General features: G+C 70.0%; 103 protein-coding genes, 2 tRNA genes, 1 other RNA gene and 1 pseudogene (1 of these 107 cut by a window edge). 58 read left to right on the forward strand and 49 right to left on the reverse strand.

The window, feature by feature from the left end; genetic code table 11:
• On the forward strand, positions 1–2,450 hold a 2,450-nt coding region (ptsP, locus tag ABN028_RS15350), incomplete at its 5' end, for a phosphoenolpyruvate--protein phosphotransferase (RefSeq protein ID WP_349697043.1).
• A gap of 17 nt (positions 2,451–2,467) precedes the next feature.
• Here the strand turns inward: ptsP and ABN028_RS15355 are convergent.
• Complete coding sequence (locus ABN028_RS15355; protein WP_349697044.1) at positions 2,468–3,751, reverse strand: PrsW family intramembrane metalloprotease; 1,284 nt, start codon at positions 3,749–3,751, stop codon at positions 2,468–2,470.
• Between the two features lie 255 nt (positions 3,752–4,006).
• Here ABN028_RS15355 and ABN028_RS15360 point away from each other — a divergent pair, with 255 nt between their 5' ends.
• Together ABN028_RS15360 and ABN028_RS15365 are read left to right on the forward strand one after the other, a co-directional pair.
• Positions 4,007–4,609, forward strand: a complete 603-nt coding sequence (locus ABN028_RS15360; RefSeq protein ID WP_349325772.1) for an AAA family ATPase — start codon at positions 4,007–4,009, stop codon at positions 4,607–4,609.
• A 150-nt stretch (positions 4,610–4,759) separates the two neighbouring features.
• Positions 4,760–6,094: a lytic transglycosylase domain-containing protein gene (locus ABN028_RS15365; RefSeq protein WP_349697045.1), complete on the forward strand. Its 1,335-nt coding sequence runs from the start codon at positions 4,760–4,762 to the stop codon at positions 6,092–6,094.
• A 280-nt stretch (positions 6,095–6,374) separates the two neighbouring features.
• Here ABN028_RS15365 and ABN028_RS15370 read toward each other — a convergent pair whose 3' ends face one another.
• Both ABN028_RS15370 and ABN028_RS15375 read right to left on the reverse strand, forming a co-directional pair.
• Positions 6,375–7,034, reverse strand: a complete 660-nt coding sequence (locus ABN028_RS15370; RefSeq protein WP_349697046.1) for a class I SAM-dependent methyltransferase — start codon at positions 7,032–7,034, stop codon at positions 6,375–6,377.
• 7 nt (positions 7,035–7,041) lie between these two features.
• On the reverse strand, positions 7,042–8,688 hold the full coding sequence (locus ABN028_RS15375) for an SAM-dependent methyltransferase (RefSeq protein ID WP_349697047.1): 1,647 nt from the start codon (positions 8,686–8,688) through the stop codon (positions 7,042–7,044).
• Between the two features lie 212 nt (positions 8,689–8,900).
• Between ABN028_RS15375 and ABN028_RS15380 the strand changes: the two genes are divergently transcribed.
• From ABN028_RS15380 to ABN028_RS15390, 3 genes are read left to right on the forward strand one after another with little or no spacing between them, the layout of a single operon-like run.
• Positions 8,901–9,284 carry a VOC family protein gene (locus ABN028_RS15380; protein WP_349325768.1) on the forward strand — a complete coding sequence of 128 codons (384 nt, stop codon included), beginning with the start codon at positions 8,901–8,903 and terminating at the stop codon, positions 9,282–9,284.
• A 47-nt stretch (positions 9,285–9,331) separates the two neighbouring features.
• On the forward strand, positions 9,332–9,946 hold the full coding sequence (locus ABN028_RS15385; RefSeq protein WP_349325767.1) for a DinB family protein: 615 nt from the start codon (positions 9,332–9,334) through the stop codon (positions 9,944–9,946).
• A 44-nt stretch (positions 9,947–9,990) separates the two neighbouring features.
• Positions 9,991–10,479: a GNAT family N-acetyltransferase gene (locus ABN028_RS15390; RefSeq protein ID WP_349325766.1), complete on the forward strand. Its 489-nt coding sequence runs from the start codon at positions 9,991–9,993 to the stop codon at positions 10,477–10,479.
• A gap of 73 nt (positions 10,480–10,552) precedes the next feature.
• Here the strand turns inward: ABN028_RS15390 and ABN028_RS15395 are convergent, their stop codons facing one another.
• Positions 10,553–10,885: a VOC family protein gene (locus ABN028_RS15395; protein WP_349325765.1), complete on the reverse strand. Its 333-nt coding sequence runs from the start codon at positions 10,883–10,885 to the stop codon at positions 10,553–10,555.
• Between the two features lie 343 nt (positions 10,886–11,228).
• Between ABN028_RS15395 and ABN028_RS15400 the strand changes: the two genes are divergently transcribed.
• The 4 genes from ABN028_RS15400 to ABN028_RS15415 all read left to right on the forward strand — a co-directional run bounded on the left by ABN028_RS15400 (position 11,229) and on the right by ABN028_RS15415 (position 14,117).
• Positions 11,229–11,933: a 4a-hydroxytetrahydrobiopterin dehydratase gene (locus tag ABN028_RS15400; protein ID WP_349325764.1), complete on the forward strand. Its 705-nt coding sequence runs from the start codon at positions 11,229–11,231 to the stop codon at positions 11,931–11,933.
• A gap of 413 nt (positions 11,934–12,346) precedes the next feature.
• A complete protein-coding gene (locus ABN028_RS15405; protein WP_349325763.1) occupies positions 12,347–12,751 on the forward strand; it encodes a helix-turn-helix domain-containing protein in 405 nt (134 codons plus the stop codon).
• Between the two features lie 95 nt (positions 12,752–12,846).
• A complete protein-coding gene (locus ABN028_RS15410) occupies positions 12,847–13,623 on the forward strand; it encodes an alpha/beta fold hydrolase (RefSeq protein WP_349697048.1) in 777 nt (258 codons plus the stop codon).
• 44 nt (positions 13,624–13,667) lie between these two features.
• Positions 13,668–14,117 (forward strand): VOC family protein, encoded by a 450-nt coding sequence (locus ABN028_RS15415; protein ID WP_349697049.1) that lies wholly within the window; start codon positions 13,668–13,670, stop codon positions 14,115–14,117.
• Here ABN028_RS15415 and ABN028_RS15420 read toward each other — a convergent pair.
• Complete coding sequence (locus ABN028_RS15420) at positions 14,056–15,051, reverse strand: helix-turn-helix transcriptional regulator (protein ID WP_349325760.1); 996 nt, start codon at positions 15,049–15,051, stop codon at positions 14,056–14,058. The genes ABN028_RS15415 and ABN028_RS15420 overlap by 62 nt on opposite strands.
• 62 nt (positions 15,052–15,113) lie before the next feature.
• Here ABN028_RS15420 and ABN028_RS15425 point away from each other — a divergent pair, with 62 nt between their 5' ends.
• The gene (locus ABN028_RS15425) at positions 15,114–16,106 is read left to right on the forward strand and encodes a DNA glycosylase AlkZ-like family protein (RefSeq protein WP_349325759.1); all 993 of its coding nucleotides are present in this window, start codon (positions 15,114–15,116) and stop codon (positions 16,104–16,106) included.
• A 99-nt stretch (positions 16,107–16,205) separates the two neighbouring features.
• On the opposite strand, the gene ABN028_RS15430 is transcribed toward ABN028_RS15425, so the two are convergent.
• The gene (locus tag ABN028_RS15430; protein ID WP_349325758.1) at positions 16,206–17,366 is read right to left on the reverse strand and encodes a serine hydrolase domain-containing protein; all 1,161 of its coding nucleotides are present in this window, start codon (positions 17,364–17,366) and stop codon (positions 16,206–16,208) included.
• A 308-nt stretch (positions 17,367–17,674) separates the two neighbouring features.
• Positions 17,675–17,763, reverse strand: a tRNA-Ser gene (locus ABN028_RS15435).
• A gap of 119 nt (positions 17,764–17,882) precedes the next feature.
• Here ABN028_RS15435 and ffs point away from each other — a divergent pair.
• The 3 genes from ffs (at position 17,883) to ABN028_RS15450 (ending at position 22,337) form a co-directional block, all read left to right on the forward strand.
• An RNA gene (ffs, locus tag ABN028_RS15440) (signal recognition particle sRNA small type) lies at positions 17,883–17,979 on the forward strand.
• Positions 17,980–18,188: 209 nt separating this feature from the next.
• Positions 18,189–20,750 (forward strand): DNA polymerase III subunit gamma and tau, encoded by a 2,562-nt coding sequence (locus ABN028_RS15445; protein WP_349697050.1) that lies wholly within the window; start codon positions 18,189–18,191, stop codon positions 20,748–20,750.
• A 285-nt stretch (positions 20,751–21,035) separates the two neighbouring features.
• Positions 21,036–22,337 carry an MFS transporter gene (locus ABN028_RS15450; RefSeq protein ID WP_349325756.1) on the forward strand — a complete coding sequence of 434 codons (1,302 nt, stop codon included), beginning with the start codon at positions 21,036–21,038 and terminating at the stop codon, positions 22,335–22,337.
• Here ABN028_RS15450 and ABN028_RS15455 read toward each other — a convergent pair.
• Entirely contained in the window at positions 22,297–22,923 is a 627-nt protein-coding gene (locus ABN028_RS15455; protein ID WP_349325755.1) for a hypothetical protein, read from the reverse strand. The genes ABN028_RS15450 and ABN028_RS15455 overlap by 41 nt on opposite strands.
• Before the next feature lie 396 nt (positions 22,924–23,319).
• Between ABN028_RS15455 and ABN028_RS15460 the strand changes: the two genes are divergently transcribed.
• Genes ABN028_RS15460 through ABN028_RS15475 form a run of 4 tightly spaced genes read left to right on the forward strand, consistent with a single transcriptional unit; the run spans position 23,320 to position 25,779 of the window.
• Positions 23,320–23,640: a YbaB/EbfC family nucleoid-associated protein gene (locus ABN028_RS15460; RefSeq protein WP_349325971.1), complete on the forward strand. Its 321-nt coding sequence runs from the start codon at positions 23,320–23,322 to the stop codon at positions 23,638–23,640.
• Between the two features lie 36 nt (positions 23,641–23,676).
• On the forward strand, positions 23,677–24,276 hold the full coding sequence (gene recR, locus ABN028_RS15465; protein WP_349694572.1) for a recombination mediator RecR: 600 nt from the start codon (positions 23,677–23,679) through the stop codon (positions 24,274–24,276).
• Entirely contained in the window at positions 24,269–25,066 is a 798-nt protein-coding gene (locus ABN028_RS15470; protein ID WP_349697051.1) for a DUF5063 domain-containing protein, read from the forward strand. The genes recR and ABN028_RS15470 overlap by 8 nt, the downstream gene beginning before the upstream one ends.
• A gap of 17 nt (positions 25,067–25,083) precedes the next feature.
• On the forward strand, positions 25,084–25,779 hold the full coding sequence (locus tag ABN028_RS15475) for a class I SAM-dependent methyltransferase (protein WP_349325752.1): 696 nt from the start codon (positions 25,084–25,086) through the stop codon (positions 25,777–25,779).
• A gap of 91 nt (positions 25,780–25,870) precedes the next feature.
• Here ABN028_RS15475 and ABN028_RS15480 read toward each other — a convergent pair whose 3' ends face one another.
• Positions 25,871–26,356 carry a MarR family winged helix-turn-helix transcriptional regulator gene (locus tag ABN028_RS15480; protein ID WP_349325751.1) on the reverse strand — a complete coding sequence of 162 codons (486 nt, stop codon included), beginning with the start codon at positions 26,354–26,356 and terminating at the stop codon, positions 25,871–25,873.
• Positions 26,357–26,500: 144 nt separating this feature from the next.
• Between ABN028_RS15480 and ABN028_RS15485 the strand changes: the two genes are divergently transcribed.
• The gene (locus ABN028_RS15485; RefSeq protein ID WP_349697052.1) at positions 26,501–27,577 is read left to right on the forward strand and encodes a ring-cleaving dioxygenase; all 1,077 of its coding nucleotides are present in this window, start codon (positions 26,501–26,503) and stop codon (positions 27,575–27,577) included.
• Complete coding sequence (locus ABN028_RS15490; RefSeq protein ID WP_349325749.1) at positions 27,574–28,242, forward strand: alpha/beta hydrolase; 669 nt, start codon at positions 27,574–27,576, stop codon at positions 28,240–28,242. Before ABN028_RS15485 ends, ABN028_RS15490 begins: the two co-directional genes overlap by 4 nt.
• Before the next feature lie 67 nt (positions 28,243–28,309).
• On the opposite strand, the gene ABN028_RS15495 is transcribed toward ABN028_RS15490, so the two are convergent.
• The 5 genes from ABN028_RS15495 to ABN028_RS15515 all read right to left on the reverse strand — a co-directional run bounded on the left by ABN028_RS15495 (position 28,310) and on the right by ABN028_RS15515 (position 33,094).
• A complete protein-coding gene (locus ABN028_RS15495) occupies positions 28,310–28,855 on the reverse strand; it encodes a GtrA family protein (protein ID WP_349697053.1) in 546 nt (181 codons plus the stop codon).
• A gap of 73 nt (positions 28,856–28,928) precedes the next feature.
• Positions 28,929–29,753 carry an SAM-dependent methyltransferase gene (locus tag ABN028_RS15500; RefSeq protein WP_349697054.1) on the reverse strand — a complete coding sequence of 275 codons (825 nt, stop codon included), beginning with the start codon at positions 29,751–29,753 and terminating at the stop codon, positions 28,929–28,931.
• A gap of 177 nt (positions 29,754–29,930) precedes the next feature.
• Positions 29,931–30,692 carry a decaprenylphospho-beta-D-erythro-pentofuranosid-2-ulose 2-reductase gene (dprE2, locus tag ABN028_RS15505; RefSeq protein WP_349697055.1) on the reverse strand — a complete coding sequence of 254 codons (762 nt, stop codon included), beginning with the start codon at positions 30,690–30,692 and terminating at the stop codon, positions 29,931–29,933.
• 94 nt (positions 30,693–30,786) lie between these two features.
• Complete coding sequence (gene dprE1, locus ABN028_RS15510) at positions 30,787–32,178, reverse strand: FAD-binding oxidoreductase (protein WP_349697056.1); 1,392 nt, start codon at positions 32,176–32,178, stop codon at positions 30,787–30,789.
• Positions 32,179–32,182: 4 nt separating this feature from the next.
• On the reverse strand, positions 32,183–33,094 hold the full coding sequence (locus ABN028_RS15515) for a decaprenyl-phosphate phosphoribosyltransferase (RefSeq protein ID WP_349325744.1): 912 nt from the start codon (positions 33,092–33,094) through the stop codon (positions 32,183–32,185).
• Positions 33,095–33,867: 773 nt separating this feature from the next.
• Here ABN028_RS15515 and ABN028_RS15520 point away from each other — a divergent pair.
• Together ABN028_RS15520 and ABN028_RS15525 are read left to right on the forward strand one after the other, a co-directional pair.
• A complete protein-coding gene (locus tag ABN028_RS15520; protein ID WP_349325743.1) occupies positions 33,868–35,199 on the forward strand; it encodes an aspartate kinase in 1,332 nt (443 codons plus the stop codon).
• On the forward strand, positions 35,196–36,287 hold the full coding sequence (locus ABN028_RS15525; protein ID WP_349325742.1) for an aspartate-semialdehyde dehydrogenase: 1,092 nt from the start codon (positions 35,196–35,198) through the stop codon (positions 36,285–36,287). Before ABN028_RS15520 ends, ABN028_RS15525 begins: the two co-directional genes overlap by 4 nt.
• A 316-nt stretch (positions 36,288–36,603) precedes the next feature.
• Here the strand turns inward: ABN028_RS15525 and ABN028_RS15530 are convergent, their stop codons facing one another.
• From ABN028_RS15530 to ABN028_RS15540, 3 genes are all read right to left on the reverse strand, one after another.
• Positions 36,604–36,837 carry a hypothetical protein gene (locus ABN028_RS15530; protein WP_349325741.1) on the reverse strand — a complete coding sequence of 78 codons (234 nt, stop codon included), beginning with the start codon at positions 36,835–36,837 and terminating at the stop codon, positions 36,604–36,606.
• A 361-nt stretch (positions 36,838–37,198) separates the two neighbouring features.
• Positions 37,199–38,467, reverse strand: coding sequence for a DUF418 domain-containing protein (locus ABN028_RS15535; RefSeq protein ID WP_349697057.1), 1,269 nt, complete (start codon positions 38,465–38,467; stop codon positions 37,199–37,201).
• A 62-nt stretch (positions 38,468–38,529) separates the two neighbouring features.
• The gene (locus ABN028_RS15540; RefSeq protein WP_349697058.1) at positions 38,530–41,037 is read right to left on the reverse strand and encodes an SCO7613 C-terminal domain-containing membrane protein; all 2,508 of its coding nucleotides are present in this window, start codon (positions 41,035–41,037) and stop codon (positions 38,530–38,532) included.
• 131 nt (positions 41,038–41,168) lie between these two features.
• On the opposite strand from ABN028_RS15540, the gene ABN028_RS15545 reads away from it, so the two are divergent.
• Positions 41,169–44,273 carry a glycine--tRNA ligase gene (locus tag ABN028_RS15545; protein WP_349697059.1) on the forward strand — a complete coding sequence of 1,035 codons (3,105 nt, stop codon included), beginning with the start codon at positions 41,169–41,171 and terminating at the stop codon, positions 44,271–44,273.
• 102 nt (positions 44,274–44,375) lie between these two features.
• Here ABN028_RS15545 and ABN028_RS15550 read toward each other — a convergent pair whose 3' ends face one another.
• A complete protein-coding gene (locus ABN028_RS15550; RefSeq protein WP_349697060.1) occupies positions 44,376–45,275 on the reverse strand; it encodes a beta propeller repeat protein in 900 nt (299 codons plus the stop codon).
• A 284-nt stretch (positions 45,276–45,559) separates the two neighbouring features.
• Between ABN028_RS15550 and ABN028_RS15555 the strand changes: the two genes are divergently transcribed.
• Together ABN028_RS15555 and ABN028_RS15560 are read left to right on the forward strand one after the other, a co-directional pair.
• The gene (locus ABN028_RS15555) at positions 45,560–46,915 is read left to right on the forward strand and encodes a serpin family protein (RefSeq protein WP_349697061.1); all 1,356 of its coding nucleotides are present in this window, start codon (positions 45,560–45,562) and stop codon (positions 46,913–46,915) included.
• 190 nt (positions 46,916–47,105) lie between these two features.
• Positions 47,106–47,483 carry an RNHCP domain-containing protein gene (locus tag ABN028_RS15560; protein ID WP_349325735.1) on the forward strand — a complete coding sequence of 126 codons (378 nt, stop codon included), beginning with the start codon at positions 47,106–47,108 and terminating at the stop codon, positions 47,481–47,483.
• 297 nt (positions 47,484–47,780) lie between these two features.
• On the opposite strand, the gene ABN028_RS15565 is transcribed toward ABN028_RS15560, so the two are convergent.
• The gene (locus ABN028_RS15565) at positions 47,781–48,278 is read right to left on the reverse strand and encodes a cupin domain-containing protein (RefSeq protein WP_349325734.1); all 498 of its coding nucleotides are present in this window, start codon (positions 48,276–48,278) and stop codon (positions 47,781–47,783) included.
• A gap of 326 nt (positions 48,279–48,604) precedes the next feature.
• Between ABN028_RS15565 and ABN028_RS15570 the strand changes: the two genes are divergently transcribed.
• Positions 48,605–49,528, forward strand: coding sequence for a phosphotransferase family protein (locus tag ABN028_RS15570; RefSeq protein ID WP_349325733.1), 924 nt, complete (start codon positions 48,605–48,607; stop codon positions 49,526–49,528).
• Between the two features lie 100 nt (positions 49,529–49,628).
• On the forward strand, positions 49,629–50,279 hold the full coding sequence (locus ABN028_RS15575; RefSeq protein ID WP_349325732.1) for a class I SAM-dependent methyltransferase: 651 nt from the start codon (positions 49,629–49,631) through the stop codon (positions 50,277–50,279).
• A 124-nt stretch (positions 50,280–50,403) separates the two neighbouring features.
• Here the strand turns inward: ABN028_RS15575 and ABN028_RS15580 are convergent.
• The 3 genes from ABN028_RS15580 to ABN028_RS15590 form a co-directional block, all read right to left on the reverse strand.
• Positions 50,404–50,477: transfer RNA gene (locus tag ABN028_RS15580), tRNA-Pro, on the reverse strand.
• 16 nt (positions 50,478–50,493) lie between these two features.
• A complete protein-coding gene (locus ABN028_RS15585; RefSeq protein ID WP_349697062.1) occupies positions 50,494–51,069 on the reverse strand; it encodes a GNAT family N-acetyltransferase in 576 nt (191 codons plus the stop codon).
• Positions 51,066–51,968, reverse strand: a complete 903-nt coding sequence (locus ABN028_RS15590) for a metallophosphoesterase (RefSeq protein ID WP_349325730.1) — start codon at positions 51,966–51,968, stop codon at positions 51,066–51,068. Before ABN028_RS15590 ends, ABN028_RS15585 begins: the two co-directional genes overlap by 4 nt.
• Positions 51,969–52,140: 172 nt before the next feature.
• Here ABN028_RS15590 and ABN028_RS15595 point away from each other — a divergent pair, with 172 nt between their 5' ends.
• Positions 52,141–52,593, forward strand: a complete 453-nt coding sequence (locus ABN028_RS15595; protein WP_349697063.1) for a GatB/YqeY domain-containing protein — start codon at positions 52,141–52,143, stop codon at positions 52,591–52,593.
• 31 nt (positions 52,594–52,624) lie between these two features.
• Here the strand turns inward: ABN028_RS15595 and ABN028_RS15600 are convergent, their stop codons facing one another.
• On the reverse strand, positions 52,625–55,030 hold the full coding sequence (locus tag ABN028_RS15600; RefSeq protein WP_349697064.1) for a penicillin-binding protein: 2,406 nt from the start codon (positions 55,028–55,030) through the stop codon (positions 52,625–52,627).
• A gap of 219 nt (positions 55,031–55,249) precedes the next feature.
• Here ABN028_RS15600 and ABN028_RS15605 point away from each other — a divergent pair, with 219 nt between their 5' ends.
• Positions 55,250–55,585 (forward strand): WhiB family transcriptional regulator, encoded by a 336-nt coding sequence (locus ABN028_RS15605; RefSeq protein ID WP_349325727.1) that lies wholly within the window; start codon positions 55,250–55,252, stop codon positions 55,583–55,585.
• A gap of 105 nt (positions 55,586–55,690) precedes the next feature.
• Here the strand turns inward: ABN028_RS15605 and bagB are convergent, their stop codons facing one another.
• Together bagB and ABN028_RS15615 are read right to left on the reverse strand one after the other, a co-directional pair.
• Positions 55,691–56,836, reverse strand: a complete 1,146-nt coding sequence (gene bagB, locus ABN028_RS15610; protein WP_349694605.1) for an ArsA family ATPase — start codon at positions 56,834–56,836, stop codon at positions 55,691–55,693.
• 85 nt (positions 56,837–56,921) lie between these two features.
• The gene (locus ABN028_RS15615) at positions 56,922–58,082 is read right to left on the reverse strand and encodes an ArsA-related P-loop ATPase (RefSeq protein WP_349697065.1); all 1,161 of its coding nucleotides are present in this window, start codon (positions 58,080–58,082) and stop codon (positions 56,922–56,924) included.
• Positions 58,083–58,374: 292 nt separating this feature from the next.
• On the opposite strand from ABN028_RS15615, the gene sp36 reads away from it, so the two are divergent.
• The 4 genes from sp36 to ABN028_RS15635 are packed head-to-tail and all read left to right on the forward strand — an operon-like array spanning position 58,375 to position 60,896.
• A complete protein-coding gene (gene sp36, locus ABN028_RS15620; protein ID WP_349325724.1) occupies positions 58,375–58,530 on the forward strand; it encodes a Sp36 family protein in 156 nt (51 codons plus the stop codon).
• The gene (locus tag ABN028_RS15625; RefSeq protein WP_349325723.1) at positions 58,527–58,988 is read left to right on the forward strand and encodes a RidA family protein; all 462 of its coding nucleotides are present in this window, start codon (positions 58,527–58,529) and stop codon (positions 58,986–58,988) included. Before sp36 ends, ABN028_RS15625 begins: the two co-directional genes overlap by 4 nt.
• Before the next feature lie 13 nt (positions 58,989–59,001).
• The gene (locus ABN028_RS15630) at positions 59,002–60,081 is read left to right on the forward strand and encodes an NUDIX hydrolase (RefSeq protein WP_349697066.1); all 1,080 of its coding nucleotides are present in this window, start codon (positions 59,002–59,004) and stop codon (positions 60,079–60,081) included.
• Positions 60,078–60,896, forward strand: coding sequence for an MBL fold metallo-hydrolase (locus ABN028_RS15635; RefSeq protein ID WP_349697067.1), 819 nt, complete (start codon positions 60,078–60,080; stop codon positions 60,894–60,896). The genes ABN028_RS15630 and ABN028_RS15635 overlap by 4 nt, the downstream gene beginning before the upstream one ends.
• 163 nt (positions 60,897–61,059) lie before the next feature.
• On the opposite strand, the gene ABN028_RS15640 is transcribed toward ABN028_RS15635, so the two are convergent.
• Positions 61,060–61,707, reverse strand: a complete 648-nt coding sequence (locus ABN028_RS15640) for a Crp/Fnr family transcriptional regulator (protein ID WP_502877524.1) — start codon at positions 61,705–61,707, stop codon at positions 61,060–61,062.
• Positions 61,708–62,350: 643 nt separating this feature from the next.
• On the opposite strand from ABN028_RS15640, the gene nth reads away from it, so the two are divergent.
• The 4 genes from nth (at position 62,351) to ABN028_RS15660 (ending at position 65,878) form a co-directional block, all read left to right on the forward strand.
• Positions 62,351–63,019 carry an endonuclease III gene (gene nth, locus ABN028_RS15645; RefSeq protein WP_349697129.1) on the forward strand — a complete coding sequence of 223 codons (669 nt, stop codon included), beginning with the start codon at positions 62,351–62,353 and terminating at the stop codon, positions 63,017–63,019.
• An 89-nt stretch (positions 63,020–63,108) separates the two neighbouring features.
• Positions 63,109–63,852: a TlpA family protein disulfide reductase gene (locus ABN028_RS15650; protein WP_349697068.1), complete on the forward strand. Its 744-nt coding sequence runs from the start codon at positions 63,109–63,111 to the stop codon at positions 63,850–63,852.
• A complete protein-coding gene (locus ABN028_RS15655) occupies positions 63,849–64,703 on the forward strand; it encodes an NUDIX hydrolase (RefSeq protein ID WP_349697069.1) in 855 nt (284 codons plus the stop codon). Before ABN028_RS15650 ends, ABN028_RS15655 begins: the two co-directional genes overlap by 4 nt.
• Entirely contained in the window at positions 64,700–65,878 is a 1,179-nt protein-coding gene (locus ABN028_RS15660; protein WP_349325717.1) for a MarP family serine protease, read from the forward strand. Before ABN028_RS15655 ends, ABN028_RS15660 begins: the two co-directional genes overlap by 4 nt.
• 54 nt (positions 65,879–65,932) lie before the next feature.
• Here the strand turns inward: ABN028_RS15660 and ABN028_RS15665 are convergent, their stop codons facing one another.
• The 4 genes from ABN028_RS15665 to ABN028_RS15680 form a co-directional block, all read right to left on the reverse strand.
• A complete protein-coding gene (locus tag ABN028_RS15665; protein ID WP_349697070.1) occupies positions 65,933–66,847 on the reverse strand; it encodes an alpha/beta fold hydrolase in 915 nt (304 codons plus the stop codon).
• A gap of 64 nt (positions 66,848–66,911) precedes the next feature.
• Complete coding sequence (locus ABN028_RS15670; RefSeq protein WP_349697071.1) at positions 66,912–67,643, reverse strand: phage holin family protein; 732 nt, start codon at positions 67,641–67,643, stop codon at positions 66,912–66,914.
• A gap of 190 nt (positions 67,644–67,833) precedes the next feature.
• Positions 67,834–69,087 carry a Na+/H+ antiporter NhaA gene (gene nhaA, locus ABN028_RS15675; RefSeq protein WP_349697072.1) on the reverse strand — a complete coding sequence of 418 codons (1,254 nt, stop codon included), beginning with the start codon at positions 69,085–69,087 and terminating at the stop codon, positions 67,834–67,836.
• A gap of 272 nt (positions 69,088–69,359) precedes the next feature.
• Positions 69,360–70,238 (reverse strand): TrmH family RNA methyltransferase, encoded by an 879-nt coding sequence (locus ABN028_RS15680; protein ID WP_349697073.1) that lies wholly within the window; start codon positions 70,236–70,238, stop codon positions 69,360–69,362.
• 524 nt (positions 70,239–70,762) lie between these two features.
• Between ABN028_RS15680 and ABN028_RS15685 the strand changes: the two genes are divergently transcribed.
• From ABN028_RS15685 to ABN028_RS15700, 4 genes are all read left to right on the forward strand, one after another.
• Positions 70,763–71,698 carry a coiled-coil domain-containing protein gene (locus tag ABN028_RS15685; RefSeq protein ID WP_349325712.1) on the forward strand — a complete coding sequence of 312 codons (936 nt, stop codon included), beginning with the start codon at positions 70,763–70,765 and terminating at the stop codon, positions 71,696–71,698.
• A gap of 201 nt (positions 71,699–71,899) precedes the next feature.
• The gene (locus tag ABN028_RS15690; protein WP_349325711.1) at positions 71,900–72,568 is read left to right on the forward strand and encodes an MOSC domain-containing protein; all 669 of its coding nucleotides are present in this window, start codon (positions 71,900–71,902) and stop codon (positions 72,566–72,568) included.
• A 167-nt stretch (positions 72,569–72,735) separates the two neighbouring features.
• Entirely contained in the window at positions 72,736–74,340 is a 1,605-nt protein-coding gene (locus ABN028_RS15695; protein ID WP_349697074.1) for a flavin monoamine oxidase family protein, read from the forward strand.
• Positions 74,337–75,074, forward strand: a complete 738-nt coding sequence (locus ABN028_RS15700) for a Rid family hydrolase (RefSeq protein ID WP_349697075.1) — start codon at positions 74,337–74,339, stop codon at positions 75,072–75,074. The genes ABN028_RS15695 and ABN028_RS15700 overlap by 4 nt, the downstream gene beginning before the upstream one ends.
• Positions 75,075–75,117: 43 nt before the next feature.
• Here ABN028_RS15700 and ABN028_RS15705 read toward each other — a convergent pair whose 3' ends face one another.
• The 9 genes from ABN028_RS15705 to ABN028_RS15745 all read right to left on the reverse strand — a co-directional run bounded on the left by ABN028_RS15705 (position 75,118) and on the right by ABN028_RS15745 (position 84,817).
• The gene (locus ABN028_RS15705; protein ID WP_349325708.1) at positions 75,118–76,023 is read right to left on the reverse strand and encodes a zinc-binding dehydrogenase; all 906 of its coding nucleotides are present in this window, start codon (positions 76,021–76,023) and stop codon (positions 75,118–75,120) included.
• A 94-nt stretch (positions 76,024–76,117) separates the two neighbouring features.
• The gene (locus ABN028_RS15710; protein ID WP_349325707.1) at positions 76,118–76,579 is read right to left on the reverse strand and encodes a hypothetical protein; all 462 of its coding nucleotides are present in this window, start codon (positions 76,577–76,579) and stop codon (positions 76,118–76,120) included.
• Positions 76,580–76,615: 36 nt separating this feature from the next.
• Positions 76,616–78,583 (reverse strand): acetate--CoA ligase, encoded by a 1,968-nt coding sequence (gene acs / locus ABN028_RS15715; protein ID WP_349697076.1) that lies wholly within the window; start codon positions 78,581–78,583, stop codon positions 76,616–76,618.
• 192 nt (positions 78,584–78,775) lie between these two features.
• Positions 78,776–79,144 (reverse strand): bleomycin resistance protein, encoded by a 369-nt coding sequence (locus tag ABN028_RS15720; RefSeq protein ID WP_349325705.1) that lies wholly within the window; start codon positions 79,142–79,144, stop codon positions 78,776–78,778.
• Between the two features lie 348 nt (positions 79,145–79,492).
• Positions 79,493–81,181: a monocarboxylic acid transporter gene (locus tag ABN028_RS15725; protein ID WP_349325704.1), complete on the reverse strand. Its 1,689-nt coding sequence runs from the start codon at positions 81,179–81,181 to the stop codon at positions 79,493–79,495.
• Positions 81,178–81,516: a DUF485 domain-containing protein gene (locus tag ABN028_RS15730; protein ID WP_349325703.1), complete on the reverse strand. Its 339-nt coding sequence runs from the start codon at positions 81,514–81,516 to the stop codon at positions 81,178–81,180. Before ABN028_RS15730 ends, ABN028_RS15725 begins: the two co-directional genes overlap by 4 nt.
• A 331-nt stretch (positions 81,517–81,847) precedes the next feature.
• Positions 81,848–83,602, reverse strand: coding sequence for a sodium/solute symporter (locus ABN028_RS15735; RefSeq protein ID WP_349697077.1), 1,755 nt, complete (start codon positions 83,600–83,602; stop codon positions 81,848–81,850).
• Positions 83,603–83,675: 73 nt separating this feature from the next.
• Positions 83,676–84,077, reverse strand: a complete 402-nt coding sequence (locus tag ABN028_RS15740; RefSeq protein ID WP_349325701.1) for a hypothetical protein — start codon at positions 84,075–84,077, stop codon at positions 83,676–83,678.
• Complete coding sequence (locus ABN028_RS15745) at positions 84,074–84,817, reverse strand: LytR/AlgR family response regulator transcription factor (protein WP_349325700.1); 744 nt, start codon at positions 84,815–84,817, stop codon at positions 84,074–84,076. The genes ABN028_RS15740 and ABN028_RS15745 overlap by 4 nt, the downstream gene beginning before the upstream one ends.
• Positions 84,818–85,372: 555 nt before the next feature.
• On the opposite strand from ABN028_RS15745, the gene ABN028_RS15750 reads away from it, so the two are divergent.
• A complete protein-coding gene (locus tag ABN028_RS15750; protein WP_349325699.1) occupies positions 85,373–85,714 on the forward strand; it encodes a hypothetical protein in 342 nt (113 codons plus the stop codon).
• A gap of 39 nt (positions 85,715–85,753) precedes the next feature.
• Here ABN028_RS15750 and ABN028_RS15755 read toward each other — a convergent pair whose 3' ends face one another.
• The 7 genes from ABN028_RS15755 to ABN028_RS15785 all read right to left on the reverse strand — a co-directional run bounded on the left by ABN028_RS15755 (position 85,754) and on the right by ABN028_RS15785 (position 92,468).
• Complete coding sequence (locus ABN028_RS15755) at positions 85,754–86,941, reverse strand: histidine kinase (RefSeq protein ID WP_349325698.1); 1,188 nt, start codon at positions 86,939–86,941, stop codon at positions 85,754–85,756.
• A gap of 44 nt (positions 86,942–86,985) precedes the next feature.
• Entirely contained in the window at positions 86,986–87,735 is a 750-nt protein-coding gene (locus ABN028_RS15760) for a hypothetical protein (RefSeq protein WP_349697078.1), read from the reverse strand.
• Positions 87,732–88,343 (reverse strand): SigE family RNA polymerase sigma factor, encoded by a 612-nt coding sequence (locus tag ABN028_RS15765; RefSeq protein WP_349697079.1) that lies wholly within the window; start codon positions 88,341–88,343, stop codon positions 87,732–87,734. Before ABN028_RS15765 ends, ABN028_RS15760 begins: the two co-directional genes overlap by 4 nt.
• Before the next feature lie 73 nt (positions 88,344–88,416).
• Positions 88,417–88,902, reverse strand: coding sequence for a hypothetical protein (locus ABN028_RS15770; protein ID WP_349325695.1), 486 nt, complete (start codon positions 88,900–88,902; stop codon positions 88,417–88,419).
• 262 nt (positions 88,903–89,164) lie between these two features.
• Positions 89,165–89,965, reverse strand: a complete 801-nt coding sequence (locus ABN028_RS15775; protein WP_349697080.1) for an NUDIX hydrolase N-terminal domain-containing protein — start codon at positions 89,963–89,965, stop codon at positions 89,165–89,167.
• Positions 89,966–90,007: 42 nt separating this feature from the next.
• Complete coding sequence (locus ABN028_RS15780) at positions 90,008–90,931, reverse strand: class I SAM-dependent methyltransferase (protein WP_349697081.1); 924 nt, start codon at positions 90,929–90,931, stop codon at positions 90,008–90,010.
• A gap of 703 nt (positions 90,932–91,634) precedes the next feature.
• Complete coding sequence (locus tag ABN028_RS15785) at positions 91,635–92,468, reverse strand: HAD family hydrolase (RefSeq protein WP_349697082.1); 834 nt, start codon at positions 92,466–92,468, stop codon at positions 91,635–91,637.
• 587 nt (positions 92,469–93,055) lie between these two features.
• Here ABN028_RS15785 and ssd point away from each other — a divergent pair.
• The 7 genes and pseudogenes from ssd to ABN028_RS35365 all read left to right on the forward strand — a co-directional run.
• Complete coding sequence (gene ssd, locus ABN028_RS15790; RefSeq protein WP_349697083.1) at positions 93,056–94,150, forward strand: septum site-determining protein Ssd; 1,095 nt, start codon at positions 93,056–93,058, stop codon at positions 94,148–94,150.
• Positions 94,147–95,397, forward strand: coding sequence for a TadA family conjugal transfer-associated ATPase (locus tag ABN028_RS15795; RefSeq protein WP_349697084.1), 1,251 nt, complete (start codon positions 94,147–94,149; stop codon positions 95,395–95,397). The genes ssd and ABN028_RS15795 overlap by 4 nt, the downstream gene beginning before the upstream one ends.
• On the forward strand, positions 95,394–96,113 hold the full coding sequence (locus tag ABN028_RS15800; RefSeq protein ID WP_349697085.1) for a type II secretion system F family protein: 720 nt from the start codon (positions 95,394–95,396) through the stop codon (positions 96,111–96,113). The genes ABN028_RS15795 and ABN028_RS15800 overlap by 4 nt, the downstream gene beginning before the upstream one ends.
• Positions 96,114–96,570: 457 nt before the next feature.
• Positions 96,571–96,963 (forward strand): type II secretion system F family protein, encoded by a 393-nt coding sequence (locus tag ABN028_RS15805; protein ID WP_349697086.1) that lies wholly within the window; start codon positions 96,571–96,573, stop codon positions 96,961–96,963.
• Between the two features lie 246 nt (positions 96,964–97,209).
• Positions 97,210–97,389 carry a DUF4244 domain-containing protein gene (locus ABN028_RS15810; RefSeq protein ID WP_349325687.1) on the forward strand — a complete coding sequence of 60 codons (180 nt, stop codon included), beginning with the start codon at positions 97,210–97,212 and terminating at the stop codon, positions 97,387–97,389.
• A complete protein-coding gene (locus ABN028_RS15815; protein ID WP_349697087.1) occupies positions 97,386–97,763 on the forward strand; it encodes a TadE family type IV pilus minor pilin in 378 nt (125 codons plus the stop codon). The genes ABN028_RS15810 and ABN028_RS15815 overlap by 4 nt, the downstream gene beginning before the upstream one ends.
• A pseudogene (locus ABN028_RS35365) lies at positions 97,760–98,176 on the forward strand (Rv3654c family TadE-like protein); the annotation flags it as partial. The gene ABN028_RS15815 and the pseudogene ABN028_RS35365, both read left to right, overlap by 4 nt.
• Positions 98,177–98,218: 42 nt before the next feature.
• Here ABN028_RS35365 and ABN028_RS15820 read toward each other — a convergent pair.
• Positions 98,219–98,509 (reverse strand): hypothetical protein, encoded by a 291-nt coding sequence (locus ABN028_RS15820; RefSeq protein ID WP_349697088.1) that lies wholly within the window; start codon positions 98,507–98,509, stop codon positions 98,219–98,221.
• Positions 98,510–99,071: 562 nt separating this feature from the next.
• On the opposite strand from ABN028_RS15820, the gene ABN028_RS15825 reads away from it, so the two are divergent.
• The 6 genes from ABN028_RS15825 to ABN028_RS15850 all read left to right on the forward strand — a co-directional run bounded on the left by ABN028_RS15825 (position 99,072) and on the right by ABN028_RS15850 (position 106,040).
• Positions 99,072–99,425, forward strand: a complete 354-nt coding sequence (locus tag ABN028_RS15825) for an STAS domain-containing protein (RefSeq protein WP_349325684.1) — start codon at positions 99,072–99,074, stop codon at positions 99,423–99,425.
• The gene (locus tag ABN028_RS15830) at positions 99,422–100,219 is read left to right on the forward strand and encodes a maleylpyruvate isomerase family mycothiol-dependent enzyme (RefSeq protein WP_349697089.1); all 798 of its coding nucleotides are present in this window, start codon (positions 99,422–99,424) and stop codon (positions 100,217–100,219) included. The genes ABN028_RS15825 and ABN028_RS15830 overlap by 4 nt, the downstream gene beginning before the upstream one ends.
• A 390-nt stretch (positions 100,220–100,609) precedes the next feature.
• Complete coding sequence (locus tag ABN028_RS15835; RefSeq protein WP_349325682.1) at positions 100,610–102,934, forward strand: sodium-translocating pyrophosphatase; 2,325 nt, start codon at positions 100,610–100,612, stop codon at positions 102,932–102,934.
• Positions 102,935–103,019: 85 nt separating this feature from the next.
• Positions 103,020–103,160 carry a hypothetical protein gene (locus tag ABN028_RS15840; protein WP_349697090.1) on the forward strand — a complete coding sequence of 47 codons (141 nt, stop codon included), beginning with the start codon at positions 103,020–103,022 and terminating at the stop codon, positions 103,158–103,160.
• 60 nt (positions 103,161–103,220) lie between these two features.
• Complete coding sequence (locus tag ABN028_RS15845; RefSeq protein WP_349697091.1) at positions 103,221–104,915, forward strand: DUF7059 domain-containing protein; 1,695 nt, start codon at positions 103,221–103,223, stop codon at positions 104,913–104,915.
• 9 nt (positions 104,916–104,924) lie between these two features.
• Positions 104,925–106,040, forward strand: a complete 1,116-nt coding sequence (locus ABN028_RS15850; protein ID WP_349697092.1) for a M28 family metallopeptidase — start codon at positions 104,925–104,927, stop codon at positions 106,038–106,040.
• A gap of 35 nt (positions 106,041–106,075) precedes the next feature.
• Here the strand turns inward: ABN028_RS15850 and ABN028_RS15855 are convergent, their stop codons facing one another.
• Entirely contained in the window at positions 106,076–106,615 is a 540-nt protein-coding gene (locus ABN028_RS15855; RefSeq protein ID WP_349697093.1) for a hypothetical protein, read from the reverse strand.
• A gap of 66 nt (positions 106,616–106,681) precedes the next feature.
• Here ABN028_RS15855 and ABN028_RS15860 point away from each other — a divergent pair, with 66 nt between their 5' ends.
• A complete protein-coding gene (locus tag ABN028_RS15860) occupies positions 106,682–107,446 on the forward strand; it encodes an ArsR/SmtB family transcription factor (protein ID WP_349325678.1) in 765 nt (254 codons plus the stop codon).
• Positions 107,447–107,497: 51 nt separating this feature from the next.
• On the opposite strand, the gene ABN028_RS15865 is transcribed toward ABN028_RS15860, so the two are convergent.
• The gene (locus tag ABN028_RS15865; RefSeq protein ID WP_349697094.1) at positions 107,498–108,442 is read right to left on the reverse strand and encodes a CapA family protein; all 945 of its coding nucleotides are present in this window, start codon (positions 108,440–108,442) and stop codon (positions 107,498–107,500) included.
• A gap of 572 nt (positions 108,443–109,014) precedes the next feature.
• On the opposite strand from ABN028_RS15865, the gene topA reads away from it, so the two are divergent.
• Complete coding sequence (gene topA, locus ABN028_RS15870; RefSeq protein WP_349697095.1) at positions 109,015–111,897, forward strand: type I DNA topoisomerase; 2,883 nt, start codon at positions 109,015–109,017, stop codon at positions 111,895–111,897.
• A 172-nt stretch (positions 111,898–112,069) separates the two neighbouring features.
• On the forward strand, positions 112,070–113,950 hold the 5' portion of the coding sequence (tmk, locus tag ABN028_RS15875) for a dTMP kinase (protein ID WP_349325675.1). Its footprint extends 444 nt past the window's final position; the window shows 1,881 of its 2,325 coding nt (coding positions 1–1,881); it begins with the start codon at positions 112,070–112,072; its stop codon lies beyond the right edge, outside the window.

A 113,950-nucleotide genomic window follows, 5' to 3' on the forward strand; every position in this document is an offset into this window, starting at 1 on the left:
CGCCGCTGGCGCCCGAGGGCCCGCTCGGCGCCGCGGGCGGTACGGACGAGGGTGGGGTCGGCACGAGCTTCGCCAAGGTGGAGGCGGCCGTCAGCGACGTCCTGGCAGACGCGGCCGGCGTCAGCGGCGTGGTCGTGCTCTACGACCTCGGCAGCGCCCAGATGACTGCCGACATGGTGCGGGACACGCTCGACCCATCGCAGGCGGACCTGGTGCGGGTCGTCGACGCGCCCCTGGTCGAAGGTGCTCTCGCGGCCGCGACGACGGCCGCTGGCGGTGGCACGCTCGACCAGGTGGTCGCGGCCGCAACGGCCGCCGGTACGCAGGGGGCCGGTACGCAGGGGGCCGGTAGGCAGGCAGCCGGTATCCAGGCCCCCGGGGAGGAAGAGCCATCCGGTCCGTACGAGGAGACGGCTCAGGTCACGGCGACCGCCGTCCTGCGCAATCCCGCGGGCCTTCACGCCCGGCCGGCGGCCGACCTGGCACGGCTCGCCAGCAGGTATGCGGAGTCGGCGACGGTCACGGTCGGACGGATCGGCCAGCCCGGCGTCGATGCCCGCAGCGTCCTCGGCGTCGTCGCCCAGGGTCTGCGGATCGGTGACGAGATCGGGCTCGTCGCCACCGGGCCGAGGGCGCAGGCCGCGATCGACGCCATCCTCGAGATGATCGCCGACGGTTTCGGCGAACTCGAGGCGGCCTCACCTCTGGCCGCTCAGCAGGCCGCGTCAACGCCGGCCGCTCAGCAGGCCGACGCGACGTCTGCACCACCGGTCCCGCCAGGAGCGGGACGCGGCGAGCCCGCGGTCCGCAGCTCCGTTGCCGGCGTCCTTCGCGGGGTCCCGGCATCGCCTGGAACCGCCGTCGGACCGGTGCGGCACCTTCATCGCGGCGAACCGGTACTTCCGGAGCCCGACGACACCAGGCTGCCCGACCCCCGCCGCGTGCGTGCCCGTCTCTACGCAGCACTCGACCGGGCCGACGCCGACCTCGCCACCCGTGCCCGCACGGTCGGCGGCGGACCGGCTGCCGACATCGCCGCCGCTCACCGGGCGATGCTGGCCGACCCCACACTGCGCGCCACGGCACTGGATCGGGTCGACGCCGGAACGCCGGCGGAGCACGCCTGGTGGCAGAGCGTCCAGGAGGCGGGGGAGTTGCTGGCCGGCGGCGCGTCGTACGTCGCCGAGCGCGCGGCCGACGTCGACGACATCGGCCGCGCCGTCCTCGCCGCACTGGGCGTCGACCTGCCCCACGTCGCCCCGGAGGACGTCGCGGGCGCGGTGCTGGTCGCCGGCGACCTGCTGCCGTCCGACGTCACGACGCTGGCCGATGCCCGTGTCGCGGGAATCGCCCTCGCCGGGGGCGGCATAACCGCCCACGCCAGCATCATCGCCCGTGGCCTCGAGCTTCCACTGGTGGTCGGGCTCGGCCCACCGATCCTCGAACTCGCCGACGGCACCACCCTGATCCTGGACGCCCAGGCCGGGAGCGTGCACGTCAACCCCTCACCGGCAGCGCGGGAGGCATCGCTCGTACAGGCCCGCCAACGCAGCGACGCACGCGACGACGCGCGCGCGATGTCGGTGCGTACGTCCATCTGGTACGCCGGCCGGCGGGTACGCGTCAGCGCCAACATCGCCAGCGCCGCCGAGGCACGCGCCGCCGTGGCGGAGGGTGCCGACGGCGTGGGCCTGCTCCGGACCGAACTCATGTATGTCGACAGGCCCAGGTTGCCCGACGAGGACGCGCAGGTGGCCGAGATCACCGAGATCCTGCGGGCACTGGGTGACCTACCGGTCGTCGTACGCACCCTCGACGTCGGCGGCGACAAGCTCCTGCCCGCCCTCGCTCTCGACCCGATCCGCCACGGACCGCTCGGCGAGCGCGGGCTCCGCCATGGCCTTCGCCACCCGGAGATCCTGCGTACGCAGGTGCGGGCCATTCTCCGCGCGGCCTACGAAGGGACCGGCGAGCTCTCGGTGATGGCGCCGATGGTGACGGTGCCGGAGGAGGCGCGGGCGTTCCGGCAGCTGGTCGACGACGCGGGCGACGCGCTGGCTGCCGAAGGCCGTGCGTACTCCCGTCCTGCCCGGGTGGGTGTCATGGTCGAGGTGCCGGCGGCCGCGCTCGCGGCGGCTGAGATGTGCGCGGAGGTCGACTTCGTGAGTGTGGGGAGCAACGATCTTGCGCAGTACCTCCTGGCGGCGGACCGGACCAACGCCGCGGTCGGTCACCTCTACCGGCAGGACCACCCGGCCGTGTGGCGGGTGATCGAGCTGCTGGTGGCCGACGCCCGGCAGGCGGGATGCGAGGTCGCGGTGTGCGGGGAGTTGGCGGGCCAACCGGCGGCTGCCGGTCGCCTGGTCGCGCTCGGCGTGGACGAGCTGTCCATGACCCCCGCCTCGATCCCCGCCGTCAAGGAAGCCTTGCACCGGGCGTACGGCGGATGACGTAGACCGTTCGGCCGTCAGCCGTACGAGCGGATCGGCCTGACGCTGCTGCTGGCGGTGGCCAGCGCCTGCGGATGGCCGGTGGAGAGGTTGTGCCGTGCGGCGAGCAGGGCGGTGACGAGTTCGCCGTGCCACTGCGCGCCGTCTCGACCGACCGCACCGCGGGCTATCCGGTCGGCGAAGAATGCGAGCTCCGTCACCGCCGTCTGGTAGTCGCGGACCGCGTTGGCCGCATCCCCACCCCATCGCGCCTTGACCGCCCTACGCCAGCCACGCCGTCCGGACAGGCTGGCCAGCAGGCGTACCTCGTCGGGCCAGACCCACCCGGCCGCGACGAAGCCTGGAAGCTGTGTCGCCACGATCCGGCTTTCGCGCTTGCGTTGCCAGATCACGATGATGGCCAGGCCGATGAAGATCGGCACCATGACGACCACGTAGAACGCGAGGAAACCCGCCCCGCTGAAGAGGAATGCCGAGCCGTTCCACAGCGCGTGCAGGAAGACCGCCGCGAGGTAGCCGAGGACGGGCAGGAGGAACCTCGCCGGGTTCGTACTCCGCGCCATCGCCCCGACCGCGAGGCCCGTCATGGCGGTGAACATCGGATGGGCGAACGGCGAGAGTACGCAGCGGAGACCGAACAGCACCAGGCCGCCCTGCAGGCCGTCCTCGGAGAACGCGGTACCGAGATAGAGGATGTTCTCGGTGAAGGCGAATCCGACGCCGACGAGTCCCGCGTAGACGATGCCGTCCACGATCCCGTCGAACTCTCTCCGCTTCGCCAGCACCAGGATCAGCAGGAAGAGCCCCTTGAAGCCCTCCTCCACGACGGGCGCGGTGACGATGCCGCCGAGGGCGTCACCCGCTTCGACTCCGGTGACGGCCACCCAGGCGAGGTCGAGGACGAAGCTGCTGATCAGCGCGGCCACCGTGGACACGCCGGCGCCCCACAGGAACGCGGTGAGCAGCAGCCGGCCGGGCTCGGGTTCCCACCGGTCGAGCCACAGGAACACGCCCACGACCGGGAGTACCGGGAGCAACGCGAAGAACGTGCCCAGCGCGGTGGGGACGGGGCCTGCCCCGAAGACGGTGAGGCCGAGCAGCGGAAGGATCAGCGCGGCCATGAGGACGAGCAGGATGACCGGCGGATACACCCTGCGGCGCTGGCTTACGGCCCACGGTCGATGGTGCGGCGCCGCCATGCCGGGTCCCCACGGCTCGGCGCCCTGGCCAGGAGCCGGGCCGTAACCAGGAGCCGGGCCGTGACCGGGTGGCGTGCCGTGACCGGGTGGCGGGACAGTCATGCGGACAGAGCCTAGGGGGTCCGTTGTGGATCGTGACCGGCCACCGCATCGGCGAAGATCAACGGTGTCGACACGGACTGCGCCGGCGGACGTGGCCGGATCGGGCGGCGCTGGTCACCTGCCATGTGGGGCCCGCGGGTGCGTCTCCCGGATCAGATACCTCACGTAGGCAAGCATGTACGTACGGTGAGTCGTGCTGGCCAAGCTCAGCCGGGCTCTCGTGAGAAGGGGCCCTCTCGCGGTACCGTCAGCCAGGTGATCGTCGTAACAGCTGCTCTGAAGGGCGGGGTGGGCAAGACCACCACCTCCGTCTACCTCGCGGCGCTCGCGACCTCCAACCGCCGCGCCGCCATCCTCGTCGACGCGGATCCGCAGGCCAGCGCGGCGGAATGGATCGAGCACGCGGGCGACGAACGCTTCGAGCGGATCACCGTTGTCGAGGCGCCGACCGATCGGCTGCTCACCCGGGCGCTCAACAAAGCTGAACCCGACGATGTCGTCATCGTCGACACCCCTCCCGCGCACGAACGCCTCACCGCGAAGGCCGTCGGCCGCGCTGACGTCGTGGTCGTTCCCACCAGGGTGGGCGGTATCGAGATGCCGAGGGTCGAGGCCCTGATGGAGATCGTGCCGAACGGCACGCCCGCCGGCCTCGTGATCTGCTCCGCCCGGACCTTCACCCGAAGCTACCGCGACGCGCTCGACGTGTGGTCGGAGGCGAAGGTGCCGGTCTGGGGCACCGCGCCAGAACGCGTCGCCATCACCGCGGGGCCCACCGGCCCGCTCAGCTTCGACGGGCTCGAGGCCTACCGCAAAGTCTGGCGCCGCGCCCAGGCCGCCGCTCGCGCCGCCGCCTGACCCGCTGGCCGGTCCAGCACCGGACCTGTCCGACCGAGCCCGGACGGATCACCTGAACACCGCAGGCAGCGCCGGTAGCGTGACGCGGCGACGATCATTTCAGGTGATCGATCTGCGACCATGCCGTCGAGTCCGGTACGGGTGAGAGTGATGGGCAGACACGACAGCCGGCCGCGGGTCCTTCCCGCACTCGCGCGAGTGATGTGCCTCATGGTGGTCGCGGTGGTCGGACTTGCCGGGACCGTCGCCTGGGCGCCCCGCACGATGCTCGGCGGTCCGCCGGGCTCGAGCGCGCACAAGTCCTCCGAGAAGACCCCGTTCGGTTCGACCGCCCCACCGATCACGCCGGAAGAGGCGGAAGAGGCTGCCGAGGCCGCGCTCAACGACAAGGTGGACGGTGCACCAGGGGCCGGTTCGCGGGTCCTGGGAATTCCTTCGCCGGTGCTCGCCGCCTATCGCCGGGCGGCCACGACCCTGGCCCGTACGGACCCTGGCTGCCATCTGCAGTGGTGGATCCTCGCCGGCATCGGCAAGGTCGAGTCCAACCACGCCCGCGGCGGGCGGGTGGACGCGAAGGGACGTACGAACGGCGAGATCCTCGGCCCCAGGCTGGACGGATCGCTCGCGAACACCGCCGTCATCCGCGACTCCGACGACGGCCGGCTGGACCGGGATTCGGCGTACGACCGGGCGGTCGGCCCGATGCAGTTCCTGCCGACTACGTGGCGCACGTGGGCTACGGACGGCAACGACGACGGCGTGCGGGACCCGCACAACATCTACGACGCGACCCTGGCCGCGGGTCGCTACCTGTGTGCCGGCTCGGCCGACCTGTCGACTCCCTCCGGGCTCTCCCGGGCGATCCTGCGCTACAACCCGTCCGGGGCGTACCTGCGTTCGGTCCTGGGTTGGGCCGCGTCCTACCGGGACGGCGGGCGTGCGGTGCCGGCGCAGAACGGCCCGGTGGGCTCGGGACCGGAACCGCCGCGACGCGGGTCGTTGCCGAACGTTCCGGGCATGCCAGGTCCCATCCGCGACCTCCCACCCAACGATTCGCCGTCGGGCAGTCCGCCACCTGGGTCGAGTACGCCGCCGCCGCAGAGTCCGTCGGCTCCGGATACCCCCACCACTGGGCCGAGCGGTCCGAAGCCGACTCCGCCGCCGGACCCTCCCGATGACCCGGACCCGCCTAAGGACCCGGACCCTCCGAAGGACCCGGACCCGCCGGAAGACCCGAAGCCGACGGAGGATCCGGACCCGAAACCGACAAACTCGACGCCCTCTCCGGAGCCGACGGACCCGTCGCCCACGCCGACCGATCCTTCGCCGACGTGCCCGGCGCCGACCGAGCCGACGCCCTCGCCGACGCCGACGCTGTCCCCGTCGCCCACGCCGACGGGCACACCCACACCGTCGCCGACCTGCCCCGAACCCGAGCCGACCAACGCGACGCCGACCGCTTCACCCGCGCCCGACCCCGCATAGCCATCGGCACATCCGGAGGAAGGGACGGCGGCGCTGGTCCTCGCCAGCGAGGTCGTCGACCGATAGCTGTCTGGTGCGGAGCGGGGGCGTGCTCGTCGGGATGCTCGTGGGCGTGACCTTCCAGGCGAGCGTGTTCACGCCGACCCGCTGCAAATGACCACGCTGAGTGGGTCTTCAGCACCTGGAACAGGTGCCGACACCTGTCCAGATACCGCAGACCCACTCAGCGTGGTCATTTGCGGGACCTGGCCCGGGCGCGAGGTCCTTCGGGGCGACCGGCTCATAGAGCGCAGACCAGGTTTCCGCCAAGTTTCCCTTCTTGGGAAAGGATTCGGAAGCCGTGTTGTTCGAGTTCGGCCCGGAGTGCCTCAGGCCGGAGATGCCTGCGATGCGGCATCCCGTTGTGGAGAACGATTCCGGTCGACGGGTCGTACGAGCAGTCGTCCTCGTACACCCGATCGGGGTCGTACATCGCCGTCGAGATCAGGTAATGACCGTTGCGGTCCAATGCGGATCGTACGGCTGCGAAGAGCCTCGAACGATCGCCGGTTGTGACGATGCTCTGCAGACAGAAGCCGTCGACGACCAGGGCGTAGGAGGCCTGGAAGGTCGTCTGACAGACATCGCGTACCTCGAAGTCGATTGTCAGTCCGCTTTCCGCGGCGAACTGGCGCGCCATGGTGATCGCGGTCGGAATCAGATCGACGGCATGAACCCGGAACCCCGCAGCAGCAAGTACGGATGCGGCCCGCCCTGTGCCGCATCCATACTCCAGTACGCGGGCGCCGGAAGGGACCTCGAGCCTGGAGAGGGCAGTTTCCAGGAACGCCCGGTGCGGAAACCCATCGTCGTTGAACAGGTCGTTCCACTCCGACTTGCCTTCACGTGCAAGCCGTTCGTACGCCGCCTGGTGTTCGGCGTAGTAGTACTCGCCAGCCATCGTGTTATCACCTGACCGCTCGTTGTCGGGAACGGCGGAGCAGAGTGGTGACCTCCTGCCGGTTGTGGGGGAGATGCCTGGTGGCGAGGACGTCGTACGCCTTGGCCAGGGCGGCATGCGCGCTGGCGATACCGGGTCCAGGACGGGTGGACGGCAGCTTGATCGTCATGATCGCGTAGCCACCTGGACGCAGCTGCTCGGCGACCGCGCACATCAGCTGCGCGGAGTCGACCGGATCGAGGTTGGTGTCGTTGACGAGCACGCCGACGCGGGTGCCGCCGAGGTCGAGCGTCTCCGCCCGCGCCCGCAGATGGACGACCCGCGGATGGGCGGCGACCTGCGGATGGAGGTTGCCCGGATCGACCGCGTAGACGGTGAGACCGCGCTCGGCCAGCAGGTACGACCATCCGCCCGGCGCCGCGCCGAGGTCCATCGCCCGACCACCAGCCGGCAACGGTACGCCGAAGACGTCGAGTGCCTCGGCCAGCTTGTGCTCCGCGCGTGAGATCAACGTCGCCTGGCTCGCCCGCCGGCGGTGCTGGTCGGCGTAGGGCGGGTGGGTGAGGCCGAGCAGCGCGCGGCCACCTTCGAGGTAGACCGAGACGATCTGCTCCGGTGCGGCGAGGTCGATCGGCAAGCTCTGCGCGTCAAAAAGCGCTGTGCCCACGCGGATCTCGACGTCGCGGGTGGTGTAGGCCGTGATCGGATGGCGGCCGCCGATGCTGTCCCGCCCCTTGCGGCACTCGACCGCGAAGCTCCGGCCTGACGTGAGCGGCAGCCTCCGCGCGGCGACGACGATGAGGTCGACGTCCCCCACTCCACCGGCCAGCACCACCTCGAGGTCGACCGGGACGATGCTGTGCGCGAACGTCACCGGCTCCGCCCGCGCGGCCCGCACCAGGTCGTGTCCGGGCTTTCCGGCCCGCAGCTCCGTCGTGTCGTCGTGGAGCTGGGACACCTTGGTCACGCCGGGATCGACCTGCCGCAGCTCGGCGATGTTCGTACGCACGAACCGCGGGTAGCCGCTCACCACGTACGTCGGCCGGTCGCCCGGATCCGCCCACGCGTGCATCATGTGCATCGCATACTGCTGCGCGGCCGGGTCGGACAGCTGAGCCCTGAGGCCGATGTCCACCTGGTCGATCCGGAAGTGTGCCGCCGCCCAGTTCCACGTGGCATCCTCGTCCAGGTCCAACAGGCGGTAGTCGCTCATGGCCCGGACCAGTGCGCGGCGACGGTCCCAGCGCTCGTCCCCGCCCACCTGGACCCGCATCGTCGGCGTATGGCCCATGCTCTGGTAGAACTCCGCCCCGTCCAACGGGTCGTGCGACATCAGGCGCACCTGCCCCCGCTCGTGAGCCGCCGCCGCACCCGCGTGCACCAGATCGGCGACCACGGGGTACGCATCGACGTGCGGGCTCACCACGACGTCGTAGTAGGTCATCCGGTTGGGGTGTGGCGTACCGAGGAAGATCCCCACCACACCCTCGCGGTCCTCCGCGCACCACACCGACTCGGCGTTCTTCTGGACGAGCGACCAGTAGTGGTGGAAGTCGCGACCGTTGCGGTTCATCGCGCCCGGTGCCGCGGCTTCGAGCAACTCCAGGCCAGCGCTGAGCGGACCGGCCTCGCGTACGCCGGAGATCCGGTACATGTGGCCTCATGGTTCACCCAGCGCTCGCCCGCGGGCAACCAGGTTTTGCCCGACGACCGGCGTCCGGTTCCGCGAGCATGGCACCCGGAACCCTGCGCGTGAGGTCGCCCCCGGCCGCTGGGGCCCCGGAGAATTCACCGTACGGACGATAGCCGTGGTCCACCGACACGGGCAGTGGGCGAGAACGTCCCTGCGGACGAAAGGATCAGCGAATGCCGGCACACGACGACGATCAGCCCACGTCCCTGGGTGCGCTCAGCCACGGTCAGCTGGGCTACCTGCAGATCCCGGCGACCGACGTCGCCCGCGCGGGAGCCTTCTACGCCAGGGTTTTCGGCTGGCAGGTCGAGCATCCCCATCCCAGCTTCGAGGCGCCCGGCCTGATCGGCCAGTGGGTGACCGGCCGGGCGCCGGGAGTCGATTCGGGCCTCGTCGCATGGATCAATGTCGATCACATCGACACCACCCTCGACGTCGTACGCACGAGTGGCGGCGACGTACTCGGGCCGCCCGAGCCGGACGGGCAACGGTGGATCGCCACCATCCGCGACCCGGAGGGCAACGTCCTGGGAGTCGTCCAGCACGGGCCTCGCTGATCCCGGCCCGCGGTAGGGTCCCCGGCACGTCGACGGATGGAGCGAAGATGGTGCCACCGACGTCCGGCACGGCCGGCGAGAAGGAGATCCTGCACGCCTGGCTGGAACAGCACCGCGACGCCGTGCTGTGGAAGCTCGAAGGGCTCGACGCCGTTCAGCTGCGCCGGCCGATGACCCGTCCGACGGGGACCAACCTGCTCGGACTCGTCAAGCACCTCGCCGGCATGGAGGCGGCGTGGCTGTGCGGGCCGTTCGGGCGGGAGACCGACCCGATGCCGTGGTACGAAGGTGAGCGCGGCATGCATGGCGACGACATGTGGGCCGCGCAGGACGAGTCGGCCGACTTCATCGCCACGCTCTATCGCCGCACCTGCGCCGTCGCCGACCAGACGATCAGCGAGCTCGACCTCGACGCCACGGGTACGCGATGGACGGGCGAGGAGATCTCGTTGCGCTACGCGCTCATCACCATGGTCGGGGAGACCGCCCGTCACGCGGGGCACGCCGACATCGTCCGCGAGCTCCTCGACGGCACGATCGGCGCCTTCCGGGACATGCCGTACGCGGACGGTTCGGACGAGGAGTTCTGGCGGTCGTACCTCGCTCGGATGCGAGCAGGAACCGGTACGGAGGACGCCGCGGGCGACGGGTCGGCGTGCTGAAGGTTCCCTTCGATCGTCGTGCGAGTCCTGGGTACGGTGCTGGGGTGCACATCCGCGACTATCGCGACGGCGACTGGCCGTCGATCTGGCCCATCTTCGGCGAGATCGTCGCCGCGGGGGAGACCTACGCCTACGACCCGGACTGGACGTCGACTGAGGCGGAGGCCATCTGGGTCGAGCGCCCACCCGGGGCGACGGTCGTGGCGGTCGAGGACGACGGGCGGATCGTGGGTACGGCGAAGATGGGTCCCAACCGTCCGGGGCGGGGCGCGCACGTCGCCACGGCGAGTTTCATGGTCGCCAGCAGTGCGCGCGGTCGAGGGGTCGGTCGGGCGCTCGGGGGACACGTACTCTCCTGGGCCCGCGACCACGGCTATGCCGCGATGCAGTTCAACGCTGTCGTGGAATCCAATCTCGCCGCCGTACGCCTGTGGAAGGCGATCGGGTTCGAGATCATCGGGACGGTGCCCGAGGCGTTCGAACACCCCACGCTCGGGCGCGTCGGCCTCCATGTCATGTACCAGCGCCTCTGACCCGGTGTTCTGGACGCGTGTCGACCAGTGTGGCAATGGTCCACGACCTTAGGTCCTTCGGTTCGCGACTGGATCATTCGTGGTCGAGCACGCAGAACAGGTTTCCCTCAGTGTCGCGGAGCACCACGAAGTCCGCCCCATCCGGATAGGGCCAGTCGGGCACCCGTTGCGCGCCCAGGGAGAGGAGCCGCTCGACGTCGGCCTGCTGTTCGGCACGATCCGCGGTGTGAAGGTCCAGGTGCGTACGATCCCGCTGATACAGCGCCAGGCTCGGGCCGTCACCGCCAGGCGGAACCAGGATGTCCGCGGCCCGGGGGTGTGGTGTGTAGCCGAGTGCGGCCGCCCAGAACTGCGCGGCGCGCTTCCAGTCGGTTGCGTTCAGGCAGATCACTCCGATGCTCACCATGGGTCAGCTCCTTGGCTCTGGCTCGCGGGGAAGCGGAAGCGACGTCCGATCCAGCGTGGCAGTCGTACGGGACATCCTCTGTCCTGTTCAGCGGGAATGCGTGTATCGGGCGCCGTCGTTTTTGGTGCTGGCCGATCCGGACGGAACAAGGTCTGACTGTGCACCTGGCAGGGCCGCCTCTGAAAAGTCCTGCCAGGGCAGGACGCGAACGTCCGGACAGTTCGCACATCGACCAAGGATGGCGAGAAACAGGACACAGCGCTGGCCGGTTTGCTCCCCTATCGTGAGCGGCCATGACCGCGAACCACACCGCGTTTGGACACCACGTTGGGAGAGCGGAGCGATGAGCACTGAGGCGCTGACCGGGCAGCAGGTCGCCGATGCCGGACTCGATGGCTGGGCGTTCCTTCTCTACTACGGTCAAGGCGGGCTCGAGACCCGGATTCACACCAAGGACTTCGTCACCAGCCTGAAGGTCGTCAATGCGATCGGGGAGGCTGCTGAGGAGATGAACCACCATGCCGAACTCGACCTCCGTACGTCTCGGGTCGACGTCCGGCTGAGCAGCCGCGACGGCGGCGGCGTGACCGAGCGCGACCTCAGGCTCGCCCGCCGGGTCTGCGACATCGCGGCGGCGGCGGGCGCCGAACTCGAGTGCCGAAGCGTTTCTCGGATCGAGTTTGGCCTGGACACCCCGGACTACGGGAAGATCGCGCCGTTCTGGGCCGCGGTGCTGGACAGGCACCACGTCATCGGCAACGACGAATGGGGTGACGTGGGCGACCAGCACCACGCACTGCCACTGATCTACTTCCAGCGCGCCAGTAGCGAACAACCCCGGCCACGCTGGCATCCCGACGTCTGGGTCGCTCCCGCACAGGTACAGCCGCGGATCGACGCGGCCATCGCCGCCGGCGGAACACTGGTCAGTGACGAACACGCACCGTCGTTCTGGGTGCTCTCCGACCCGGACGGCAACACGATCCGCCTGTGCACCTGGCAACCAGGCGACACCGTCCTCTGCGACTCGCAATACCGACCGGGATGACCTCTCAAGACCTCACCGGGTTCGCCGTGCTGACGCTCAGCTGCAGCAGGACGTGACGGCGTAACTCAGTGGTGGCGCCCGCTACGCCGGTGTCAGACTTCGCTGGATGCATGATCCCGAACTCGTCGCCCTGCTTGGCGTGCGATGGCCCGTGATCGATCACCGGTTCGCGCAAGCCCGTCTTCAGGGCCTGGGTTGGACGATGTGTGGTCGAGGTGACTGGGCGGTGAGGGCTCCGGGTCCGCAGTCGCAGCCTTTGACCGCAGGCGAGGAGCAGATCGAGATGCGTCGTCGGGTCGACCAGCTCCTCGCGCGATTAGGCACGAACTGCCGCGAACCACATCGAGGCGCGCCATCCTGAGCGCGGCACGCTGCGCCTCGGCAGGTCAGGCACGGGCTACGCTGGCGCCACCATGGCTGCCCGGCCGCCGATCCCGTTGGCGCGACACCTGTTGCGGGTGCGTGACCTGATCGACCGTGCCTACGCCGAGCAGCTCGACATTCCCGCACTGGCCCGCAGCGCGAACGTTTCGGAAACGTACTTCAGCCGCTCGTTCAAGGCGGCGTTTGGCGAGACGCCCCATCAGTACGTCATGAGTCGCCGGATGGAACGTGCCAAGGCTCTGCTGCGCGAGGACGAGCTGTCGGTCACCGAGATCTGCCTTTCGGTGGGGTTCACCAGCCTCGGTTCGTTCAGTACACAGTTCCGCCGTTTCGTGGGCGATAGTCCGACTGCCTACCGCGAGCGCGAGGGCCACGCCGACCTCGCACGACTACCGGGATGTTACGTGAAGCGCTACACCCGCCCGCGCGCCTGACCGGGAACTGGGTGGTTTTCGAGAAGCGCCCGCCGCTTCGCCGCTCCTACGCTCCTCAGCAGTTCGAGATTCCCACGAATGAAAGAGGAACTGTTATGGAGACGGTGAAATCCAGGGACGGCACGATCATCGCGTTCGACCAGCTGGGCGAGGGAACGCCGCTCATCCTGGTCGCGGGTGCGTCCTGCGACCGGGCGGTCGACGCCCCGCTCGCGCAGGCACTTGGCGAGCATTTCACGGTGCTCAACTACGACCGCCGGGGTCGCGGCGACAGCACCGACACGCTTCCGTACGCGGTCGAGCGTGAGATCGAGGACCTCGACGTCCTCCTCGCCGCCGCGGGCGGCAGCGCCACGGTGGTGGGGCTCTCGTCCGGCGCCGCCCTGGCCGCGCTGGCGGCCGCGAGCGGGCTGCCGATCGGCCACCTGGTGATGTGGGAGCCACCGTTCGGCCTCGACGCTGACGGGCCGCGCCAGGCGAAGGAGTACGCCGACCGGCTGAACGCCTACCTCGCCGAAGGAAGGCGCGGCGAGGCGCTCGCGCACTTCATGCGCCGGGTGGGGCTACCGGAGGAGACGATCACCGGTATACGCCAGTCGCCGTACTGGTCCGTTGGTGAGGGTCTGGCCCCGACGCTCGCGTACGACGCGGCGGTGCTGGACGATGGCACGATCCCGACCGAGCGGTACGCGAGCATCCGCGTGCCGACGATCGTCCTCGCCGGCGGCGCGAGCCCGCAGTGGATGCGGGAAGCCGCAGAAGCCGCCGCGGCGGCCATACCAGGTGGACGGTTCGGCGTCCTGGAGGGTCAGGGCCACAACGTCGCGGGCGAGGTGCTGGCTCCCGCTGTCTGCGAATTCGTGGCCGACTGATGTGTCAAGGTGTGGCTACGTCGTCGCTGGTGAGGAGAAGCTCGATGATCACGGGGTTCGCCCTGGTTTGCCTGAACGTTCTCGACCTCGATGAGGCGAAGGACTTCTACGTCAACACGCTCGGCTTCGACGTCGGCGTCGACATGGTGCGCGACGACTTCCGCTGGCTCACCGTGCACCCGTCAGGTCGGCCCGAGCTGCCCATGATGCTGGTGGTGCCCGGCGCACCCGTGGTCGACGAGGGGACCGCGAAACAGCTGCGCGACCTGATCGCGCGCGGCTACCTGGGCTTGGGAGCCCTTTCCACGCAGGACTGCTGGGGGACCTACCGCGAGCTCAAGGCGAAGGGTGTGGAGTTCACCGAGGAACCGGAGGAACGGTTCTACGGCATCGACGCGGCGTTTCGGGACCCGTTCGGCAACCACTGGCGGCTCACTCAGCCGAAGAACCTCGACGAGATCCGCGCGACGATCGAGCCACCGGCGGCGCCATGACCTCGTCGGCACTGTATTCGATGATCTTGCTCGCGGCCTGGCGTACTTTGGTCGACAGCTCGGCCGGCGCGATGACCACGGCGTCGCCGCCTTGAGCCAGCACGGCCGCGCACGCTTCATCGGCGTTCTCGAGATCCGCCTCGATGAGGGACCAGCCCTCGATGTCGGGCAGCACAGGTGCCGTTGGCCTGAATCGCCGTACAGCATGGTTTCGTACGCGCAAGACGATCGGGTAGGACGGCAACGTCGCCCGAAACCGCTGCTGGGCCTCGAGCCAGTACCTGGTCAGGTCGAAGTCGCGCGGCCTCGTGAACGCTTCGTCGGTCAGGGATGCTGAGGTCATTCTGCTCAGCCGATAGGTGCGCACGGTCTGGTCGAGGCCGGCCGCGACCAGGTACCACGTCCGGCTCTTGGCGACCAAACCGAGTGGCGCGACGGTGAATGGTTCCGCCGGGTCTCGGTAGGTGATCGTGATCCGCCGTTCCTCCCAGATCGCCTGCCGACAGAGGTCCAGCCAGCGAGGTGCCTCGCGGTGGTCGTCCCAGCCGGCATGGTCGATCAGGAGTCGTTGGCGAGCGAACTCGGCGTCGCGCCGTGTCCCCTCGGGCAGGGCGGCGATGAGCTTGGTCATGGCTTGGTCGCTCGACACGTCGATGCCGAGATCGGCGAGCACGTGCGCGGTCGCGCCGACGAACACCGACATCACCTCAGATGGCGTGAGCCCGGTGAGCCGGGTCCGGTAGTCGGGTAGCAGGGCCCAGCCGCCGCCTCGGCCGCGCACCGAGTAGACCGGCACACCGGCGAGGCTGAGGGCATCAAGATCGCGCTGGACCGTTCGCGGCGAGACCTCCAGCTGCCGCGCGAGGTGGTCCACGGTCGACTGACCGCGGGTCTGCAGGTGCAGCAGAAGCCGGAGGAGTCGTTCGGCGCGCATGGGTTCGACTATGGCGGACAAACAAGCCACAGTGTGGCGTCTTTACTTCATACGGTCGTCCCATGAGCTTTGTCGAGGTGCCGCGGGTCACTCGGGCGCAGGCGGTGGCCTACAGACTTGGCGTGAATCATCTGGTTGATCGGCTCGCGGCGGGCTCGTACGAGGAAGCGGCGTACGTCGGGTTGCAGGACTCGTCGCCTCGGGACGCGCTTCTGGGTCTGCACGCTCGGGTCGCGGGATGCGAGCCATCGGGCTGGGAACATCCGTCCCTGATTCAGACGTACAGTCCGCGCGCAGCGGTGTACGTCCTTCCCCGGAGGGACTTCGGCGTCTTCACGATCGGTCGGCTCCCGCTCGCCCGCGATGCCGTACGACGGATTGACGCGCTCGCGGACGCCGTGTGCCGGACACTGGACGGACGAGAGCTTCGTGGCGGTGGGCTCCCCGGTCTACGTGCCGCGTGCGCGAGCGGCAGGATCGCCTTGCGGTGGACGACCAGCGCTCTGTGGGTGCGCGAAGTCCCGCGGCCGGACGTCGACCTCGACGAGGCACGCAAAGAGCTGTGCCGACGTCATCTGCATCGGTTCGCGCCGACCAGCCCAAGGACCTTCGCCTGGTGGGCGGGGCTACCCGGCGCGGATGCTCGGCGGGTCTGGGACTCCTTGTCCGGCGAACTGCTCGAAGTGGACTTCGACGGCACTCCCGCGTGGATCCTGCGGGCCGACGAAGCTCGCCTCCTGGATGCGCCCCCGCCTCGCGGCGCACGGTTGCTCGTAGCGCCGGATCTCCGGCTCTTCGGGCAGGACCCCGAGGGCCTCTTCATCGCCCCGGGCAAGCGGAGGTTGACGCCAGCTGCGGACTCGTTCCATCCCCACGGGATCCTCGTCGACGGCAGGATCGTGGGTGCCTGGGGCAGAAAGGGTGGCCGGGTCGACGTCGTCTTGACCGAACGGCTCACGCCGGGCCAGTACGACGCGCTCGCCGCGGAGGTTTCGGCGTTCCCCATCCACGGCGCACACCTGTCTGCGTCTCCGCACGATTCATCTCGGCCTTGACGTGGTTCCGCCCCCATTTCTCGGCCCGAAGCGGAACGGCACGATGCAGGCAGGTCGGCCTACGACGTCGCATCGGAGCTGCACACCCGGCCCATGCTGTCACTCGATTGCGGCGAGGGCGGCGGCTTGCAGGTCCGTGTGTACAGCAGGCGCCTGCGCGGTCTCGAACATCCGCTGGGTCAGCACGATCACGGCGAGGTCCCGCGCCGGGTGGACGAGGAAGGATGTGCCGAGCCCACCGTCCCAGCCGATCGCGCCGGCCCATGGGCCGTCCAGCACCACCGAGGTTCCGAGCCCCCAGCCGCGCCCGCCGAGAATGGCCCTACCGAACTCGCGCTGCTCGGCGGTCAGGTGGTCGCGGCTCATCTCGCGCACCTGGTCCGCGGTCAGAACCTGATCGCCGCCGCGCAGCAGCATCCGCGCGAACGCCAGCAGGTCGTCCACCGTCGACACGAGCCCGGCGGCCCCGTCGTGGAACGCTGGCGGCCGGCTCCACTGCCCGTCCGGCGGGTCCCAGACCGCCAACCCGTCCGCAGTCGCCTGGTACGCCGTCGCCAGCCGCTCGACGTCCTCGGTGTAGAAGCCGGTGTCGCGCATACCGAGCGGTTCGAAGACCCGGGTGCGCAGGACCTCGTCGTACGACGTCCCCACGGCTCGGGCGCACAGAATGCTCAGCACATGCGCGCCAGTGTTGTACAGCCACCGCTCGCCCGGCTGCGCCAGCAACGGCAGCTCGCCGAACCTGGCGATCCAGGTGTCAGGGTCGATGAAGTCGTCCGGCTGCGGCGGGCCGATCGTGGCGAGCCGGGCCTGCGATGCCGCCGCGACGACCGGCCACGGCTCAGGTGCCATGAACATCTCCAGGGCCATCCCGAACCCGAACGTGAACGTCAGCAACCCCCGAACCGTCACCGGAGCCTCGGCGGGAAGGGTGTCGTCGACCGGGCCGTCCATCCGGCGCATGACCCGGCGGTTCGCAAGCTCCGGCAGCAGCCGGTCGACCGGCTCGTCCAGCTCGAGCAGGCCCTCGCCGACCAGAGCCAGCGTTGCGGTCGCCGTGATCGGCTTCGTCGTCGACGCGATCCGGAACAGCGACGTCCGCTCCACCGGCCTCCCGCCGACCGCGAGGGTGCCGAGTGCCTCCACGTGCACGTCGTCGCCGTGCGCCACCAGCGCGACCAGTCCCGGCACCCTGTCCTCGCCCACGTGCGAGACAGCGACCTCGCCGAACCGCTCCAGCCCGTCCTTGTTGAGTCCCATGCCTACTCCAACCACCAGACCATGCCGACAACGTATGGACCTGTCGAAGGCCGCTCATTCATCGGCGCGCGCACGATGTCGCCGAAGAAAATCTCAGCCGGGCCTACGCTCGAGCGACCCGACTCGACCGGAAGACGTGCCGCCAGGTGACGAGGGACCGGAGGCCGTCGGGCCCGGGCGCTGCCACCCACCACGACCGCCGGCAGCGGGCGGACCGGTCAGCGGCGCGAAATGAGATGAGGAATGCGGCCATGAAGTCGCAAAGCCGGTAGCTGAGCGCTACCGGCTTCGTTTTTGCCTGGTCAGACTGGCGGAGGATAGGGGATTCGAACCCCTGAGAGGTTGCCCTCAACACGCTTTCCAAGCGTGCGCCCTAGGCCAACTAGGCGAATCCTCCGCGCGAGAGATTACCCGTTCGGCTGCCGGCAGGCCGAACCGGCCCCGGCGCGTGAGCGACGGCGACGCTCCAGAGTCGCGGGTGCCCGATGAGGCGTCCAGGCCTCGCGTAGACTGCTGCGCGGCTCCCCGCGCGGCGGCAACTTGCCCAATCCCCCCAGGGCCGGAAGGCAGCAAGGGTAAGCAAGCTCTACCGGGTGCGCGGGGAGTCCTTCGTTGCCGCCGCCCGTTCCAGTCGCGGTACGCCCCTGTGTCTTGGACGCATGCCGGCAAGGTCCCCGCGTCGCGCATGGCGGAGTCTTGGCGGCGGGGCTGAGTGCGCGCGTGGCCGTGACCGTGCCCGTGGCGTCGCTGATGTGCCGCCCTGGTGCGTCGCGTGTACCCGGGCGGGCCGAGTAGTCGGTGGACCGGACTAGGGTTCGTTGGATGGAAGCGCCGCTCGCTCTCTACCGTCGCTACCGGCCCGAGACCTATGCCGAGGTGATCGGGCAGTCCCATGTCACCGAGCCTCTCCAACAAGCGCTGCGCAACAACCGCGTCCACCATGCGTACCTCTTCTCCGGCCCACGCGGTTGCGGCAAGACGACCAGCGCCCGGATTCTCGCGCGCTGCCTCAATTGTGAGAAGGGTCCGACGCCCGAACCCTGCGGCACCTGCCAGAGTTGTCTCGACCTCGCCCGCGGAGGTCCGGGCAGCATCGACGTGATCGAGATCGACGCCGCGAGCCATGGCGGTGTCGACGACGCCCGCGACCTGAGGGAGCGCGCGTTCTTCGCCCCGGTCGCCGCGCGCCACAAGATCTACATCGTCGACGAGGCGCACATGGTGACCACCCAGGGCTTCAACGCCCTGCTCAAGCTGGTCGAAGAGCCTCCCGATCACCTGAAGTTCATCTTCGCCACCACCGAACCCGACAAGGTGATCGGGACGATCAGGTCGCGTACGCATCACTACCCCTTCCGGCTGGTACCCCCGAAGCTGCTCCAGGACTACCTCGCCGGGTTGTGCACGCGGGAGGGGGTCACCGTCGACCCGGGCGCACTGCCGCTGGTGGTGCGGGCGGGTGGTGGTTCCGTCCGCGACACCCTGTCGGTGCTGGACCAGCTCATGGGCGGTGCGGGCGAGGATGGCGTGACCTACGCCCGCGCGGTGGCGCTGCTCGGCTACACCCACGAGGCGTTGCTGGACGAGGTCGTCGACGCGTTCGCGGCGGGTGACGGCGCCGGCGTCTTCGCCGTGATCGACAAGGTGATCGAGTCCGGGCAGGACCCGCGCCGGTTCGCCGAAGACCTCCTCCGCCGCCTCCGCGACCTCGTGGTGGTGTCGGCGATACCCGACGCCGCGGCTCGTGGACTCCTGGAGGGGCCGCCCGACCAGGCCGAACGCTTGACCGGGCAGGCCGCCCGCTTCGGTGCCGCCGACCTCAGCCGGGCGGCGGACGTACTCAACGCCGGGCTGACCGAGATGCGCGGTGCGACGGCACCTCGCCTGCATCTCGAGCTGATATGCGCCCGCATGCTGCTTCCCGCCGCAGACCATTCTGAGCAGGGCATCTATGCACGGCTGGACCGGATCGAACGCCGGATGTCGATCATGGGGACCAGCGGGCAGGCCAGTGCGCCGGACGCCCCATCTGGTGCCCCGGCATCGTCGTCACGGGAACGGTCCGCTCAGGACCAAAGATCCCGAGGCGTGGATCGCCACAGCCGGCAGGTGCAAGATCGGGGCGGCGACCATCCGGCCGAGGCGTCGCCGGGGGATACCGACCGGCACGGCAGCGACCCGCGAGCGGCGGGGCAGAGAGCCGAGGAGCAGGGCAGCGAGCCCGCTCGGGCATCGGGAAACCAGTCAGTGCCGGTCGACACCGGAGTCTCCGCAGCGGACGCGGGACGGTCAGCGGCCCCGGCCGCCGAGGCCCGACCAGTGAGCCCCTCACCCGTCAAGGCCGTGGATCCTGCGTCGGCCGGTGGGTCCAGCGGGTCGAGTGGGATGAGTCTCGCCGACGTACGCAGGCTGTGGCCGGATGTCCTCGAGACCGTCAAGAATGCGCGCCGCTTCGCCTGGGTGATGCTCAGCCAGAACGCGCAGGTCACCGGTCTCCACAATGATGTCCTCACGATCGGTCTCATCAATTCCGGTGCGCGTGACTCCTTCGCCCGCAGCGGAAGTGATGAGGTCCTCCGGAATGCGCTCCGCGAGGTGCTCGGAGTCGACTGGCGGGTGGAGCCGGTCATCGACCCGTCAGCCGGTGGCTCCGGTAGCTCAGGCACGGGAGGTGGACCGACCGCGGCCGGCCCGACCGGCGGTGGCCCGACCGGTGGCGGCCGCCCCACTGGTGGTGGTGGCACCGACGGGGGCGGTCAGGGTGGCGATGCGCCGGGTGATGACAGCGGCTGGAGCGGTAGTGGGTCGGACTGGGGAGGCTCGCTGGGAGGCGGCTCCGCCCGCGGACGCGCTGCCTCGGGCGGTACCCCGAGCGGTAGCGCGGCGGTGGACGGTGGAGCACGTGGCGCGGATGAAGCCAGCTCCGCAGGGGGTTCGGGAGGTGGGCCTACCGGACGCGGCGGTAGACCCGGCGGATCCGACGGCGGGGTGGGCGGTTCAGGCGCGCCGCGATCCGTTCCAGCGGCTGATCCCGAGCAGCGCCGCGCACACACGCACGAAGCCTCTGGCGGGACGCACTCCGAACTGCTGGGTGGGGCTTCCGCGCCACGGGGCGGGGCACGTACGCAAACGTCGGCCCGAGCTGGAGGCGCGGACTCGGGGCGCGGCGAGAATACCGGCGGTTCGGCATCCTCCGGACGTCCTGGCCGTGGCCGACGCGGCGTCGCGAGCCAAGGTCAGCCCGCCGACGAACCCCCCCATGACCCGGACGGCGACGTCGACCCTGACACCGACGGGACAGTCTCGGACTCACCGGCCTCGCAGACCGAACTCCTGGTCCGGGAGTTCGGCGCCGAGGTGATCGAGGAGCTTCCCGCTACCTGACGGGCGGGCCGTCCCCTGGCCGCCCACATCGGGCCACTCGCGGGCGGCCATCCCCGCCGGACCAAGGCCATCCCCGCCGGACCAAGGCCATCCGCCCGTGCGCCAGGGCGTACAACGGGTCGACCAGATGGTCCTCGCCGCCACCGGGCGGATTGCCAGCCGGTGGACGCCTCCACGGAGGATCTGTCCGATCATCTGACCAGTTATGCCGTGCACCGCATAGTGGCTCTTACCGGTGTGAAACCATGAGAAGTTGTGCGGAGACCTTCAAATCCCTTTTCAGGTATGCCCCGCGAGGTCCCGATCCTCGCAGCCATCTCGTTCGCGGTAGCCATCGGGTTTGGGGTCGTAGCTCCGGCCATCCCCGTTTTCGCGCGCCAGTTCGGGGTCGGCCACACGGCCGCCGCGGCGGTCATCTCGGCCTTTGCGTTCATGCGGTTCGTCTCCGCCCTGAGCGGTGGACGGTTGGTCGACCGGTGGGGAGAGCGCAAGGTCCTTACGGTGGGGATGTTCTTCGTCGCCGGGTCGACCGCCCTCGCCGGTCTCTCCCAGAACTACATCCAACTCCTCCTTCTCCGCGCGGTCGGGGGAATCGGCAGCGCGATGTTCACCGTCGCCGCCGTGTCGTTGCTGTTGAGGGTCACTCCCGCAGAGCTTCGTGGACGCGCCAGCGGTCTCTGGCAGGCGGGCTTTCTCATCGGTGGGTTGATGGGTCCGGTTGTCGGCGGGTTCCTCACCGATGTGTCGACCCGGCTTCCGTTCTTCGTCTACGGGGCCGCCCTGACCGTCGCGGGCCTGATCGGCATGATGTTCCTTGCCAAGGCGACGCTGCATGACCAGGAGCGAGGCAACCACCCGGACGCGATTTCGGAACGGACCACACTTCGCGAGGCGTTCCGCAACAAGGCCTACCAGGCCGCACTCGTCTGCAACCTCGGCACTGGGTGGGCGCTGTTCGGTGTCCGGTCGAGCCTCGTACCCCTCTTCGTCATCGAAGGCATCAAGCTCGGCGCGATCTGGATCGGCATCGGGTTCCTCGTCGGCTCGGCAGTGCAGACAGCCCTCCTGCTCCCGGCCGGACGCTTCGTCGACACGGTGGGGCGTCGGCCGGCCATGATCATGGGTGGCCTCCTCTCGATGGCTGCGATGTTGATCGTGACGTTCTCGACCGCTCTACCGACCTACCTGCTGGCCATGGCGTTGTTCGGCGTCGGGTCGGCCTATCTGGGCGTCGCTCCGGGTGCCGTCGTGGGCGATGTGGTGCGAGGTCGCAGCGGGCAGTTGGTGGCGGCCTTCCAGATGGCGGCGGACCTGGGTGCGATCGTCGGTCCGCTCGTGGCGGGACTGCTCGCGGACAGCTTGTCGTTCGGTGCGGCCTTCGGCGCCACCGCGGGGATTCTCGTCTTCGGTCCGCTGCTCGCGCTGCGCATGCCGGAGACCCGCTGGAAACAGGGCGAAGGAACGGTCGTCGCAACGTCGACGGAGGTGCCGCTGGGGACTCCGACTGCTGATGCTGGGCCGGAGGCCCCTGCCGCGGGCACCGACCTCAGTCGATCGCAGGACGGATCCCGAGGGCCGTCCTCGTGAGGTCCCGGTCGGTGAATCGCGCGCTGTCGATCGTGACCGACACGGCGACGCCAGGCGCCTGAAGCCAGAACACCTGATCTCCGCTCCGGTAGCCCGGGTGGCCGTGGTGCTCGAACGGCTCGAGCGGCCACTCATCGCCGCGCTCGTGGTAGTCGGCGAGGTAGTCGCGGAGAGCCTTCAGATCGCTGAGTGACGGGCTGCGCAGGGTCTTGACCGTGAGGTCGACGGAATAGCTCCCTGAGTCGTCAGGTCCGCGCTCCCAGACCCGGCTGCGGTGCGTGACGCCTTCCCATTCGTAGGTGAAATCGGAGACATGCGGACCCAACCCGTCGGGAAGGAAGCCGATCTCGAACCCGTCAAGGATGCGCGGGACGCTGTCGTCGACCACGTCACGGCCTTCCTGCTCCGCCTCGGAACCTGCTCTGCTCCCACCGGAACCGGCATCTGCCGTGGCGCGAGCCGACGGGCCCGGCCGGTCGGGTGGCATCGCCGCCGTCGCCGGCGAGGCGACGGACACCTGCGCCAGGACGGTCGCTGAGACCCCGATGACGATCGAGGCACAGGTGAGTCTCGTTGTCGTGAACATCTTGTCCTCCACGAAGAGTCGTCGTGCCGGCGGCACTGGACTAGGGGTGCCGGCGGCGGTGCGTCCCATCGTTGGGTGAGCGAGGCTGGAGGGAGGAGGTGCGAGCTGAGCCTGTGGACAACTACGCCGATCGCGCCGCTGTGGACAAAAGCTGGCACCTCGTACGGACCAGTTGAACGGGAGCGCCCTCACCAGCGGGCGTCCGGCCCGCAACCGCCCCAACCGCGGATCCGTGCGCGATCGGGGGTCTCACCCCCTGTGGGGGTGGGGCATCGTAGGCTCGACCTACGCAGTCATCCCGCCCGCACCATCTCGTCCAGACCGGTCCACCGGGACGAGACTCCAGCTGTGGCCGAGACGAGGGAGATCATCGTGTTCCCTGGCGGAACGCCCGACATGCAGCAGCTCCTGCAGCAGGCTCAGCAGATGCAGCAGGACCTGATGTCAGCGCAGGACGAGCTGGCCCAGACCGAGGTCAAAGGCACCTCCGGCGGCGGACTGGTCACCGCGACGGTCAACGGCGTGGGCGAGTTGCAGCGCCTCGAGATCAAGCCCGAGGCCTGCGACCCCGACGACACCGAGACCCTCGCCGACCTGGTGGTCGCGGCGGTGCTCGACGCCGGCAACAACGCCAAGTCCGTGGCGTCGCAGAAGCTGGGCCCACTCGCCGAAGGACTCGGCGGCCTGCCCGGCGGGCTCGGGCTACCCGGCCAGTAACACCCGAGCGCCGGCGGAGAGAGCAGAGGTCGCAGAGTGTACGAAGGTGTCGTTCAGGACCTCATCGACGAGCTCGCCCGTCTGCCCGGCATCGGCCCCAAGGGCGCGCAACGCATCGCGTTCTACTTGCTCGCCGCCGACGCGATCGACGTACGCCGGCTCGCCGACGCGCTCGTCCAGGTCAAGGAGAAGATCCGGTTCTGCGACGTATGCGGCAATGTCGCGGAGGAGGAGCAGTGCCGGATCTGCCGTGACGCCCGGCGCGACCCGGCCGTACTCTGCGTCGTCGAAGAACCGAAGGACGTCGTGGCGATCGAACGGACCCGGGAGTTCCGCGGCCGCTATCACGTGCTCGGTGGAGCGATCAGCCCGATCGAGGGGATCGGCCCCGACGACCTTCGCGTCCGCGAGCTGATGACCCGCCTCGCTGACGGTACGGTCCAGGAGGTCATCCTGGCGACCGACCCGAATCTCGAGGGTGAGGCCACCGCGACCTATCTCGCCCGACTGCTCGGCCCGATGGGGTTGCGGGTCACCAGGCTGGCGAGCGGGCTGCCGGTGGGTGGCGATCTGGAGTACGCCGATGAGGTCACGCTGGGTCGTGCGTTCGAAGGAAGGAGGTTGCTCGATGCCTGAGGCGACCAACGATCCTCCGGCGACACCGGCCGGGGCGTCGGGGCAGCGGACCTCCACCCGGACGACCACGCATCCCAGTACGCAGCACACCACGGAGATCACCACACAGGACACCACGCAGGACACCGCAGGAGATGTACGCCGAGCCGGGGGACCGGCGGGAGAGAATGCGATGACGACGACTGACCCGGGGGTTGAGCACGTGCCAGAAAGCGATGTCGAGGACTTCGCGCAGGAGATCGCCGACCAGGTGGAGAGCTTCCTGATCGCGCTTCGCGAGATCGCGCGCGCGGAACACCATGCGACGGCGGTCCCCATGCTGCTGCTCGAGGTGAGCCAACTCATGTTGGCGGGTGGCCGGCTCGGTGCGATCACCGATGTCGTGCCGGTCGAGCGGTTCGAGCCTGACGCTGGTCCCGATCCTGATCTCGACGAGCTGCGCGAGCGCCTCGGCTACCTCCTCGCCGATGTGGACGTCTACACGGAGGTGTTCGATCCGTACGGCCAGCAGGTCGAGCTCCTGCACGGTCGGCTCTCCGACGATCTCGCCGGTATCGCGTCGGCGCTCGTCCACGGGCTGAAGCACCACCGCGCCGGACGGATCGACGAGGCCCTGTGGTGGTGGCAGTTCTCCTACCTGTCGAGCTGGGGCGCAGAGGCGGGCGCGGTGTTGCGGGCGCTGCACTCGGTGGTTGCGCACGCCCGCCTCGATTCCGGGTCGGACGAGCCGAAGGCCGGCGCCGAGGACGGCCTGGCGGCCGAGTCGTTGAGCGACGCACGCCAGTCCTGACGTTCCGGAGAGCCGTCGTGGAGGGTGAGCCGAGCGCCGCCGACGCTGGCACTGATGCCGCCGAGGAGTACTGGGATCAGTACTTTCGTACGCTCAGCGAGGCCGGCCGAGATCTCGACTGGGAAGGGCGATGGACCGAACCGTTTCTCGCGCCTCTGCGTGAGTTGGGCGGGGCGCCGCACGTTCTCGAGCTCGGGTGCGGCACCGGCAACGACGCCGCTCGGCTGGCCGACGCCGGTTGCGCCGTCACCGCTCTCGACCTGTCCGGTGAGGCGATCGCCCAGGCGCGGCGGAAGTTCGGCGCCCGGGCCACGTTCTTCGTCGCCGACATCGCGGAGCCGTTGGCGTTTTCGGACGGTGCCGTCGACGCGGTGATGTCCAACGTCGCGCTGCACCGGTTCGACGACGCGGTGACGCGCGCGATCTTCGCCGAGATCGCTCGGGTCGTGCGGCCGGGCGGGCTGTTCCTGTTCCACGTCAACGCGCGGGAGGACCGCCCGTTGCGGGCGCGTCGCTATCCGGTCCTACGCCAGGTCGAAGACGATCTCGTCCTCGAGCAGGGCGGCGGCCTGATGAGGTTCTTCTCCGACGCCTACCTGCGGGAGCTTCTGAGGGACTGGGAGGCGGAGTCCCTCGACCTGGTGGAGATCCTGGAGGAGGGAACGGGAACGCCGTTCAAGTACGTGTGGCGGGGTGTGGCGCACCGCAGGTAGGAGAAGCGCCTGGGGGATGTTGGCGGACGGGCCCAACGGTCCTCCCTCTCGGACAGCCGGCGCGTGGCGTGTCCGATTCGCCGCCGTCGCGTCAGGTCCGCGCCGGTCCTGCCGGTGGGGTGTTGGCTTCGCGGAGGGTACGCATGGCAGCGGCGAGCGCCGAGGATGCCTCGGGTCCGAGCGGGCCCAGCACCCGGCGGCGGAGGATCTCGGCGCAGGCGTGCCGGGCTTGTGCGGCGACCTCGCGACCGTGGTCGGTGAGGACGGCGTAGATCACTCTCCGGTCGGTGTCGCAGGGCTCCCGCCGGATCAGCCGGCTGGCGACGAGCCGGTCTGCGACCTTGGTGAAGCCGCCGCTGGACAGCGCCGCCTCCCGTGCGAGCCGGGTCATCGGCATCCGGAAGTCGGGCGACCGTACGAGCCGGAGCAGGATGTCGAACGGCGCCGGTGCCAGGCCGAAGCGCTGGGCGATCTCGTCCATCAGCCCCGCCTGGGTGGCGAGGTAGCCCTCGATCACGAGGCCCCACCAGGTGACGATCTCGTCGTCGTCGATGGCGTCGCGTGCGTCGTCGCCCATCTGCTGCCTTTCGTGAGTTTCGCGCGAGTCAAGGAAAGCCTAGCGCGCGAACATCTTCCGTACAGATATCTTGCGTGGAAGATAAATGGGTCGTATCGTCGACTCCGAGACCGGCGAAGGTCCACGACCTGAAGGTGATCCACCATGACTGGCAGCAACACTCACGGCGGCAGCGGCTCCACGGCGAGCGGTTCCACGGCGAGCGACTCCACCGCCAGTGGTTCCACGTCCAGCGGCTTCACGACCAGCGGCTTGCACCACGTCACCGCGATCGGCGGTGATCCGCAGCGCAACGCCGACTTCTATCTCCGTACCCTCGGCCTGCGGCTCGTGAAGACCACGGTCAACTTCGACGATCCGGGCACTTATCACCTGTACTACGGCGACGAACTTGGCCGTCCAGGGTCGCTGATCACGTTCTTCCCCTGGCGGGACGCACCGCGCGGGCGGCGAGGCGTGGGTCAGGCCACGACGACGGCGTTCTCCGTGCCGGAGACGTCGATCGGCTGGTGGAAGCAGCACCTGCAGTCGCAGGGCGTCGAGGTCAGCCAGGTCACCAACCGCGACCAGGAGGAGGTCCTCACCCTCCGCGACCCGGACGGCCTGGACATCGCCCTCGTCGCACATCCTCAGGGCGACCCGCGGGACCCGTGGAACGCCGGGCTCGTCCCCGGTGAGCACGCCATCCGCGGGCTGCACTCGGTGACGCTGTCGGTGGCGCGCGAGGAGGCGACCGCCGCGATGCTGGTCGACGGCCTTGGCCTGCGGTACGACAGCGAGGGCGCGAGCCGGTTCCGGTTCGCCGCCGGTGAGGGTGGCCCTGGTGCCTACGTCGACGTCGTCGTCACGCCCGATGTCCCGCGTGGTCTGGTCTCCGTCGGCACAGTGCACCATGTCGCGTGGCGGGCGCCCGGCGAGGCCACCCAGGTGGCGTGGCGCGAGGAGCTGCTCGAGGACGGCGTGCAGGTGACGTCGATCATGGACCGGCAGTACTTCCGTTCCATCTACTTCCGCGAACCGGCCGGCACGCTGCTGGAGATCGCGACCGACCAACCCGGCTTCGCGATCGACGAGCCGCTGCTCGAACTCGGCCGGGCGCTCAAGCTGCCGCCATGGCTCGAGCCCAACCGCGAGCAGATCGAAGCGATGCTGCCCACGCTCAACCTTCCCAGTGAGAACGATCCCCGCCCCGAGCCGCAACCGCAGAGTGGGCCGGCATGACGACCCCAGGCTCGCCGTCGTCCTCTGCACCGTCCTCGCCGGCGGCAGCGTCGCTCTCCCTGGAGCACCGGTTCGTGGCCGGCGACCCGAGCGCGCCGGTGGTCCTCGCACTCCACGGCACCGGCGGATCGCCGGAGGACCTGATGGAGCTGGCGCGCTACCTCCAGCCGGGTGCCGGCGTGCTCGCCCCGGCTGGCCCGGTCTCTGAACACGGCGCCGCCCGGTGGTTCCGGCGTCTCGCCGAGGGGGTGTTCGACGTCGACGACGTGATCGCGCGTACGCATCAACTGGCCGAGTTCGTCGTCGCCGCGCGCCAGGCGTACGCCCTGGGCGACCGACGGATCATCGCACTCGGGTTCTCCAACGGCGCGAACATCGCAGCAGCGACAGTGCTGTTGCGCCCTGACGTGCTACGCGAGGCGGTGCTGTTCGCCGCGATGATGCCGGTGCCGGACCCGCCCGACCATGACCTGTCGGTCAGCCGGATCTTCCTCGCCAACGGCACCCGCGACCCGATGGCACCACTCGATTCCGTCGTACGCCTGGAGAGGGCGCTGCTCGCCCGGTCGGTCCAGGTGCAGGTCTTCCGCCACGACGGTGGCCACCAGATCCCACTCGACGCCGCCGCCGCGGCACGAGAATGGGTGGGCACACCCGGGGAGTGAGGGCGCCCATCAACGCGACGTCCGCTCCCAAAGCGAGCCCTGTCAGTCGCCGGCAGACCGCGGGTCGTCAGGTCTCGATGTCGCCGGAGGCAGAGGCCCTGACGCGCGGGTGAAGGCCCGCCGAACTGTCGGTGGGAACGGGAAGGCCGGTGTGCGGATCGACCGGTGGCAGGTCGGGCGGCAGGAACACCCACCGCTTGTAGGACCAGAAGCGAAACAGCGACCCGAGGCCGAGCCCGATGACGTTGGCGGACAGGTTGTAGGCCAGCGGCCCGTCGAACCGCAGGATGTAGACGGTGAAGCCGACGACGCCCAACGCGATCGCGAGGCCGACCGCGTTGAGGGCGAAGTAGCGGAGGTACTCGGTCGCCAGCCCCTGCCGGGCGCGGTGCCGCCAGGTCCAGAACCTGTTGCCCAGGAACGCCACCGTCGCCGCGACCGCCACCGAGATCGTCTTGGAGGTGAGCGGCCCGAGGTCGAGCCCGAACCGCAGGACATTGGATCCGGCGATGTCGATGATCGCGGCGATGCCGCCGACCGTCCCGAACTTCGCCAGCTCGGCGACGAGGTGCTCGAATCGCCGCCACAGCCAGATCCACCGCCGAACACTCACCCGCCGAACGTTAACCCACGCGGGTCGCGAACCGGCCCGCCACGACGGAATGCCGCGGCGCTGGCTCACCCCCTTAGGGCTTGCGGGCGACTCCGCAGAACGCCCACCGGGATCCGTCGCTGTCGGCTGCCTCGGGATCGTCGGCACCCCAGAGTCCGATGTGGGTGAGTCCCGGCTCGGCGCCGTCATAGGGCGACACCAGCTCCAACCCGGTGAAGAGGTTCGCGATCTCAGCCTTGGAACGCAGGTGCAGCTGCTCGGTCGCCTTCTCGTAGATCTCGCGCACCTGCTCGGCGATCACCGGCGATGTCTTCTCCGTCGTCCCGTGCGAGAGGGCGAGGTAGCTTCCCGACGCGAACTCCGACATGTAGCGACCGATGAGCCTTTGTGGGTCGTCCTCGTCGGCGATGAAGTGGCAGACCGCGACCAGCATCAACGCGACCGGCTGAGACAGGTCAAGGTGGTCGCGCAGCGCTGGATCGTTGAGGATGGCGTCGGGATCGCGGAGATCACCCGAGAGGAAGATGGTGTGGGGGGTGTCGACGATCAGCGACCTCGCGTGGGCGATGACCATCGGGTCGTTGTCGAAGTAGACGGTCCGGACGTCCGACGCGCCCGCCTGCGCGGCCTCGTGGGTGTTGTTGCGGGTGGGGAGGCCGGCACCGATGTCGATGAACTGGCGGATGCCCGCCTCTGCCGCGAGCCACTTTGCCGAGCGTTGTAGGAACCCGCGGTTGGCCCACGCGGCGTCCTCGAGCTCAGGCGCGGCCATCCGTACCAGCTCGGCCGCTTTCCGGTCGACCTCGAAGTGCTCGGTGCCGCCGAGGTAGTAGTCGTAGAGCCGACCGGCGCTCGGGATGGTCGGATCAACACCAGGGGGAACGGCGTCTGTCGTCATGTCGGCCTCCACGCGAAGATCGTCGCGAGGAAGTCTGCCATGATCCGTACGTTCTCGCTGGCCCCAGTGCACCCCACGTCCGGTGGTCCGAAGGACCGTACAGGTTTCGGTCATGTCCTCCACGCTGGGTTCGGGCACGGCCCGAGATCCGGCGCGGCCGAGCGGCCCGTCGGCTGGTCAGCGCGGCAGCCGCCGCCAGACGGCCCGGGGGAGTACGCGCAACACGGCGAAGAGAGGGCCGAGGCCCGCGGGCACCCAGACCGTCTCCCGCCCGGTCGCCAGGCCGTCGACCACCGCCCGCGCCACGTCGTCGGCCCCGATCGCGAAGGGCCCGTCGGGCATGCCCGTGGTCATCTGCGTACGGACGAAGCCGGGGCGGACCAGCAGCACCCGCGCACCAGAGCCGGCGAGCGCATCGCCGAGTCCCTGGGCGAACCCGTCGAGACCTGCCTTCGCGGCGCCGTAGACGTAGTTGGCCTTGCGGACGCGGGCGCCGGCAGCCGACGACAGCACCACCAGCGTCCCGTGCCCCTGCGTCCGGAGGACCCCGGCGACGGCGAGGTTCGCGGACACGTGGCCGGCGAAGTTGACGACGGCGGAGTGGGCGGCACCCGCGGGGTCGGCTTCGTACGCCGGTGTCGACCCGAGCACGCCGACCGCGTCGATGACGACGTCGAGATCGCCGGCCAGGGCGACCGCTCGCGCCACCGCGTCCTCGTGCGTCTCGGGTGCGGCGATGTCGAACTCGAGCGGCTCGACGAGGCTCGCTCCCGCGGCGTGGAGCGCCTCGACGGTGGTCTCGTCCGGCTTACCGTCGCGCACGGCGAGGACGACGCGCCGCGCACCCCGCGCGACGAGTGCCCGCACGATCGCGAGGCCGATCTCGCTGCGGCCGCCCAGAAGCAGGACGGACGTCACCGCGCCGACCGCGTTCTTCACTGGTGGCCTCCGGAGCTGATCGGGCGTGCGTGGGAAGGATCGGGCGTACGCGGCAGTCCGGGTGTACGCACAGAACCAAGCCTGCCGTCCCAGGTCAGAGTTCGAGGCGGCGGGCCAGGTCTGAGGCTAGGACACCGCTCGGATCGGCCCGGTCCCGCACCTTCCGCCAGGCGGCCAGCTCGGGATACATCGCGGGGACGAGTTCGGCGGACAGCGTGGAGTCCTTCGCGAGATAGACCCGCCCACCCGCCGTCACCACCCGCGCGTCGAAGTCGCGCAGCATCCCCGCCAGCCGGGAGTCGCCGAGCGGTAGGTCGAGCGCGAGCGTCCATCCCGGCATCGGGAACGACAGCGGCGCGGGATTCGCCGGCCCGAACCGCTTCAAGACCGCGAGGAACGACGCGACCCCCGCTGCCGCCAGGTCGGAGACGATCGAGCGGAGGGCGTCGACTCCGGCGTACGGCACGACGAACTGGTACTGCACGAACCCGCGCCGCCCGTAGAGCCGGTTCCACCCCGACATGCCGTCGAGCGGGTGGAAGAACTCCGCCAGGCCCTGGATCTCAGCGCGTCTGCCGACCCGCCCGCCCGGCGACTTGTGGAACCACAGCTCGTTGAACGCGCGGACCGTCACGGGGTTCAGCAGTCCGGCCGGCACCCACGGAGGGGCGATGAGTCGCGCCCGTGGGTCGAACGCCAGCGGTGTGACCCGCGAGCGGCGGGGCAGCTCGGCCACCTGGGCGTGCCGTCCGCGGGTGAGCACACTTCGCCCCACCGCACGTCCGCGCGCCAGGAGATCGATCCACGCGACGGTGTAGTGGTAACGATGGTCGGTGGCGGTCATGAGGGCCAGCGCTTCGTCGAGGTTCGCCGCGCGCTCGGTGTCGACCCGCATCCGTGAGGTCTCGACCGGCAGGCACCGGAAGGTCGCGTCGACCACGATCCCGGTCAGTCCCATCCCGCCGACGGTCGCCCAGAACAGTGTGGGGTCCTCGCCCGGTTCTGGGCCGACCTTCACCACCTTGCCGCCGGGAAGAACCAGGGTGAGCCCGAGCAGCGCGGCGCCGAACGACCCGTCGACATGATGGTTCTTGCCGTGGATGTCAGCGGCGACCGCTCCGCCGACGGTGACGAATCTGGTCCCGGGGGTCACGGGTACGAACCAGCCGGCGGGCACCAGATCGCGCATCAACCGGTCGAGGCTGAGGCCGGCCGACGCGGTGACGATGCCGTGCTCGGTGTCAATGGTGAGCTGGGGCGCGAGGCCGGTGCAGTCGACGACGAGTCCGCCGGCGTCCTGGGCAGCGTCACCGTAGGACCGGCCGAGGCCGCGCGCGATGACACCGCGTGGCGGGGGGTCGGCCAGGAGCGCGGCGACATCCTCGACCGACCGGGGGGTCGCGACTCGCGCGGCGGTGGCCGACGTACGGCCCCATCCGGTGAGCAGCCGGATCGGCGCATCGCTGCCCGCTGACGTACGGGGCACGGGCTCAGACGACATAGACGCCGATCGCGAGGCACCCGGCGAGCGCAACTCCTGACAGGAACAACAGCCGGTCGGAGAGCACCGTCTCCTCCGGTTCCTCACCTGATCCGGCGTCGACCAGCATGGCGTAGCGCAGGATCCCCACCGAGAACGGCACGATCGACAGGCCGAAGGCCAGCCTGGACATGCCGACGTGCTGGTCGAACGCCCACAGGCAGTACGACACGAGGAGGGCCCCGGACGACGTCGCTCGTACGTACCACAGGAACTCTCGGGTGTAGAGCTGCAGCGTCGCCCGCGACTCGCCCCGGCCGCCGTTGCGGAGTTCGGCCTCCCGCTTGCCGGCGACCATGAACAGCGAGCCGAGGGTGGCGACGATGAGGAACCAACTCGACACCGCCACGTCGACGGCCGCCGCGCCGGCAACCGCGCGGAGGACGAAGCCGCCCGCGACGCTCACCAGGTCGAGGATCGGGATGTGTTTGAGAGCGAGGGAGTACGCGGTGGTGAGGGCGACGTACGCACCGATCACGGCGGCGAGGTGCCAGCTCCCGGTGAGTAAGGCCGCGGCGGTCCCGGCGGCCAGGCACACCGCCCCCGTCGCGTAGGCGAGGCGCGCCGACACGATCCCGGCGGCGACCGGGCGGCGCCGCTTGCGCGGATGGGCCCGGTCGGCATGGGCGTCGCGGGCGTCGTTGATCAGATACGTTCCGCTCGCGACCAGGCAGAACGCTCCGAACGCGATGGCGACGTCGAGGATCGCGTCCACCTGGGTCAACACGCCGGCGGCGGTGGGTGCGGCGAGGACGAGGACGTTCTTGATCCACTGGCGGGGACGGCAGGCGCGGACCAGCCCGCGCAGGCGCGATTCCGGTAGGGGCGTGGTCGTCGCCCGTTCCGGTGCGGCCGTCGTCAAATCGCCCAGCTCCCTCGGATCCCGCTTCGCCGCATCCTAACCGCGCTTCCGGTGCGTTCACCGCGTCTCGTGCGCTCACCGCGATCGGGACCAAAAACTCAGCCGACCTCGCCCACGGGCTTTCCCCGTGATCATGATCGTGATCATGAAGCTTCTCAGGTGATATAGCCCTGTTTCCATTCATGGACCGGTTTCGCTTCATGATCACGCAGGCGGGGTGGCTAGGACGGCGCAGGCGGGCGGTGCAGCGCAGTCGGGGGGTGCAGCGCTGGCGGCGGGGGGTGCAGCGCTGGCGGCGGGGGGTGCAGCGCTGGCGGAGGAGGGTGCAGCGCTGGCGGTTCAGGCAGCGCACGCAGGCGAGCCTAAGGGGGAGGCTGGGGGCGTGATCATGAAGCCGTTCCGGTCCATGAAGGCGTTAGGGCACATAGCGCCCGCTCCTCTTCATGATCACGGTCATGATCACGGTCAGAGCGCCGTTGGATCGGGTGGCAGGCAGCGGGGCGCAGCCACCGCGTGGGTGCCGTGCGGATGCGTACCACCACCTACGCGGTCCCACCTACGCGGTCCCACCTACGCGGCCACGCCGCCAAAGGCAGCCAGAGGGCGGGTTAGAGCTCCGCTCGGGCCCAGGCGCGGGGAGAGCGCCCACAACTTGGACAGTCCGTCCACGAAGCGTCGCCGTCGGTAGACTGTGGCGCGGCAACGGTGCCGACCAGGGCTGGCTCACGCCGGCCCCGGACTCTCGACCCGCCAAATGCAGGAGCGTTATTCCCGTGGGCCTAGTCGTGCAGAAGTACGGCGGCTCGTCGGTGGCCGATGCCGAATGCATCAAGCGTGTCGCCCAGCGCATCGTGGCGACGAAGAAGGCCGGACACGACGTCGTCGTGGTGGTCTCGGCCATGGGCGACACCACCGACGACCTTCGTGACCTCGCGCAGCAGGTGAGTCCACTGCCACCGCCGCGGGAGCTGGACATGCTCCTCACGGCCGGTGAGCGGATCTCGATGGCTCTGCTCGCGATGGCGATCGCCAACCTCGGCCAGACCGCCAAGTCCTACACCGGCAGCCAGGCCGGCGTCCTCACCACGTCCCATCACGGCAAGGCGAAGATCATCGACATCACGCCTGGTCGGATCCGGCAGGCGTTGGAGGAAGGCGCGATCGCGATCGTCGCGGGCTTCCAGGGTGTCTCGCAGGACACGAAGGAGATCACCACGCTCGGTCGCGGGGCCTCCGACACCACGGCCGTCGCGCTCGCCGCGGCTCTCGACGCGGACGTCTGCGAGATCTACACCGACGTCGACGGGGTCTTCACCGCCGACCCGCGGATCGTGCCCAGTGCGCGACGGATCCCGCAGATCAGTTACGCCGAGATGCTGGAGACGGCGGCCTGCGGCTCCAAGGTGCTGCACCTGCGGTGCGTGGAGTACGCCCGGCGGTATTCCGTGCCGATCCACGTACGTTCGTCGTTCAGCATGAATCCGGGCACGTGGGTCGCCGACGCCGACGTCGTACGCGCGGCGAAGGCAGCCCACGCCGTCGACGTCCCGACGGACCGGCAAATCACCTCAGAGGAGGGCGAGATGGAGCAGCCGATCATTTCCGGTGTCGCCTACGACAAGAGCGAGGCGAAGATCACCGTGGTCGCCGTGCCGGACAAGGTCGGTGAGGCCGCTCGCATCTTCGCCACACTCGCCGACGCCGAGATCAACATCGACATGATCGTGCAGAACGTCTCCGGGGTGGTGACGGGCCGAACCGACATCTCGTTCACGCTGCCGCGCGCCGACGGCCAGCACGCGATGACCGCGCTCGCCAAGATCCAGGGCGAGGTGGGTTACGAGCAACTGCTCTACGACGACCGGATCGGCAAGGTGTCGCTCATCGGCGCCGGCATGCGGACCAACCCGGGCGTGGCGGCACGCTTCTTCGCGGCGGTGGCCGAGGCCGGTGTCAACATCGAGATGATCTCCACCTCGGAGATCCGGGTGTCGGTGGTCGTCGACGAGGATGACGTCGACGCCGCGGTCGCGGGCGCCCACCGAGCCTTCGACCTCGACGCCGACGAGGTAGAGGCCGTCGTCTACGGAGGGACTGGCCGATGAGCGTGGGCGCGGACCTCGGGGAGAAGAAGCCGACCCTCGCGGTGATCGGTGCGACCGGCGCGGTCGGCACGGTGATGCTGCAGATCCTGTCCACCCGCCGTGACATCTGGGGGGAGATCCGGCTCGTCGCCTCGCCACGGTCGGCCGGGCGCAAGTTGACGGTACGCGGCGAGGAGGTCGAGGTCGTCCCGCTCTCCGAACGCTGCTTCGAAGGCGTCGACATCGCGATGTTCGACGTTCCCGACGAGGTCTCGGCGACCTGGGCGCCGGTCGCCGTGTCCTACGGCGCGGTCGTCGTCGACAACTCCGGTGCGTTCCGGATGGATCCCGACGTCCCGCTCGTGGTGCCCGAGGTCAACGCGCCCGCCGCCCGCGAGCGGCCGAGAGGGATCATCGCCAACCCCAACTGCACGACGCTCGCCATGATCGTCGCGGTGGGCGCGCTGCATCGTGCGTACGAGCTCGAGTCCCTGGTCGTGGCGTCCTTCCAGGCGGCGTCCGGTGCGGGACAGTCGGGCATCGACACGCTGTACGACCAGGTGGCGAAGGTCGCGGGCCACCGGGAGATCGGCACCCGTGCGGGCGACGTCCGGCGGATCGTCGGTGACGACCTCGGGCCGTTCCCGGCGCCGTTGGCGTTCAACGTGGTGCCGTGGGCGGGTTCGCTGCGCGAGGACGGTTGGACCAGCGAGGAGCTGAAGGTACGCAACGAGTCGCGCAAGATCCTCGGGCTGCCTGACCTTGCCGTGTCCGCCACCTGCGTACGTGTCCCCGTCGTCACGACCCACTCGCTCGCCGTCCACGCCCGGTTCGCCCGCGAGCTGGATGTCGAACAGGTGCGGCAGATCATGCGTGACTCACCGGGCCTGGTGCTGTGTGACGAGCCGGAGGACCTGGAGTTTCCGACGCCCGCGGACGCGGTGGGCACGGACCCGACCTGGGTGGGCCGGCTGCGGCGGGCGCTCGATGACCCGCAGGCGCTGGACATGTTCGTGTGCGGAGACAACCTGCGTAAGGGTGCGGCGCTCAACACCGCGCAGATCGCCGAACTCGTGGCCGAGGAACTCGCCGGCGTCCCCGTCTCCTGACCGCCTTGCGCCTCGGGCACCTCAAAGGCACCCGCTGGCGGAGCATCTTCCTATGAGGGGTCCCTTCGCCCAAGCGGCTTTCGTGTGAGGGGCACCCTCATCCAGACCGGGGCGGTCCTACGAAGGGCCCCCGCGCGCGGTCACGAACCGGCGAACGTCGCGACCGACCTCAACGTCTCGCACACCTCGATGGCGGCAGCAGGTGTGGTCGCGGTGCTCCCGCCACTCGTGCTCGTCCTCGTCTTCCAGCGGTTGACGTGGGCGGACTGGCCTCCGGCGCCGTGCGATGAGTGCTGCCGTGGTCGGGGCCGCAGGTTCAGGAGCCACCGCCCCCATCGCCGCCAGAGCCACCACTGCCCGCGTCGCCGAGATCGGCGTTGCCGACTTCGGAGGTCGTCCCGTAGTAATGCGACCCGCCTGTCCAGCCCACCCCTTGCACGGGAAGCTTCCGCTGTGCGGTTCGTGGCACCATCCGGAACACCGTGCTGATGCCGACGAAGAGCAGGGCGAGGACCAGCAGGCTGATGACCGCGAAGAGCAGAAGTTCCATGGCCCACCCCGTGTACGTCGGGCAGCCGCGAAGCTGTGCGGCGCCAGGTGGAGTCCAGCGTAGCTGCGCGTACGAATGTGAGACGGGCGAGAACTCAGCAGTACACGAGTGGTCAACCGGTAGTGCTCCACAGGGAAATCCGGCACCGGCAGGGCTGCAAGGCAAGTCCGACAGCGGCACTTGTACGGAGAGCGACGCTCGGACGTGATGGTCTCGGGATCTGAGAGGTTGGACTGTACGCGATGTGAGACAGCGGATACGACACACGCCAATCCCCCCGAGACACGGCAAATGTGGCGTGCGTCGTCGCGCGCTGGACTCCGCCGACCTGTCACTGTGCGCAACAAGGGCGGCTCCGGTGCTAGCGGTTCCCGCGTGGGGCTCGATAGGTCAGGGAACGCAGCAGGACCTCCGCCGGACCACGCCGCCCGACCCGACCGAGGACGCCCGCTCCGGCGACGATGGCGAGCCAGGTGAGGAGGGCAACCCCCGCCGTCGCGGCACTTCCCAGGTGCGCGCCGAGGCCGCCGGCGTACGGGGTGAAGAGGAGTACGAACACCACCGACTGCGCGAGGTAGCACGACAGTGACCGCTCGCCACAGGCGGCCACGGCGGTGGTGATCCGACCCGGGGCGACCTCGCGTCGCTGACCCGGCAGCGCCTGCCGCGCCCACCGGGACTGGAGGCGGGCGGCGAGCAGCCCCACCAGCGCGGCGTAGCCGAGGCCGCCGGCCACACCGGTCAGTGTGTGCAGGGCGCCGTACACCAGGTTGACGGTGACCGACGAGGACGGCAGGACACCGACCACCACCAGATCCAGCGGCAGCCCGCCGGCGAGGGCGAGGGATAGCCCCGCCACCGCGGTGTGACGGAGCAGGATCCGGTGCCGTTCCGGCTCCTCGAGGATGCGTCGGCGGCCGGCCCAGAGGCCGAGCACCATCGGCAGGATGACCACCAGGGCCGTGAACGGCGTCGCCGCCAGCCAGTCCGCGAGCCGAAGCGTCACGGCCGCCCAGGGATCCGGCGTGCTCAGCGCTCCGACCAGCGCACCGCCGTCACCGGTCGCCAGGCCGTACGTCGAGCCGAGGACCACGACCGGGACGGTGAAGAGGACCGCCCAGATGAGCAGTCCACGACCGGAGACCGGCAGCAGCGCCAGCATGAAGAGACCCGCCAGCCCGTAGCCACCGAGGATGTCGCCCGGGAACAACAGGGCCGCGTGGACGAATCCGAAGACCAGCAGCCACAGGTTGCGGCGGATCAGCACCCGCCGGATGGCCGGCTCCGCCGAACCGCTGGCGCGTTGGCGGCGGTAGAGCTGGACCATGCCGTAACCGAACAAGGCGGCGAACATCGGATACGCCCGGCCGTCCACGAACGTCACCACGGCAAAGCTCGCGATCCGGTCGACCAGGCCGGTGTCGATCACGTGCAGGCGGGGTCCACGCGGCCGGTCGTACAGGAACAGCGGCGCGTTGGCGAGCGCGATGAACGCGAGCATGGCGCCACGGGCGAGGTCGGGCGCGAGCGCGCGCTCCTGGCGGGTGACAGGACCCCGCGCGACCGGTCCGTCGGCACCGACCGGTCCGTCGGCACCGACCGGGCGGCCGCTGCCGGCCCTCATCCGCATGCTGCAGAGCCTGCCATGCCGGCGGCGAACCCATGCCCGCCCCCGGCGCTCAGGACGCCCGATCAGTGCAGGCGCGCCACGGCGCTGCGCAGTCGCCGGACGTCGCGCAGGCGGTGTTCGTACGTCGCACCGACCACGAGGAGGAGCAGTCCGCCGACCGCGAACGGGATCCACCTGGGAAGCGCGACGAGCAGTTCGGCCACGAAGGGGGCGAGCTCGACGCCCCCGAGGACGACGAGCGCGCCGCCACCCAGGACGGCCGGCGCCTGCAGCCGTCTCCACGCGCCGAGCAGGGTGATCGCGAGGCAGCAGGTACCGAGCAGCAGCGGTCGTTCCCACTGCTCGCCGGTCACCGCGCGCAGCAGCGAGGGCGCGAGGGTGAACGACAGACCCGAGCCGTACGCATGCCACGACGAGGGACCAGGGCTCACCGTCCGGCGACGCCACCAGCCCAGCCCGAGCAGGATGATCGACGCCGGAACCGTGTACGCCTCGATCAGCCCGACACCTTCCGCCCAGAGCAGGACCCAGGAGGAGAGCACGAGGGCGGTCAGGCCGACAGGACGCGCGGATCGGCGGGCGGGGCGGAGCGACGTGGCGAGAGCGAGGACGCCGGCCGACGCGAGGCCCACACCGAACAGCCGCGCATCGCCGAAGGTGAGGAGAATCGCCGCGACGACGAGGACGGCGGACCCCCACTCCACGCCAGGCGCGAGGTCCGCGCGAGCGCTGCGCCGGGCCAGCACCGCCGCCAGTGCCGTACCGACCGCCGCGACGCCCAGGACCAGGAACGCGGAGCTACGCGCCGGCCAGCCGGCCGCGAGGCCCGAGGCCAGGGCGAATCCCCCGACCAGGAACGTGGCCGCCATGGCACTCACCGGACGCAACTCGCGGACCCGGGCGAGGACGGCCTGGCTCGCCGACCCGAGGGCGAGTACGCCGAGAACGACGAGAGTCGCGGTCTCGGTCGCCAGCGCCCACGAGAGCGCGAGGAGGGCGAGTACGCCGGAGACGGTGCCGGTCCAGTAGGCCACCGCGACGTCACGCAGCCGGCTCGCCGCGCCGGTAGAGACGACGGCCGCGACGAGGAACGTGCCGATCGCCGCCTCGTAGGAGAAGTCCAGGGCGACCGGTACCTCCGCCATCATCACGGCGCCGAGCGCGATGCTCACGCCGACGCTGGGCGACCTGAGTCCAGGCGAACGGGTACCGACGGCCAGGAGCAGGAAACAGCCGAGGAGGAGCCCGAGGACGACCAGGTCAGCCGGGCGGGCCGTGATGTAGGTCATCAGGGACGACGTGGCGTAGGACAGGGACGGAGCGACGGTGACACCGCGTACCCCGTCCGGCGCACCCGACCACGGCTCGACGATCCAGCCGACCGGGGCCGCGATCGTGCCCAGCAGAATCGGCACCTGCGGAAGGGCACTCGCGGCGGCGACCCCCGCGCCGGAGATCCGGCATCCGCCCCGCACCGGCGCCGGCAGCCAGCGGGCGGCAGGGGTGGCGGCGAGGACCAGCAGGCCGGCGGCGGCGTACGGCACCAGCTGCCAGCGTCCGTCGAGAGGAATCCGCAGCGGTGTCGCGAGGGCGAGGCACGCCGTCACCGCCGAGACCACGGCGACCGGCGGCGTCAGCGCTTCCAACGGCCTGGCGCGGTGGATGATCGCCGGCACGGTCACGGCCAGGCCCACGAGGACCGCGACGGCAAGCAGCCCGGCGGCCGCGCGCACCTGAACCGGGTCGGGCGTGGAGAGCAGCTGCGCCAGACCGACCAGGACGCCGGCCGACCAGGCGAACCCGAAGCAGGTCGTCGCGGCCCTGCGGAGGGCCCTCCCGGTGACGGCCACCGTGACGTCGAAGGCGGCCGTGGCGATCAGTGCGGCCACCAGCCACGAGGCGGTGCCTGGCGGGTCGGCGTTCCACGCGAGCAGCGGTAGGACGATCTGGGCGAGGACCAGCGCGACGGAGACAGGCAGCCGGAGCGGTGGCAGCACCCTGGAGTACGCGACCAGCCCGGCCGAGACCAGAGCGACCAACCCGGCCGCGTACGGCCCCGGCGGGAGCCGGTCGAGTCCGGCCAGGCCGGTCCAGCGGGCGGCGTACCCGTCCAACAGCACGAGGGCGAACCCCAGCAGGGCGACGGTCTCGGCGGTCGAACGGAGGTTCCGAACGAGCAGAAGCTTGGGAATCGCGAGCGTGACGGCCGTGATCGCGCCCAGGATGGCGGCGCGTCCGGTGAGTCCGATCTGACCCCAGTTCCAGATCGTGAAGACCGCCGCGGCGACGGACAGCAGGGCCCCACCCAGGACAAGGAGCAGATTCTGGACGGTCTGGACCGACAGCTCGCGGCGTTGCCCCGCTGTCGGCGGAGTCCGGTGACCGGGCGCCGGGGAGGTCGCCGGGCGGGCGTCGAGCGCGGCGACCAGGGTCGCGCGGTGTCGCAGCGCGAAGTCCCGTTCCGTCGCCAACCAGGCAAGCCGGGCGTCGACCTCGCGGAGCTGCTCCCACAGCGGACTCGGATCCCCTGAGGCGGGTGATGTGGGTGGGCTGCCCTCGGATTCGTCCATGGCAGCCGATGATCGACCTGGCCGACCCACGCCGCCATCCGTCGGCGTACTCAGGTCCGCCCTGAGTATCCGGAGTGGGCGACATTAGGGTGGTCGGCGTGGCACGTGAGGTGACGGGGAAGACTCCGCCGATGACACAGCAGCCGTCGAGTCAGAGCGAGCCGGCGAGTCAGGGCGCTCCGACGATGCAGGACGTACTCCTGGCTCTGACGGCTTACTGGACCGAGCGCGGCGCGATGATCGTGCAGCCGTTCAACACCGAGGTGGGGGCGGGTACGTACAACCCGGCGACCATCCTGCGGGTGCTCGGTCCCGAGCCGTGGCGGGTGGCCTACGTCGAGCCGAGCGTGCGCCCCGACGACTCCCGGTACGGCGAGAACCCCAACCGGCTGCAGACGTTCACGCAGTACCAGGTGATCCTCAAGCCCGACCCGGGTGATCCGCAGGAGGTGTACCTCGACAGCCTGCGCGCGCTCGGTGTCGACATCGACGCGCACGACATCCGGTTCGTCGAGGACAACTGGGCCTCGCCCGCGGTCGGCGCCTGGGGTCTCGGCTGGGAGGTGTGGCTGGATGGGCTGGAGATCACCCAGTTCACCTACTTCCAGCAGGCCGGCGGCCGCAACCTCGACCCGGTGAGCGTCGAGATCACCTACGGCATCGAGCGCATCCTGATGGCGCTGCAGAAGGTCGACCACTTCAAGGACATCGCGTACGCACCCGGCATCTCCTACGGCGAGGCGTTCGGCCAGTCGGAGTACGAGATGAGCCGCTACTACCTCGACGACGCCGAGGTCGAGACCAACTGGACGCTGTTCAGGTCCTACGAAGCCGAGGCGCAGCGTTGCGTCGACGAGCGGCTCCCGGTGCCGGCGCACATGTACGTCCTCAAGTGCTCGCACGCGTTCAACGTCCTCGACTCGAGGGGTGCGATCAGCACGACCGAGCGAGCCAACGCGTTCGGGCGGATGCGGGCGCTGTCGCGGCAGGTGTCGAACCTGTGGGACGAACGCCGGGAGGAGCTCGACTACCCCCTCGGCCGTACGCAACCACCCGCGCCCGCCCCGGCACCGACGAGCTTTCCGGAGGTCGACGGCCCGCGAACGTTGCTGTTCGAGATCGGGGTCGAGGAACTTCCCCACGCCGACGTCGCACAGACGGTGGACGCGGTTCGCGAGGCGCTGCGCGCGAAGCTCGGCGAGACCCGGCTGGGGCACGGCGAGGTCCGCACCTACGGCACGCCCCGGCGGATCATCGCGATCGTCGACGCCGTGGAGCCACACGAGCCGGACGCCGAGCGGACCGTTCGCGGTCCTCGGGTCAGTGCTGCGTATGACGCCGACGGCCAGCCGACGAAGGCCGCGGCGGGATTCGCCCGCGGGCAGGGCGTCGACGTGGCCGCGCTGTCGCGGGTCGAGCAGGGCGGCGTGGAGTACGTCGCGGCGGTCCGCACCGACGTCGGCCGTCCCGCCACCGAGGTGCTGAGCGGACTCCTGGCGTCCGTCGTGAGCGAGTTGCGCGCCGACAAGAACATGCGGTGGAACGACCCGGTGCTGTCGTTCAGCCGCCCGATCCGCTGGCTGCTCGCACTGCTGGGAGACGTCCCGGTGCCGGTGGCCGTGTCGACGGTGGCGTCGGGGCGGACGACGAGGGTCCGGCGTACGGCCGCGCAACCCGTGGTCGAGGTCCCGGGCGCCGACGGTTATCTGGACTTCCTGCGTACGCACGACATCGTGGCCGATCCGAGCGAACGCCGCGCCGCGATCGTGGCGGCGGCGGAGGCGCTCGCGGCAGAGGTGGGCGGCGTCATCGACGTCGAGGGCGAGGCGGCGCTGATCGACGAGATCACCAACCTGGTGGAGCAGCCGGTCGCGATCCGCGGTGCGTTCGAGGAGCGGTATCTCGAGCTGCCGGCGGAGGTCCTCACGACGGTCATGCGCAAGCACCAGCGCTACCTGCCGGTGCGTGCGGCCGATGTGGTGGACGCGGGCGCCGGCGAGCGGGGGCCGTCCGGGAGCCGGAACAACGCGGCGCTTCGTCCGGCGTTCGTGGCGGTGGCCGACGGTGCGTGCGATCCCGATGTCGTCCGCGCGGGTAACGAGTCGGTCCTGCGCGCCCGCTACGAGGACGCGGCCTTCTTCTGGCGCGCGGACCTCGAGGTGCAGCCCGACGCACACCGCGCGGGCCTTGCGAAGCTGGCGTTCGAGAACCGGCTCGGCTCGATGTCCGAACGCGCCGACCGGATCGCGAAGGTGGCCGACGCGCTTGCTTCCCTGGTCGGCCTGTCCGGCGCTGATCGGGCGACACTGTCGCGGGCCGGGCAGCTGGTGAAGTTCGACCTCGCGTCGCAGATGGTCGTCGAGCTGACGTCGCTGGCCGGCACGATGGGCCGGGAGTACGCCCGCCGGGCCGGCGAGCCCGAGGCCGTCGCCGAGGCGTTGTACGACATGGAGCTGCCGCGGGTCGCCGGCGGTCCGCTGCCGGCGACGACACCTGGCGCACTGCTCGCGCTGGCGGACCGGTTCGACCTGCTGGCAGGGTTGTTCGCGGTGGGCGCCACGCCGACCGGGAGTTCCGACCCGTTCGCGTTGCGGCGCGCCGCGCTGGGCATCGTGAACATCCTGCGGGAGCGGCCATCGCTCGCGGCGGTGACGGTGGACGCGGGGTTGGCGGCGGCGGCGGCCGAGGTCGAGGCGCACGGTGTGGAGGTGGCGGCGTCAGCCCGGGCCGACGCCGGGGAGTTCGTCGTACGCCGGTATGAACAGCAGCTCCTCGATGCCGGCCACGGCTATGACCCCGTGCAGGCGGTCCTCCCGTTGGCCAGCCGGCCGGCGCGCGCGGAGGAGACGCTGCGCGAGCTCGAACGGCGTACCGGCGTCGCCGAAGGTGCCTCGGCCGACCCGGCCTTCACCGACCTGGTGACCGCCCTGCAGCGGGTCCGGCGGATCGTGCCGGCCGACGTCGCGGGGGAGTACGCCGTGGACGCGCTGAGCGAGCCCGAGGAGCTGGGGTTGCATCAGGAGCTGGCCAAGGTACGCGAGGCGCTCGGCGCGGACGCGGACTACACGCTGGCGGAGTTCGTCGACGCGGCCGTGGCGCTGGTGGGACCGGTGAACGCCTTCTTCGACGCGGTGCTCGTCATGGCGGAGGACCCGGCGGTTCGGGCGGCGCGGCTCGGGTTGCTGGCCTCGATCCGCGACCTCGCAGCCCCCGTGCTCGACTGGGACGCTCTCTGACCCGCGCGCCCGTGCGGGAAGGATGCCCTGCTTGGATGAGGGCGCCGCTGACCCAAGAGACGCCCGCGTGAGGGGCGCCCTCATCCAAACGAAAAGGCCGAGCTATTCCCGGACGAGGACGCAGCGCACCGCCGGAAGGCCGTCGGCGAGGAGTTCCCAGCTGCGTCCGGCATCTGCGCTGGCATAGACGGCGCCGGTCGTGGTGCCGAAGGCGATCGTCGACCCGGCCCCTGCCAGGCAGTGCGGCTCGATGTTGGTCTCGAGGTCGGGGAGGCCCTTGCCGCAGCGTTCGAGCCGTACACCTTCCAGCCCGCCACGGTAGATCGCCGCGCCCTTGCCGTTCGTACCTTCGGACGCACTGACGACCACTGTGTCGTTGCACACGCCGACCGCGGTGCAGTAGGTGCCGTCGAGGCCGAGGGCGCGGTGGTTCCAGGCGCCGCCGTGATCCCAACTGGTCGACAGGCCCCGCGCGGTCGCCGCGAGGAGCGGACCGTCGCCGGGGAGCGCGATGATCTGGTGGACGTCCTCGTCGATGTCGAGTGTGGGTTCCCAGTTCGCGCAGTCATCGGTCGAGCGTGGGATCCCGCCGATGCGTACGTTGACGAACGTATTGCCATCGTCGTCGACACCGATCGAGCCGACCGACGGTTGGTCGCCGGACGCCGCGTGCCACTTGGCCCGTCCGTCGACGAGGTCGAACGACTCGACCGGTTCGAGCCGTTGGCCACGCAGCCGGTAGAGATGGGCGCCGTAGGTGCCGATCAGGAGACCGTCGCCGGACGGGTGGATGCAGGTGGTCTTCACGTTGCGCAGCCGCGTCACGTGGCGCCAGATGGCTGCCGCTCCCGCGTTGAAGATCTCCGACTCGCCGACCAGGGCCCAGGTCTTGTCACCGTCTGCGACCAGCGTCCGGAGTCGCCGCCCGGGCAGCTCGAGACGCGTCTGCGACCCGAAGACATGGAGCCCGTCGTCGGTTCCCACGTAGATGCCAGCGGGCATCAAGATCTCCCTTCGCCGTCGGCAATTCTTCCGTGGAAGAGTGGTCGCACGGAAGGGTTCGCCCCGCACTGGTCGCATCCGGGTTCAACCCGCGCCCGGCTGGACGCGGAGGGCCCGCACGACCTTACTGTCCGCTGCGAGATCGGCCTGTCCCGGGTTGAGTGCGCGACGACGCCGCGGGACAACCGATTTCCGTCCCGCGGCGTCGTTCGGGAGGCCAGCTCCGACGGGACTCGCCACCCGTCGAGCTCGCCATCTGGATGACCTAGCGGGAGGTGGCGGAGATGATGCAAGGTGTCGGGACATCCCGGCGAGCGGTGCTCATCGGCGCACTGGCGGCGCCGTTGCTCGCGGCCTGCGGCCGGGAAGCCGGCGGTGCCAACGGAGGGAACGGCATGGGTGGCAAGGACGGGCGCGGGGGGCTGCGGCTGGTGGCGGCCGAGGGAGTTGACCGGGTCACGCCGCCGCGCGATGCACCGGTGGCGCCGACAGTCGACGGGATGACGGCGTTCGGGCATGCCCTCATGCAGCGGGCCAGCGATCCGTTGACGAACTTCGTCGCGTCGCCGGCGAGCATCGCCTTCGCCTTCGGCATGGTCCGGGCGGGTGCCCGCGGAGAGACCGCCGTACAGATCGACGACGTTCTGGGCTTCCCGCCCGACGGTCCACACCTGGCGTTGAACGCCATCACCCGGCAGGTTGTCACCACCGACAAGGCGCCACCTCGGGCGTCGAGCAAGCGCGAGCCCGGTGAGCCGCCGGCACCGCCGGTCGTGGCCGTCGCCAATGCGTTGTTCGCCCAGGAGGGCTTCGCCATCCGGGAAGCCTTTCTGCGTACGCTGAAGGAGCACTACGACACCGGCGTCCAGACGCTCGATCTGCAGTCGCCTGCCGCGCTCGAGACGATCAACGCGTGGGTACGCCAGCAGACCGCCGAACGCATCACCAAGCTCTTCGAACAACTCAATCCTGACACCATGCTGGTGTTGGCGAACGCCGTGTATCTGAAGGCCGACTGGGCTGTGCCGTTCGAGGAGTCCGCCACCCGTGCCGAGACCTTCACCAAGGCCGACGGCGGCACCGTCAAGGCGCCGATGATGACGCGGATGGGCGCGTTTCGCCATGCGTCGGGGGCGGACTGGCAGGCGGCGGAACTTCCCTACGCCGGCGGAGAGCTCGCGATGTGGATCGTCGTGCCGACCGCGAAACCGACAGCCGCGGCACCGTTCAAGCCCGTGACCCTGCTGCGGCCGCAGCTGCTACGGGAGGTGGCCTCGGGGCTGCGGAGCGGACAGGCGAGAGTCGCACTCCCACGCTGGGACTTCGCCACCAACCTCGAGCTCGCCTCGTTGCTCCAGCTACTCGGCATGACGGTGCCGTTCGGCAGGTCTGCCGACTTCTCCGGCATCGCCGACAGGCTCTATATCGACCAGGCCATCCACCGGGCCAACATCACCGTCGACGAGTTCGGGACGGAGGCAGCCGCCGTCACCGGCCTGGCGATGCGGACGACCTCCCTCCCGGCGGAGCCGAAGACGGTGATCCGGGCGGACCGAGCGTTCGCGTTCGCGGTGGTCCACCTGCCGACGCAGACGCCGTTGTTCCTGGGGCAGGTGGCTGATCCGACCGCGACGAAGTGAGGTCTGGCTCGCTTCGTTCGTACAGGCAGGAAAATCGGTTGCCGGTGTGCCGATGATGCGGTGTCATTCGAGGCGATACGCGGCGGTGGTTCTGCCGTCGCGGGGCCACGGCAGGTAGCGAGAGGAGGCGAGAGTGTGACGACTGTCCGGGTCCGTCGCTGCGTTCACTTCGACGGACGGAGATCCACTCGTGACACACGCATCTCGCCACCACCGCGATCGGCGCCGCGCGTCGCGTTTCCGCTGCCTGCACTGCGGACGTGAGGTAGACCTCGACGCTCAGGGCACCGCCCATCGCAACCACTGCCCACACTGCCTGTGGAGCCGGCACCTCGACCGGGCGCGACCCGGCGACCGTGCCTCGCCTTGTGGTGCGGGGATGGAGCCGATCGCCATCACCGTACGCGGTGCGGGGGAGTGGGTGCTGGTGCACCGCTGCCGGGAATGCGGCGCCATGTCGCTCAACCGTGCGGCGGGAGACGACAGTGCCCTGCTCCTTGTGCAGTTGGCCGTGAAGCCGCTGGCGTCCACGCCGTTCCCGCTCCACGCTTTGCACCGTATGGCGTAGTCCTGCCCGGCGTTCACCCCGGCGCGCCCTGCCCTCGTGATCAGGATCGTGACCATGAAGGTTCTCTGTGCGCATAGCCCGCAAAACATTCATGATCACCGATCGCCGTCCCTTGCGACGATCACGAAGTGTCCCCAGATCGCTGCACCAGCGAGCTTTCACGATCACAGGGCAGGGCGGCACGCGGCGAGCTACTGGTCAGCCTGTGCTTGTCGGGCGCGAACTTCTCCAACGTCTGCCGCCCGTCCGCCCAGCGTTCCGCTGCCGTTGTCCGCCTGCACGCCTGACCGAGCGGGCTCAGTCGAGGAGGGTGCAGCCGTACGCCTCGAACAACGCGCGCATGCCCTCCACCCCTGATGGCCGTTCGCCGCTGTGCAAGACGTCGAGCAGCGCACTCGTGCGGGCTCCCATGACGAGCAGGTAGCGCACCGAGGCGTCAGGGTCGGGGTTCCAGAACGTGTGCGGCAGCCCACGCGGCCCGATGACCGCCCCGCCCGCCGGTACCTCGTGCTCGGTGTCGCCCACCTTGACGCGGAGCCGCCCGTCGAGGACGTACCACGCCTCGTCCTCGTCATGATGGATGTGCATTGGCGCCTGGTAGGGCGGATCGTCGACGGAGCCCGTGCCTGGTCGGGCGGTCCATTCGGCCAGGACGAGACCGGAGCCCGCGGGCGCCAGCTTCCCATTCGCGGACAGGCGCGTCGCCGCGACGTGTCCCGGTGGCGGCAAAGACACAGCCCAACCCTCCTTGTCGTACGACAGCTTGAGCGGGCCCGGATCGGCACCCAAGGTCACGGATCGGCACCCAAGGTCCCAGAATGCGCACCGCAAGAGTCCGACAGTAGTAGCCCGAGTACGCATCCTAGGGAGAAGGGCGTCGGACGATCATCGTTGTGTGAGCGTGGAACCCTCTGTGAGCACGGCGGTAGTCCGCAGCTCGTCCCAGGTGACGACCCGCCACCGGCCAAGAACGGGTGGCGACCGCCATTGGTGCGAGCGAGCGCATCGGCGATCACGCAAGGGCGATCGCCGAAAACCCTTTGATTCCCCACCGCCGCGCTGGTCGAATCGCCGGCATGTCGGTGCCGCCAGGATCGTTTGTCGAATGGCAGCACGCTCAGGTGAGCACGCCGCGCTCGGTGCTGGCCAGGCTCGTACGCCGTGCGGTGGGAGCGCGGATCGAGCGGGTGGACCGGATCGTGGAGGGGTACGACAACGAGGTCTACCGGGTCTGGAGCGCCGACGGGCAGGATGTGGTGGTCCGGATCTTGCGGTTCGGTGGCGACTCCACCAGGTCGGCGGCCGAGGCCTGGGCGATCGGCGCCGCCCGTGCCGCCGGAGTACCCGGACCGGAGATCCTGCTCCACGACACCGTACGGATCGATCACTCCGAGTTTCCCGTCATGGTGCAGCGCACGATGCCCGGCCGCCCGCTCGCCGAGGTCGTCAACCGCCTGTCGGAGCGACAACGACACGACGTGCTCGCTGAGATCGGCGGACTGATCGCTCGAATCAACGGGGTCCCCGTCGATGACGGACGCGACTGGACGACTGTGATGGCGGCAGAGCTGGTCGATCGTCGTGCGCAACGGGATCAGATTCTGGCGGGCGGCTTCTCGGCTGCGCAGTTCGACCGGATGCTGGACCTGCTGGAGGGGTACGCCCACGACTTTCCCTGTGAGCGCTGGGTGCTGTGCCATGGCGATCTCAGTCCGCGGCACATCTTCGTGACCGGTGACGGCGGCGAGGGTGCGTCCGTACGGGTAAGCGGGATCATCGACTTCGGCGACTGGAAGCCCGGCGCACCGGTGCACGACCTGGCAGTGCTCCGGGTTCGCGGCCCGGAGTTGGACCTACCGCCACTGCTGGCCGGCTACGGCGCACCGGCCGACGAGACGTACCTCCGGCGGTTGAACCTGCACACCCTGGATATCGCTCTGTCCTCACTACAGATCGGCGTGGATGAGGACGACCGGGCCTGCATCGAACGTTCAGCCGCGCAGATCCGCACCCTGCTCGCCAGCCTCGACGTACCAGAGTCGTAGGTCCCAGCTGCGTCCAGCGCGATGCGGCTCAGGCCGCCAACTCTCATGCGGTGCGTGGGCTGTGCACCAGATCCTGATCACTGGACTACCGTGGTGGAACATGCACGCGGACGGCTGGTTGGCAGACACCACGACCTCCTACGACACCGTGGCGGTCAGCTATGCCGACCACGTACGCGACGCCCTGGCCGGGGAGCCGTACCTACGCGCGAGTCTTGGGTTGTTCGCCGACCAGGTTCGCGCCGCCGGTGGCGGACCGGTCGCCGATGTGGGGTGCGGACCAGGACACGTGACCGCCCATTTGCACAAGCTCGGGATCGACGCGTTCGGTGTCGACCTCTCGCCTGGGATGATCGACGTTGCCCGGCGGGACCACCCCGACCTGCGGTTCGAGGTGGGTTCGATGACGGACCTCGACCTCGCCGACGGCTCGGTGGCCGGCCTGCTGGCTTTCTGGTCGTTGGTTCACGTCCCCGACGATGCGGTTCCCACGATCTTCGGGCACTTCCGGCGGGTGTTGCGGCCCGGCGGACCACTGCTGCTCGGCTTTCACCTCGGCGACGGATCGCGGCTGAAGACGCAGGGCTACGGCGGTCACCCGATGAACGTCTACGTCCACCGCCGCCAGCCGGGCCGAGTGACAGCCTGGCTGGACGATGCCGGGTTCACGGTCGAGTCCCAGCTGCTGTTCGACCTTGACCAGAGCGTTCCAGGGGCGGTTCTCTTCGCGCGCCGCCGGTCCTCGCTCTGAGGCGACAGTCGGGGACGCGTTCTCACCGTCTCCGACGTACAGTCGCGCCCCAGAATTGGAAACCGGCAGGTCAGAGACTCTTCACTGAGCCATCGCTCAGGCCTCTGACCTGCCGGTTTGCGCGTCGGGGTGGCGGGATTTGAACCCACGACTTCCTCGTCCCGAACGAGGCGCGCTACCAAGCTGCGCTACACCCCGCAAACGCCAGGCAAGCCTACCGGGCGGCCTCTGACCCCCGCGATCGGGTATCGGACCGGGCCGTGGGAGTCCCGCGGTAGATCGTCAGCCACCAGCGTTCCCACGCCATCTGCTGCCAGTACGACAGTCCCAGCTTCTCCATGACCCGCAGCGAGCGGGTGTTGGCGGCAATGGTGATCGAGATGAGCGAAGACAGTCCGAGCGTGTCGTACGCAAGATCGCGGACAGCACACGCCCCCTCGGTGGCGAGGCCCTGACCCCACGCGGCGTGGGCGAGGCGCCAGCCGATCTCCACCTGGTCCGGCATGGCGCGATGGTGGTTCAGCCCGATGAAACCGGCCAGCCGGCGGGTGGCGCGCAGCTCCACGGCGTACAACCCGTAGCCGTGCTGGTGCCAGTGGTCCTCGATCCGGTCCGCGAGGGCGTCACTCTCGACACGCCGCATCGGTATGCCGCCGAGGTGTTCCATCACCCGCGGGTCGGCGTTGATCGCCGCGAAAGCCGACCAGTCCGAACGCCGCCACGTCCGCAGCGTGAGCCGTGGCGTATCCAGCCGCGCGGGTACGCGGAGATCGGCTGCCGCCGCGCTCACAGGGCCGAACGAAGGGTCAGCAGGCTGGCCTCGGGATAGCAGGCGAACCTCACTGCCGCGTAGGGCGACGTGCCGAGGCCGGCGGAGACGTGCATCCAGGACGGACCCCAGCGGGAGAGCCCCTTGGCCCGTCCCGTGTCCAGGTCACAGTTGGTCACGAGGGCGCCGTAGCCCGGCACGCACACCTGTCCGCCGTGGGTGTGCCCGGCGAGCAGAAGACGATAGCCGTCGGCGACCATGGCGTCGAGGACCCGCCGGTAGGGCGCGTGGGTGACGCCGATGGTGAGCTCGGCCGACGTGTCGGCAGGGCCGGCGACGTCGTCGTACCTGTCCCAGTGGATGTGCGGATCGTCGACCCCGACGAACGCCAGCCGCCGCCCGTCGGCCTTCAGCTCACCCCGTGCGTTGGTGAGGTCGAGCCAGCCCGCGTCGGTGAACGCCGTACGCAGCTGGTCGATCGGCATCCGCGGGGCGCCGAACGCACGCGGACCCTCGCGGATCCAGAAGTAGCGAAGTGGGTTGCGGCGGACCGGCGCGTAGTAGTCGTTGGAGCCGAAGACGAACACCCCTGGACGCTCCAGGAGCGGCTCGTACGCATGGACCGCGACCGGTATCGCGTCGGGGTGGGAGATGTTGTCGCCGGTGTTGACCACGAGGTCCGGCTCCAGCGCGGCGAGTCCGCGTACCCACTCGACCTTGTCCGTCTGGTCTGGCATGAGGTGAAGGTCGGAGATGTGCAGGACCCGCAGCGGCAAGCTCCCCGGCGGCAGCACGGGCACATCGAACCGGCGGAGGCGGTAGGCCCGTGCCTCGTAGCGCGCGGCGTAGGCCACGCAGGCCGCGGCAGCGGCGGCGACTCCGGCGGTGGCTCCCAGGGCGACCTTGAGCTTGTGATGCACCCTGACAGGCTCCCACACCCCGGGGCGGCTCACATGGTCGCACCACTATTCATGATCGTCTTGTGCGTGGCCGCCGCTTGAGCCCGTCCTGTGGGGTCGTGCGATGCGGCTCTACCGGCGGTTGTACGCCGGCGCAACCGCCGCCGGCCTCAGGCTCCGTAGGATCGTGCCCATGAGTGCCCTCAAGGAGCGGCTGCGTGCCGACCTGACGACCGCGATGAAGGCCCGGGACAAGGTGCGTTCGTCGACGCTACGGATGAGTCTCACGGCGGTGACGAACGCCGAGGTGGCCGGCGCGGCGGCCCGTGAGCTGTCCGATGCCGAGGTGCTGGACGTCCTCGACAAGGAGGCCAAGAAGCGTCGCGAGGCGGCGGAGGCCTACGACGAGGCTGGTCGGTCCGATCTCGCGGCCAAGGAACGCACCGAGGGCGAGATCATCGCGGAGTACCTCCCCGCGCAGCTGTCCGAGGACGAGTTGGCTGCGATCGTGCGTACGGCCGTCGCCGAGACCGGTGCGAGCGGCATGAAGGACATGGGCGCGGTCATGAAGGCCGTCCAGCCCCAGGTGAAGGGCCGCGCCGAAGGCGGCCGCGTCGCCGCCGTCGTGCGCGCCGAGCTCGGCTGAGCCCGGCGCCTGCTCTGCCACTCCTACCGGATCAGCCCGGGCGCGAATCGTCGTCGGGCGGCGGTGGCAGGGTCGGCTTCGGGAACGGTCCCGGGGTGGTCGGGATCGGCTTCGGCTTCGGCGTGGGCGTCGGTTTGGGCTTGATCCCGTTGGACAGGTAGACGATCACCGTCGACCCGGAACCAGCGCTGGTGTTGGGGCCCGGTGTCTGCCGGACGATGGTGCCGCGCGGCAAGTCGGAGTTCGTCGAGCCGCCCACGGCCATCGAGAAGTTCGCCTTACGCAGGACCGACCGTGCCCGGTCCTGATCCATCCCCAACACGGACGGGACGGTGGTGGGGATGCCCACCAGCATCTTCGGGCTCGGGTTGACGAAGTTCGGGCTCTTCCTGCCCTCGAGAGCGCCGCGCATCGCCGCCAGCCACATGGGTCCGGCGAGCGTGCCACCCCAGACCTGGTCGCCGGTTACGGTTCGCCCGCCGATGCGTTGCCCCATCAGGCTCTGCTGCGGCGCTTCTGCGTCGGTGACGACCGCGGCGGTGGCGAGGTTGGTGGTGTAGCCGAGGAACCAGACCGCGATCCGGCTGTTGCTGGTACCGGTCTTGCCGGCGACCTGCCGGCCTTCGTTCGCCATGCTCATCCGCTGGCCGGTGCGGCCGGGGTCATCACCGTCGACGACCTCGCGGAGGACGTAGTTGACGCCGTCGGCGACGGCCTGGGGAATGACCTGCTTGCATTCGGTCTTCGTGAGTTTGATCGGGTTGCCCTGCCGATCGAGCACCTTGAGGACCGGTGTCGCGGGGCAGTGCAGACCGCGCGCGGCGAAGGTGGCGTAGGCCTCGGCCATCGATATCGGAGCGACCTCGTTGACGCCGAGCACGAACGGTTTCACCTGATCGAGTGGGTCGCCGTTGGCTCGGACCGCACCGAGCCTGGTGGCGATATTGGCCGGCTCGCAGATCCCTGTCTGCGCCTCGAGGTTGGCGTAGAACGTGTTGACCGACCGCGCCGTCCCACTGATGAGGTTGCTCGTGGAACCCGCGCTCGTGGAATTGGAGACATCCCACGGCGTACTGATCCAGCCCGGCTGGCCTCCGGGGCAGTTACGCATGGAGCCGCTGTGCCTCATCCGAGTGGGCGACGGCAGGCTGGTCGACAGCGGAATGCCCTGCCGGATCGCCGCTGCCATGACGAACGGCTTGTACGTCGAACCCGGCTGGTAGCCCAGCGTGCCGTTGTACTTCCTCGGCACGTTGAGGTTGACGTAGGTCTTGCCCTTGCCCTCGCCGTACTTGCGGGACTGGGCGATCGCCTTGACGCGACCGGTGCCGGGTTCGACCATCGACAGCGCGCCGATCACCTTGTCGGTCGGGCGAACGGCCTCGGCGACCGCCTTGTCGGCGGCCCGCTGGGCCTTCTGGTCGAGCGTGGTCTGGATCGTCAGGCCGCCGCGGTCGAGGAGGCGTTCGCGGTCCTCCCGCGTCTTGCCCAGGGCTGGATCTCGGAGGAGGACCTGCCGGGCGTAGTCACAGAAGAAGGGGTACCGCGAGTAGTAGCAGCCCTGCGAGGACTGGGTCATCCGGAGCCCGAGATCGGTCCCCGCGGCCTCGGCGCCCTCCTTGGCCGACACCATGCCTTCGTGGACCATCCGGGACAGGACGAGGTTGCGTCGACCGAGGACGGCTTCGGGATTGTCTTTGGCGTCGAGGCCGTTGGGGTCGCGGACCAGCCCGGCGAGCATGGCCGCCTGCGGCAGGGTGAGCTTGGCGGCGGAGGTGTTGAAGTAGTGCTTCGCGGCCGACTCGATGCCGTAGGCGCCGTCGCCGAAGTAGACGATGTTGAAGTATCGCTCGAGGATCTCGTCCTTGGTCATCGTCTTCTCGAGCTCGACGGCGTAGCGCAGCTCCTGGAGCTTGCGACCGTAGGAGTCCTCGATGACCGCGCGTTGCTCTTCGGGCGTCTTGGCATTTTCGTACTGCACAAGCTTGACGTACTGCTGGGTGACCGTCGAACCGCCCTGGGAGACCTGGCCGCCCTGCGAGTTGCGGACGAACGCCCGGAGCGTGCCCTGCGCGTCGAGGGGCCCGTGCTGGTAGAAGCGCGCATCTTCGATCGCGAGGATCGCCCGCTGCATGACGGGGGCGATCTTGTCGAGCGTGACCTGGACGCGGTTGCGTTCGTAGAACGTCGCGATCTGGGAGCCGTCTGCTGCCAGGACCCGGCTGCGCTCGGGCAGAGGCGGGTTCTCGAGGGCCGCGTCCATGTTCTCGAACGCGTCGGTCGCCGACTGCGTGGTGAGTCCGAGGACGCCGGCGAAGGGGATCACCAGGCCCGCGACCAGAGCGCCCGTGAGCACACTGATCACCACGAACATCAGGAGGTGCGACACAAAGCCGCGCTCTCGTGACGTCCGGGACTTCACACGGATTGAGCTCATAGAGGGCAAGCCTACGGGGTCATGGCCGGACTTTTCTGAGCGCGTGCCGACCTCTCTGACCCGTCATTTCCCCGTCGTCTCGGCAACACAATCACAAATGTGGCCATTGGGGACTGTCGCAATGACCGCCTCTGGCTTTACCGTTCCTCCAGGACGTTGGGGGAACGTCCGTGCATCGGTCACCTTGCGTGACCGAAGTCAGGGGAGGGACAACACAAGATGAGTTCCATTGGGACATGGACTGGCGACTGGGTTCGGCTGGCCGCCTGCCGCGGAAGCGACGAACCCGACAAGCTGTTCGTCCAGGGCGCCGCGCAACACGATGTCAAGACGGTCTGCATGGGCTGTCCGGTCCGCACCGAGTGCCTCGCCGAGGCCCTCGACAGCCGGATCGAATGGGGAGTCTGGGGAGGCATGACCGAGCGCGAGCGCCGGGCCGTGCTTCGACGCCGGCCCACGGTGACGTCGTGGCGGCAGCTGCTCGAGACCGCACGAGTGGAGTACGAACGGGCCACCGCTCACCAGGGGAGACAGAGCGTCCGGGCGGCCGGATAGCGCGGCCGGCGCTGTCCGTGCGTCGGTAGGGAGGCCGGCGCACGACCCGTGAGTGGTGAGTGGCGTCCGGTGCTGGCGGGGCTCCCGCCAGCCACCTGGACGTCTTCACCCGCCGAGGTGTACGCCGATCCGGCGAAGTCCTTCGAGGTCGTGGACGTCGGAGGACAGTGCGGGCACACCGGTCACGGCGACGCCGGGATGGGCTGAGCCGAAGCGTTCGGCGAGCCGGTGTTCGCGGGTGGCGAGCAGCATGCGTTCGCCGTGCAGCCGCAGGATGGCCGCCGCGGTGGCGTGCTCGCCTGACTCGGCGAGCGCCTCGGCGGCTGACAGGCTCCGTTCGGCCGAGAGTCCGCCGGCCGCTGGCACCGCCATGCGGTTGAGAACGAGCCCGGCGAGGGGCATCCGGTCATCCCGCAGCCGGGCTACGAAGTACGACGCCTCGCGGAGCGCGTCGGGCTCGGGTGTGGCCACCACGAGGAACGACGTACGCCGCTCCTGCAGGAGTTGGTACGTCGCCTCGGCCCGTGCCCGGAACCCGCCGAACGTGGTGTCGAGCGCGGTGACGAACGTCTGGACGTCACGCAGGACCTGCGCGCCGAGCAGCTTGGTCAACGTTCCGGTCACCACGCCCATGCCGGCGGAGAAGAGCTTGAGCGGCCCGCGGGCGGGTGTGCTCAGGATCCGCAGCAGCCGGCTGTCGAGGAACGACGAGAGCCGTTTCGGCGCGTCCAGGAAGTCCAGGGCGGACCGGGACGGCGGCGTGTCGACGACGATCAGGTCGTGGGTGCCGTTGCCGGCCGCCTCGGCGTGGAGCTGCCCGAGCTTCTCCATCGCCATGTACTCCTGCGTCCCCGCGAACGACGAGGACAGTGCGATGTAGAAGGGGTTGTCGAGGATCTGTTGCGCCTTGTCCGGCGAGGTGTGAGCCAACACCACCTCGTCGAACGTACGTTTCATGTCGAGCATCATCGCGTCGAGGTAGCCGCCCGCGGAGGTGTCGACGCCTTCGACCCGGCGCGGCACGCTGTCGAGCTCCGGCAGCCCCATCGCCTGGGCGAGCCGGCGGGCGGGGTCGATCGTGAGGACGACGACCCTTCGGCCGCGTTCGGCGGCGCGGACCCCCAGCGCGGCCGCCGTCGTCGTCTTGCCGACCCCGCCCGAACCGCAGCAGATGACGATCTCGACCGAGCGGTCGTCGATCACCTCGTCGAGGGCGAGCCTAGCGAGGTCACCCACCGCGGAGGCGCTCATGCCATTTCCCTTTCGCATGACCGCTGCGGTGCCTCGCTCCGGCACGCCTCGTCCCTCGGCGTACCTCCGCGGGGGCTCCTCGCGCTCATGCCATCCCCTGGGTGCTGAGCTCGCGGGCGAGTTCGAACAACCCGCCGATGTCGATTCCGTCGGACAGGCGGGGCAGTTCGTAGGTGGGCCGGCCGAGTTCGGTGATGCGGGCCCGAAGGGTGTCCTCGAGCGCGACCCGGGTCGCGTGCTCCGCGGCGTCGGACAGGAGCCCGTCGACGATTCCGTCGTCGGCGGCAAGCCCGGCGGCGGTCAGCGCGTCGACGAACTCCGCCCGTGCCAGCTTCCCCGCCGCCACGGCCTTGCGCATCTGTGCGTCGAGGGGGCTCCGCGCGGCCAGGTTGACCACGATGCCACCGACCGGGATCTGGGCCTCCCGCAGCTCGGCCAGGCCGTCGGCGGTCTCCTGCACCGGCATCTCCTCGAGCAGCGTCACGATGTGGACGGCGGTCTGAGGGGACCGCATCATGGCCATGATCGCGTCCGCCTGTCGCCGGATCGGGCCCACCCGGGCGATGTCGGCGACCCCGGCGGTCACCCCGAGGAAACGGGCGATCCGGCCGGTCGGCGGTGCGTCCAGGACCACCGTGTCGTAGGTCGGGCGGTCGCGGGGCGCCTTTCGGGTGTCAGGCGGTCGTCCTCCCGAGGGGCGCTGCTTGTCCTTGCGGCGTACGGCTTCGTAGACCTTGCCGGTGAGCAGGACGTCACGGACGCCGGGGGCGATGGTCGTGGCGAAGTCGATGGCGCCCACCTTGTCGAGGGCCCGGGCGGCGCGGCCCATGTGGTAGTAGAGCTCGAGGTACTCGGTCAGCGCCGCCTCGGGGTCGATCGCCAGGCCGTACACCTCGCCTGCCACGTCAGACAGGTCGGAACGGGCAGGGTGGCCGGGGCGGCCTGGGTGGCCGGTGTCGCGGCGATGGTCGGGGCGGGTGGCGCCTCGGCCGGCCGGGTCGTGCGTACCGGCGGACTGGCCGTTGCCCCGGACGGTGGCGATCCGGCGCTCGGAGTAGGCCAGTGACGGCGCGTCGAAGAGCCGGGAGATCCCCTGGCGGCCCTCCACCTCGCAGAGCAGGACGGTCTGACCGTCGGCGGCGAGCGCGAGGGCCAGAGCCGCAGCGACGGTCGTCTTGCCGGTTCCGCCCTTGCCGGTGACGACATGGAGGCGGACGCCTTCCCAGTCGGTCTCGCGCCGCGTCACGCTCGCCGAGCGTAGCCGCTGGGTTCGACGGCCGGGTACCAGACCGGTAGACAGCCATTAACGTCGTGCCTGCCGGAGGGGCGGCTGGCCTGTGCACCTGTGTCGGGAGAGCCGCGAATGACCACGCTGAGCAGGCCTGTGGAAGGGGACGCGGTGTGGACGCCCTGCCCGGTTACCGCTGGCCTGCTCAGCGTGGTCATTCGCGTCGTGACGCGCGCCGGTCACACGCCGTGGTCACGTGGCCGCGGCCCGGTGAGGTCGGTGTCGCGGCGGTCGCCCTAAGCTCGCGGGCATGACGAAATGGGAGTACGCCACGGTGCCGCTGTTGATCCACGCGACGAAGCAGATCCTCGACACGTGGGGTGAAGACGGCTGGGAGCTCGTCCAGGTCGTGCCCGGGCCCAGCGCCGAGAATGTCGTGGCCTATCTCAAGCGGCCGAAGCAGTGAGCGGTCCCGAGTCGCGGCTCGCGGCCCTCGGGCTGAAGCTGCCGGACGTGGCCGCGCCCGTAGCGGCGTACGTTCCCGCCGTACGCACGGGAAACCACGTCTACACCTCGGGCCAGCTGCCGTTCGCCGACGGCGCCCTGGTGGCTACGGGCAAGGTCGGAGGCGAGGTCTCGCCCGATGTGGCCGCCACCTGCGCCCGCCAGTGCGCGCTCAACGCGCTCGCAGCCGTCAAGGCGGAGCTGGGAGACCTGTCGTCGGTGACCCGCGTCGTCAAGGTCGTGGCGTTCGTGGCGAGCGTTCCTGAGTTCACCGGGCAGCCACTCGTCGCGAACGGCGCTTCGGAGCTGCTCGGCGACGTGTTCGGCGACGCGGGGCAGCATGCCCGCAGCGCCGTCGGGGTGGCCGCACTGCCGCTCGACGCGCCCGTCGAGGTCGAGCTCGTCGTCGAGACCAGCTAGGCCGGTGCCTTCGATGGGCGGAGACGGCGCCGATCGGCGGGTTCACGCGGTCCCGCCCGCGTTGGTGGAGCGGGCCCGCCGGCTCGCTGCGGGGGAGATGGTTCCCGCGACACCGCGGTACGCCTCGACGGTCGTGCTCCTACGCGACGGTGCAGCGAGCCGTGTGGACGCTGAAGGCAGCCTGGACGCCGGGGGCAGCCTGGACGCCGGGGACCGGAGCGTTGCCGAGGACGGGGGAGAGGGCGGTCCCGGTTCCGCGGGCGCGGACAGTGTCGGCAGTGCCGCCGGCGCGGGTGGGGTGGCTGGCACGCAGCGGTCGCTGGAGGTGTACGTCCTTCGCCGGCGTACGACCATGGCGTTCGCTCCTGGGATGTACGCCTTCCCTGGCGGATCGGTCGATGCGCGCGACGCCGACGAGGAGGTGGCCTGGGCGGGGCCGGACCCCTCGGAGTGGGCACGACTGCTCGGGTTCTCCGACGTACGCCTCGCGCGGGCGTCGGTCTGCGCCGCGGTCAGGGAGACGTTCGAGGAGTCAGGTGTCGTCCTGGCCGGGCCGACGGCTGCAAGCGTGGTCGCGGACGCGACCGGGCCGGACTGGGAGCAGGATCGGGTGGCGTTGCTCGGCCGGGAACTCTCGTTCGGCGCCCTTCTACGCCGCCGTGGCCTGGTCCTTCGGTCCGACCTCCTCGCCGCGTGGGACCACTGGGTGACGCCACGGGTCGAGGAACGCCGGTTCGACACGAGGTTCTTCCTGGCCGCCCTGCCGCCTGGCCAACGCACCCGCGAGATCGCCGACGAGGCCGATCGGCTGACCTGGATCCGGCCAGGCGATGCGTTGGCCGCGGTCGAGCGTGGCGAGATGAACATGCTGCCGCCGACGTACCACACCCTTGCCGCATTGACGAAAGCACGCGATGTCAAGGCGGCCTTGACGATGGCGGCGACGCGCGAGATCCGGCCGATCATGCCCACTGTTGCGCTGGACAGCGCGACGGGCGACAGTGATCACAGTGACGAAAGTGATCACAGTGGCGCCAGCTGGGTGCTTCCCGATCCAGGCGAGACGGACCACGACGAAGGAGTCCTGCGGTGAGCGGGTCAAAGACCTCCGAGTGGGTGGGCGGGCCGGTGGGTGAGCGCGCGGTGTGCGTCGTGGCGAAGAACCCCGGCCCGATGACGCTGGACGGCACCAACAGCTGGGTCCTGCACGAGCCGGGGAGTACGCAGGCGATCGTGGTCGATCCGGGCCCTGACGACGAGCAGCATCTGGTTGCCGTTCTCGACGTCGTACGGGCCCGGGGAGCGCAGGTCGCCGTGGCCCTGCTGACCCACCGGCACGACGACCACTCCGGCGGCATCCGACGGTTCGCCGACCTGGCCCGTTGCCCGGTCCGTGCGTTCGACCCGGCGTACCGCCTGGGCGACGAAGGGTTGGCCGACGGCGACGTCGTGGAGGTTGGCGGCCTGGAGGTTCAGGTCGTCGAGACGCCTGGACACACGACCGACTCCGTGTCGCTCACCCTGGCCGCCGAAGCGGCGCTACTGACCGGTGACACGGTGCTCGGCCGAGGAACCGCGGTGGTGGCCCATCCCGACGGCACGCTGGCCCCCTACCTCGCGTCGCTCGAACGCCTACGTACGCTCGCCGCCGCCACCGGTATCCGGCAGATCCTGCCGGGGCACGGCCCGGTCCGCGGTGACGTGGTGGACCTGCTCGACGGCTATCTGACCCATCGGGCCGAACGCCTGGTGCAGGTACGCAAGGCCGTCACCGCCGGGGCTCGCACCCCTCGCGACATCGTCGAACGCGTCTACTCCACCATCGATCCGGTCCTCTGGCCGGCTGCCGAACAGAGCGTTCGGGCGCAGCTCGACTACCTGGCAGAGGCGCACACTCGGGAAGCATGACCGGGTAGGCCTTCGGACAATGACCACGCTGAGCATGCCTGCGTACCCCGGGAAGGTGCCGACCCCTGGCCCGGATACCACAGGCATGCTCAGCGTGGTCATTTGCCGAAGCCCGCGAAGGCCCGCGGCTGGTTGCGAAGCGCTGCGGCGCGGCAGGCGGTGGTCAGCGGGCGCGGTGGGAGAGGCGTTCGACGTCGAGGATGACCACGGCGCGTTGTTCCAGCCGGATCCAGCCCCGGTGGGCGAAGTCGGCCAACGCCTTGTTGACGGTTTCACGCGAGGCGCCGACCAGTTGGGCGAGCTCTTCCTGGGTCAGGTCATGGTGGACATGCAGGACGCCGTCGGAAGATTTGCCGAACCGGCGCGCGAGATCGAGCAGCGCCTTGGCGACCCGCCCCGGCACGTCGGAGAACACCAGGTCGGCCACCTGGTCGGTGAGCCCACGCAGCCGGGACGCCAGCTGCAGCAGGAGTCCCAGGGCGACCTCGGGACGTCCGGACAACCACTGGCGGAGCTGGTCCTGGCCGAGCGCAAGGAGCAGCGAGTCGGTCACCGCCGTCACCGTCGACGACCGCGGGCCAGGGTCGAACAGGGACAACTCGCCGAACATCTGGCCCGGACCGAGCACCGACAGGAGGTTCTCCCGGCCGTCGGAGGACGTGCGGCCCATCTTGACCTTGCCGTCGATCACGACGTACAGCTCGTCGCCGGCATCGCCCTCCCGGAACAGAGCCTCACCGCGCCGCAGGCGTACCTCGTGCATGGTGGCGCGGAGCGCCGATGCCTCGGCGTCGTCGAGGCCGGCGAACATGGGCGCCTGCCGCAGCACGTCGTTCACTCGCGTGATCCTCCTCCAGGCGTGCGGGGTACGAAGTGCCGTACGCCATCTGCGGAATGTCCGCTCGATCATGCCCGACCACGTGCGGGTCAGCGCATCCCGGCCGGCAGACGGGACGACCGGTACGGACACGCTGGCGGATCTGGTCACCCGGCGCAGCGGCCCCGAACCTGACGGTGGGACCGATCAACCGTGTGATCGGCGCATGATCTCCAGGACACTCCCTAGTCTGCCGCGCCGGGCGACATCGGCGGTAGTGCCGCCACGTAGGCTGTTCCGGGTGACTCCTCCCAGTCCGCCTTCGGGTCGCGCGAGTGGCCGGTCCGCCGAGGTTTCCGCAACCGCAACCACCACTGGCCCGAGCGCTGCCAGCAAGTCGACGCGAACCTCGCCAGGACGTACGAATCCCACCGCCAGGGCGACCACGAAGTTGACGGCCGACGCGGCCAGGGACCCTGCGGCCAGGGCGACCAGGAAGCGGTCCGCCAACGAGTCCGCAGCGAAAGCGAGCGGGAAGTCCGCAGCGAAGGCGAGCGGGAAGACGGCCGAGAAGTCCACCGCCAAGACCGCGAAGAAACCGGAGAGTCGGCTCGCGCTCGTCCGCCGGGCGCGCCGGATCAACAAGGTCCTCGCCGAGACCTATCCCGACGCACACTGCGAGCTCGACTTCGTCAATGCGTACCAACTTCTCGTCGCCACCATCCTGTCCGCCCAGACCACGGACAAGCGGGTCAACATGGTGACGCCCGAACTCTTCGCGAAGTACGCCGAGCCTGCCGATCTCGCGGCAGCCGACCCCGCCGACGTCGAGCGGATCATCGCCTCGACCGGTTTCTTCCGCGCGAAGACGAAGTCGATCATCGGGATGGCCAAGGCGCTGTGTGAACGGTTCAGCTGTGAGGTCCCGGCCAAGCTCGAGGACCTCGTCACGTTGCCCGGTGTCGGCCGTAAGACCGCGAATGTCGTTCTGGGCAACGCGTTCGACGTCCCCGGCATCACCGTCGACACCCACTTCCAGCGACTGACGCGACGGTTCGGATGGACCACGCAGACCGACCCCGTGAAGATCGAGACCGAGGTCGCGTCGCTTATCCCGAAGAAGGAGTGGACGGTCCTGTCCCATCGGCTGATCTGGCACGGTCGGCGGATCTGTCACTCGCGCCGTCCCGCGTGTGGTGCGTGCCCGGTGGCGCCGTTGTGCCCGTCGTACGGCGAAGGGCCCACCGACCCCAAGGTCGCGGCGAAGCTGGTCCGCACTCCCGCGGAGGCCCTGGACAGTCGATGAGTGGCCAGGTCGGCGGACGATCCATGATCATGGAGGGAAATCGGTCAATACGCCGACAAATCCTTCCTGATCACGATCATGATCACGGGATGGCGAGGGAGCGGGGTCGAGCTCGACGGGCAGTGGTGCCCGCTCGGGCTTCTGCCCTGATCGCGGTCGCGCTGGCGGCCGTCCTGTTGCTGGCGGCCGGCTGCGCGGGCGCGGACGTGGGCGGAGTGGGGGACCGGACCGCCCCGGAAGACAGGTCGGGACGCTCGTCGGACCCGGCCACCCGCCAGTCACTCGATTCTCCCGACGTGGTGGCACTGCGTACCGATGCCGGCCTCGCGTCGTGTGACGAGCTCACCTCGGCCAAGGCCGACACTCCCCGCGCTGGGCCCAAGGACTCGTCCCGGGCGCCGCTCCCCGACCTCACCCTGCCCTGCCTCGGACCCGGCGGTGACGTCCCGCTGGCGGGGATCACCGGCCGGCCGACCGTGATCAACGTCTGGGCGCAGTGGTGTGGACCGTGCCGGGAGGAGTCTCCGCACTTCCAGACGTTGTACGAACATGCGGATGGACAGCTGACCGTCATGGGCGTCGACTACGACGACCCGCAGCCGGCGCGGGCCCTGGCGTTCGTGGACCAACTCGGGCTTCGCTACCCACAGGCGGCCGATCCCGACAAACGGCTCAGAGCGCCGTTCGGGTTGTTCGCCGGGCTGCCGGCGACCGTCTTCGTCGACGCGGACGGGCGGATCGTGCACGTCGCCCATCGAGCGTACGAATCCGAGCGGTCACTCGCCCGCGACGTTCGTACCCACCTGGGGGTGGAGCTGGAGATGGAGCGGTGAGGTCGCTGCCGGACGACGCCGAACGACCCGGCCGCGCCGACGGCACGGACGAGGAGAGTCCGGGTGCCAGACGCTCCGCCGCCAGCACAGACGGGTTGCCGGCCTGGCTGCGGCCGGTCGCGGACGTCGCGGCCCGGGTCACCCCGGCCGACTTCCGAGGTGCCCTCCCTCCGGACGGTGGCGGGCGTTCCTCCGCCGTCCTGCTGCTCTTTGGCGAGGACGCCGACGGTCGCCCCGAGATCCTGCTGATCGAACGCGCGCACACCCTGCGGTCACACGCCGGACAGCCGGCCTTTCCAGGCGGCGCGATCGACCCCGACGACGATGGCCCCGTCGCCGCGGCGCTCCGCGAAACGGTGGAAGAGACCGGGCTCGACCCCCTGGGCGTCGAGGTGTTCGGTACCCTGCCGGCGCTCTATCTCCCGCCCTCCGGCTATGTCGTCACCCCGGTACTCGGCTGGTGGCATACCCCCTCGCCGGTGCGGGTGGTCGACCCGGAGGAGGTCGCGTCCGTGCACCGAGTCCCACTGGACTCCCTGCTCTCCGCCGCCAATCGGCTGCGGGTCCGGCACCCGTCGGGTTTCGTCGGACCCGCGTTCGCCGTCGCCGGGCTGGTGGTGTGGGGATTCACCGGCGGTGTCCTCGACCGGCTGATCACGCTGGCCGGCTGGGAACGCCCCTGGGACCGGAACCGGGTCGAGGACCTGCCCGTACACCTGGTGAACCTTTCCCGCGCAGGCGTACGAGCAGATGCACAGCGAAACCCCAGGGCAGACACACATTCAGCGGGTACGAATGAACCGCAGGCGCCTCAGGCGAGCACCGGACGAGAGCAAGGGGAAACGTCGTGAACCTCTTCGACGTCGTACTGATCCTGGTGGCGATCGGCTATGCCGTCTCCGGGTTCCGGCAGGGCTTCCTCGTCGGTGGGCTCGGCGTCGCGGGGCTCATCGGCGGTGGCGTGCTCGGCGTGAAAATCGCACCCGTGGTGCTGGCGCAGTACCCCCCGAGCGTCAAGGTGTCGCTCGCCGCCCTGGGCATCGTGCTCGGTGGGGCACTGCTCGGCCAGGCACTGGGCGCGGCCCTGGGCGCGGCGATGCGCGACCGGGTCACGTGGCGACCCGCGCACATGGTCGACTCCACCGGCGGTGCCGTCCTCAGCGTCCTCGCGATGCTGCTGGTGGCGTGGATTCTCGGCTCCGCCGTGGCGGGTGCGCAGTTCGGTGACGTGTCGCGGGTCGTGCGTACGTCCAAGGTGCTGGCCACGGTCGACCAGTTCATGCCACAGGGTGCCGAGGGTGTCCTGCTGGCCTTCAGCCGGGTCGTCGACCCGAGCCTCTTCCCGCGGTATCTCGAACCGTTCGCGCCGGAGCAGATCGCGCCGGCGCGCCCGCCGACGGCCGCGATTCTGCGTGACGCAGACGTCGAACGTGCTGCCGCGAGCGTCGTACGCGTGACGGGGTTGGCACCCAGCTGCTCGCGGTCGCTGGAGGGTTCGGGGTTCGTGTACGGCGCGGCCCGGGTGATGACCAACGCGCACGTCGTCGCCGGGGTGACCGAGCCGAAGGTGCAGACGGCCGAGGGGGATACCTACGATGCCGAGGTCGTGCTCTACGACCCCGACCGCGACGTCGCCGTCCTCGAGGTGCCCGACCTGCCGCTGCGCCCACTGCAACTGGACGACACCGCCGACGCCGGGGACCAGGGGGCCGTGCTTGGCTATCCGGAGAACGGACCGTTCTCGGCCGCTCCGGCCAGGGTGCGTGCCGAGCAGCGCCTGCAGGGTCCGGACATCTACGGCGGCCGTGAAGTCGTCCGTAACGTCTTCTCCCTCTACGCCGAGGTACGCCCCGGCAACTCCGGCGGTCCGCTGGTCTCGCCCGAGGGTACGGTGACCGGCGTCATCTTCGCCGCCTCCGTCGAGGACAACCAGACCGGTTACGCCCTGACCATCGAAGAGGTCATGAGTGACGCTCGGGCCGGTAGGCAGGCCGACGCCCCGGTCTCCACGGGTGGCTGCGCCTGATCCCGCGCGTCCGCGCCGATTGCATGAGGGGCGCCCTGCGCCAGTCGGCGATGCTCAGACGTCGTCCAGCCAGGCGACCAGTTCCTTGGTGAAGGCGTCCGGCGCTTCCTCGTGGGGGAAGTGTCCGACGCCGTCGAGGAGCCGCCAGCGGTAGGGCCCGGCGACGTACTCCGCGGAACCTTCGGCGGTCGCGGGGAGCACCGACGGGTCCAGCATTCCGTGTAGCTGCAGCACCCGCTGGCGTACCGGCTGGCGCATCCGGGCGACGAAGCGCCGCCCGTCGGTACGGAACGCGGCCCGGACGAGCCACCGGTAGTACTCCAGTGCACAGTGCGGAGCCGGCCACAGCTGCATGGCCTTGCGGTAGCGCCGGGCGGTCTCCGCATCGGGAAACACCGACCCGGGCGCGGCCCACCGGCGCAGCAGGGTCTCGACCAGGGCGGCATCATCCGCGACCAGCCGGCGTTCGGGAATGATCGGCGACTGGAACGACACCACGTGCCCCGCGGCACGCAACTGTCGCCCGCCACGGAACGCAGCGGTACGCAGCCGCAGCGGATGCGGCGCCGAGGCAACGGCCAGGCGACTCACCTGGCGAGGGTGCAGCGCGGCCGTCGCCCACGCGACGTACCCGCCCCAGCCGTGTCCGACGAGCACGGCATCGGAATGGCCCAGTGAACGCACCAACCCGGCGACGTCGCCCGCCAGCGTCACCGGGTCGTAGCCACGCGGCGTCTTGTCGCTCCCGCCGTACCCCCGAAGATCCATGGCGACAGCGCGGAAGCCGAGCTCCGACAGCACAGGCAGCTGATGCCGCCAGGCCCACCAGAACTCCGGAAACCCGTGCAGGAACAGAACGAGAGGACCGTCGCCGGCGTCGGCCACATGGAACCGGGCGCCGTTCGCTGCGACCCATCGATGGCTCCACGGGCCGTCGATGTCGACGATCCCGCCAGACTTGGCGGTCATGAGACCCACTGTCCCATAGCGGACAGCACCGCGCGGCTGTTCTCAGACTGGCCCGTGACGGGACTCACTCCGACCGATCTCCGCCTGTGTTGCCGCCTGCGTTGCCGCGGCCGACCATGCCTTTCGCTTCTTCGATCGAGTGGAGGGTGCGCTCAGGTCCTTTTGCCTTACGTACGCTGCGGAGACCGACGAAGGCGATGATTCCCGCCACCAGCAGGTAGACGACCCCGACGATCACGAAGGCCACCGCGGGATGGAAACCGGCGGCGACGAGACCGTAGCCGGCCGCGATCGAGAGCATGAGGAAAGCGACGTACGCAAGGAACCCGGCAGCGCCGAAGAGCCCGGCTCCCTTGGTGGCGGCCCGTGCGCTTTCGCTGAGTTCGGCCTTCGCCAGCGCGATCTCACCGCGTACGAGTGCCGAGAGGTCACGGCTCGCACTCGCGACGAGCTGACCGAGGCTCCGCGCGTCGTCATCCGCCATCGCTCCATCATGCTCCGGAACGGCGCCCAATGGCTGGGTCTCCTGGCGTTCTCGGTCGCGCGCGGAGGCCTGGTCGGACCCGATCGCCTGATCCGGTACGGACGCCTGGTCATATACGGGGGCCTGGTCGATGGGAGCGCCTGCCAGTTCGCCCACGGTGGGCTGTTCGCCCACGGCGGGCTGGCCGGGCACGGACGGTCGAGCGGGCGCGGACGGCTGCTCGGGCACGGACGGCTGCTCGGGGATGGCGGCGCGGCTCGCCTGCCCAGTCGGGTTGCCACGCTCAGCTGGCGTCTCGTCCTGCCCCGACATGATCACTCCTTCCGGCATCGTCCCCGCCGCGTCTCGTACAACCTGCCGTGCCGTGTCTCGTACAACCTGCCGTGCCGTGTCTCGTACGAGCGGGAGACGGGGCGGTCACCCAGAAACCGGCAGGCTGACGCCTCATCCCCGTTCGTACCCACCGCGTCCTGGCCATGCACCCACCGGGCGGTCAGGTTGGTCATCCGGCCGGTGCGTCTCCGGAGGAACTGGAGGTGTCGGCGGCCTGAGACGTCCGTTGCCGGAATCGCAACAAGGCCGCCGCCGCGAGGGCAGCGATCAACGAGGCGAGCAGGACCGCGGCCTTGATCCGCGCCAGTCGAGCCGGCTCGTCCCCGAACGCCAGATCGCTGATCAGCAGGCAGACGGTGAACCCGATGCCGGAGAGGATCCCGACCGCGACGATGTCGCGCCAGGTCAGGTCCGGGCTGAGGTCGGCATGGGTGAGTCGGGCCGTGAGCCAGGCTCCGCCGAAGACACCGACGCACTTCCCGACCACCAGGCCGACGATGACACCCAGTGCGGCCGCGTCGGTGCTCATCGCACCGATCGCACTCGCCGTCACCGGCACCCCGGCTGCCGCCAGCGCGAACACCGGAACGGCCACGCCAGCCGACAGCGGCCGGAGCCGGTGTTCGAGGCGTTCGGCTGGTGAGGACTTCTCCTCCGGGTCGGGTCGCACCCGGGTCAGGAGCCCCATCGCGACGCCCGCAACGGTCGCGTGGATCCCGCTCTGGTAGGTCAACCACCACACGGCGAGGGCGAGCGGTACGTAGACGAGCGGGGTCCGCACCCGGCGATGTTGGAGAACGGCGTAGCCGCCCAACAGCACCACCGCCAGCGCCAGCGCGGCGAGGTCGAGCGACTCGGTGAAGAACACCGCGATGACGGTGATCGCGCCCAGGTCGTCCACCACCGCAAGCGTCAGCAGGAACGCCCGCAGAGCGGGCGGCAGCGCAGAACCCGCGACCGCGAGGACGGCCAGGGCGAACGCGATGTCGGTCGCCATGGGGACTGCCCAGCCGACGGTCGCCTCGACATCACCCAGGCCGAGGACCAGACCGACGTACAGCAGGGCGGGTACGACCATGCCGGCGACTGCGGCGACGAGGGGCACCAGCGCCCGGGAGAGGTGACGCAGCGAGCCGGTGACGAGCTCGCGTTTCAGCTCGAGCCCGGCGACGTAGAAGAAGATCGTGAGCAGCCCGTCGGCCGCCCAACCCTCCAGCGTCAGGGGGCCGACCGAGAAGTGCCGGGCCTGCTCGTAGGTGTCGTGCCAGGGCGAGTTCGCCCACACGAGCGCGATGACCGCGGCGGCGAGCAGGAGGGCGCCGCCGACGGTCTCCTGCCGCAGCGCGTCGAGGAGGAACGGTCGCTCCTCCCGCTGGGGCGCGGCGAACAGGAAGGGACGGCGTGGCCGGGGTCGGCGTGGCATGGGGATGTCCTCGTGGGCGGCGGAGCGGATGTGGTCAGGGGAGTCGTGACTGCGTCGCCGACCAGGCTTCACGGCGCTCCAGGTCCAGGTTACTGATGCACATTCCGCGTCGGAAATCGAAGCGGAACACCCGGTTCTCGCCCGAGGGGACCGTTCGCTCGGGGGGATCGATCGCTGGGGAAGACTGCTCGCGCGGCAGGACTGCTCGTTCGACGACCGATCGCTCGTGGGAACCGATCGCTCGAGGGAACTGCTCGCTCGAGAGAACGCCGTCACGCCCGCGCCGCTGACCGGCGCTGGCGCCGTGCCTCGTAGCACATGATCCCTGCCGCGACTGAGGCGTTGAGGGAACTCGCCGCGCCGGCGATGGGGATGCGCACGACCACATCGCAGGACTCCCGCCACGCCGCACTCATCCCGCGCAGTTCGTTGCCGACGACCAGCAGGCGAGCCCCGGTGAGGTCGGCCGCATCGACGTCGACCTCACCCGACTCGTCCGTCCCCACCACCTGGAGGTCGACACCTCTCGTCGAATGGAGTTCGGCGACCCAGGCCAGCACGTCGCGAGGCGAGCCCTGGCGTACCACCGGCAGGGCGAACAGTGAGCCGGTGCTCGCCCGCACCGCCCGCGGGTCGTACACGTCGGCCGCGTGTCCGGTGACGATCACCCCGCACGCACCGAACGCGTCGGCCGAGCGGACGAGGGTCCCGATGTTGCCCGGGTTGGCCGGCCGGTCGAACAGCAGCACGAGACCGTCCGGTGGTACGACGATGCGGTCCAGCCGGTCCGGTGGCATCTCGGCGACCGCGATCAGTTCGGGCGCGCCGTCGGCCTTGTCGCCGAGCTCGGCCAGGAGCGGAGGGGCGACGTCGACGACCTGGGCGGCGTGCTGCCCGCCCGTCGCCCGCGCGATCAGGTCCGTCGCCCACGCCGACAGGGGAGTGTCGGTGGGGCGGAGGAGTGCCCGGAGCGGCCAGCCGTGGTCGACGGCCAAGGTGATCGGTCGTACGCCGTGGACGAGGAACTCGCCGGCCTGGTGCCGCTTCGTACGGTTGTCCAGCAGCGCCTGCCACTGCTGGAACCGCGCGTTGCGCGTGCCGATCCGGCGCTCCCTCGCGGGGGAGCTCGACCTTCCTGCCTTGCGTGACACGGTTCCCGATGCTGGCACACGTCGCCCCCGGTGCGCCGAGCGGGAGTGACTCGTCAGAGATCTTCACAGACTGGGCCATATCGACCGAAACCGGCAAAGTAGGTGTGTCGGCCGGCTGCCGGCGATCGCGCACCGCGGCTGTTTCCACTGATGACGTCCAGGTGAATTCCTCCACCGTCGTACGGACGAACCCCCTCCACCACGGTCGTGAAGCCCGTTCGCAGCGTGCTCGTAACCCGCTCCATGGGATGCATCCGCCCCCTGGTGGGTCCATGGCTTGGGTGGCTAAGATCGCACGCACGCCGCCGCGGCCCACGTCGGGCAACCCGCGAGCAGGCGTGTCAGATGCTCGCAACCATAGGAGTTGGTGGTGTTGCACTCACGGTCATTCGCGAGAGTGCTGACCAACCCACCTGGTAACGCGAAGGCCGGTGCCGCACACGATCGTGTGACGGCTTCGATGTCATTCGTCCGCGAGTAGCTGTGTCCCATTGTCGCCGCCGCACCATAGAGGACGAGAGCACATGAGTGACACAACCACCGGCGCCTTCCGATTGGTGCGTCGGGGCTATGAGCCATCCCAGGTCGACCACCGCATCAGGCATCTCAACGAGGCTGTGGACGCCTCCCGCCGTCAGTCGGTTGAGCTGGCCAGGCGGGTGGAGGAACTGGAAGCCAAGGCGTCCAGCCGAAGCGACGACTCGAAGGGGTCGGAGCCGTCGTTCGCCGAGTTCGGCGAGCGGATCGGCCGCATCCTCGCACTGGCCGAGGAGGAGGCAGCCGACCTGCGTTCGGTTGCGGCCGCCCAGGCCGACGAGGTACGCCAGGAAGCCCAGCAGGCCGCCATCGAGATCCGCAAGGAAGCAGAGCGTTACGCGGGCGAGAAGCGCAAGGAAGCCACCGGCGAGGCCGAGGAGATCGTCGGCGAGGCCAGGGACCGGGCGGGCGAGATCGTCGACGCCGCCGAGCACGACGCGGTGGCGCGCCGCGAGGAGGGCGAGGCCGTCTTCGAGCAGCAGCGGGCGAAGGCCGCCCAGGCCGCCGCCGACCTGGAGAAGACCCTGGCGCAGCGCCGGGAGCGTGCCGAGCAGGACCTCGTCGAGCGCACAGCAGCCGCCGAGCAGCACCTGGCCGCGGTGCTCGAACGCTCCGAGCAGACCCACGCCGAAGCCGAGCGTACGCACGCCGAGGCGATGCAGAAGGCCGAGCGCGCCGTCGACGACGCCCAGCGCAAGGCGCACGAGATCGTGTCCGAGGCAAAGACCCGGGCCGACCGGATCCGCAGCGAGTCCGACCGCGAGCTCAAGGCGCTCACCCAGCGGCGCGACAGCATCAACGCGCAGCTGTCCAACGTGCGCCAGATGCTCGCCACGCTGTCCGGCACGGACCCGTCGGCCCTGCTCGGTGCCGCCGGCGCCGGACTGGGTGGTGACCAGCAGCCGGTCAAGAAGGGTTCCTGACCCCGCCCGAGCGCGGGTGTCGGGCATAGTCTCGGGCAACTGAGCGTTGCCCTCGTGTGGGCTCCGGTTCGCCGACCCGCACGAGAACGGTGTGCGGCCGGGGGTACCTGCCAGGACGATCCGTCCGAACCAGGTGCCTCCGGCCCGTTGTTTGTTGCCAACGGCCAGGCGTCGGTTGGCCCGAGACCTGTCGAGGTGGACATGGCGTACCTGCTGTCGGTCAATGTCGGGAAGTCGCGTCCCAACCCACACAAGGACGTCGGCGTCACCGGCATCGACAAGCGGCCCAGCGACCAGCCGGTCGAGGTGCGCGCGCCGGGGCCGAAGGGCGGCGGGCTCGGCAGCGGGCTCGTCGGTGACTTCATCGCCGACCGGAAGAATCACGGCGGCGACGACCAGGCGGTCTATGCCTACGCCCGGGAGGACCTTGACGCCTGGGCGGCGGAGCTGGGGCGGCCGCTCTCCAACGGTTCGTTCGGCGAGAACCTCACCACCACCGGGCTGGACGTCACCGGCGCCCGGATCGGCGAGCGGTGGCAGGTGGGCTCCGAAGTCGTGCTGGAGGTGGCGGTCCCGCGGATCCCGTGCGCGACGTTCGTCGGCTGGCTGGGGGAGCGCGGGTGGATCAAGACCTTCACCCAGCGCGCGATTCCTGGTGCCTATCTCCGGGTGGTCTCGCCGGGTCGTGTCGGACCGGGTGACGAGGTGGCCGTGGTCGAACGACCCTCGCACGACGTCACCATCGGCCTGGTCTTCAGGGCGTTGACCCTCGAGTCGGAGTTGCTGGCGAAGCTGCTGGTGGCGGAGGCACTTCCGGAGGATGTCCGGGACCGCGCCCGCCGCCGGTTGCCGTTCGCTCTCGACGACTGACGCGCATCGCTTGTGCGAGCGGTGCCCCAGCGGCGCGCCGCTCCACGCCGCGTCGTACACGGCCGAGAGGCCGTGAGCATTTCACAACCGTCGCGGAACGGTTGTGATATTTGTGCGCAACACCCGCCCTCCACGGTTGATGCCGTCGTCAATCGTTGGAGGGGTGGATGAAAACAGGCGGGACGCGACGCGACTTCCTGAAGGCCGTCGGTGTGGCTGGGGGAGCAGGCGTTCTGTACGAAACGATGGGCGCGCTCGGTCTGGCGCCCACGCCGGCACAGGCGGCGGTTCAGGACTTCGCACCTCCGCGTGCGGCAGACCTCAAGGTCAGCGGCCGAGGCGCACCGAAGGTCCTGGTCCTTGGGGCCGGCATCGCCGGTCTCACGACGGCGTACGAACTCGGCAAGGCTGGCTACGCCTGTCGGGTCCTGGAAGCCAAGGGTCGCCCGGGTGGTCGCAACTGGACGGTGCGTGGTGGCACCGAGTTGCGCGATCTCGACGGGCAGGTGCAGCGGGCCAGCTTCTCCAAAGGCGAGTACATGAACGCCGGCCCGGCGAGGATCGCGCAGTCGATGGTGACGCTGGACTACTGCCGCGAACTCGGAGTCGCCCTGGAGCCGTTCGTCAACCAGAACGCGGATGCGTACATCCACCACGACAACGCGGGCGCGCTCAGTGGGAAGTCGACCCGCTGGCGCACCGCGAAGGCGGACGTGTACGGCTACGTCTCGGAGCTTCTCGCCAAGGCCACCGACCGCGGTGCGCTCGACGCCGAGCTGAGTTCGCAGGACAAGGAGCGGGTGCTTGCCTTCCTGCGGGACTTCGGTGCGATCGGCGGCAAGGACCAGAACTTCGCCTACACAGGGACAAGCCGGCGCGGCTACACCGTCGAGCCGGGCGCGGGTGACGAGGCGGGCGCCGTTCTCGGTCCTCCGCCGTCGATGACGGACGTGTTCGCGAGCCTGTACGGCAGGAGGTTCTCGTTCGAGTTCGGCTACGACCAGGCGATGATGATGCTGCAGCCAGTGGGCGGCATGGACCGGATCGCGTACGCACTGGCCGAGGCGGTCGGCAGCGAGCGGATCTCCTACCGCTGCGAGGTGAAGCGCATCACCGACCTCGCCGAGGGTGTCGAGGTGACCTACACCGATGCGGGCGGGCGGGAACGCGTCGAGCGGGCGGACTACTGCGTGGCGACACTCCAGCCGATGGTCTTGGCGAAGATCCCGCACAACCTGGGCGCCGATGTCAAGGCGGCCTTGACATATCCCGTCGCGAGCCCGGTCGGCAAGATGGGTCTGGAGTACACCAGCCGGTGGTGGGAGGAGCGCGACCGCATCTACGGCGGGATCACGCCGACGGACCTCGACGTCGCCCAGATCTGGTACCCGTCGTACGGCTTCCACAGCAAGCGCGGGACCCTCATCGGCTACTACCACTTCGGTGCCAACGCGACGGCGTACGGCCAGCTCACGCCGGCGCAACGCGCCGAGCGCGCGGTCGCTGCCGGAGTGAAGATCCACGGTGAGGTCTATCGCTCGAAGCTGGCCTCGACCTTCTCGGTGGCCTGGCACCGCACACCGCACATCGAGGGCGGGTGGGTGTCGTGGCCGTCCCGCACCAGTGGGGAGTACGCCCTGCTCAACAAGCCGGCTGGACACGTCTACTTCGCCGGCGACTGGCTGAGCTACTTCATCGCCTGGCAGTCGGGCGCTTTCGACTCCGCGCGCAAGGTCGTGACCGAGCTGCACGAGAGGGTGATGGCGGCATGAGGCGAGGAGACGAACGCGACCGGGTCTCGGCGGGTTGGACCGTCCGGCGGGCGGCTGGGATGCGGCGAGCCGCTGGAATGCGGCGGGCGGCTGGAATGCGGCGGGTGCTGGCGGCCGCATGCGTCGGGGTGGCGGTGCTCGGGACGGCGACAGCGGCTTCCGCCGGCGGTGTGATGCCGCGGCCGAAGGAGGTCCGCGTCATGCTGCCGCCGGACAACTCCAACCCCGCGATCGCGAACGGCGTCGCCACCGGTTCGGAGGTGGCGCTCTACACCTCCAGCGGGCTGGGCCCCGCGCAGGCGAATCCTTCGGCGCCTGCCGGATCGCCGGAGCGGTGTACGGATCCGTCGCTGTTTCCAGGCGGCACCTGGCCCGAGGGCGTCACTGTGACCGAGGCGCAGGCGCTCAGTGTCCTGTCGCGCATCACCGAGAACCTCGCCGCGGCCGGACTGACGGTCGACGACGTGATCACGATGAAGGCGTACCTCATGCGACCGGCGGGCGCCTCGGCGGCCGACTATGCGGGCTGGAACCGGGCGTACCGACAGTTCTTCGCCAACATCGACCTGGCGACCGGGCAGGTCGTTCCTGTCCCGTTCGGCACCGGCGAACCTGGACCACCGCTCGTTGCCACGAAGGCGCGTCCGGCGCGGGCGACGACCGAGGTGGCCGGCCTCGCCGTGGGCTGCTGGCTGGTCGAGGTCGAGGTGATGGCGGCCTATCGGTCCCGGTGACGTGTCCCCGGCCGGGCCACGCCTTGTGGCCCGGCCGAGGCGGTCAGGTGATGTCGAGGACGGCCTTGCCGGCGACCCGGCGCCCGACGAGTGCGTCGGCAGCCTCCTCGGCTCGCTCCCAGCTGCCGCGCCAGCCGATCTGCGGATCCAGCTTGTCGGCCGCGAGCAGGCCGACGAGATAGCCGAGGTCGCCGGCGAGATGGCCTCCCATCGTGAACGCCTCGATGCTGCGACGGATCCCGACCGTGGCGTACGGCGCGAAGACGGTCGGTTCGTTGGCGGTGCCGCCGATGGACTGGAGTGAGCCGTTCTCGGCGAGGAGGGCGAACGCGTCGGCCAGCTGCTGGCCGCCCACGTTGTCGATGACACCGCGTACCGGCTGGTCGATGCCGCCCAGGCCGACGACGACCTGCGCGGCACCGATCTCGGCCAGCCCGGTGCCGCGCTCGGGGCGGCCGACGCTCGCGATCACCTGGGCGCCGGCGATGGCCGCCAGCTGGACGGCGAACCTGCCGACACCACCGGACGCGCCGGTGACGAGGATGCGTTCGCCGGCGATGAAACCGAACCTGCGCAGTGCCCGCAGTGCCGTCACCCCCGCGACCGGAAGCGCGCTCGCCGCGCCGAGGTCGACGCCGTCCGGTACGACCGCCATCTCCGCCGTGTCCGCCGCACGGAACTCCGCCCAGGCGCCCTGCCCGCCGAACGTCACGACGCGGGACCCTTCGGCCGGACCGGATCCGTCGCTCGCGGCCCGAACCACCGTGCCGGCGCAGTCCCAGCCGAGGACCGTGCCCGGGATCTGGTGCATGGCGCCGCTCAGCTCGCCGTAGTTGAGGGACGTCGCGGCAACCTTGACGAGGGCCTGCCCCGGCGCGGGGACAGGTTCGGGTGCCTCGGCGAGGCGGAGACCATGTGGTGCGGAGGGATCGGCGACAAGTGCACGCATCACGAACACATCCTGGTGATCGGGGTCAGGTCAGGGTCGACGTGGTCGATGTCCGGGTTGTCAACATGCGGTTGCGGGCCGGCATTCCAGGGTGTCAGCCGAGGTGGGCGGCGACGACGCCGAGGGCGAAGGCGGTGCCGACGAGGCCCAGCAGTGCGTACGCCGAACGCCGGAACCTCACCCGCACGGCGTTGCGTTCCTCCGGAAGGGCGAACACCCGCCGCGGCCACTGCCGCCACGACACGTCGACGAAGACGGCCAGGGCAGCGAGCAGGAGTACGCCTTTGGCCGCGTGGATCCCGAGCGCGAGGGGCCGCGCGGGATCGGCCGCGACGAGCAGGAGCGCACCGCCGGTGAGGGCGAGGGCGCCGATCAGTGCGAGCACCTTGGACCGGTTACCGCTCGCCATCGTGGTGAGGAACGCCTCGTGGGCCTCCTCATCCGTACCGAAGAATCGTGCGGCCTTGGGTTGCACCACGGCGAGGCTGTAGACCATCCCACCCACCCACGCGGTCGCCACCCCCACATGCGCGAGCAGGAGAACGATCCGCAGCATCAGGTGCGACTCCTGTCGCCGTGATCATGACGCACCCTACTCGTCGTCGGAAGCTGCGCCCGGCTTGGCGAGGTTGGTCCGGATCAGGTCCATGACCGAGGAGTCGGTGAGCGTGGTGACGTCACCCAGCTCACGGTTCTCGGCCACGTCGCGCAGCAGCCGCCGCATGATCTTGCCCGACCGCGTCTTGGGCAGCTCCTCGACCACCAGGATCTGCCGGGGCTTCGCGATCGGCCCGATCTCGCTGGCCACGTGGTCGCGCAGCACCTTCGCGATCTCCGGGCCGCCGTCGGCAGCCGCGCCGCGCAGGATCACGAACGCCACGACCGCCTGGCCGGTCGTCGGATCGGTGGCGCCGACCACTGCCGCCTCAGCCACCTTGGGATGCGACACCAACGCGGACTCGATCTCGGTCGTCGACAGCCGGTGGCCGGAGACGTTCATCACGTCGTCGACCCGGCCGAGCAGCCAGATGTCGCCGTCCGCGTCCTTCTTGGCACCGTCACCGGCGAAGTAACGGCCGGGGAAGCGGGACCAGTACGTGTCGACGTACCGCTCGTCGTCGCCCCACAGCGTCCGCAGCATCGACGGCCACGGCTCGGTGAGCACGAGATAACCACCCGAGCCGTTCGGCACCGGCGTGCCGGCGTCGTCGACGACGTCCGCGCTGATGCCCGGCAGCGGGGTCATCGCCGCACCCGGCTTGCCGCTCGTCACGCCCGGCAGCGGCGTGATCATGATCGCACCGGTCTCCGTCTGCCACCAGGTGTCGACGACGGGCGTACGGTCGCCGCCGATGTGGGTGCGGTACCAGATGTAGGCCTCGGGGTTGATCGGCTCGCCCACGCTGCCCAGCAGGCGCAGGCTGGACAGGTCGAACTTGGCCGGGATGTCCTCGCCCCACTTCATGAACGTACGAATGGCGGTGGGCGCGCAGTAGAGGATCGTCACGCCGTACTTCGCGACAAGCTCCCACCAGCGGCCCTTGTGCGGGGTGTCAGGCGTCCCTTCGTACATCACGCTCGTCACGCCGTTGGCCAGTGGACCGTAGACGATGTAGGAGTGGCCGGTGACCCAGCCGATGTCGGCGGCGGTCCAGTAGACATCGGTCTCGGGTTTGACGTCGAAGACCGCCCAGTGGGTCCATGCGACCTGGGTGAGGTAGCCGCCGGTCGTGTGCAGGATGCCCTTCGGCTTGCCGGTGGTGCCGCTCGTGTACATCACGTAGAGCGGGTGCTCGGCGTCGAACGCCTCCGGCGTGTGCTGGTCACTCTGGCGCTCCACGACGTCGTGCCACCACACGTCGCGGGGCTCGGTCCAGTCGACGTCCTGGCCGGTCCGGCGTACGACGAGAACGCTGCGGACGTCGGGGCACTCCGCCAGTGCCTGGTCCACCTGCGGCTTGAGCGCGCTCGGCGCGCCGCGGCGGTAGCCGCCGTCGGAGGTGATGACCACGCGGGCGTCGCAGTCCTGGATCCGGTCGCGCAACGCGGTCGCGGAGAAACCGCCGAACACGACCGTGTGCGGGGCGCCGATCCGGGCGCAGGCGAGCATCGCGACGACCGTCTCCGGGATCATCGGCATGTAGATCGCCACCCGGTCGCCGGCCTTGACGCCCAACTCCACCAGGGCGTTGGCGGCCTTGGAGACCTCGCTCTGCAGGTCGGCGTAGGTGATCGTGCGGGTGTCGCCCGGCTCGCCCTCCCAGTGGAAGGCCACCTTGGCGCCATTGCCCGCCTCGACATGGCGGTCGACGCAGTTGTACGCGGCGTTGATGCGGCCGCCGACGAACCACTTCGCGAACGGCGCGTTGGTCCAGTCGAGGGTGGTGTCCCATTCGCGTTCCCAGTGCAGGCGACGGGCCTGCCGCTCCCAGAAGGCGAGGCGGTCGGCCTGGGCCTCGTCGTAGGTGGCCGCACCGACGTTCGCCCGGGCGGCGAGCTCGGGCGGCGGCGGGAACCGGCGATCCTCATGCAGAAGGTTCGACAGTGCTTCGCTGCTCACGGGTCGCTTCCCCTCTCTTGCCTTCGCTCATCCGGTCCGGATCGGATTGCTCCGCTGACCCTAACCCTCCGGGTCCGTCCAGGTCAGCAGGCCTGACCCCTGCCGGCGTTGATCAACGGTGGTCGAAACGGACATCACCGGTCCGGCGCGTCCGATTCTGGCACCGATGATCAACGCCGACCGCAGGTGTGATCAGCCGCCCGCCGCCGCGAGGTGGACGCAGTTGCCCGCCGGGTCGATGACGACGAACTCCCGGCCCCACGGCTGCTCCGATATCGCGGTGATCACCGTGCCGTCGACCTCCCGGTCGGCCGGCACATGTCGAGACCATTCCGCGTGCAGGTCATCGACGTTGTCGACGCGGAGCCAGGTCATGGTGTTGTCGGGAACGACCTGATCCTGGACCGAGGCGATGAAGATCTCGATGTCGTCGCGCCGCACGATCGCGAAACCGTCACCGACGATGCCGCCATCGAATCCGAGCTTCTCGACCCAGAACTTCGTATCCGCTTCGACGTCGACCGCGGTGAGGACGGGTACCGCTTGGGTGAATCGAGCCATGTCAGCTCTCCTGTCTGCCTGCGGTCCGCATTCCAGGCAGCTCGGGCGGGTCGATCCGCTTCCAGGCCCGTACGTCCGCGGCGGGCTTGCGCGGCGGGCGTGCGCGGCAGCGGGCGACCACACCACCAGACATTCGAACGGAGGTGGGACTCTGCCCTGTCCGCGGACCCGGATGCGCCCTCCAGCGCCGACATCACACGGTAACCGAACACCGGGCGACATTCACCTGTGGCGTGCCGGATCCAGCCAGGTGCGCGGGACTCGGCGGCCATCGGCTGGCTCGTCGAAGGTAGCTCGGCCGCGATGACGAGATACCTCCGACGAGTCCGCCTGCAGGTCGTACCCCTCTCAGTGGGGAACGGCAGCTTCCGCACCGGAACCGGTCAGCGACCGGACCTCGAGCTCGGCGTACCGCGCCTCCGCGTCCGGATCCTTCGACAGCACCGTTCCGAGCCAGCCGAAGAAGAAGCCGAGCGGGATCGACAGCAGGCCCGGGTTCTCCAGCGGGAACCACGAGAAGTCGACGCCCAGTGGGAAGAGCGAGCCGTTGGAACCGTCCGGAAGCACCTTGCCCGACACGACCGGTGAGAAGAACACCAGCACGATGGCACTGGCGAGACCGCCGTACATGCTCCACACCGCGCCCTGGGTGTTGAACCGCTTCCAGAACAGGTTGTAGATGATCGCCGGGAGGTTCGCCGACGCCGCCACCGCGAACGCCAGCGCCACGAGGAACGCGACATTGAGCCGCTGCGCAGGAATCGCCAAGGCGATCGCCACCGCACCGATGACGAAGGCGGCGATCCGTGCAGTGCGTACCTCCTGTTTCTCGGTCGCCTGTCCACGCTTCATCACGTGTGCGTAGATGTCGTGCGCGAACGACGATGCCGAGGTCAACGTGAGCCCGGCGACCACGGCCAGGATGGTCGCGAAGGCCACCGCCGCGATCAGCGCCAGCAGCACCGCGCCGCCCGTCGACCCCGCGCCACCACCGGCCGCCTGGGCGAGCAGTGGTGCCGCGACGTTGCCGGCGGTCGCCGCGACCTGCGAGTCGGGTCCGGTGTCGAGGAGCGCCGCCGCGCCGAAGCCCAGCACGAGCGTCATCAGGTAGAACGACCCGATGATGCCGATGGCCCACTGCACCGAGGTACGCGCAACCCGCGACGTCGGCACCGTGTAGAAGCGGATCAGGATGTGGGGGAGTCCGGCGGTACCCAGGACGAGCGCCAGGCTGAGCGACAGGAAGTCGATCTTCGACGTCAGCGAGACGCCGTACTTCAGGCCGGGCTCGAGGAACGCCTGACCCTTCCCGCTGTTGCTGGCCGCGCTGCCGAGCAGCTCTGACAGGTTGAAGCCGAACTTCGCCAGCACGATCGCGGTCACGAGAATCGTGCCGCCCATGAGCAGGACCGCCTTGACGATCTGCACCCAGGTCGTGCCCTTCATGCCGCCGACCGTGACGTAGAAGATCATCAGCGCGCCGACGAGAACGATGGTGAGGTTCTTGGCGAGGTCTCCCGTCACGCCGAGCAGCAGCGCGACGAGCGAACCCGCACCGACCATCTGGGCAAGCAGATAGAAGATCGAGACGCCGAGTGTGGAGACCGCGGCCGCCGTGCGGACCGGGCGTTGCCGCATGCGGTAGGCCAGCTGGTCGGCGAGCGTGAACCGGCCGGAGTTCCGCAGCAGCTCCGCGACGAGCAACAGAGCGACCAGCCAGGCGACCAGGAACCCAATGGAGTAAAGGAACCCGTCGTATCCGCTCAGCGCGATCGCACCGGAGATACCGAGGAACGACGCCGCCGACATGTAGTCACCGGAGATCGCCATGCCGTTCTGGAATCCGGAGAACGAACGACCGGCGGCGTAGTAGTCGGCCGCGGTCTTGTTCTGCCGGCTCGCCATCAGCGTGACATACAACGTGATGGCGACAACCAGCAGGAAGAGCACGATCGTGAGGGTCCGGTGGTCCGAGGCGCCCGGCGCGGTGGCGAGGGGCGTCGTGGCAAGAGCCGCCGTGGCGAAGAGTGCGCTCATCCGTCAACCGCCTTCCGGAACTTCGCGACGAGCTCGTCGGCCTTGGGGTCGAGCTGCCGGCGTGCGTGCCGGCTGTAGAGCCAGGCGATGACGAACGTCGACGCGAACTGCAGCAGACCGAACACCAGCGCGACATTGATGTTGCCGACCACCTTGGTGTTCATGAAACCGGTCGCCCAGCTGGCACAGATGACATAGAGCAGGTACCAAGCCAGGAAGGCGATCGTCCATGGAAACGCGAAGCCTCGATAGCGTCGCCTGAGTTCGGCGAAGTCGTCGCTTCGTGCGATCTCGGCGTAAGCCTCGTGCTGCCTGACCGCCGTTGGTTCAGACACGTTACCCACCTCCTGCGGATGTGATGTGCCCGTCACACGATCGCGGCCGAGGGTAGGCGGCCCGCCGGGTCCACGGGAAGCAGCCGCTCCGCCCGGCGCGGTGAATGGCGTCGGTGATGCGACGTGCGGACGCCGTACGACGATGAGCGGTCGACCAGCCCGGGCAGTCCTCGGCCGGTCGCGGTCCTGGCGGGCCGGCGAATGACCACGCTGAGCATGTCTGCGGTATCTGGAGTAGGTGGCGACGCCTTGCCAGGTTCCACAGGCATGGGCAGCGTGGTCATTCGCGGCAGCTGGGCGGCTGCGAACCTACGCCGGGGCGGCTGCGGGACTACGCCGGGCGCCCTCGAACTCGACCTCGGCCGTGACCGCTGCCGCGGTCGAGGTCGAGCTGCTCTGGCGCGTGCAGGCGCACCATCGTCCGGGCGACGTCGGGCGGTGTGTGCCGCGAGAGCAGGGACGCGACGATCATGACACCGAACGCGAGGGGGACCGTCCACGCGGCCGGTTGGGCGAGGAGGACGGCGGTCCAACCGTCATGGTCCGCGACGAGGGTGGCCACCACCGCTGCCCCGGCAAGCGTCCCGCCGGTGACCAGTCCCGCGATCGCGCCGATGTGCGTCAGCCGGCGCCACCAGATGCCCAACACCAGCAGGGGACAGAACGTCGACGCCGCCACCGCGAAGGCCAGCCCTACCGCGCTGGCGACGCTCAGTCGTTCCGCCGCCAGGGCCAGCGCCACCGGCGTCGCGACGGCGGCGACGGCGGATGCCCGAAACCCGGTGATCCCGCCGAGCCGGCGCCGGACCAGGTCCTGGGAGAGGACGCCGGTGACCGAGACCGCGAGCCCTGACGACGTGGACAGGAACGCCGCGAACGCGCCCGCCGTCACCAGCATCCCGAGAAGCTGACCACCTGTCCCCGGAACCAGGCGTTGCGGGAGTTCCAGTACCACGGCGTCCGTCCGTCCGGTGAGGAGCAGGTCGGGTGCATAGATCCGACCGAGCGCGCCGTAGATCGCCGGGAAGAGATAGAACCCACCCAGCAGGCAGAGTACGACGAGCGCCGTCCGCCGGGCCGTGCGTCCGTCCGGGTTGGTGTAGAAGCGGACCAGCACGTGCGGAAGTCCCATCGTCCCCAGGAAGGTCGCGAGGATGAGGGAGTACGTCGCGTAGAGCGGATGCTCCTGGCCACCACGCAACGGCTGGATCCACGACGCGTTGTCGGTGGAGCGGAGCCGCTCGGCGGTGGGAATCGTCGTACCGGAAGGGAATCGGAGCGCCGTGCCGGCCGCCACGTCGTGGTCGCCCCGGGCGAGTCGGACCCGGGCACCGTCCCGTCGCGTGCCGTCGAGCACCCCGTCGACCCGGACGACGGCCGGCGCTTCGACGACGATCGTGACATCGGTCTCGACGCGGACGGTCGTGGATTCTGAGAACGTCGGCACCTGCTGGTCGGTGACCTCGGGCGCCCCGTCGGTGCGCCAGGCGAGGATGAGGAACGCCACCGGTACGGCGATCGCGGTCACCTTGAGCCAGTACTGAAACGCCTGGACGAAGGTGATGCTCCGCATCCCGCCGGACAGCACGTTGACGAGGACGACGCCGCCCACCACGAGTCCGCCCGCCCACGCGGGTGCCCCGGTGACGATCTGGAGGGTGAGCCCGGCGCCGCGGAACTGCGGCATGAGGTAGAGCCAGCCGATCAGGACCACCAGCACACTCGCCACCCGCCGCGCGGCGCCGGACTCCAGGCGCGCCTCGGCGAAGTCGGGCAGGGTGTACGCGCCCGAGCGGCGCAGCGGACCCGCCACCAGGACGAGCAGGACGAGATAGCCGGCGGTCCAGCCGACGGGGTACCACAGCATGTCGGCGCCGTACGCCATGATCAGGCCGGCGGCGCCGAGGAACGACGCGGCGGAGAGGTACTCCCCGCTGATGGCCGAGGCGTTCCAGGTGGGCGAGACCGTGCGCGAGGCGACGTAGAAGTCCGACGTGGTCCGGGAAAGCCGCAGTCCGTACGCTCCGATCGCGAGGGTGAGCACTGTCACGGTGACGACGGCGAACGCGCCGGCGGCCGGGCTCATCGATGGCTCCTGACGGTTCGCTCGCGGGGGACGGGCGACGCGCTACCTCGGACCCTACGCGCGGGCGCCATCGTCAGGACCGCTCCACCAGCTCGGCGAACTCGCGTTCGTTGCGTTCGGCGTGCCGGACGTAGAACCACGCGGCCGCGATGAGGGCGGGGTGCACCACGACGCCCAGCAGGAGCCACGGCAGCGGCAGCCCGAACGCGTCAACCGCGCCGAGACCGGGCGCGACAGCGAAGAGCAGCGGCAGGCCGAGCAGGAGCGCTCCCACCACGGCGAGAACGAGCAGCCCGAGCCGGAGCTGTACCCGGATCAGCGAGCTCATGTAGACCTGCCCGAGCGAGGTCTGGGCGTCGATCTCCTGGGCGGCGTACTGCCGTTGACGCAGGGACGCCCGCATCCGCGGGCTGGTCACGACGACGCGTCTCGCCTGGTCGCCGCGTCTCGTCCGGTCGGGCCGTGGCTGGGTCATCGCCCGTCACCCCGGCCCGGCCGCGCGCGCCGGACCAGCAGCTCGCGAAGCTGTGCGGTGTGCCGCCTGCTCACCTGGAGCTCGGCGTCGCCCACCTGCACCACACAGCGTCCCGCGTCGAACCGCACCTCCGAGACGTACGGAAGGGCGACGAGCAGGCGTCGGTGGATGCGGACGAAGCCGGCCTCCTGCCATTGGTCGGCCAGGGTGGCCAGCGAGGCCCGCACGAGGTGGCTGGCGTCGCCGGTGTGCAGGCGGGCGTAGTCGCCGTGGGCCTCGACGTACCGAACCTCACTGCGGGGGACGAAGCGCGTCACCCCGCCGAGCTCGACCGGAATGGTCTCCGCATCGGCGGGCTCTCGTCGTGCGGCCGTGCCGTTGGCCCGCTCGACCACCCGGCGAATGGCCTCGGTGAGGCGTTCCGGGCGTACCGGCTTGAGGAGATAGTCGACGACCTCCAGCTCGAACGCGTCGACCGCGTGTTCGTCGTACGCCGTCACGAAGACCACGGCGGGGGCGTGGGTGAAGCGCGCCAGGACGCGGGCGAGTTCGATCCCGGTCAGACCGGGCATCCGGATGTCGAGGAAGATCGCGTCGACGGGTTCGCGTTCGAGGGCGCGGAGCGCGTCGGCGCCGCTCTCGGCGGTCAGGATCTCGCCGATCCGCTCGTCGAGGCGGAGGAGGTAGGCGAGCTCCTCCCGAGCGGGGAGCTCGTCGTCGACGACCAGGACGCGCAGCATGACGGGACTCTACGGCGGTCCGCCCCGATCACGCCTCGATCACGGCCTCGATCACGGCCTCGATCACGGCCTCGATCACGGCCTCGGTCCCGCCTCCCCTCGGTCGCGCCCCGCCTCCCCCTCTCTGCCGCGGCTCTCCGTGGGCAGACCTCGGGCGGCAGCTGCTGGCTACGCCTTGCTACCAGGGAGGAACGCTTCGCCACAGGACCGCAACAGCCGGACCACAGCGTGGCCACAGCCAGCCCGGCTAGGAATGTCCACCAGAAACCGTCTCACCGGCCTTCGCGGGCCGGCCGGGGCCGGCCCGGACCCTGCCGGCCGCGGACTTGACTGGAGGCGGGCAGAGCGGAGGACGACATGGCTGGCGCGACGCAGGGGGGAAGGGCGGGTGAGCCGGAAGGTGGCAGAACGAGTGCGAGCATGGCGGGATGGGGCCGGGCGACCACCCGCGCCGGTACGCCGGCTCAGCCGCCCGATGGGCCATTCTCCAAGGTCGACAGACGGCCAGCGCGACGCCCGCTGACGGGCCGACCATCGAGCAGGCCCTCCGAGGAGTTGATCGACGTCCCGACCGATCCGGCCGTCGCCGACGTCCTCCGCGAGGTCATCCGGCAGGACGCCGTACGCACGGACCAGCCGGAGCGCGCCGAACTCGCCCGCGAGGCCCTCGCCGGCCGCGTCAAGGTGAGCGACGTCCCGTACTACGTGGCGTACGCCAAGATCCTGTCGACCGGTCTCGACGGCTACGTCGAGTGGCGGGACGACCTGTCCGAGGCCGAGCGGGCGAAGCACGCGCAGTCGGCGTTCGACTATGTCGCGTCCGTCCGTACCGAGGCCACCCTGATCCTCCCGCCGAAATTCCAGCATCGGCCTGACAAGCGAGCGGAGTCGGCCTGACGCCGGAAGCAGACAGGTCGGGGCGGGGAAGGCCAGCGCTCAGGTCGTGGCGCGGACGCCGGGATGGAACTTCGGCACCCGCATGCTGACCTTCGTCCCGGCACCTTCGGCCGTCTCGACGACAAGGCCGTACTCGTCGCCGAACACCGCGCGCAGCCGCTCGTCGACGTTGCCGAGGCCGATCGAGTCCGAGCCCGGGTCACCGGCGAGCGTCCGGCGTACACGGCCAGGGTCCATTCCCACGCCGTCGTCCTCCACCGCGATCAGGCACTCGTTGCCCATGTCGGAGGCGTCGATCGTGATCCGCCCGGTGTCGGGTTTGCCCTCCAGGCCATGGCGTACGGCGTTCTCGACCAACGGCTGCAGGCTCAGGAACGGAATCGCGACCGGCAACACCTCCGGCGCCACCCGGAGCGTCACCTGCAGCCGCTCGCCGAACCGGGCCTTCTCCAGCAACAGATACCGGTCGATCGAGCGCAGCTCCTCCGCCAGGGTCGTGAAGTCGCCGTGCCGCCTGAAGGAGTACCGGGTGAAGTCGGCGAACTCCAGCAGCAGGTCGCGGGCCCGCTCCGGGTCGGTGCGGACGAACGACGCGATCGCCGTCAGGGAGTTGTAGACGAAGTGCGGCGAGATCTGCGCCCGCAGGGCCCGCACCTCGGCCTCCATCGCCCGGGTCCTCGACCGGTCCAGCTCGGCGAGTTCGAGCTGTCCGGACACCCAGCGGGCCACCTCCGTGGCGGCCCGGACCAGCCCGGCGGAGGTCTCCCGGCTGTAGGCCTGCAGCGTTCCCACCACCCGATCGTCGACCGTGAGTGGCGTGACGACGACGTGGCGTACCGGACAGTCGGGCTCACCGCAGGCGACCTGCTCAGGGCCCAGGGCGTCGGTCCGACCCTGCCGCAGCGATCCCTTGGCGAGCGGGACCGCCTGCACGTCGTGGCGGTGGTTACCGGCGCCGTCCCAGGCCAGGAGGCGTTCGGCATCGGTGAGGGCCACTGCCGCGGTGCCGAGCAGAGCCCGCAGGTGCCGGGCGGCGCGTTCGGCGCTGCCGTCGTTCAGTCCGGCCCGCAGGGGAGGGGACGCCAGCGAGGCGTTGTGCAGCGTACGGAATGTCGCCTGGTCGGCAGGCGTGCCGAAGTGCCGGCGACGGCGCACGAGCCGGGCGAGTACGACCGCCGCCGCGACCACGACCAGCCCGACGGCGAGCGGGGGTAGGAGCTCCCTCACGCCGGACACCGTACGACGTCCGGTGACGTCAGCGTCCGAGTCCGCTACCGAGTGACCAACCGGTCGCCTGCCAACTGGAAGTCGTACGCCTCGGTGCACTTGGGGTCCTCGAGGGAGGTGAGCCGGACGCGGACCTGCGCCGCGATCGGCTTGACGCCCGGAGTTCCACCCGTGCGGGCGTTCACGACGGTGAGCTCGCACACGCCCGGTCGGCTACGTGCGTCGACGGGCCAGCCGCCGACCGCCCCGACGACCGCCCTGTCCGTGCCGAGCGGCGTCCAGGTGCCGTCATTCCAGCGGTACGGGCGGAGCCGCACCGTCGCGCCATCTTCGTACTGCCTGCCGTAGACCAGTTCGAGCCGGACCCGCAGGTCGTCGCCGGCCGTCGCCACGGCGAGCGTGGGTCGACGGGCGAGGGGGCCAGGTGCGCTCGCCGCGGGTGTCGGCGGCCTGGAGGGCGCGGTCGCCTCGCCAGGCCGTGCCGTGTCGGCCGGCCCTGTCGTGTCCGCGGGGTTCGGTCCAGCGACGGGCAGCGTTCGGACGAGGTGCGGCATGAACAGCACGCCGAACGTGGCCGCCGCTGCGGTGACGGTGGCAAGTCCGAGCATGAACGTACGCCTGGCCCGACGGTTCGTCCGTCCCGCCGACCGGCCCGCGTCGAGCCGGCGGTGCACCTTGCTCCACGCGTCCGGACTGACGTGGGCACGGGCGGCGTCGGCGTGCAGAGCTGACCTGAGCCGGCGTTCGAGATCGTCGGCGGCTCGCGGGTCGGGGGAGGTCCTCGGGTCGTTCATCGGTCCTTCGCCCTTCTGGTCGGGTCGAAGTCGAGCGGTGCCGACGGTGCGCTCTCGAGCTCCTTGGCGAGTAGCCGGAGGGCGCGGTGCGTCTGGCTCTTCACGGTGCCGACCGAGATGCCGAGGATCCTCGCGGTCTCCTCCTCGGACAGGTCGGCGTAGAACCGCAGGACGATGCACTCCCGCTTTCGTAGCGGCAGCTTGCGTACGACCTCGGCGAGGTCCAGCGCGGTGCTCCGGTCGTCATCCGGGGGAGGCACGGGCTCGGGCCGTGTGGGCGGGTGACGCCACTCGAGTACCCGCCGCCGGTGGCGTTGCCGGACCAGATTGACGAGGGTCGTACGCAGATAGGCCGGGGCCGCCTCCGGCGCCCTGAGCGTGGCAAGGCGGGGCCATGCACGGACGAACGCGTCCTGGGCGAGATCCTCGGCGACGTCCCTGTCACCGGTCATGACGTAGGCGAGCCGGGTCAGGTCGGCGTACCTCTCGGTGAACAGGCGTACGAGAGCGGCCCCGCCGCCAGCCGCCCCCGCGCGTTCCACCATGAAGGGCGGGTATCGCTGGGACTCGTCGGTCTCTTCGCCGTCGGCCTTCGGTGCCGCGCTCATCTGCCCGCCGCCCCCCGATCGTCACGAGGACGTGGCGGCGGACATGAGGAGGCGTCGGCTTCTCGGTCGGCGTTCATCTGTCCACCAGGCGCCCGCGCTCGATCCGGAACCGTGCGGTGGTGGCACAACCGGCGCTCGGCCCGTAGCTGAGGACGACCGCGGCACTTGGCTCCGGGGAGTCGGCGACCGACAGTTCACACACCCCGCCCGGGTCGGTCACGGTGTTCCAGAACCACGCGGCATCCTTGTCCGGAACCACTTGCCGGCGACCGACGGAGACCCACGTACCTTCCCGGCGGACGAAACCGGCGACCTCGACCGTGGCCGTCGGCATCGCGCTCTCGTCCGCCTTGCGAGCGATGAACGCGACCCTGAACTCCCCTGCTGTCGCGGCCGCGATCTCCTTCTCCGCGACGTCCGGAGCGGCGGCGCGGGCGCTGGTGGGCGTCGTCGCCATCGACAGTGCCGGGACGAGGAGGGCGGCCGCCGCGAACCATCCGATCGCCCGGTGGGTTCCTTCGTGCGTAGGCCATGGGATCCGTACACCTGACGCTCCCACGTAGGTCACCTCCCTCGACTCTCCTGGGCGCGGGACTTTCTGGCGCGGCTTGACGGGTGTCAGCCTGAACGATGCCTGCCTCGGGCGAAAGGTTGCCGCGGCCAGGTCACCGTTCTCCGTCGACCACGCGGAACCGTCGAGGGCCTGGTGCCGCCGGCTGAGTCGGTCGGAGCCGGCCGGCGTCGGTTGGAGCCGGCCGGCGTCGGTTGGAGCCGGCCGGCGTCGGTTGGAGCCGGCCGGCGTCGGTTGACGCCAGCCGGGGTCAGTCGAAGTCGGTCGGGCGAGCGGGGTCGCGGTGGTGGGCCAACAGCGTCGCGAGCTGCTCAACTGTCGAACGGGCGGTGGAGAGTTCGGGCAGGTCGTCGAGCCGGAAGAACCCCACGTCCGTGGTCTCGCCGTCGAGGCCGGCCCTCGGTGCCGCGTCGTCGACGCGTTCGACCATGAAGAACAGCTTGTAGATGTGCCACGGGCTCCGCGCGTGGCCGTTACGACGCGAGCCGTCGTGGACAGCGGCCAGCTTCGCCGCGCGGACCGCCAGCCCGGCCTCCTCGCCGAACTCCCGCTCCACCGCCTCGGCCGGGGTGTCCATCGCGTCGGCCCAGCCGCCCGGCAGCGTCCACCGGCCGTCACGCGCCTCCTGGACCAGCAGGATCCTGCCGTCCTCGACGAGGGCGCCGCGCACGTCGACTTTCGGCGTGGCGTGCCCGGCCTCGGCGGCGAGCGCGGCGCGGAAGCCCGCCGGGTTGGAGCCGGACAGCATTCCCATGATCTCGGCCGTGATGGAGTGGATACGTTCGTAGCGGGCCGTCTCGTAGCGATCGGGCTGGTAGTTCAAGCCGTTGCGCGCGAGGGCGGCAAGTTCGATGGCGAGTGCGTGGAGGCGTGGTCCGTTGGCATCGCTCTCGGCCGGTTTGTCGTCGCCTCCGTTGGCGGCGGCGGTCGCGCTACCCGCGCCGCGCGTGCTGCCGGTGCCGCGCGTGCTGCCGGTGCCGCGCGTGCTGCCGGCGCCGTCGCCCGCGCCGCCGGCTTCGGGCCCAGTGCTGAGCTCAGGGTCCGGCGTCATGGCGCAAGTCTCTCAGGGCGGACTGGCGCCGTACCGATCCGGCTACCGCCTCGTCCGGGTTCGGTAGCAGGTGGTGATGTACGGCATCACGAGCCCGTCCGGCTGCCGTGCCGTCACGTCGTACAGCTCGCCGACCTGGTGCAGGACCTCCTGCCGCTCACCCGGCGGAAGGGTCGCGACGTAGGAACGGGAGGCGACGAGGTGGAGCAGCCCGTCGCGGTCGAGCTTCTGCCAGAGCCGGAATCCGGCATACTCCGGCGGGGAGAACAGCCGGCTCCACTCGAGCTTCTCGATCAGTTCCTCCGCCTGGCGGGCCTCGATCCGCTCGGCGGCAGCGAGCAGGCTGGACAGCTGGCGTACCCAGGGGACCGACTCGTCGCGGTAGTTCCAGAGCAGGCCGAGCGTGCCGCCCGGTTTGAGGACGCGGGCGATCTCCGCGAGAGCCACATCGGTGTCGAACCAGTGGAAGGCCTGCGCGACCACCACCGCGTCGGCGCACGACTCGGCGAGCGGGATCTTCTCGGCGACCGCCTGCACAGGGGTCGCGGTCGGCACCTGGCGTACGAGTCGGGCGAGCATGGGGCCCGCCGGCTCGACCGCGATGACCCGGTGGCCGTGGTCGACGAGGGCGGTGGTGAGCTTGCCGGTCCCGGCCGCGAGTTCGACGACCGTTGCGGGCTCGCTACCGGACACGGTGGCATCGGTGTGGCTCAGGCCTACCTGGCCGTCGCCATGGTCGGTGTCGGCGTAGCCAGCGGGATAGTTGGTACGGTCCTGGTCGGCCATCACGTCTGCCGTGGCATAGGAGTCGAACGCGCTCGGCGGGTCGTCGGCCTGGTCCGGCTGGAGATAGTCGGCCAGGAGCCAGTACGCCGCCTCGGGCGGATAACCCGGCCGGCTCCGCTCGTAGACGTCGGCGACGGATCCGAAAGACCGGCTCCGCGACCACCGTACCGACTCTTCCATGGTGCCGCGATGCTACGCGAAGCAGACCGGTCCGCGCGGTTTCGGGTGATCAGGACGGTCCGTCTGGCCGGCGGTCCGGCAGGGATCGGCCAGCTTCCGTCGACCGCGCCGAGGGGCGGGCGGGTACCGGCGGTACGGGTGCCATGCGACGGCGGGGCGAGGCGGTGGCGGTCGCAGGGGAAGCGGCAAGGGTTGTCGTCGTACGGCCGACAAGGGCGCGGCGACGGATGATCGCCGGCCGGCCACCGCGATGAGGTGAGGGAGATGTGGTCAGGCGGGAGATGTGGTCAGGCGGGAGATGTGGTCAGGCGGGAGATGTGGTCGGGCGGGAGATGTGGGGAGGAACCGAAAGCCGGTGGTCCTCATGCCGACGGCGCTCCCTCTCGGAGAGCGCCGCCGCGAGCGCGTCACGTCGGGTTACCAGGCGTGCAGCTCCTCTGATGTCGTTCCAGGCAAGCCTGGAATCGACCGCCCTTAAGGATGGGCTTGATCGCCGCGTGGGTGCCCGTGTGCCGCGCACGTCTCGTGTCGATCAGAAGGTGTGTGCCAATTACTTCTGATCCCACGGGACATACTTCATTTCTACGACCTTCGCCATCGAGAGTGAAGACCTTCGGACAAGATCTTTTAGTTTTTCTCCGCTACTCGATTGATGACGCGGATCTCTCGTACGCGGTGGCCTGCGGCACATCGGTTGAGAGCCTCAACGTTGGTCCCGCGACGCACCACGTCGGATGACCCACAACAGTGCCATCGCGATGCCGGCACCCAGCGCGGCGGCGGTCAGGACAGGGCGATTGATCCCAAGCCTGGAACGCTTCGTCACCACGACCGGTCGACTGAACCGCAACACCGGCCAGCCTCGTTGAGCCGCCGTCCGTCGCAGTGCCCGGTCGGGATTGACGACGTAGGGATGGCCGACAGCCTCGAGGAGCGGCAAGTCGGTGATCGAGTCGGAGTACGCATAGCAGCGGGACAGGTCGTAGTTCCGCGAAAGCGACAATTCCCTTACCGCCGAGACCTTGTTGTCGCCGTAGGAATAGAAGGTGATCTCTCCGGTGTATCGGCCTTCCGCGACGGCCATGCGCGTCGCGATCACCAGATCCGCGCCGAGCATTCTGCCGATGGGCTCGACGACTTCCTGGCCGGAGGTGGAGACGATGACGATATCGCGCCCTGCCGAACGATGTTCGTTGATGAGGGTCACAGCTTCGGCATAGACCAGGGGCACGACGACATTGTGCAAAGCCTCTGCGACGATGTCCTTGACGATACTGACGTCCCAGTTCGTGACCAGACGCGAGAGATGTGAACGTAGCTTCTCCATCTGGTCGTGGTTGGCCCCGCCCAACAGGTAGACGAACTGCGCGTAGGCCGAACGCACGACGGCGCGCCGGTTGATCAGGCCGCCCTTGTAGAAGGAACGGCTGAAGGCGAGCGTGCTCGACCTGGCCAGGATCGTCTTGTCCAGATCGAAGAACACGGCGGTCAGGTGGTCGGGGGAGCCCTCGATGGCGCGGGGGTCGGCGTTGGTCATCGCTCCAGAGCCTAAGCGTCAAGAGAAATCTGTGCGCGGGATTGGTGGACATTCCGGGCCAACCCGTGCGTATTCGGTGGCTGTCGCCAGCAAAGTTCGGGTCTCAATACCCTACGGGGATTGGCGAGCTGCTTCTTTCTGGGTCACACTGGGATCGAGCCGTGCGAGTTTTGCCGGCTCTTCAGAAGGGAACCTGATTCTCAGCGGCACACCCGCCGCTGGTGCCGGCCCCTCGCTCTGGCGAGTCGCGGCCAGGGACAGCCCCCGCTCTCCCCCCCGGCGGGGGCTGTCGCCTCTTCACCTCCACCTTCGACTGCCCGGCTCGGCTTGGAACGTTGCCTACGACGCCAGGACCTTCTCTGCCACGCGGGACCGTTCATGGGTACGGCGTACCGGATCGGTGATGCGCAGAACTTGTCCACAACGAACGAATCGGCGTGGTCATCCACAGCTCCAGCCAACGTGGTCGCCACCTCCACCGCTGCCGGCCATCGTGGATTCGCCGTCTCTGCGGCAGCCGTCCCGCGCCAGCGTCCTCGTAGGGCCCCGGCGTCCGGCTTCCCCACGATCGTTGAAGGGTCTGCCCGATGCTCGAGAGTTCTCCCGGTTCCCGCCCGCTCGCCGTCACTGCCGACGACACCCTCCTCGACGACCTGGTCCGGCTGGCCGCCGCCTCGGGCGCTGTCCTCGATGTGGCCGCCGATGCGGGCACGGCCCGGCGGATGTGGGTGGGCGCGCCACTCGTCCTCGTCGGTGCCGATCTCGCGGGCGAACTCGCCCGAGCTTCGTTCGTACGCCGACCGGACGTGATCGTCGCCGCGCACAGCCTCGATGACCGGGCCCTGTGGGAGTGGGCGGTCGAGATCGGCGCCGAGCACGTCGTCCATGTTCAGGAAGCCGAGGCGTGGCTCGTCACGCGGATCGCCGACGCCGCTGAGGGCTCCCACCGAGAGGCGACCACCATCGGCGTCGTGGGCGGCCGCGGGGGCGCGGGCGCATCGACGTTGGCTGCCGCCCTGGCTGTCACGGCGGCCCGTCAGGGAGTGTCGAGCTTCCTCCTCGACGGCGATCCGCTCGGCGGTGGCATCGAGTTGGTCGTCGGTGGCGAGGACACCGCGGGTATGCGATGGCCCGAACTCGTCGCCAGCGAAGGGCGGATGAACGCCGGAGCGCTGCGCATGGCACTTCCGCGGCTGGGTGATCTCGTGGTCCTGTCATGGGATCGCGGCGATGTCTCGGCCGTGCCGGCCGTAGCGATGCGGTCCGTGCTGGGTGCCGCCCGGCGAGGCGGCGACCTGGTGGTGCTGGACCTGCCCCGCTACCTCGACGAGGCGACCCAGGAGGCACTGTCGGCCTGCAAGGCCGTGCTGCTCGTCGTTCCCGCACAGGTGCGCGCGGTGGCAGCCGGTGCGAGGGTCGCGACGTCTCTGGCAACGCACGTGTCCGACATTCGGGCGGTCGTCCGCGGCCCGTCTCCTGCCGGCCTCGACGGACGGATCATCGCTGACGCGCTCGACCTTCGCCTCGCCGGTGAGATGGCACCAGAGCCACGACTCGATCTCATGTTGGAGCGCGGTGAGGTTCCGGCCGCGCGCGGAAACGGCCCGCTGGCCGGGATGTGCCGTCGACTTCTCGCCGACATCGGCGTGGTGGCTGCCGATCGCAAAGGTGCCGCCGCATGAGCGCGTCCGCTGTCAACCCGACCTTGCTCGACCGGGTGCGCGGCGCACTCGCCTCCGACGCCGCCCCACCGACACCCGCACGGGTGGTGTCGGCTCTGCGTGCGGAGGGGCACCTGTTGGGAGACGCCGCGGTGTTGCGCATCGGCGCGGAACTCAGCCGCGACATCGCCGGTGCCGGCCCTCTCGATGATCTCCTCGCCGAACCCGGTGTCACCGACGTCCTCGTGCACGGGCCGCATCAGGTCTGGGTCGATCGCGGTGCCGGTCTCGAGCTCTGCCGGATCGGCTTCGCCGACGACGCAGCCGTCCGCCGGCTCGCCCAGCGACTGGCCTCCGCCGCCGGTCGGCGACTCGATGACGCCACTCCGTTCGTCGACGCCCGCCTGGGCGACGGGACCCGCTTCCACGCCGTCCTCGCACCGGTGTCAGCAGGGGGCACCTGCATCTCGTTGCGCGTACCGAGGCGAAGGGTCTTCACGCTCGACGAACTCGTCACCGAAGGATCCTTGCCGTCAGAGGGCGCCGACCTGCTGGACCTGATCGTCAAGGAGCGGTTGGCCTACCTGATCTCCGGCGGCACAGGCGTGGGCAAGACGACTCTGCTTGCGACGCTGTTGTCACACGTGTCCTCCCACGAACGCCTCGTCCTGGTCGAGGAGGCGAGCGAACTCGCGCCCGACCATCCGCACGTCGTACGCCTCGAAGCGCGGCCACCCAATCTCGAGGGCGCGGGCGAGATCACCGTCCGCACACTCGTACGGCAGGCCCTGCGGATGCGCCCTGACCGCCTTGTGGTGGGCGAGGTGCGCGGGCCGGAGATCATCGATCTGCTGGCCGCGCTCAACACCGGCCACGAGGGTGGTTGTGGCACGCTGCACGCCAACTCGGCAGGGGAGGTACCTGCGCGGGTGGAGGCCCTGGGTGTCGCGGCGGGGCTGGATCGGGCAGCCGTGCACAGCCAACTTGCCGCTGCCGTCGATGCTGTCGTCCATCTCGTCCGTGGTCGCGATGGGCGCCGCCGGGTCGCGGGGATCTCCGTCTTCGCCCGCGCCGCCGACGGCATGGTGCACGCGTTGCCCGCGGTGGAGTTCGGCGCTTCCGGAACCGTCGTGCCCGGCGCTGGCCTCCCGAGTCTGCGCGCGGCTCTGCGTCGGCACGGGGAACGCGAGGCGCAGGGCCCATCAGCCCGGGCAGAGACGCAGGAGGACCTGACACCCGTGCGTGCGACGCGAGAGCGTTCGGCATGAGCGTCGCCGGGTGGTGGTGTCTCGCGCTCGCCGCCGCGGCCGGTGCGCTGCTGGTGCCCGACCGATCGGCCGGGGTTCTGCTGCGACGGATCCTTCCGCCAGCTGACCAGGGGCAGTCGGTGATGGTGCGCATCTGGGAGAGGGCGCGCTCCCGGATCGGTCGGGTGGGCGGCGATCGCCGGGACATCGAAGAGCGGCGCGCGCTCGTACGCGAGGCATGCGAGGTCATCGCAACGGAGTTGCGTGCCGGCCGGGCACCCGTCGCCGCTCTGGAGGCGGCGGCTGAGACATGTCCCGCACTCGCGCCAGTCGTCGCCGTCAGCCGAATGGGTGGCGATGTCCCCACGTCGCTGCGGTCGATCCGGCTTCCAGGCGCCGAGGGATTGACGCGGCTCGCGGCGGCATGGACGGTCGCAGCGGCAACCGGGGCCGGCCTTGCCGACGTGCTCGACCGGGTGTCGGCCGGGCTGCGGGACGACGATGCGCTGCGCGACGAGGTGGCGGCACAGTTGGCGGCACCACGGGCCAGCGCGCGCCTGCTGGCTGCACTTCCCCTGCTGGGACTGGCGCTCGGTGTAGGTGCCGGCGCTGACCCGATCGGATTCCTGGCCCGAAGTCCCTACGGCCTGGTCTGCCTCGTCATGGGAAGCGCACTTGCCGTGACCGGCGTGAGCTGGGTCAACCGCCTCGCCCGACACGCGGAGCCCTTGCCATGAAGGCTTTCGCGGCGGTCCTCATCGGCCTGGCCGTCCTGTCTTGGTGGTGGCCGCCCGCGGGTGTGTCCCGGCTGGTGCAGGTGTCGGGTGGTGCTCACCGGTGGAGGAGTCCGCGGGCAGAACGGCAACGGCGGCCTGAGCGGCAGGCGGTGCCCGCGGGGACTGGGATGCCTCACGATCCCGAACGTCCACCTTCGCCACGTTTCGGGCAGCCGTCCGAACGCGAACCACCGCGCGAGTGGGCCGAGCGCGCGCGCCCTCGGACTGCGGCGGCGGTCTCGATGCTCGCGGGGTTGGCGACCGGATTCGTCGTCGGTGGGGGAGCCGGCATCGTCCTGGGGTTCGTGGTCGGCCTCGTTCTGCGTTCGATGCTGTTACGGATGCCGTCGCGAGCCGAGCGGCTCAGGCGCGAACGCCTCCTGCTCGACCTGCCGCTGGCGGCCGACCTGCTGGCGGCGTGTCTTCGTACCGGTCGCTCTCCGGGACCCTCGATCGAGGCGATTGCCGTAGCCGTCGGCGGTCCGCTCGGCGACGAGTTCGGCAAGGTCGCCGCGGCGCTCCGCCTTGGCAGCGATCCGCAGGCCGCGTGGGCGACCTTCCTCGCCGACCCGTCCTCGCCTCGTTCGGCCGGGCGATGGTACGCGTATGGGACTCCGGGGCGCCGCTCGCAGTGACGCTGGAACGGCTCGCCGCTGATGCGCGGCGGACCCGGCGCGCCAGGGCTGAACAGAAGGCGCGTGCCGTCGGGGTCCGGTCGGCGGTGCCGTTGGCCCTGTGTTTCCTTCCCGCGTTCGTGCTCGTGGGAGTCGTGCCCCTGGTCGCGGGCGCCGTCAGCGGGCTCTTGCGCTGATCCGAAATCGACGGTCAGTGGGCAGGCGGCCGCCTGCCGACCGACCCTCGTTTTTCGGATGAGAAGAGAGCAGAGCTTCTGCGACATGTGCCTCTGCCAGAAGTTGTCCACAGATCTCGGTTCGGCCGGGTTGTCCACAGGGCCGCGTTGGCCGTCGCTGGCTCAGCATCCGGTGCCGCATCGTCGTTGTACGCCCCACCGGGCAGCCGTTCCGGCCGGTCGCCGGACTCCACCAGGAGGTACGCCATGCACACAGCAGGCACTGCTCGTCGCGCCGACGAGCGTGGGATGACCACCGCGGAATACGCCATCGGCACCGTCGCGGCGGCGAGCTTCGCGGCGCTTCTCATCAAGCTGCTGACCAGCGAGCAGGTGCAGCGACTCCTGATGAGGGTCGTCACATCGGCACTCGACCTTGCGGCATGACAACGAACCGGCGGACACAAGAGGGCGAGCGCGGCATGGTGACCGCGGAGGCGGCGCTCGCCCTCATGGCGCTGGTCGTCGTGACGCTCGGCATGGTCTGGGCGGTCACCGTGGTCTCGCTGCAGGCTCGGTGCATGGACGCGGCTCGGGACACGGCGCGCGCTGTTGCCCGGGGCGAGACCGTGGTGGCGAGTCGATCCGAAGGACGCCGCAGCGCGCCTCGTGGAGCCTGGATCGACGTCCGCATCCGGGGTGGACTCGCCACCGTCGACGTCGTGGTTGACGCCCGGCCCCGGTGGCGGGTGTTGTCGCGCCTTCCTCCGGTACCTGTCTCCGCCCGGGCTGTGGTCGCTCTCGAGCCGGGGATGTCATGACCACTCTGGAGGGAGCCGCTCGCTCCACCCCGCGACGGCGACGCAGCGTCGCTCAGTTCGTCGAGGAGGTCCCCCGAGGATGGGATCGGCTGGAGGAGGCTCGGTCCGAGCGAGGTAGTGGCACGGTCTGGGTGCTCGCCGTCGCGGCGCTGGTGGTCATGGCGGGTGCCTTGGCGGCGAGCCTCGTCTCCGTCGTGTCAGCCGGCCGCCGCGCCGACAGCGCCGCCGATCTCGCCGCCTTGTCGGCGGCAGCCGTCAGTGGGGGTCTGGGAGATCGATGTGCTCTTGCCGCCCGGATCGCGCGCGGTCACCGTGTCCGGATGACCGCGTGTTCGGCCGCGCAGGACGTGGTTGAGGTCACCGTCGAGAGTCGCGTGCCGGGCTTCGCCGGCGAGTGGTTCGTCATCCGAGCCAGGGCGCGGGCAACACGTGCGTGGGACGGTGCCGCCGGGTCGCTACAGTCGCGCACCTTCGTCGATGTCCGAGACACCGGGACCGCCCTGATCCTCGTCGTACTCCCGTCGTTCGCGCCGGCGGGCAACGGAGCGTCTGATGCCGGCCACCACGCACCACAGCCCGAGCATCGTGGCCAGGGCGGTGCCTGCGCCGATGAGGAAGAAGGTCGCGGTTGTGCCGTGGATCAGGAGCCGGTCGATACCGACGGTCGTCTCCTGCGCTCCGCCCACCACGACACCGGCGCACACCGCGGCGACAGCCACGAGAACGACGAGTCCGATGACGATCATGACCCTGCGTCAGCTCCTTCGTCCGGCGGACCCCGTGTGCGTGACCTGGCCTGGGCCGCCCGCACCGGCAGCACGTCCAGCAGCCGAACCGATCTGTGCTTGTTGAGTGGTTTGTTCCTATTCCCCCACTTCGGAGAGAGTACGCATCAGGGGCACCCCTCCGGGCCCCGACAGCTAACGATCGCGTTCCGTGTCGCCCCAGCTGGGCGGCAGCCGCATCAAGCCCGCGCTCGGCGAAGCCCGCGCTGCCAGGATTTCCGTCGTACCAATTGTCGACAAACATGGGTGTCCCGGCCGGGGTCGGCGCGGCGGCATGCTCGGGCGCCGCCGACTTCCCCTCTGGCACGAAGAGCACTTCCGGCTTCCGGGCCGTCGGATGGAAGCCGCCGTGGCCCGCGGGAGGTCACGCCAGACACCGTCACACCCGGCTACCGCCAACCACCCGCTTGGGGAGTGCCGGGCGATAACCCTGCGCGGCTGCCCCCTTGCCCCATAACATCGCGCTGTCGCCTCGAATGGTTGAATTCCATAGGCCCAAGTCGGTGAAGTGCTGGAGGAGTTCGTGGACCTTTCCCTCTCGAACCGCCCCACAGGGAACCATATGGTGGTGGAGGTCGCCGGAGAGATCGACGTCTACACGGCGCCCAGGCTGCGGGAGAAGATGGTCGAGCTGGTCAACGCCGGCCACTATCACCTCGTCGTCGACATGGAGAGTGTGGACTTCCTCGACTCGACCGGGCTCGGTGTGCTGGTCGGTGGCCTCAAGCGGGTGCGGTCCCATGACGGCTCGCTGCGCATCGTCTGCACCCAGGAGCGGCTCCTCAAGATCTTCCGCATCACCGGCCTCACGAAGGTGTTCCCGATCCACGACTCGGTAGACGAGGCGGTTACGGCCTCGCCCGCGCCCGGCGAATGACGGATCAGCCGTACGGATCGTTCACGCCGCGCGAGTACCAGGCGTTCATCCGTACCGCGGCCGCTGAGCTGCAGGCGGCGGTACGGGTCGGGCCGGAGGACACGCCCGTTCCCACCTGCCCGGGCTGGACGCTCCGCGATCTGGTGGCTCATCTGGGCGCTGTCCACGAGTGGGCGGCGTCCATCGTCGCCAGCGGGGCTGCCGAACGGCCGGAGCGTGTGACCCCAGCCACGCCGCCAACCGGCGCGGAGCTGACCGAGTGGTACGACCAGCAGGTACGCCTGCTTCTCGAAACGCTCGCACGAACCGATCCGGCCCAGGCGTGCTGGACCCACCAGCGCGGCTACCGGGTCGCGGCGTACTGGTCCCGCCGGCAGGCGCACGAGCTTGCGATGCATCTGGTCGATGCGGAGTCCGCGCTCGGCCGTACGCCGCACTATGACGCCGGGCTCGCCGTGGACGGGATCGGTGAGGTGCTCGACGTGTGGCTGCCGCGGGTCGCGGCGTATACGAAGCGTCACCCCGACCTGGCGGGGCCGCTGGCGCTGAGGTGCACGGATCGGCCCGAGCTCTGGCTGCTCGCCCCCTGTCCGGACACCGCTCCGAAGATCACCGGACCGCATCTCGGCGGCGCGCCCCAGCCCGGCGCTGGCGGCCCGGTGGTGGCCGAGATCCGCGGCGGCGCGGTCGACCTGCTGCTGGCACTGTGGAAGCGCCTCGACCTTGATCAGCTCACGGTCGAGGGCGACGCCGACGTGGCCCGGCGGTTCCTGGCGTCCGCGCTCACCCCTTGATCAGAGCACTCGACCGGTCTGCGGTAACACGTCGTCCCTGGTAGCGGACCGTCACCCCCCGCAACACTCCCGACGGGGGTCAGGTCCATCCGGGGTGGTGCCGGCACGCTAGACTCCGGCCCGCCCCGGATTGAACTCCGGTGGCGCCAGCTGTCCATGTGCCTCCGACGCTGCTGGCCGGTGTTGAGCCTTACGGTACGGACGGAGCCTGAACCCCGAGGGCATGTCTGCGCCCGGCTGGGGCGGTGACGTGCAGGCGCGGCATCCGCGCGAAGTCCCGCCCCACCGGTCCGGAGCCGGTTCGCCCTCGGATCCGGTTGATCTGTCCGTACGGCCCGTACGTCGGGGCGCCACGAAGGGGACCGAGGAAGCCCCCGTCAAGGAGGACGAATGTCCGCGTTCCTACTCGCTGCCGAGGGGGACGCCGTCTCGCTCAGTGGCGGCAATCTCGGCTTGGTCGTGGCCGTCGCCTGCATAGGCGCGGTTGCACTCGTCATGGGTGCGGTCTTCCGGCGCGAGGTTCTCGCCGCCAGCGAAGGCACCGCGACGATGCAGACGATCGCCCGAGGTGTCCAGGAAGGTGCCTCCGCCTACCTGAACCGGCAGTTCAAGACGCTTGCCGGCTTTGCCGTTCTGGTGTTCCTCGTCCTGTTCCTGCTGCCTGGCGACTGGGACATCCGGATCGGACGGTCCCTCTTCTTCCTGGTGGGTGCGGGCTTCTCCGCCCTCATCGGTTATCTCGGGATGTGGCTGGCGGTCCGCGCCAACGTCCGGGTGGCCGCCGCCGCCCAGACGGAGGGGCGAGACCCGGCCATGCGGATCGCGTTCCGTACCGGCGGCACGGTCGGCATGGCGACGGTCGGCCTCGGTCTGGTCGGCGCCGCGATCGTCGTGCTGCTCTACCGCGGTGACGCACCGAGTGTGCTGGAGGGCTTCGGGTTCGGTGCCGCGCTGCTCGCGATGTTCATGCGGGTCGGCGGCGGCATCTTCACGAAGGCCGCTGACGTCGGCGCCGACCTGGTGGGCAAGGTCGAGCAGGGGATCCCCGAGGATGACCCGCGCAACGCCGCGACCATCGCCGACAATGTCGGGGACAACGTGGGCGACTGCGCGGGCATGGCCGCCGACCTGTTCGAGTCCTACGCCGTCATGCTCGTCGCGGCGCTCATCCTCGGCAAGGCAGCGTTCGGCGAGCACGGCCTGGTGTTCCCGCTGATCGTTCCCGCGCTCGGCGCGCTGACAGCGGTGCTGGGTGTCTACATCACCAAGCCGCGCCAGGGCGAGAACGGCCTGCGGACCATCAACCGGAGCTTCTACATCTCCGCGGTGGTCTCCGGTGTGTTGTGTGTGATCGCCGCGTTCCTGTATCTCCCGTCGTCGTTCGCGGCCCTGTCCGGCGTGTCGGAGGGCATCGCGGCACTCGACGGCAACCCGCGGCTCATCGCGGCGGGCGCGGTCGTCCTCGGCATCGTGCTGGCCGGCGTGATCCTCTCGCTCACGGGCTACTTCACCGGCACCGAGCACCGGCCGGTCAAGGATGTCGGCAAGACGTCGTTGACAGGTGCCGCCACGGTGATCCTTTCCGGCTTCGCGCTGGGACTGGAGTCCGCTGTCTACACCGCCCTGGTGATCGGTGGCGCGGTCTACGTCGCCTTCCTGCTCGGCGGCGGCTCGGTGATCGTCTCGCTGTTCGCGATCGCGCTCGCCGGCTGTGGCCTGCTGACGACGGTCGGCGTCATCGTCGCGATGGACACGTTCGGCCCGGTGAGTGACAACGCGCAGGGAATCGCCGAGATGTCGGGCGAAGTCGACGGCGAGGGCGCACGGACGCTGACCGAGCTCGACGCGGTGGGCAACACCACGAAGGCGATCACCAAAGGCATCGCGATCGCTACGGCCGTGCTGGCGGCGACGGCGCTGTTCGGGTCGTACAACGACGCGGTATCGACCACGCTGACCGCCGTCGGTGAGCAGGTCGGTGCGGGTGGCTCGGCGTTCCTACGTTCGGTCGACTCACCGAACGTCCTGGTCGGGCTCATCCTCGGTGCCGCCGTGGTGTTCCTGTTCTCCGGTCTGGCCATCAACGCGGTCGGCCGCGCGGCAGGTGCCGTCGTCTTCGAGGTGCGCCGGCAGTTCCGCGAGATCCCGGGGATCATGGACGGCACCGGCAAGCCCGAGTACGGCCGGGTGGTCGACATCTGCACCAAGGACTCGCTCAGCGAGCTGGCCACCCCGGGTCTGCTGGCGGCGATGGCGCCGATCGCGGTGGGCTTCGGCCTCGGTGTCGGCCCACTCGCCGGCTACCTCGCCGGTGCGATCGCGGCTGGCACCTTGATGGCGATCCTGCTCGCCAACTCCGGCGGGTCGTGGGACAACGCCAAGAAACTGGTCGAGGACGGTACGCACGGCGGCAAGGGTTCGGCCGCACACGAGGCGACGGTGATCGGCGACACCGTGGGTGACCCGTTCAAGGACACCGCGGGACCTGCGATCAACCCGCTGATCAAGGTGATGAACCTGGTCGCGGTCCTCATCGCGCCGGCCATCGTGCAGCTCTCGGTCGGCTCGGGCGCCAACACACCTCTGCGGGTGGGTATCGCGGTCGCGGCGGTGCTCGTCGTCGTCGCCGCGGTCACGGTCTCCAAGCGTCGGCCGATCGCGATCGGCGCGTCGGAGGAGAACGACAAGCACCCCGAACCGGTCGCCGGCCCTTGAGTGAGCTGCGCGGCTGACGCTCACCCAGTCGCGAGCGCGTTCAATGACCACGCTGAGCATGCCTGAGGACCAGGACCATGAGCCCATGCCTGTGCCTGGTACCAGGGACCTGCTCAGCGTGGTCATTTGCGTCCCGGGCGGCCGCCGCCCTGGCGCTCGGGTCGCCGCAGCAGTGGGTGGGGCCCAGGAGGACGCGGGCGTGAACCTCGGCGCAGGGCAGTTCTGATCAGCCCCGACGGCGGTCCGGACACTCGCGAGGCTGACCTGGCCGGGTACGTTTCCCTCGATGCGACCAATGGATGACCTGTCCTCGGATGTCGTGGCCCGGCTCCGGGAGCACCTGGCAGCCGTCGGCTACACCGTCGACGGCGTACACGACCTGCTCGGGCCGCTCGCCCTCGCCGCGCTGCACCGCAACGAGACCACACCGGGGCTCCGGGCGACCGCCGGCGGTGGACCACTCGCGACGCTGACAAGGCTGTGGCTGCTGCAGGTACCCGTGGCACGGACCCAGGCGGAGAGGGCGCTGCCGGAACTCCTCGCGCCGCTGGTCGCCGCCGGGATCCTGCATGCGTACGGCAGTGAGGTGTGCGCGCTCGTCGACATCCGGCCGTACGGAGCGACCGGTATCCCCGCCGGCACCTCCTCCGAGGCTCGCAGCTCCGGGGCGCGCGCCGTCCCGGGCGCGGCAGGCGCGGCCGGCGCCACCGATACGGACTGGTGGGTGGTCGCGGACCTCACACCGGGCATGGACGGCGCGCGGCCGGGCGTCCCACCGGACCACGTGCTCGGCGTCAACAGTGCCGGGACCACGCTGGCGCAGCTGACCGTACGCCGCCCGGTCGGCAGGGCGCTCGACCTCGGCACCGGCTGCGGCATCCAGGCGCTCCACCTCGCGAGCCACGTGGGCCGGATCGTCGCGACCGACGTCAACCCGCGTGCGCTCGCGATGGCCCGCCTGAGCGCGGGCCTGGCTGGGATCTCGGTGGCCGACCCGCAGGGCGGGGACGAGCGCGACGAAGATCCAGCCCAGCTGGAGTTCCGCCACGGCAACCTCTTCGAGCCGGTCGACGGTGAGCGGTTCGATCTCATCGTGTCGAACCCGCCGTTCGTCATCTCCCCGCGCGGCGGACTCGTCTACCGCGACAGCGGGCTCGCCGGCGACGAGGTGTGCCGGCGGATCGTCGCGGAGGCGCCGCGCTACCTCGCGCAGGGCGGTGTCTGCCAGATCCTCGCCAGCTGGATGCACGTCCGCGAGGAGGACTGGCGGGAGCGGCTGCTCAGCTGGCTGCGTACCGGCTGCGACGCGTGGGTCGTGCAGCGCGAGGTCACCGACCCGGCTGAGTACGTCGAGCTGTGGCTCAAGGACGCCGGCGGGCACGGAGCCCCCGGTTACCGCGAACGCTATGACGAGTGGCTCGCGTGGTTCGAGGCGCAGAACGTCGAGGCCATCGGGTACGGCTGGATCACCCTGCAGCGCGAGGGTTCCGGTGCCGCCTCCCTGGCGCCGTCCGCGGTCGACGAGGCGTTGGGCACGCACCTGCGCGCGAGTACGCCCGGCGCCCGCGAGACCTGGGTGGAGGAGTGGACGGGACCCGTCGCGCAACCGCTGGGCCAGGAGGTCACCCGATGGCTCGAGACGGTCGACCTGATGCGGGCGTACGACGACGATCTGCTGATGTCGGCCCGGTTGCGCGTCGCGGCCGACGTCGACCAGGAACAGTGGGGACGACCGGGTGCGGCGCATCCGGAGTATGTCGTACTCCGGCAGCGGTCGGGGCTGCGCCGGGCGGTACAGGTTGACACGGCCGAGGCGGGGTTCGTCGGCGCCTGTGACGGGTCGATGACCACCGGGCAGATCATCGGCGCACTGGCCACACTGCTGGAGGACGACGAGAGCGCGCTTTGTTCCCGGCTGGTGCCCCGGATCCGCCAGCTGATCCTCGAGGGCTATCTTTCGGTTTCGGTGGTGGTGGGCTAGACATCAGGCGTGCGACGGCGCGATTTCTGTACGACGTGGACGGCCTGGACCGCAGGGCTGCTCACGGTCGCCGTCGCCGGCTGCCGCGACGAGGGCACCGACGGACCGGGTGGAGACGCTGGCGGTCGGACAACGCCGAGGGGTTCCGGGACGCCGACGGCTACACGGAGTCCGTCGAGCGGCCGGCCGTCCCCGACCTCGCCGGACACCGCCGCCCCCACGACGCCGACCGCAGCGGTGTCGCCTACCGCGGCGACACCATCGGCTCCGGCGGTGTTCGATGCCGGTTCCGCGCGGGAGACCGTCCAGCTGCTGGCCGGTCGGATCGGCCCGCGCGAGGCCACGTCGGCCGCGTTCGGCCGGGCTGCCCAGGTGGTCGCCGATGCCCTGGGCGTCGCTGGCTATGACGTCGTACGCCAACCGCTCCGCGTACCTGCCGGAATCTCGTGGGGTATCCGTGTCCCGTCCGGGCGTACCCACAACGTCATCGCGGCGCTGCCCGGGTTCGACCCGCTCCGGCCGCACCGCGTGGTGGGGGCGCACCTGGACACCGTGCCCCAGGCGCCCGGGGCGGAGGACAACGCGTCCGGTGTCGCGGTCATGCTCGAGCTGGCCCGCCTGGCCGCGGTCGCGAGCGGCGGCACGGCACCACCAGGTAGAGGGGGAGCGGCCGGGGATGAACCGCGCGTGCCGGCGCTGCCGGTCCTCTTCGTCGCGTTCGGTGCGGAGGAGCCGCGTGGTCCCGGCGACGCGTGGCACCACTTCGGATCCCGCCACTACGTACGCACACTGCCCCTCGCGCAACGCCGTGCCATCCGCGAGATGGTGTCGCTGGACCGGGTGGGAGTCGGGGAGTCGGTGCGGATCCGTACCGGCGGTCGGGCCCCGTACACCGTCGCGCGGGCGCTCGTCGCGGCGTCGCGGCGGATCGGCGTACCGGTCACCCGAGGCACCAACCAGTCCAGCGACCACTGGTCGTTCGAGAAGGCGGGAATCGCGGCGGCCCGGGTCGGGGGTAACCCGTTCTCCGGCTACCACAGCGCGGCCGACCGACCGAGTGCCGTCAGCCGGTCATCGCTTGACCGCAGCGGGCGGTTGGTGTGGGAGTGGCTCCGCTCCCGGTGACAGCCAACCTCCCACAGGCGGCCTCCAGGGGCAGTTCAGCTGAGGTCTCCGACCTGCTCGGCGTACCACGGCGAAGCCACGTGCTCGGCGATCTGCCGGAGCGTCCAGTTCGGGTCACGCGGCTTGTCCCACTCGGCCGGTCCCGCCGCGGCCAGCCGGTGGACGTAGAGGTCGCCGAGGCGGCGCAGGCACTGCTCGGCCTCGTCCCGGTCGGCCTCGGTGAACACTGCCCAGTCACTTGCGACGGTGACGGTGCTGGCCCGCCATTCGTCGGTCCGGGTCGGGTGTCCGCCGAGCAGCGCCTCGATCTCGGCCAGGTGGTCGACCAGATGATGGGTGTGGCGGCGGATCGCCTTGTGCGGGGTGTAGAGGCGTTCCCCGCCTTCGGCGACGCGGGGCCGACCGTCCCACGCGAGCCAGGTGCGCGCGAAAGCGAGAGTGCGGTCGACTCCGGCGGCGACCGCCACGCCGGGATTGTCGGCGCCGATCCCGGTGGATGTGCCGGTGGATGTGCCGGTGGATGTGCCGGTGGATGTGCCGTGCTCGTTCGGCGAGGGTGGGGTGATCGGGTCCATGCCGGCAACCGTAAGGACACAACACTTCGGGACGGCCCGAACTGTCCTCGCACTACGCTGGACCGGATGGCGACAGACTTCGCGGCGGTGGCGCGACTGCTGGCCAACCCGGCACGGTCCGCCGTGGTCGATGCGTTGATGGAGGGCAGGCCACTGGCTGCGGGGGAGTTGGCCCGGCTGGCCGGCGTACGCCCATCCACGGTCAGCGAACATCTCGCCGCCCTCGTCGACGGTGGCCTGCTCGCCGTGGTCAACGCGGGCCGCCACCGGTACTTCCAACTGGCCGGGGCCCACGTGGCGGAGGCCCTCGAGGCGCTGGCGCTGATCTGTCCCACGACACCGGTGAAGTCGCTGCGCCAGGCCAACGGATCCCGGGCGTTCCGTACGGCCCGGTCCTGCTACGACCACCTGGCCGGGGCGCTTGGTGTCGCTGTCCTGGAGCGGATGGTCGGGCGCGAGTGGCTGGTGCCGGGTCTGCAGGGCAGCGGCGCCGGCTACGAGGTCGGTCCGGACGGGGATGCGGCGTTCGCCCGGTTGGGAGTCGACGTGCAAGCCTGCCGGAACGCCCGACGGCAGTTCGCCCGACCGTGTCTGGACTGGACGCAGCGCCGGAGCCACCTCGCCGGCGCGCTCGGGGCGGCTGTGCTGGCGGCCCTGTTGGACTGCGGTTGGGTCCGGCGTACGACCGCCGGCCGCGGACTCCTCATCACACCTGGTGGGGTGGCCGGCGTGCGCGAGATGTTCGCCATCGACGTCGCCGACCTCGACTCGTCCACCCTCGACGGTGCGGCGCCCCTCGACCCGGATGGAGTCGCCCCAGGACCTGGGTGAGGGTGCCCCTGTGGCGAGCGTGCTTTGAGTGAGGGTGCCCCTGCCACGAACCTATGGGGCGAGGGGTCCCCTCATCCGCGCGGCGCCAGGGCCCAGGTCGGCCAGGATCGCCCGCGCTCTGCCGCCTGACACCCACCGGGGAGCGAAGTCGGAGCCGATGACGTACGGAACGAACCGGGCCGACACGAGCCGCGCCCCCGCGAACGTCGCCTCGAGGACGACACCCTCCCGGACCTCGCTGTTCCAGTCCATGTCGAACACGAAGTTGCCCAGCGAATGGACGAGTGGCCGGCCGCGGTGGACTTCAGCGGTCTGAACCCAGTGCGGGTGCCCGCCCACCACCAGGTCGGCTCCGGCGTCGATGAGGGCGCGTCCGACCCGGCGTTGGTCGGGCACCGGTCGATGGGTGTACTGGTCGCCCCAGTGCGGGAGCACGACCACCACGTCGACCTCACGCCTCAACGTACGTACGGCCGACGTCGCCCGCGCCAGGTCGACGGCGCTCAGCGGTCCGGTTCGTGGCGCCATCGCGACGCTTGCCGCGCCTGGGGAGTCCGGCCCGGCACGGGGTGTCTCACCGATCGCGTTGAACGCAAGGAACCCGAAGGTCACCCCTTCGCGTTCGACGATCGCGGGACGCCACGCCTCGGCCACATTCGCACCCGCACCCACCGGCACGAACCCGCCCTCGCGGACCAGCCGGACCGTCTCCACCAACGACCGGGATCCGTAGTCACCCAGGTGGTTGTTGGCGAGCGACAGGACGTCGAAGCCGGCGAGTCGGAGCCCGGCCCGTACCCGCGGAGACGCCCCGAACGAGTCGCCGCCCTGGGTGGGCGACCCCAACCGGGACAGAGTGTTCTCCAGGTTGCCGACGGTGATGTCGGCGCGGGCGAGCCGGCGGGCGGTGGGACGCAACACGGCCGCGGGGTCACCGGCCTGCGCGAGCCGCTGTCCGACCCGACGCCCGAGCATGAGGTCGCCCGCGACCGCCACGGTGACGGTCGGTGGAGTCGGGTGCGGACTCGACGTAGGAGTCGACGTGGCGGGAGGTCGTGACCCGTCGCCCGACGCACGGCCCGAAGCACCACTCGACGTGCCGGCCGACGGGCGTCGCGATCCGTCGGCGGGCGTCGAGTCCGCCGCCGATGCCGACCCACCCGGCGTCCCTGCGCGGTCACCAGTCGGCTCTGACAACCCCGCCGAACAACTCGCCAGCATCGTCGCAAAAAGCCACAGACTTCCCACGAAGAGGACAGCGAGTGTGCGTGGGGTTGCGGCCCGACGTACCCTCACTCTTCGCATGGTAGGTCGTGGGATCCTGGTTGGCCGCATTCGCGTGGTACGTCGTACTCGGTCGTACTCCGGGGTGTGAAAAAGGGGCTCTGACGTGGGTAAGCGTGGGGTCTCGATATTCAGGTCGCCACGAAACGGGCAACTACGAAAGAGGCACCCGCGCAACGTTGCCGGCCGCCGTACGGTTACCGTCTAGCGGGCCGCGCCACGGCACGACCCGTACGAAGCACCATTGCCCGGACGCACAGATAGGGACATAAGAGAGGTATAACGTGCCCGCCAAGAAGACTTCCGCGTCGACCGAGGACGGTCCCCGGCTCGTGATTGTCGAGTCGCCTGCCAAGGCGAAGACGATCGCCGGTTACCTCGGCCGGGGCTATGTCGTGGAGTCGAGCGTGGGCCACATCCGCGATCTGCCGGGCGGCGCGTCCGAGGTACCCGCGAAGTACAAAGGGGAGTCGTGGGCCCGGCTCGGCGTCAACGTCGACCAGGGGTTCGCACCCCTCTATGTCGTACCGCGGGACAAGAAGCCCACGCTCAAGCGCCTGAAGGACCTCGTCTCCGACGCCGGTGCCGTCTACCTCGCGACAGACGAGGACCGCGAGGGCGAGGCGATCGCGTGGCACCTGCTCGACGAGCTCAAGCCGAAGGTGCCCGTCCACCGCATGGTCTTCCACGAGATCACGCGGGAGGCGATCAACCAGGCCGTCGAGAACCCGCGTTCGATCAACGACCATCTGGTGGACGCGCAGGAGACCCGCCGGATCCTCGACCGCCTCTACGGCTACGAAGTGTCTCCCGTGCTGTGGAAGAAGGTCATGCCGCGCCTGTCGGCCGGCCGGGTGCAGAGTGTCGCGACCCGGCTGGTGGTCGATCGCGAGCGTGACCGGATGGCGTTCCGGGCGGCGGCGTACTGGGACATCGTGGCCGACCTCGACGCGGGCGAGACGAAGGACCCGCGCGCGCTGGCGGTCCGGTTGGTCAGCGTCGACGGGCGCCGGGTGGCGGTCGGCCGCGACTTCGGTTCCGACGGCGGCCTCAAGGACTCCTCGCGCGACACGGTGGTCCACCTCGACGAGGCCCGGGCGACCGCGCTGGCAAGCGGGCTGGGGTCCTCGACGTTCACGGTCCGCGGGGTGGAGTCCAAGCCCTACACCCGCAAGCCGTACGCACCTTTCCGTACGACCACGCTGCAGCAGGAGGCCGCCCGCAAGCTCGGCTTCGGCGCCGCCCGCACCATGCAGGTGGCGCAGCGGTTGTACGAGAACGGCCACATCACCTACATGCGTACCGACTCCATCACGCTGTCCGAGACCGCGATCTCGGCGGCACGAGCACAGGTGCGGCAGCTCTTCGGCAACGACTACCTGCCTGACGCGCCGCGGGTCTACCGCAGCAAGGTGAAGAACGCGCAGGAGGCGCACGAGGCGATCCGGCCCTCCGGTGACCGCTTCCGCACACCGGCCGAGACCGGGCTTCGAGGCGATGAGTTCCGGCTGTACGAACTGATCTGGATGCGCACCGTCGCCTCGCAGATGCGCGACGCCCAGGGCCGCAGCGTGACGATCCGGGTGGGTGCACAGGCCGAGGCTCCAGCCGGTCCGACCACCTCAGCCGGCACTGTGGCGGGGGCGGGCCCCATCTTTGATGGGGGCCGGTCCGTTGATACCGAGTTCAGCGCGTCCGGCAAGGTCATCACGTTCCACGGCTTCTTGAAGGCCTACGTCGAAGGCGTCGACGAACCCACCGCCGAGACCGACTCCGCCGAGCGGCGGCTGCCGAACGTCGTCGAGGGTGACACGCTCGTGCCGACCCGGGTCGCTCCCGAGGGACACGAGACCCGGCCGCCGGCCCGCTACACCGAGGCCACCCTCGTGCGCGAGCTGGAGGAACGCGAGATCGGCCGGCCGTCCACCTACGCCTCGATCATCGGCACGATCCTCGACCGCGGCTACATCTACAAGAAGGGCACCGCGCTGGTGCCGACGTGGTTGGCGTTCGCGGTCGTACGGCTGCTGGAGCAGCACTTCGCCCACCTCGTCGACTACAACTTCACCGCCAGCATGGAGGACGCGCTCGACGAGATCGCCCGTGGCGGGTCGGACATGCAGACCTGGCTGGCCCGTTTCTACTTCGGCAACGGCGAGGACGGGCTGAAGCACCTCGTCACCGAGCTCGGCGAGATCGACGCGCGGGAGATCTCGACGTTCCGGCTCTTCGTCGCCGACGGAGACGGTGACGGCGGCAGCACCAACGGGATCGCGGTGCGCGTCGGCCGGTACGGTCCGTACGTCGAGGACGGCGAAGGCAAGCGGGCGAACGTCCCCGACGACCTGCCGCCGGACGAGCTGACCCTCGAACGTGCCCGCGAACTACTGAGCCAGCCGGCCGGCGCCGAGCACGAACTGGGTGTCGAACCCGACAGCGGACGCACCATCGTCGCCAAGGCGGGCCGCTTCGGGCCGTACGTCACCGAGGTCCTGCCGGAGGACGTCCCCAAGGGGACGAAGCCGCGCACGGCGTCGCTGTTCCAGTCGATGAGCCTCGACACGGTGACGATCGACGACGCACTGCGGCTGTTGTCGTTGCCGCGGTCGCTCGGCAAGGACCCGGACAGCGGCGAGGAGATCACCGCGCAGAACGGCCGCTACGGCCCGTACGTCAAGAAGGGCAGCGACTCCCGCTCGCTCGGTGCGGAGGAGGAGCTGTTCACGGTCACGCTGGACGGTGCCCTCGAGCTGTTCAAGCAGCCGAAGACGCGCGGGCGGCGTGGAGCGGCGAGCGCGCCCTTGCGGGAGCTGGGCGACGACCCCGAGACCGGCAAGCCGGTGGTGATCAAGGACGGCCGATTCGGTCCGTACGTCACCGACGGGGAGACCAACGCGACCCTGCGCCGGGACGACGAGGTGGAGTCCGTCACCCTCGAACGCGCGGCCGACCTGCTGGCGGAGAAGCGGGCCAAGGGTCCGAGCCCGCGTCGGCGTACGGCCAAGAAGGCCACGAAGCGGAGCGCGTCGAAGAAGGTGGCGACGAAGAAGTCCTCGACCAAGAAGTCCTCCACGACCAAGAAGGCCGCGGCGCCGAAGAAGTCGGCAGCGAAGAAGACCACTGCCAAGAAGTCGGCGACGAAGAAGGCCGCGGCGAAGAAGCGCTGACGGCTTCGGCGAAGCCAGGTCAAGCCTCCTGAGCCGGACGTCGCCGAAGTGGGCTGGACGTGGGTTGTCAGACATTGCCCGACTCGTCGACCGAAAACACGCAGGGTGGTCGGTGGGCGGGGCTACGTTGGTGTCGAGTAGCAGGTCGTCACACCCTGGTTAGGCTGGCCGAGTGTCTGAGCGAGAGCGATCCACCGGCCGAGGCGCGCACGGCACCTCGGGGTCCATGCAGGACCTGCGCGCGGTTCTTCGGATCGCCCCGTTCCGCACGTTGTGGATCGCTTTGGGCCTGTCCAGCCTCGGTGACTGGTTGGGTCTGCTCGCGCTCACGGCGATGGCCGGCCAGCTCGCCGAGGGCGACTACCGCGCGGAAAACTTCGCGATCGCCGGTGTCCTGCTGCTGCGCCTGCTGCCGGCCGTCATTGTCGGACCGCTCGGCGGCTACATCGCCGACCGGCTCGACCGGCGCTGGACGCTGGTCGTCGGTGACGTCATCCGGTTCGCGCTGTTCGCGTCGATCCCCGTCGTCGGCACCCTGTGGTGGCTGTTCGTCGCGACCGTCCTGATCGAAGCGGTCAGCCTCGTGTGGCTTCCGGCAAAGGACGCCGCCGTCCCCAACCTCGTACCCCGCGAACGACTCGCCGCCGCCAACCAGATCTCCCTTGCCACCACGTACGGTTCCGCCCTGCCGGCCGCACTGCTGTTCACGGTCCTGGCGCTGGTGAGCAGCTCACTGTCCGCGACGCTGGGAATCTTCACCGACTCGGTCGACCTCGCGTTGTACTTCAACGCAGCGACCTTCCTCGTCGGTGCCATCGTCGTCGCCCGGCTCCGGGAAGTGTCCGGCCGGCCGACGACGCACGAGGCCGAGGAGCAGCCGTCCGTCATCCGTGCCGTGGTCGAGGGCTGGCAGTTCGTCGCCAACAACCGGCTCATCCGCGGACTCGTCATCGGCGTCGTCGGCGCGTTCGCCGCCGCTGGCGTGGTCATCGGGCTCGGTCGTACCTATGTCTCCGACCTCGGCGGTGCCGAAGCCGGCTACGGCGTCCTGTTCGGTGCGCTCTTCCTCGGCCTCTCCGCCGGGATGGCGATCGGGCCGCGGCTGTTGCCGAGCCTGTCGCGGCGGCGGATGTTCGGCCTCTCCCTCACGGCGGCAGGCATCGCGCTCACGGCCGTCGCGGTGCTGCCCAACCTCGTGCTCGTGGCGTTCCTGACCGTGCTCCTCGGTCTGTTCGCCGGAATCAGTTGGATCAACGGCTACACCCTGCTCGGGCTGGAGGTCGAGGACTCGATTCGCGGGCGGACCTTCGCGTTCGTCCAGAGCCTCACCAAGATCGCGCTCGCCGCCGTACTCGCCGCCGCCCCGGCGATCGCCGGTTCGATCGGTGCCCATCGGGTGGAGTTGCCGGGCGGGGCCAGCCTGACCTACAACGGCGCGGCCATCACGTTCCTCCTCGCGGGCATCGCCGCCACCGTCATCGGCGTCGTGTCGTACCGACAGATGGACGACCGCGCCGGCGTCCCCCTCACACGCGAGGTCCGGGCGGTGTTCTCCGGCTACGACCGGGGCGTGTCCTCCGACGTCGGGCTCTTCATCGCGCTCGAGGGCGGCGAAGGCGGAGGCAAGTCGACCCAGGCGCGGCTGCTCGCCGACTGGCTGCAACCCCAGGGGTTCGGCGTCGTCGTGACGTACGAACCAGGCGCCACGGACGTCGGGCGTGACCTGCGCCAGCTGCTCCTGCACAGCGGCCACATCTCCGCGCGGGCCGAAGCGCTGCTCTATGCCGCCGACAAGGCCGAGCATGTCGACACGATGATCCGCCCGGCGCTGCAGGAGGGATCGGTCGTCATCACCGACCGGTACGTCGACACGATGCTCGCCTACCAGGGAGCCGGGCGGGACCTCAGCCAACAGCAGGTGCTGCGGCTCTGCCGCTGGGCCACCGAGGGCCTACGCCCACATCTGACCGTCCTGCTCGACGTGCCGCCCGAGGTGGGGCTGACCCGCGGCGACGGGCCGCCGGACCGGCTCGAACGCGAACCGCTGGAGTTC

Source organism: Actinopolymorpha sp. B17G11 (genome assembly GCF_040196095.1).
Classification (GTDB): Bacteria; Actinomycetota; Actinomycetes; order Propionibacteriales; family Actinopolymorphaceae; genus Thermasporomyces.

Coding starts and splice junctions, on each gene's coding strand:
- ABN028_RS15370 (WP_349697046.1), bottom strand. CDS start 7,034: ATGGCTGGCGAGTACTACTACGCCGAACACCAGGCGGCGTACGAACGG.
- ABN028_RS15830 (WP_349697089.1), top strand. CDS start 99,422: ATGACGGATCAGCCGTACGGATCGTTCACGCCGCGCGAGTACCAGGCG.
- ABN028_RS15415 (WP_349697049.1), top strand. CDS start 13,668: ATGATCACGGGGTTCGCCCTGGTTTGCCTGAACGTTCTCGACCTCGAT.
- ABN028_RS15380 (WP_349325768.1), top strand. CDS start 8,901: ATGCCGGCACACGACGACGATCAGCCCACGTCCCTGGGTGCGCTCAGC.
- ABN028_RS15720 (WP_349325705.1), bottom strand. CDS start 79,144: ATGGCTCGATTCACCCAAGCGGTACCCGTCCTCACCGCGGTCGACGTC.
- ABN028_RS15705 (WP_349325708.1), bottom strand. CDS start 76,023: ATGCGTGCACTTGTCGCCGATCCCTCCGCACCACATGGTCTCCGCCTC.
- ABN028_RS15795 (WP_349697084.1), top strand. CDS start 94,147: ATGAGCGCGTCCGCTGTCAACCCGACCTTGCTCGACCGGGTGCGCGGC.
- ABN028_RS15550 (WP_349697060.1), bottom strand. CDS start 45,275: ATGCCCGCTGGCATCTACGTGGGAACCGACGACGGGCTCCATGTCTTC.
- ABN028_RS15835 (WP_349325682.1), top strand. CDS start 100,610: ATGTCCGCGTTCCTACTCGCTGCCGAGGGGGACGCCGTCTCGCTCAGT.
- ABN028_RS15695 (WP_349697074.1), top strand. CDS start 72,736: ATGAAAACAGGCGGGACGCGACGCGACTTCCTGAAGGCCGTCGGTGTG.
- ABN028_RS15800 (WP_349697085.1), top strand. CDS start 95,394: ATGAGCGTCGCCGGGTGGTGGTGTCTCGCGCTCGCCGCCGCGGCCGGT.
- ABN028_RS15595 (WP_349697063.1), top strand. CDS start 52,141: ATGAGTGCCCTCAAGGAGCGGCTGCGTGCCGACCTGACGACCGCGATG.
- ABN028_RS15470 (WP_349697051.1), top strand. CDS start 24,269: ATGCCTGAGGCGACCAACGATCCTCCGGCGACACCGGCCGGGGCGTCG.
- ABN028_RS15410 (WP_349697048.1), top strand. CDS start 12,847: ATGGAGACGGTGAAATCCAGGGACGGCACGATCATCGCGTTCGACCAG.
- ABN028_RS15815 (WP_349697087.1), top strand. CDS start 97,386: ATGACAACGAACCGGCGGACACAAGAGGGCGAGCGCGGCATGGTGACC.
- ABN028_RS15525 (WP_349325742.1), top strand. CDS start 35,196: ATGAGCGTGGGCGCGGACCTCGGGGAGAAGAAGCCGACCCTCGCGGTG.
- ABN028_RS15460 (WP_349325971.1), top strand. CDS start 23,320: ATGCAGCAGCTCCTGCAGCAGGCTCAGCAGATGCAGCAGGACCTGATG.
- ABN028_RS15670 (WP_349697071.1), bottom strand. CDS start 67,643: ATGTCGGGGCAGGACGAGACGCCAGCTGAGCGTGGCAACCCGACTGGG.
- ABN028_RS15650 (WP_349697068.1), top strand. CDS start 63,109: ATGGCGAGGGAGCGGGGTCGAGCTCGACGGGCAGTGGTGCCCGCTCGG.
- ABN028_RS15725 (WP_349325704.1), bottom strand. CDS start 81,181: ATGAGCGCACTCTTCGCCACGGCGGCTCTTGCCACGACGCCCCTCGCC.
- ABN028_RS15665 (WP_349697070.1), bottom strand. CDS start 66,847: ATGACCGCCAAGTCTGGCGGGATCGTCGACATCGACGGCCCGTGGAGC.
- ABN028_RS15700 (WP_349697075.1), top strand. CDS start 74,337: ATGAGGCGAGGAGACGAACGCGACCGGGTCTCGGCGGGTTGGACCGTC.
- ABN028_RS15445 (WP_349697050.1), top strand. CDS start 18,189: ATGGAAGCGCCGCTCGCTCTCTACCGTCGCTACCGGCCCGAGACCTAT.
- ABN028_RS15840 (WP_349697090.1), top strand. CDS start 103,020: ATGCCTGTGCCTGGTACCAGGGACCTGCTCAGCGTGGTCATTTGCGTC.
- ssd (WP_349697083.1), top strand. CDS start 93,056: ATGCTCGAGAGTTCTCCCGGTTCCCGCCCGCTCGCCGTCACTGCCGAC.
- ABN028_RS15630 (WP_349697066.1), top strand. CDS start 59,002: ATGGGCGGAGACGGCGCCGATCGGCGGGTTCACGCGGTCCCGCCCGCG.
- ABN028_RS15780 (WP_349697081.1), bottom strand. CDS start 90,931: ATGGAAGAGTCGGTACGGTGGTCGCGGAGCCGGTCTTTCGGATCCGTC.
- ABN028_RS15785 (WP_349697082.1), bottom strand. CDS start 92,468: ATGACCAACGCCGACCCCCGCGCCATCGAGGGCTCCCCCGACCACCTG.
- ABN028_RS15375 (WP_349697047.1), bottom strand. CDS start 8,688: ATGTACCGGATCTCCGGCGTACGCGAGGCCGGTCCGCTCAGCGCTGGC.
- ABN028_RS15685 (WP_349325712.1), top strand. CDS start 70,763: ATGAGTGACACAACCACCGGCGCCTTCCGATTGGTGCGTCGGGGCTAT.
- ABN028_RS15355 (WP_349697044.1), bottom strand. CDS start 3,751: ATGACTGTCCCGCCACCCGGTCACGGCACGCCACCCGGTCACGGCCCG.
- ABN028_RS15735 (WP_349697077.1), bottom strand. CDS start 83,602: ATGAGCCCGGCCGCCGGCGCGTTCGCCGTCGTCACCGTGACAGTGCTC.
- ABN028_RS15745 (WP_349325700.1), bottom strand. CDS start 84,817: ATGCTGCGCGTCCTGGTCGTCGACGACGAGCTCCCCGCTCGGGAGGAG.
- ABN028_RS15575 (WP_349325732.1), top strand. CDS start 49,629: ATGCACGCGGACGGCTGGTTGGCAGACACCACGACCTCCTACGACACC.
- ABN028_RS15710 (WP_349325707.1), bottom strand. CDS start 76,579: ATGCTGCGGATCGTTCTCCTGCTCGCGCATGTGGGGGTGGCGACCGCG.
- ABN028_RS15810 (WP_349325687.1), top strand. CDS start 97,210: ATGCACACAGCAGGCACTGCTCGTCGCGCCGACGAGCGTGGGATGACC.
- ABN028_RS15425 (WP_349325759.1), top strand. CDS start 15,114: ATGAGCTTTGTCGAGGTGCCGCGGGTCACTCGGGCGCAGGCGGTGGCC.
- ABN028_RS15540 (WP_349697058.1), bottom strand. CDS start 41,037: ATGGACGAATCCGAGGGCAGCCCACCCACATCACCCGCCTCAGGGGAT.
- nhaA (WP_349697072.1), bottom strand. CDS start 69,087: ATGCCACGCCGACCCCGGCCACGCCGTCCCTTCCTGTTCGCCGCGCCC.
- sp36 (WP_349325724.1), top strand. CDS start 58,375: ATGACGAAATGGGAGTACGCCACGGTGCCGCTGTTGATCCACGCGACG.
- ABN028_RS15855 (WP_349697093.1), bottom strand. CDS start 106,615: ATGGACCCGATCACCCCACCCTCGCCGAACGAGCACGGCACATCCACC.
- ABN028_RS15535 (WP_349697057.1), bottom strand. CDS start 38,467: ATGCGGATGAGGGCCGGCAGCGGCCGCCCGGTCGGTGCCGACGGACCG.
- ABN028_RS15600 (WP_349697064.1), bottom strand. CDS start 55,030: ATGAGCTCAATCCGTGTGAAGTCCCGGACGTCACGAGAGCGCGGCTTT.
- ABN028_RS15455 (WP_349325755.1), bottom strand. CDS start 22,923: ATGTTCACGACAACGAGACTCACCTGTGCCTCGATCGTCATCGGGGTC.
- ABN028_RS15430 (WP_349325758.1), bottom strand. CDS start 17,366: ATGGGACTCAACAAGGACGGGCTGGAGCGGTTCGGCGAGGTCGCTGTC.
- ABN028_RS15400 (WP_349325764.1), top strand. CDS start 11,229: ATGAGCACTGAGGCGCTGACCGGGCAGCAGGTCGCCGATGCCGGACTC.
- ABN028_RS15545 (WP_349697059.1), top strand. CDS start 41,169: ATGACACAGCAGCCGTCGAGTCAGAGCGAGCCGGCGAGTCAGGGCGCT.
- ABN028_RS15530 (WP_349325741.1), bottom strand. CDS start 36,837: ATGGAACTTCTGCTCTTCGCGGTCATCAGCCTGCTGGTCCTCGCCCTG.
- ABN028_RS15365 (WP_349697045.1), top strand. CDS start 4,760: ATGGGCAGACACGACAGCCGGCCGCGGGTCCTTCCCGCACTCGCGCGA.
- ABN028_RS15555 (WP_349697061.1), top strand. CDS start 45,560: ATGATGCAAGGTGTCGGGACATCCCGGCGAGCGGTGCTCATCGGCGCA.
- ABN028_RS15480 (WP_349325751.1), bottom strand. CDS start 26,356: ATGGGCGACGACGCACGCGACGCCATCGACGACGACGAGATCGTCACC.
- ABN028_RS15450 (WP_349325756.1), top strand. CDS start 21,036: ATGCCCCGCGAGGTCCCGATCCTCGCAGCCATCTCGTTCGCGGTAGCC.
- ABN028_RS15765 (WP_349697079.1), bottom strand. CDS start 88,343: ATGAGCGCGGCACCGAAGGCCGACGGCGAAGAGACCGACGAGTCCCAG.
- ABN028_RS15760 (WP_349697078.1), bottom strand. CDS start 87,735: ATGAACGACCCGAGGACCTCCCCCGACCCGCGAGCCGCCGACGATCTC.
- ABN028_RS15690 (WP_349325711.1), top strand. CDS start 71,900: ATGGCGTACCTGCTGTCGGTCAATGTCGGGAAGTCGCGTCCCAACCCA.
- ABN028_RS15405 (WP_349325763.1), top strand. CDS start 12,347: ATGGCTGCCCGGCCGCCGATCCCGTTGGCGCGACACCTGTTGCGGGTG.
- ABN028_RS15820 (WP_349697088.1), bottom strand. CDS start 98,509: ATGATCGTCATCGGACTCGTCGTTCTCGTGGCTGTCGCCGCGGTGTGC.
- ABN028_RS15860 (WP_349325678.1), top strand. CDS start 106,682: ATGGCGACAGACTTCGCGGCGGTGGCGCGACTGCTGGCCAACCCGGCA.
- ABN028_RS15605 (WP_349325727.1), top strand. CDS start 55,250: ATGAGTTCCATTGGGACATGGACTGGCGACTGGGTTCGGCTGGCCGCC.
- ABN028_RS15485 (WP_349697052.1), top strand. CDS start 26,501: ATGACTGGCAGCAACACTCACGGCGGCAGCGGCTCCACGGCGAGCGGT.
- ABN028_RS15775 (WP_349697080.1), bottom strand. CDS start 89,965: ATGACGCCGGACCCTGAGCTCAGCACTGGGCCCGAAGCCGGCGGCGCG.
- ABN028_RS15845 (WP_349697091.1), top strand. CDS start 103,221: ATGCGACCAATGGATGACCTGTCCTCGGATGTCGTGGCCCGGCTCCGG.
- bagB (WP_349694605.1), bottom strand. CDS start 56,836: ATGAGCGCCTCCGCGGTGGGTGACCTCGCTAGGCTCGCCCTCGACGAG.
- ABN028_RS15395 (WP_349325765.1), bottom strand. CDS start 10,885: ATGGTGAGCATCGGAGTGATCTGCCTGAACGCAACCGACTGGAAGCGC.
- ABN028_RS15640 (WP_502877524.1), bottom strand. CDS start 61,707: ATGTTCGCCGGCCTCGACGACGCCGAGGCATCGGCGCTCCGCGCCACC.
- ABN028_RS15420 (WP_349325760.1), bottom strand. CDS start 15,051: ATGCGCGCCGAACGACTCCTCCGGCTTCTGCTGCACCTGCAGACCCGC.
- ABN028_RS15490 (WP_349325749.1), top strand. CDS start 27,574: ATGACGACCCCAGGCTCGCCGTCGTCCTCTGCACCGTCCTCGCCGGCG.
- ABN028_RS15740 (WP_349325701.1), bottom strand. CDS start 84,077: ATGACCCAGCCACGGCCCGACCGGACGAGACGCGGCGACCAGGCGAGA.
- ABN028_RS15500 (WP_349697054.1), bottom strand. CDS start 29,753: ATGACGACAGACGCCGTTCCCCCTGGTGTTGATCCGACCATCCCGAGC.
- ABN028_RS15385 (WP_349325767.1), top strand. CDS start 9,332: ATGGTGCCACCGACGTCCGGCACGGCCGGCGAGAAGGAGATCCTGCAC.